The sequence below is a fragment of the Hymenobacter jeollabukensis genome, assembly GCF_005771675.1.
Taxonomy (GTDB): Bacteria; Bacteroidota; Bacteroidia; order Cytophagales; family Hymenobacteraceae; genus Solirubrum; species Solirubrum jeollabukense.
This window is the reverse complement of sequence record NZ_VAJM01000010.1, coordinates 1-114,128: the sequence shown is the minus strand read 5'-3', so window position 1 is coordinate 114,128 and position 114,128 is coordinate 1. Positions and strand designations below refer to the sequence as shown.

Below are 114,128 nucleotides of genomic sequence, written 5' to 3'. Positions count from 1 at the left end.
GCGCAGCCGCTCGTAGCCCGCCTGCAGGCCCAGCAGCACCTTGCCGCGCGTGACGCGCTGCTGCTGCAGGGCCGCGCCGAAGCCCACGCCGGGCAGGGCGCCGTAGGGGTTGTTGGTGTAGCCGGTGGTACCGGGGCGGTACAGGTTAATGGAAGATTGGCGTTCGGCCGAGGGGCCACGGAAGTTGAAGCCCGTGCCGGTCAGTTGCGCCGTGGTTTCCCAGCTCTGGGCTTGGGCGCCGCCGACGAGGCCCAGCAGGGCGATGGTGACTACAAGGTGTCGCATACGAGGTGGGTATGGTAGGCTGGTTCAGTATGAGCCTGCCACCTACCGAATGGTTGCAATCGGGCGCCCCGCCGCCGTCCTGACGGATATTTTTCAACCCGAAACGATTGCGGCACGAATTATCGGTGCGCGGCAGGGCTGCCCCCGCCGTTCTGCCCGATATTGCGGCCATGACTGCACCTGCGCCTTTACCCTTTCTGGTAATCGACTTCGATAGTACGTTCACCCAGGTCGAAGCCCTGGACGAGCTGGCCGACATTGCCCTGCGCGGCCGCCCCGAGCGGGAACAAGTAGTGGCCGCCATCAAAGCCCTCACCGACGCGGGCATGGACGGCTCCCTCTCCTTCAGCGAGTCCTTGAAACGGCGCGTGGCCCTGCTGTCCGCCCGCCGGGAGCACCTCGACGAGCTGGTGCGCCACCTACGTACCAAGGTGTCGGAGAGCATCCGCCGCAACCAGCGCTTTTTCCACGAGCACGCCCCCGGCCGCATCTACATCGTGAGCAGCGGCTTCCGCGAGTTTATCGTGCCGGTGGTGGCCGAGTTTGGCATTCCGGCCGAGCAGGTGCTGGCCAACACCTTCACCTTCGACGAGGCCGGCAACATCACCGGCTTCGACGCCACGAACCCGCTCAGCCAGGACGGCGGCAAGATCCGCCAGCTGCAGCAGATGGGCCTGGAGGGCGCCGAGGTGTACGTGCTCGGCGACGGGTACACCGATTACCAGATCCGCGAGGCCGGCATGGCCCAGCGCTTCTACGCCTTCACCGAAAACGTGAGCCGCCCCGCCGTGGTGGCCCACGCCGACAAGATTGCCCCCACTTTCGACGAATTCCTTTACCAGAACAAGCTCCCGATGACCCTCTCCTACCCCAAGAACCGCATCAAGGCCCTGCTGCTCGAAAACATCGAACCCACCGCCGAAAAGCTGTTTCGGGAGGAAGGCTACCAGGTGGAAATCGTGCCGGGCGGGCTGGACGAGGAGGAGCTGATGGAGCGCATCGAGGGCGTGAGCATCCTAGGCATCCGCTCGAAAACGCAGCTGACGGCGCGGGTGCTGGAGCGGGCCAACCGCCTCATTGCCGTGGGCGCCTTCTGCATCGGCACCAACCAGATTGACCTGCTGGGCTGCATGCAGCGCGGCATCGTGGCCTTCAACGCGCCGTTTTCGAACACCCGCTCGGTGGTGGAGCTGACCATCAGCGAAATCATCTCGCTGGCCCGGCGTCTGCCCGTCAAGAGCGAGAAGATGCACCGGGGCGAGTGGGATAAGTCGGCGGCCGGGGCCTTTGAGGTGCGGGGCAAGAAGCTGGGCATCGTGGGCTACGGCAACATCGGGGCCCAGCTCTCGGTGCTGGCCGAAAACCTGGGCATGCAGGTGCTCTACTTCGACATTGCCGAGAAGCTGCAACTGGGCAACGCCGTGAAGTGCCGCACCCTGGCGGAGCTGCTCCAGCAGGCCGACGTGGTGACCCTGCACGTGGACGGCCGCCCGGAAAACACCAACCTCATCGGCGCCGAGGAACTGGCCCAGATGAAGCCCGGCGCCCTGCTCATCAACAACGCCCGCGGCCACGTGGTGGACGTGCCGGCCCTGGCCGCGGCCCTGCGCAGCGGCCACCTGGGCGGCGCGGCGGTCGACGTGTTTCCCTACGAGCCGAAAACCAACGCCGAAACCTTCGAGAACGAGCTGCGCGGGCTGCCCAACGTGCTGCTTTCGCCCCACATCGGCGGCAGCACGGCCGAGGCCCAGCGCAACATCGCCGAGTTCGTGCCGGAGCGCATCATGCAGTACATCAACACCGGCAACACCCAGCAGAGCGTGAACCTGCCCAACCTGCAGCTGCCGGCCCAGCAGGCGGCCCACCGCCTGATTCACATTCACCACAACGTGCCGGGCGTGCTGGCCCGCATCAACAACGTGCTGGCTGAGCACCAGGTGAACATCCTGGGCCAGTACCTGAAAACCAACGAGCACATCGGCTACGTGATTACCGACGTGAACCGCGAGTATGACCAGGACGTGATTCAGGCCCTGCGCGCGGTGGAGCACACGATTAAGTTCCGGGTGCTGTACTAAGGTGTAGAAGTGAGATTTTGAGACATGAGAAGTGAGATGGGTGGTTTGCAGCCGTTTTGCTACCGTCAAACGGCCACCATCCGCTGGAACAAGAAGCCACATCTAGTATCAACGCAGCAGTATTAACCCTTGACGTACAACGGCCCGACTTCCGGCAAGAAGTCGGGCCGCTGGTTTTACGGGCGTTATTCCCCGCCCTGATACGCCTCAAACCGCACGCGCCCAAAGTCGCGGGTGGTTCGGGGCTCATTTTCTATGGTGCTGTCGGGGTTGGCGGCATGGAAGCCGTACCTGCCACTGCGGTGCAGGTACCAGTGCCGGTCGGCCGGGTTGTAGCGGAAGGTAACGATGCTGACCCAGCGCCAGGCGCTGCCGCCGTAGTGCTCCACCGAGAAGTAGCCGCGCCTGATGACGACCTGCTGAAACGGGTCGCCGCCCATCGCGCCGCTGCAATCGGCGCAGAACACTACGTGGTCGTTGCGGGCGGCCAGGGTGTAGCCACGGCCGCCGGGCTGGCCCAGCAACAACAGCAGCGGCCGGTTTATCCGCTGAATCCGGTCCTGCTCCTCGTAGTCCGTCGAATCGGTGATGACGGCCGCGGTATCCAGCACTACCACCCGGTCGGGCCAGGCGTCGCGGTTCAGGTCGCCGGCGCGGGTGTAGAGCACCCGGTAGCCCCTGGGCACGAAGGGCGCCATGGCCCGCATGGAATCGGCGGCGGGCGGGGACGCGACGGGTTTCGGCAACGGCGCAACGGGCAGCTTTGAGGTGACGGCCGGGGCAGTCGGACGGACCGGAGAAGCGGATTTTTCCTGCTTGGGCGAGGATTGGCAGGCCACCCAGACGGAGCCCAGCAGGCAGCAAGCAAAGCAGCGGAATAGCATGGCACTAAAGCTACGGCAAACCTACATCGGGCGCGGCGGGCGTCCTGGCAAACCGTCGGGCCCGGTTCATCGGTATCCGCTGCCCTTCTGTCGATTAGGCACGTCGCCTGCCGCTCCCCACCGTAGCTTCGCCGGGCCGGCGACACCTCCGCTGCAGGCGCCGTTTCCCCTGACGCATGACCCGATACTTCTACTTCGCGCTGCTGCTCTTCGCGCCCGCGCTGGCCCAGGCCCAAATCACGCCCCACGTCAGCGCCTGGATTGTGAATACCACCGGGGCCACCGGCTACAACGGCATTCCGAGCAATGTGCAGCGGGTGCAGTACTCGACCGGCAGCGTGTACGTGACCTGCACCGGAGTGCCCAGCTACACCATCGGGCCCTGGCCCGGCAACCCTAACACGGCCACCAACCAGAACTTCGTGTTTAAAATCACCCGCACGCCCCAGCCCAATACGGGCACGCCGACGCCCACGCCGCTGGGCCACTCGGGCTTGTGGAGCAACGGGGTGAGCATGTTCAACGCCCTCGACGCCATGAGCTACAACGGCCAGGGCGTGTGGAATCAGAACGCGGTGGTGGTGGAAGGCCCCAGCTTCGACAGCTGCCTGGGCCACCCGGCCGGCAACGGCGAGTACCACCACCACCTGAACCCGCGCTGCCTCTACAACGACCGGGACTCCTCGCGCCACTCCCCGCTCATCGGCTTCGCCCTCGACGGCTACCCCATCTACGGCACCTACGGCTACGCCACGGCCACCGCGCCGGGCGCCGTCAAGAGCCTGAAATCCTCGTACCGGCTGCGGGCCATCAACGCCCGTACCAGCCTGCCCAACGGCACCGTACTGACGGCCAGCCAGTACGGCCCGCCGGTGTCGGGCACCCGGCCGCTGGGCTACTATGTGGAAGACTACGAGTACGTGGCCGGCCGCGGCGACCTGGACAGCCACAACGGCCGCTTCGGCGTGACGCCGGAGTATCCGCAGGGCACCTACGCCTACTTCGTCACCCTGAACTCGCGCTACGAGGGCGCCTACCCCTACACCGCCGGCCCGACCTACTACGGCGTGGTGCCGGCCGGCGCCACCGGCCCGCAGTCGGGCCACGCCACCGTCAACGAGCCGGTGACCACCTACGTGGTAACGGCCAGCTTCGCGGCCGCCGGGGTGCGCATCCAGGCCTACCCCAGCCCCGCCACTACCACGCTCACGGTGACGCCCGACGGCGGCACGGCCAACGACCTGCAAGCCAGTTTGCTCACCAGCCTGGGCCAGGCCACCGGCCTGAGCGCCGCCGTGCACCCCTCCGTGCCGCACACCTTCGACGTATCGGGGCTGGCGGCCGGGGTATATTTTTTGCGCATCGAGGGCAGTGGCACCGCGGCAGTCGGCCGGGTGCTGGTCACGCATTGACGCACGTGCGCCTTGCGCTGAAAACGCCAACGGCGGCTCCGGGTGGGGCCGCCGTTGGCGTTTCTACAAATCTTGAAGGGCTTACTCGCCCAGCGGCGCGGCCTCGGCCGGGCGCACCTTGCGCAGCTGCAGCTGCTCGCGGGTGGTCACGGTGCCCACGGTCATGCGCAGGTTATAGTCGCCCGGGGGCAGGCCGGTGAAGTCCAGGGTCTGGTGGTGCAGGCCGGCGGTCTGGCGGCGGTAGTCCGACACGCGCACCGGGGCGCCGTTCTGGTTGTAGAGCACCCAGCCCATCGGAATGGCCTCGGGCAACTCGTAGCGCAGCTGCACCACGCCGTTCGAGGGGTTGGGGTAGATGCTCATCTTATTGGCCCCCACGCCCGGCCGGGCGCCGGCCATGATGAGCGGGGCGGGCTCCTCGTCCTGCACCGGCGTGAGCTTCCACATCTGGCTTTCCTTGCCGCTGTAGCGCCACTGCACGGCCCCGTCCACCGAGTCGCGCACCGAGAGGGCCTTGTTGCTGTGCTTGGCCAGCAGCTTGTAGTAGCCGTTTTCGGTGGGCTCGATGCGCCAGAGCTGGTTGTTGCCGCTGTAGTAGGGCCACACGTTCATCGGCGTACCGTTGGAGGTGGCGCTGCCGAGCACTTCCAGCACTTTGTTGTTGCCGGGCACCAGCAGGCGGTAGTAGCCGTTGCCCAGGCTTTCGACGCGCCACTGCGGGGCGCCCTTGTTGGTATCGGTGGTGGTGAGGCCGGCGGCCTGGTAGGCGCGGCTGTTGGGGCGGGCCGGGTCTACCACTTCCAGGGGCTTGCCGGTGGTGCGCGAGGTCAGCACGTACACGCCGGGCTCCACGGCGGCCGGGGCGGCGGGAGCGGCCGCATCGGCTTTGGCCTGCGCGTCGGCCTTGGCTTTGGCGGCCGCATCGGCTTTAGCCTTGGCCTTGGCTTCGGCCTCGGCTACTTTGGCGCTGGCTTTGTCGGCCTTGCTTTCGGCCTTGGCCACTTTGGCCTCGGCCTGGGCCACTTTGTCTTCAACTTTGGCCTCGGCCTTGGCGGCTTTATTTTCGGCTTTGTCGACCTCGGCGCTGGCTTTGGCTACGGCCTTGGGCGCGGGGGCCGGCGCGGGGGCAGCTACCGGTTCCGGGGCCGTGGGCATGCCCGGGCCTTCCAGCGGGTAGAGGTAGCTCGTCGGGATAAGCTGCGGCGACTGGCCGGGGCCGGCCCAGAGCAGCTGCAGGTGGGCGTCGCCGTCGGCTTCGGCAAACTCCAGCTTGATGGTGGCTTTTTCGCCGGCCGCCAGCCCCACGGAGCCTTCGCCGTTCTTCTTCTTACCGTTGAAGGTGTCGAGCACAATCTTGCCGTTGATCCAGAGGCGCACCTCGTCGTCGGTGCGGGCCACGAAGCGGTAGCTGCCGGTGCCGGGGGCGGCAATCAGCCCTTCCCAGCGCACCGAGAAGTTGTCCTCGGGAATGCCCGGGGCGGGCACGCCCATGTTCCAGCGGAAATCCAGAGTGGGGTCGACGCGGCGCAGTACCGGGGCGCCGGCCAGGGTGCCGTTGGTGAAGTACGAAGCCGTCAGGCCCGTGCCGACGCCGATGCCCTGGTTGGAAGCCGCCGGCGCGGTGGTTGGCGCGGCAGTATGGTCGGCGCGGCTGGGGAGCGTTGCAGCAAGAGTGGCATTTCCGGAGCTGAGGCCGGCTACCAGCGAGCAGAGTAACAGTCTACGCACGGCGTCTTAATTAGAGGTGGTACCGCTGGCCGAAGCGCTGAATCTGCCGGAGCACGAAACCCGCGGCAGCGAGGCGTGGCAAGCGGTGGGTTGAATCTACGGTTTATCAGCCAGCCGTGCCAAGTCCGGCGGCCTCTGACTGCCACCTTTTTTCACATTTTCCCGGCTGGAGCTAACTGCATCGGGGTCATGTGCCAAGGGGCGCGTTCAGGCCAGCCCCAGGCGGCCGGCTCGGACATCTGCTTCCCGGCGCTGTCTGCCCACTTTTTTGGTCGAGCTTACCCCACGGTGCCGGAGCCGCCGCGGCTCCGGCACCACCCGACGCGCGGCAGCCCCGCCGCCGCCCAAAGTTGGACGACGACGGGGCTGTCAACGGTAGCCGGTGCGGCTTAGCGGCGGGTGATGCGCTGCGTGGTGCTGCCGGTGGCCGTGGTGAGGCGCAGCACGTAGAGGCCGGGGGCCAGCGTGGCGGGCAGGCCGCTCAGCTGCTGGGGCGTGACCTGCAGCTGCAGCTTGGCGCTGAAGACCGGCTGGCCGGCCAGGTTCAGCAGCTCGGCGCGGGCGGCCTGGGGCTCGGTGCCGGCGGGCAGGGCCACGTACAGCGCGTCGGTGAAGGGGTTCGGGTACGCCTCGGCGCCGGGGCCGGCCACGGTAGCGCGGGTGGTTACCGTCACGATGGCCGAGTAGTCGGCGGTGCCGTCCTGGTCGACCTGACGCAGGCGGTAGTAGCGGGTGGCCACGGCGGCGGCGCTGGCGTCGAGGAACTGGTAGCTGCGGGCGGTGGTGCTGTTGCCGGCGGCGGCTACTTCGCCCACCGTGACGAAGGTTTTGCCGTCGGTGGCGCGCTCCACGTAGAAGGCGGCGCTGTTTTTCTCCAGGGCGGTGGTCCAGCTCAATTTCACGCCGGCCGGGGTGGCCTGGCCGCTGAAGCTGCTGAGCACCACGGGCAGCGGCGTGGGCGTCACGATGGCCTGCTCGAAGCGCAGGATAGCGCCGTCGTTGCTGCCGATGGCCAGGTCCTCGATACCGTCGCCGTCGAAGTCGCCGATGGCGGGCGCGGCGTAGTTGTTATCGGTGCCGGCCGTGCCCACTTTGATGGGCGTGTTGGTGCTGGTGTAAGCCACTGTGCCCAGGTCGGTGAAGGCCAGGCCATTGGTGGCGCTTTGCTCGAAGCGCTGCACGTTGCCGGCGCGGTTGCCCACCAGCAGGTCGATTTTCCCGTCGCCGTCGAGGTCCGTCACCTGGGGCTTGGAAGTGAAGCCCACGTCGATGGTGCTGCCGGTGCTCAGCTTCAGGTAGGAGTAGCCGGCGGCGCTGCTGCCGGTCAGGGTCGAGAACTTGCCGGCGTTGGTCGTGTTGTCAATCTGCTCGAAGCGGGCCAGCATGCCGTTGTCGTCGCCCACGATGAGGTCCAGCTTGCCGTTGCCGTCGAGGTCCGTCACCACCGGGCGCGGGAAGTTGTAGCCCATGTCGATGTTCGCGAAAGTGGCCGGCGTGCCGGTGTAGCTGGCCGTCAGCAGCTGCTGGGCGCCGAAGGTGGCGGCCCCGGCCGCGGTCTGCTCGTAGCGGGCCAGCGTCTGGTTGGTACCGGTACCCACGAGGAGGTCCAGCAGCCCGTCGCCGTCGAGGTCGGTGGCCGTGGGCTTGGCGTAGTTGCCGGCCGAGCCCGCCACGGTGGTGAATACTGTGCTGTTGGTGGTGTTAGTCAGCGTCACGGCCGCCCCGAAGGTGTTGGTGCCGGTGTTGTAGGTGTAGCTTTTGATGGTGCCGTCGGCGTAGCCCACCAGCAGGTCCTGCGCGCCGTCGTTGTTGAGGTCGGCAAAGGTGGGGGTGGAATACTGCCCGGCCGTGGTGCCCGAGGCGGCAATGACGGCGGAGCTGCCCACCTGCGGCAGGTAAGTGCCGATGGAGCTGCGGGTGGCGAAGAGCACGTTGCTGCTCACCGCGCTGGTCGAAACCCCGCCGACGGTGGACACCAGCAGAATCTTGCCCGAGCTGGCGGCGGCCGGAATCTTCACCACCACCTGCGTCGCGCCCTTCGACACGATGGGCATCGGCTGGCCGTTCAGCAGCACGGCCGAGGTGCTGCCCAGCGCCAGACCCGAAATGGTAATCTGGGTGCCGGTCACCCCGCCCTGGGGCGAGAAGCTCGAAATGGTTTGGGCGTGGGCGGCCGTACCCAGCAGGCCCAGGAAGCCGGCCAGCGCGGCGCGACGAATATGGTTTTGAGCGGAGGCGAAGACGTTAGCCATGGTAAGCAGAGGAAGCAGAAGCAGTGGTGGATAATCAAGCCCAGGTGGCGTATGGTGCCTTTTTCCCGCTTGACTGAGTCAAAATTATCCCACCATTTGCCCTGCCTGCCAACGGTTTCGGCTAGCATTATTCGCCTCTATGCGAACGGCCGATTTTGCTGGGTGAACGTTTTTCGGCCCTGCATCAACCACCGCCTGCCCCGTCAATCAGCCGCTGGGGCGGCCGCGCTGCATTTGTCTTTTTCCTACCTGGACCCATTCTTTAGCTGATGCCCGACCTAGCTTTTATTGCCGCTGAGGCCCAATAAAAAAAGCCCCAGCGCGGCCCTTATCCCCACAGCCTACGAAAAAGCCGCCCTAGTCAAATGACCAGGGCGGCTTTTTCGTAGGCTGTGGGGATAAGGGCATCGACTGATTTTGGGCATGCCGTCGTCTGGGCGCAACGGCATTTCGGCACCTTGCAGTTGGGGTACGTACGTCGTACACGCCGCGCCTGCCGCTTAGCTGCTGGGCGCAGGCGCCCTACGCAATCGGGACCGGTTGCAGAATGGATAAGCACTCCAGCATCGTTACCGATGCTTATGCTAATCCCGCATATCGAGCTTGCAGGAACGCTTTATGGCCCTCCAGAAAGGCCTCTAACGACTCGGGCTGAATGCCGTAGCCGGCGGCCTGCTGGGGGTCAATTTTATAGCCTTCCACGTTCTGCCAGGCATACGTCTCGACTCCGTATTCAAACAAGCCGGTGGCGGCGGCTTCCTGCTCATTTAGGCTGATGGCTTCAAAACGTTTGCCGGTCACGGCGGACAGCGCCGCGGCCACCTCGGCCATCGTGACTTTGGCCCCCACTATCGAAAGTTCTTTCTGGTTGAATTTCTCCGGCTGGGCAAAGGCCGCCGCAGCAAAGCGGCCGATGTCTTGCCCCGATAACCAGTCAATTTTGGTGTCGGGGGCGAGCGGCGTGATGAACTTGCCTTGGGCCATGGTGGGGAACATGCCGGCATCCCGGGGTGGGAGCAGATTCTCCATCAGGAACGGAGGTTTCAGTATGGTCCAGTACGGGAAGCCCGCGGCTTTCACGGCGTCGATAGCGGCGGCTTTCTCCTGCCAATACAACGGCTCCCAGCGGCCTTTGTCCCAGTCCACGAAGCTTTCGTGCTCCCCGGCCCGCGCCACCGAGGTATGCACGAACTGCTGCACGCCCGCCGCCTTGGCCGCCGCCACCAGATTGGTGGCATGCCGCGTCTCCTCCCCCTTGTTGCCGGGGTGGGTACCCATTTGCACGGAGAAACCCCCCGTCGCCCCTTGCGCCGCCTTGGTCAAGCCTGCCAGATCATCGAACGTGGTTTCGAACAGCTCGATATTTTTGGCCGCCAAGGCCTGGGCCGCTTCGCTGTTTTTATCGCGTACAATCGCCCGTATCGCGACATTACCTTTCGCTAGTAAGGCCTTAATAACAGCCCCTCCCTGGAGGCCGGCAGCACCCGCTACCAGGATGACTGGTTTCTGAATCTGGCTCATCTTCGTCAGTTGATTTTTTTGTAAAATTACGCGGTGCCTGGTATACAAAAGATGCCAGTTACCTAAAGTATGCCAGGTATAGAACCAGATAAAGCGGCCGTTGCGCAGCAGATACGCCACCTGCAGGATACCCTGTACGTGGTCAACGGGAAATGGAAGCTGCCCATCCTGGTGGCCATCCATCAGGGCAACAGCCGCTTCCGCGACATTCAGCGGAGCGTGCAGGGCATTACCACCAAAGTCTTGTCCACGGAACTCAAGGCCTTGGAACAGAACAAGCTGGTGGTGCGCCGGGTGTACGACACGTCGCCCCCCACCGTGGAGTACACGACGTCGCCGTATTGCGAGACCTTGCAGACCATGATTTTGGAAATGATTGCCTGGGGGAAAAACCACCGGGACCGGGTTCGCGAGGAGTAAGAGGTAGGCTCCCGACGCAGCTGGCCCACGGACGACTCATGGGCAAGGCGCTGTTGCCTTATGTATCGCCTTTGGGCTGACAGCACATCAGCCTGACCGGGGACTATACACGCGCACTCGGCGAATTTCAGCTCCTACGGCCTTTCCCAGACCTTAATGCGCTATTTCATCCCGCTTTTCGAGAGGCCGCTATAACCGCAAAATGCTCCAGCTGAGGAGCTGGAGCATTTTGCCAAGATTTGGGTAAGAACAAGGCGCGGGTCGGGGCTTCTTATCAAGTAACGCTGCTTTGCGGCTTACGCCGCGTCGTCCTCGGCGTAGGCGTTTTCGCTGCCGGGCACCACGTTCTTTTCCACGATTTCGCGGGCCAGGTTCAGGTAGCTGATCGAGCCCTTGCTTTCCGCGTCGTGCAAAATGACCGGAATGCCGAAGCTCGGCGACTCCGACAGCTTCACGTTGCGCGGAATGATGGTGTCGAACACCAGTTGCTGGAAGTGTAGCTTCACTTCCTCCACCACCTGGTTGGAGAGGCGCAAGCGCACGTCGTACATCGTGAGCAGGATGCCCTCGATTTCCAGCTGCGGGTTCAGGCGGCTCTGAATGATCTTGATGGTGTTCAGCAGCTTGCCCAGGCCTTCGAGGGCGAAGTACTCGCACTGCACCGGGATGATGACCGAGTTGGCGGCCGTCAGCGCATTCACCGTGATGAGGCCCAGCGAGGGCGAGCAGTCGATGATGATGAAGTCGTACTGGTCCACAATGGGCTCCAGCGCCACTTTCATCTTCTCCTCGCGGTTCGGCAGGTTGATCATCTCCACTTCGGCCCCGACGAGGTCGATGTGAGAGGGCATCAAATCGAGGTGGGGCAGGATGTTGGTCGGCAGGATGATGTCTTGGGCGTTGATGCCGTCGACCATGCACTCGTAGATGCTGTGCTGAATGTCCTTGGGGTCGAAGCCCACGCCGGAGGTAGCGTTGGCCTGCGGGTCGGCATCCACCAGCAGGGTGCGGTACTCCAGCGCCGCCAGGGAGGCCGCGAGGTTGATGGACGAGGTGGTCTTACCCACGCCGCCTTTCTGGTTAGCTACCGCAATGATTTTACCCATGGAAAGGTCTTTCTTATTGAATGGTCAAATTGTTAAATGGCTAAATGGTTGTTCGTTTCAGCGGGATGTTGAACGGGCAGCCATTTGACCATCGGGCCATTTAACCATTCCAAACTTACAAATTAATCTTCTGCCCGATGGTCGGCAGAATCAGTTCGATGCCGGCCGCCTCGGCCTTGCGCAGCGCCTCCGCGTGGTCGATTTTGATGACCGGGAAGGTATCGAAGTGCATGCCGATGACTTTCGTGACGCCCACCCACTTGGCCGCCGTCAGCGCGTCGTCGATGCCCATCGTGTAGTTGTCGCCGATGGGCAGCAGGGCCACGTCGAGCTTATGCTGCTCGCCGAGGAGCTTGAGGTCGTAGGTCAGAGCAGTGTCGCCGGCGAAGTACAGGTTGCCCTCCGCCGTTTCGAGCACGAAACCAGCCGCCAGCCCGCCGTAGGAGCCGTCGGGCATGGAGGAGCTGTGCAGGGCCGCCACCATCTTCACCGAGCCGAAGGGCAGCTGTACCCGCCCGCCGATGTTCATCTGGTACGTGGCTTTCAGGCCTTTCTGCCCAAACCAGCCCGCCACTTCGGCAATGGCCACCAGCTCGGCGCCGGTGCGCTGCCCAATGGCTTCGACGTCGGCCACGTGGTCACCGTGCCCGTGGGAGAGCAGGATGTAGTCGGCCTCGATTTCGTCGACTTTGATGTCCTTGGCCAGCGGGTTGGGGCTGATGAAAGGGTCGAACAGCAGGCGCGAGCCGGCAACTTGCAGGCCGAAACTAGCGTGGCCGTAGTAGGTGAGTTCCATGCGGGGAGTTTAGCTGCGTAGTACGGCCGCGGCAGCCCGCGGTTTTCGGCGTACTTTGCTACAAATATACACCTCTTTCCCGTTCGCATGCCCCGCTTTTTGGCCTTCGCGGGCCGTTTTCAGGGTCCCTCAGAATCAGGCATTTCGGCGGCTACGGCCCCGGCAGGGCCGATTTTTCACCGGCTTTTCCGGCCCGCTGCCCGCGCCGCCCGGCTCGGCGCCGCCGGCCTGGGCCTGCTGAGCCTAAGTTTTTTAGCCAGCTGTAACTCAGCCGATAAGCCGGCCGACGCGCGCCGGGTGTTCCGCTACAACCAACCCGAGGCCCTGACCTCGCTCGACCCGGCTTTTTCGCGCAACCAGGCCAATATCTGGGCCGTCACCCAGCTCTACAACGGCCTGGTCGACCTCGACGACTCGCTGCGCCCCGCTCCCGCCCTGGCCCGGCGCTACCAGATCAGCCCCGACGGCAAGACCTACACCTTCGTGCTGCGGCCCGGTGTGCATTTCCACGACTCGGAGGTATTTCCCGGCGGCAAGGGCCGGGAGGTGAAGGCCCGGGACGTGGTCTACTCCTTCCGCCGCATCCTCGACAAGCCCACGGCCAGTCCCGGCGGCTGGATTTTCCGGGGCAAGATTCTGGAAACCCCCGACGGGGAGCCGTCCGATACCGCCTTCGTGGCCCCGAACGACTCCACGGTGCGCATCCACCTCAAGGAGCCGTTTATTCCCTTCCTGGGCATCCTCACGATGCCCTACGCCTACGTGGTGCCGCAGGAGGCCGTGCAGCGCTACGGCAAGGACTTCCGGGAGCACCCGGTGGGCACCGGGCCGTTCGTCTTCAAGCGCTGGGACGAGGGCTCGGCCATCGTGTACCACCGCAACCCCAACTACTGGCGCCGCGACGCGAAGGGCAAGCCCCTGCCCTACCTCGATGCGGTGCAGATCAGCTTTATTGCCGACCGCAAATCCGAGTTTCTGACCTTTCAGCAGGGCAAGCTGGACTTTCTGAGCGGTATCCGGGCCGGCTCCCGCGACCTTATCCTGTACCCCAACGGGCAGGTGCGGGAGGATTTTGCCGGCAAGTTTCGCTTCGAGAAGGTGCCCTACCTGAACACGGAGTACCTCGGCATCCAGCTCGACCCGACCAACCTGCGCGGCGCCGCCGACCAGCCCGCCCTGCGCGACCGGCGCGTACGCCAGGCCCTCAACTACGCCCTCAACAAGCCGGAACTGCTGGCTTATTTCCTCAACAACGTGGGCGTACCCGGCGCCTCGGGCTTCGTGCCGTCGTCCCTGCCCTCCTACAACGAAAAAGAGGTGCCCGGCTACAGCTACCAGCCCGCCAAGGCCCGGCAGCTGCTGCGCGAAGCCGGTTACGGCCCCAGTAAGCCGCTGAGCATCACCCTGACCACCGTGGCCGAGCGCAAGGAAGTGTGCGAGTACCTGCAGAAGAAATGGGCCGAAGTGGGTATCCAGGTCAGCATCGACGTGAACCAAGCCGCCGCCCAGCAGGAGGTGGTCGACAACGGCCGGGTGGCCTTCTTCACCAAAAGCTGGCTGGGCGACTACCCCGACGCGGAAAACTACCTGGCTTTGTTCTACAGCCCCAACTTCAGTCCCGCCGGCCCGAACAAGACCCACTACAAAAACGCCGAGTACGACAAACTGTACGAGCAGGCCAAGCTGGAGCGCGACGACCACCGCCGCTGGGCCCTCTACCAGGCCATGGACCGCCTCGTGGTGCGCGACGTGCCCGTCATTCCGCTCTACTACGACCAGGTGGTGCGCCTCACGCAGAACAACGTGCACGGCCTCACGCCCAACCCCATGAACCAGCTGGTGCTGGAGCGGGTCTGGAAAGATTGACCTCTAACCCAGTCAGAAACGACGACGGCCCGGCTGCATAGCCGGGCCGTCGTCGTTTTTGGGGCTGAGTGCAAGCTACCTACCTACCGGTCGGTCTTGGCACCGCCGCTCACGCTGTCGACCAGGGTGCTGACGTAGTTCAGCAGGCCGGTCAGCTCGGCGGGGGCGCCTTCTTCCACCTGCACCGTCTTGCCGGGCTGGCCGGGGCGGTTGTAGGTCAGGTAGGTGGAGGGCATGTCGGTGGCGCCGCTCAGGTACTGATCCTGCAAGCTGCTGAAGCCGATTTCGTCGGCCCGGCGCATGATTTCGCGCACGGCCTCGGGGGAAAGCTGCAGCTCGTAGGTGCCCTCCTTGGCCACGTTGCGGTAGCCCACGTAATGCACCCGCCCGTCGGCGTAGATGCTGGCCTCGAAGTGCGGGCAGAAGCCGAAGCAGGGCGTTTTGCGCAGCACGATAACAGCAGCGCCGGCCACTTGGGCCGGCGCTGCTTGGTTGAATCCTAAGGGCGTCTTCTCGTCTCCGCCTTCCACGCTTCCGCGGCGGGGCCGGGTGGGCGCAGGTTCCGGCGAGTTGCTCTGCGGCTGCTCGGGCGCCGGCTTGGGCGGGGCGGTGGGCAGCAGGTCGGGCTCCTTCACCGGTTCCGCGCTTTGATTCGACTGCCCAACCGTGCTAGCCGGGGCCGGCTTAGGCGGAGCGGTCGGCAGCAGGTCGGGTTCCTTCGTGGGCTCCGCCGTTTGGGGTGCCTGGCTCGTGCTGCTGCCCGGCGCGGGTTTGGGCGGGGCGGTGGGCAACAGGTCGGGCTCTCTCACCGGCTGGCGCGTGGGGCCCGAGACGGGGGGCTGCTGCGGCATGGGTTTGGGCGGCGCGGTGGGCAGCAAATCCGGCTCCCTCACGGGCTGCTGCGCTGGCGTGGCGGTGGTAGCCGGGCCGGGCGCGGGCTTGGGCGGCGCCGTGGGCAGCAGCTCCGGCTGGCGTACCGGCTGCCGCGTGGGCCCGCTGGTGGCGGGCGGCGTCGAGCCCGGCATGGGCTTGGGTGGCGCGGTGGGCAGCAGTACGCCCCCGCCGGAGTTGGGCTGACCCGGGCCCGCGGTGCTGCCCGAGCCGGGCGTGTGCCCCGAGCCGGCAGTGCTGCCCGGACCACTCGTGTGACCCGAGCCGCCGCTATGGCCCGGCGTGGTGCGCACCGGGGGCGTGCGCACGGGCGGCGACGTACGGATGGGCGGCGCGGTCCGGATGGGCGGCTGCGCAGCCGGTCCGGGCACCACCACTACCGGGCCGGGAGTCGGGGTCGGGTAATCGTAGTCGTAGCCGGGCTGGGGGGCCGGGGTCTGCTGGTAGCGGCTGCCGCCCACGTAATAGTTCACGGAGCAGGCCGACAGCGAGCTGGCCAGCAAAGCACCGATGGCCAGGGAAAGTAAGTTTGTGCGCATAGCGGTAAAGAGAGAAGGGAGTTGCCGGGCTTTTCCAAAAAGCGGACCAACACCGCAAGTTGCTAATATTCGAAGACAAAAAAGCCCCTCTGCGCGGTGCAGAAGGGCTTTTAAATCACTGATTATGAGTGATTATTTTTTATTGGCCTGGGCCCCGCCCTTACGGCCTTCGGTTTCGCGCTCCTGGGCGGCCTTCATGGCCTCGGCCAGGCGGGCCTGGAAGCCGGCGGGCTTCTTGTCCTTGTTCTTCTCCTTATTGGCCTGCAGCTGGGCGTGCAGCTTCTTCTCGTCCACGAAGTTGCGAGTAATGGCTTGCTGGGCGAAGGTCACCACGTTCGAAACGAAGTAGTACCAGGTCAGGCCGGCCGGGAAGTCGTTGAGCACGAAGAAGAAAATCAGCGGCATCAGGTAGCTGTACATCTTCATCGGGCCCTGCATGGCGGCCGGGTTCATCTGGTTGCTCTGCCAGGTCATCAGCAGGGTGCTGATGGTCATCATCACCGTGAACAGGCTGATGTGGTTGCCGAGGAAGGGCAGGGTGAAGGGCAGGATGATGGGCGCGTCGTAGGTGCTCAGGTCCTTGGCCCAGAGGAAAGACTCCCCGCGCAGCTCGATGGCGTTGGGGAAGAACTGGAACAGGGCGAAGAGGATGGGCAGCGTGGCCAGCATGGGCAGGCAGCCAGCCAGCGGGCTGGAGCCGGTGCTCTGGTAGAGCTTCATCGTCTCCTGCTGCACCTTCATCTGGTCGTCGCCATACTTCTCCTTAATCTCGTCGATTTCGGGCTTGAGCACCCGCATCTTGGCCTGCGAGAGGTAGGACTTGTACACCAGCGGCCACAGCAGCGTCTTCAGGAACACCACCAGCAGCACGATGATCAGGCCGTAGGAGCTGATGTACTGCTCCAGGAAGGTGAATACCGGAATGACCAGGAAGCGGTTCACGTAGCGGAACACGCCCCAGCCCAGGTACACGTTGCGCTCGAAGTGCGGCGCCACGTCCTTCAGCACCCGGAAGGAGTTCGGGCCGAAGTAGTACTGAAAGCCCGCCCCCGCGTCCGACTGCACATCGGCGGCCGGAATCTGCAGGGTGCTCTGCATGGTCTTCAGGTAGGTCGAGTCGCCTTCCTTGACGTTGGTGTTGAACTTGCCGCTGGGGAAGGGCTTGTCGGCAATCAGGCCGGCGGTGAAGAAGTCGTGCTTGTGGCCGATCCACTTCACCGCGCCGGGGGCCGTCTGCTCCTCGGGCTTCTCGCTGGCCTCGGCAATGCTACCCAGGTCGTCCTCCGCGAGGTAGTAGTTGATGGTCGAGTGGTTGCGGTTCTGCTTGGCGCTCTGCTCGGTCTGGCGCACGTGGTCCAGCCAGGTGTAGGTCAGCGGCTCGGCCGTCACCAGCCCGCTCAGGTTCTGGAACTTCAGGTTGTAGCCCAGCTGGTAGGAGTCGTCGAACAGGGTGTAGGTCTGCTGGATCTGCTGGCCGGGGGCCAGCTCGGCCGTCAGCTGCACGCGCTGGCCCTTCTTGCCGTTTTCCGTCACCGGCGTCACGGCCGAGGGGCGGAAGTACAGGCTGCTGAGCTTCACGCGGCGCCCTTCCGAGGTCGGCACCTGCACGTCGATGTCGGCGCTCTGCTTGTCGAGCAGGTACAGCGGCTGGCCGGTGAAGGTCTTTTCGCCTTCGAGCAGCACCACCTGCGGGCGGCCGCCGCGGGTGCTCAGGGCCACGCTCACCTTGCTGTTGCGCAGCTCCACGCTTTGCTCCTGGCCCTGGCCGGCGGCGGCGAAGGCACCGAGCAGGCGCACCGTGGCGGCCGAGTCGAGCGGGGCGGGAGCCGCGGCGGGTTTGGCGGCAGCCGCGGCGGCCGGTTTCTCGGCTTGCTTGGCTTGTTCTTCGGCCTTGGGCTTGAAGAAGAACAGGTACGCCAGCAGCAGGGCCGAAATAAGCATGAGGCCCGTGGCCTGGTTCTTATCCATGAATGGATTAGGTATTGGGTAAAAAGCAGTTAGCGCCGCCTAAGCAGTCCGGCGCCAACGAATGGAGCCGCAAAAGTACGTGGTAATCAGCGAAGTGACCAGCCCCGCCTAGAACTGCGCAGCGCGGCGCCGTCTGCAACAACCGGGCGCGGGCCGGACGGTGTGCCAAATTGGCCGGGGCGGGACTTGCCGAAGGATATGCTTCGGACAAAACAGAACGTCATTCCGAGCTTGTCGAGGAATCTCGCGTGCTGACATCAGGTAGTAAAACTCTCGTTGAACGAGAAGATTACTCGTGGAAGTCAGCACGCGAGATTCCTCGACAAGCTCGGAATGACGTTCTGGGTTTATCGTTCTGCCAGCCCTTACGCCACGGCCACCTGCTGCTTGCGGTGCTGGATGGCGGCGCGGATAAAGCGCACGAACAGCGGGTGCGGGGCCTGCACGGTGCTCTTCAGCTCGGGGTGAAACTGCCCGGCCACGAACCACGGATGGTCGCGCAGCTCCACCATTTCCACCAGGCCGGTGTCGGGGTTGATGCCCGAGGCCAACATGCCGGCGGCTTCAAACTGCTGCTGAAACTCGCTGTTGAACTCGTAGCGGTGGCGGTGGCGCTCCTCGATGCGGTTGGTGGCGTAGGCCTTGGCGGCCTTGGAGCCCTTGCGCAGCTCGCACACGTAGGAGCCCAGGCGCATGGTGCCGCCCTTCTGGGTGATGTTCTTCTGGTCCTCCATCAGCCCGATGACGGGGTAGGGCGTTTGCGCGTCCATCTCGGTGGAGTTGGCGCCCTGCCAGCCCAGCACATTGCGGGCGAATTCGACCACCGCGCACTGCATGCCCAGGCAGATGCCGAAGAACGGAATGCCCGACTCGCGCACGTAGCGGATGGCGGCCAGCTTGCCCTCGAAGCCCCGCTCGCCGAAGCCAGGGGCTACCAGTACCCCGTCGGCGCCGTGGAGCTGCTGGGCGACGGTTTCGGGGGTGATGTGCTCCGACTGGATCATGCGGACCGTCACCTTGCACTCGTTCTGGGCGCCGGCGTGCACGAAGGCTTCCAGGATGGACTTGTAGGCGTCGGGCAGCTCCACGTACTTGCCGACCAGGGCCACGGTGATTTCCTCGGTGGGATTCTTGAGGCGGCCCAGGAAGTCTTTCCAGGCGTCGAGGTCGGGGTCGTGGGCGCCGCCGACCAGCTTCATCTTCTTGATGACGCGCTCATCCAGCTTCTCCTTGCGCATGAGCAGGGGCACGGAGTAGATGCTGTCGGCGTCGAGCGACTCGATGACGCTATTGACCTGCACGTTGCAGAACAGGGCAATCTTCTTGCGCATCTCGGCCGGGATGGGGTGCTCGGAGCGGCAGACCAGGATATCGGGCTGCAGGCCGGCTTCGCGCAGGTCGCGGACGGAGTGCTGGGTGGGCTTGGTTTTCAGCTCCTTGGCGGCGGCCAGGTAGGGCAGCAGGGTGAGGTGAATCACCAGCGAGTCGTTCGGGGGCAGCTCCCAGCGCAGCTGGCGCACGGCTTCCACGAAGGGCAGCGACTCGATGTCGCCGATGCAGCCGCCGATTTCGGTGATGACTACGTCGAACTCGCCTTTCTGGCCCAGCAGCAGCATCCGCCGCTTAATCTCGTCGGTGATGTGGGGCACGACCTGCACGGTCTTGCCGAGGTAGGCACCCTCGCGCTCCTTGCGGATGACCGCGTCGTAGATGCGGCCGGTGGTGACGTTGTTGGCCTGCGAGGTGGGCACGTTCAGGAACCGCTCGTAGTGGCCCAGGTCCAGGTCGGTTTCGGCCCCGTCGTCGGTCACGTAGCACTCCCCGTGTTCGTAGGGGTTCAGGGTGCCCGGGTCGATGTTGATGTAGGGGTCGAACTTCTGGATGGTGACCCGGAAGCCGCGGGCTTGCAGCAGCTTGGCAAGGGACGCCGAAACGATGCCTTTGCCCAGGGAGGAGGTAACTCCGCCCGTTACGAAAATGAACTTGGCCGTTGCAGCCGGGGGGGTGATGGTTCGGTCTGGCATAACGGGAAACAAAGGTAGGGAAAGAGTTGGGCGGGGCGGCAGGTGGGGGCGGGTTTTGGTGGGGGCGGCTGGATTGACTTGCTTAGTTGTAGTGGTATGCAGACTTTTGTAGATACTGCCTATTCGGCGTTGCTCATTTTTTCAGCTTAGTACATGGCTACCTTTTTAACTACCGCTGGCGTTTCTCATGAACTTGAAAATATTATCAAGGGCGCCAAAACCCATATATGGTTAGTTTCCCCGTATCTACAAGTCTCAAAAACGCTATTCGAGCGTTTGAAAGCCGCTATCAATCGAGGAATAAAAGTCACTATTATATATGGAAAAAATGAGCTTAAAGAAGAACAATACGAATTACTGCGTATGTTAAACCCTATTGACCTTCATTTTTTCGTTAATCTACATGCAAAATGCTATTTCAATGAACACAGCATGATTATTACATCTATGAATATGTATGAATACTCGGAGCGTACTAATCGTGAGATGGGCATTCTTATCAATCGATCAACTGACAAAGACATTTACAATGCAGCAGCAAAAGAAACTCTCGAAATTTGGGATGCTGCTGATAAAGTAGAACTATCGACCCTTGCTAAACTCAAACAACCTGTATCAGCCAAAAAAGCAACCACATTTACAGCAAACTCTGTCAAGGGACTTTGCATTCGTTGCGAAAAAAATATCCCATACTCACCTGATTGCCCCTATTGTCCATCTTGTTATGGAATTTGGGCACAATATGGCAATGAAGACTACCTCGAAGCTGTATGTCACCAATGCGGCAAAGAAGCTGATACCAGTATGAATCGACCTCTTTGCTATAATTGTTTTTCTAGACAATCCTATAGTTATAGGTAGACAAAGCTTTTAACGGGCATGATTTACGCGGCGTTGAACTCGTTAGTGCCAAGCAAATCATAAATGAAAAATCATCAAATAACCATACATCCGACTTTCCTATGCCCATCACCCGCAACTCCGACCAGCGCAGCAAAACGCTGGAGGAATTTTACGAGGATTTCGCGGCCAATAAAGGTTCTACCTACGCAGCCGACTACGTAGCCGGTGGCCGGGACATGCTGGCCTTTGTAGCGATGATTAACCGCACGTTCGGCAAAACGCAGCTTTGGGGGCTAACGTCGCTGGCGCGGCTGGTAATTCAGGCGGAAGATGATTGGAAGTCGCCCTGGTACATCATCGTGGCAGCGTCGGCTATGCCGGGGCAGTACCTCTTCGAATACCGGCTACCGCCGGAGCGGGCCCCTTGGCCGGGGGCGACAGTTAACGGAGAAGCGAAGTCACTGAACGAAGCGGAGCGGTATCTGCTGATTGCCATGCGCGAGTGTGAAGGCTGGGCCGATAATCAGGAGTTACAGCAGTTGTTGACCAAATCCAGCTTGCTGTAAGCTTTCCTGAGTTGGTGTAGGGCTTGTTATAAACTTTCGGTGGCGAGGCAAAATATATAACAGCAGGTGTTATATATTTTGCCTCGCCACCGAAAGTTTATAACACCATGCCCCCTTCCGCATCTGACTCCGCCGTTACCGCCGTGCGCGACCATTTTGGCATCAGCCAGCAGCATATGGCGGTATGGCTAGGCGTGACCCAAGCCAATGCCAGCCAACTTGAATCCGGCCGGCGGGGCCTCAGCCCCGCCGCCGCCGAAGCCCTGGCCCCGCTGATTCGGCAGCTGCCACCGCCGGATGCGCCCCTGCCCGCTGCCGCCCCCCCTCCCCCGCTGGCTTTGGCCCCGCCCGAGGCCGGGCCGCTGGCCGCCCGGCTCGACTACTGCCAGCACCACGCCCGGCGGCTGCGCCGGCAGCTGCGGCCGCTGGAAGCCCAGGCGGCCGTGGCGGCCCGCTGGGCCGAAGCGCTGCCGGCCATTCGGGCCGCGCTGCCGCCCGACCCCGGCCCCGCTGCCAAACCCGACCCGCTGATGGACCGGGCGGCTTGGCACAACTGGTACCGTCACCGCTGGCTGGACCTGCGCCCCACGGCTCTGCCGCCCGACCTAAGTGCCCAGTACCACCTGTGGCGGCTGCAAGCGGAAGCCCTGGAAACCGAAGCCGCGGCGCTGCGAGCCTTGCTGCCGGGTGGGGCCGCGCTGCCCTTTTAAAACAATTCACGCCGTATAAGGCAATTCAACATAAATCACCCGGTTCAAACGACGGTTATTTGAAATAATGCCAACAATCAATACGTTTAGGCAGTCGTTTTTTCCACCATTTATCCCCGTTTTGTCGTCATGGCATACGATGTGAACAAACTAAAAACCCGGGCGCAGTGCCTGGACGCCAAAGAGAAGCTGGAGGCCGAGCTGGACGGCTACCAGAACCGCGACAACAACCTGGCCTTCCAGGACCGTCGCGAGGGCCGGGCCGATGCTTCCGCCGCTAGCCGGCTGAGCAAAGCCACGGCGCGGATAGCCCAGCTGACCGATCAGCTGGCCCAAACTGACCTGTCGGAAAAGGACCGGTTGCGCTACCAGCGGGAGCTGGTAACGGCCAACTACCAGAAAGACTTGCTGGATCTGCGCCCGACCAGCACCGGCGGCGTCGACGAGTTTCTGGCCGACGTCGACTCCGACCAGGTCGACGCGCAGGTAGCGCTGCTCACCCAGGCCATTGCCGACGTGCAGGCCCGCCACGACGCGCTGCCCGCCTAGCTTCTCTCCCCCACTCGCTACAATTACACCTATTGCTTCAAGCCCCCGGCCTCCAGCGGCCGGGGGCTTTTTTGCGCCCGCATCAGCCCTGCGAGACGTCTGGCGGGGCGAGACCTGCCAGCTCCCTACTCAGGTTCCAGTTGTACAATCCAGCCTATACCTTTGGCGCGGAAGAATGTTCGGCTGGCCGGCCCGGGGCGGCCCGACCAGCGCGCCGCCCCGGGCCGCGGGGCGCCCCGGGCTGGCCAGCATTTTCCGAAACCGCCCCGGGAGGCGAAGCCGGAATGGACCTTACCTGCACCTCTACCCTTAGCCGTTTTATGCGCCGCAACACCCGTTACCTACTCACGGCCCTGGCCGGCTGCGCCCTGGCGGCCTTCACCCTGTACTACTGCAACCGCGCGGTGGACCAGGAGGCCCGGGGCCGACTCTACACCCGGCCCGAAGCCACGCCCTACCACCGGGTGGGCCTGCTGCTGGGCACCGGCAAGTACCTGCCCAGCGGCGGGCTCAACCCGTATTACCAGTTCCGCATCGAGGCGGCGCTGGCCCTGCTGCGCGCCGGCAAGGTGAAGTACCTGGTGGTGAGCGGCGACAACGGCCGCCGGGGCTACAACGAGCCGGTGATGATGAAGCGCGACCTGGTGGCGGCCGGTATCGACTCGCCGCGCATCTACCTCGATTACGCCGGCTTCCGCACCTTCGATTCGGTGGTGCGGCTCAAGAAGGTGTTTGGGCAGGACTCGGTGACCATTATTTCCCAGCCCTTCCACAACGAGCGGGCCCTGTACCTGGCGGCGCGGGAGGGCATCACGGCCGTCGGCTTCAATGCCCGCGACGTGGGCCAACGCTTCGGCCTGCGGGTGCAGGCGCGGGAGCGGCTGGCCCGCGTGAAGCTGTTCGTGGATTACCTGGTGGCGCGGCAGCCCCGCTACCTGGGGCCCCCGGTGCTCATTCCGCGCTAAGGTCCGGTCGCCGGCTTGCCCCGACTTCGCCCGCGTGGGCGCCCAGGCGGCGGCACGCGCTACCTTCGTGGCAGCCGCTACCCAGGCCGCCCCTTCCCTGACCACTGAACCCGACTACATGCCCCCCATGCCCGCTGCCGCCTTCTGGCAGCTTATCGACCAAGCCGCTGCGGCGGCCGACCACGACGCCCAGGAGCAACTCCTGGTGAATGCCCTTGCGGGCCGCACGCCGGAAGAAATCATCGGCTTCGAGCTGACGCTACGCCAGTTCATCATCGAGGCGGACGACTACGGCATCATGGGGGCGCAGAAGATTATCGACGGCTACGTCTCGGACGACCCTTACCTCTACTTCCGCTGCTGGCTGATTGGCCAGGGCCAGGCGGTATTCACGGCCGCCTTGCAACACCCCGACTCGTTGGCAACAGTAGTACCTGGCGCCTACGAATGTGATTTTGAGAGCCTGCTGTACGTGGCCACCAAGGCCTACGAGCTGCAGACCGGCAAGGCAGAAGACGATACGTTTCCGCGGGGCGTCGCCCTGAGCCAGGGCCTGGACTATGACTTCATGGCTCCGCCGACCACAGGAGCCGACTGGGAAGAGGAAGACCTGCCGAAGATGCTGCCCAAGCTCTGGAAGAAGTTCCGGTAGCCTGACCTGCGCCCCGCCCCCCTGACCAGCGAGCGTTCAGCGCAGCATAACTCATTACTTACCACACAGCACTGGAAGATGGCAAGCGACATCATTCCCCCCACGGACCAACACGTGTTGGACGAAGGCCCCTTTTACCACGGCACCCGCGCCGATCTGCGGATTGGCGACTTGCTGATGGCCGGGTTCAACTCGAACTACAAGCCCGAAATCGTCATGAACCACATCTATTTCACGGCCCTGCCCAACGGGGCGGGCCTGGCGGCGGCCCTGGCCCAGGGCAACGGGCCGGAGCGGGTGTACCTCGTGGAGCCGACGGGCAGCTTTGAAAACGACCCGAACGTGACGGACAAGAAATTCCCGGGCAACCCCACCCGCTCCTACCGCAGCGCGGCGCCGCTGCGCATCGTGGGCGAAGTCACGGAATGGGAGCGGCAGACGCCGGAGCAGATTCAGCACTGGCGCGTACTGCTGGCCAACAACAAGGGGGAAATTATCAACTAGCCTTGCGCCGAGGCCCAGCCGTTGCTGGCCACCTTTCTACTTCCTTTCTGCCATGCCCGACACCAACAAAACGATTCTGACCCGAGCCAACGCCGCCATCAGCGCCGGCGACTACGAAGGCTTTCTGGCCCACTGCACCGAGGATACCGAATGGGTCTTCGTGGGCGAGCAGACGCTGCGCGGCAAGCCGGCGGTGCGCGCGTGGATGGCCACGGCGTATCAGCAGCCGCCGCAGTTTCGGGTGGAGCAACTGATTGCCGAGGCCGATTTTGTGACGGCGGTGGGCACTATCACGCTCCCCGACGACAGCGGAGCCGCCGTCGAGCACGCGTACTGCGACGTCTGGCGGTTTCGCGACGGGAAAATGGCGGAGCTGCGGGCTTTCGTCCTCAAGCCCTAGGCGCGCCGGATAGCCTAGCCGGTCCGTTTTCTGGCCCCGGTGCCGTGCCCGGTTGCCCTTGCGAATTGCCGTTGCGGCGCCGTCGTTTACTTGCATCGGCGGGCAGTGCCGCTGGGCCCTGGCCGTTGCCCCGTTCACCGACAACACTCCCCCAAGATGTATGGAGAAGCAAGCCCTAAATCCGTGGCGCTGGCAGGATAATTTCAACTTTTCCCAGGCCGTGGAAGTAAGCGGCGGCACGCAGACGCTGTACTGCGCCGGACAGGCCGCCATCAGTGCCGAAGGCCAGCCGCTGCACCCAGACGATATGGCGGCCCAGCTACGCCTGGCGCTTGCCAACCTGGAAACCGTCCTGCACCAAGGCCGCTACGACTGGCCGCACGTGGTTCGTCTGACGGTTTACACCGTTGATTTCGACCGGCTGTTTCAGCACTACGGCCTGCTCGAAGCCAAACTGGTCAACGTCCATCCCAAGCCTGTTATCAACCTGCTCGGCGTAAACCGGCTCGTCTTTCCCGAGCTGCTGGTCGAAATCGAGGCCACGGCCGTCAGGTAGCCCGGGCAACCGGCTGCTTCGGGCCCCACCCTTCGCCCCGCCGGCGCCCCGTGCCCGGGTCATGCCAGTTCTTCATTGCCGCGGTGCCCGTCGTTGATTTTCAACCCTGCCCTTACCCGCCATGCACCTTTCTGCCCACATCAGCAGTAGCGCCGAGCAGCTGCACGCCGCTGTGCAAACCAACGACGCGGCCAAGACCCTGCTGCTGCCCGCTAAGCCGAACGGACAAGGAGCAGCTATCAACGGCGGCGAGCTGCTGCTGCTGGCCCTGGCGACTTGCTTCTGCAACGACCTGTACCGCGAAGCAGCCAAGCGGGGCCTCGCGCTGACTGCCGTGCGGGTGGAATGCACCGGCGAGTTCGGGGCCGCAGGAGAAGCCGGCCGCCATTTTCAATACCGCGCCCACGTGGAAGCGGGTGCGCCGGCCGCCGACATCGAGGCGCTGCTCCGGCATACCGACCAGGTAGCGGAGGTGCACAACACCCTGCGTCAGGGCCTGGCCGTCACCTTAACCTGGTGAGTAGAGCAAGGGGCCATACCAGGAGCCCGGCCTGCATTGTTCTTCGTTCCGCTGGATAAGGTATGAGCTACAGCTGCTTGCGGCAGTTTTAGCTGGGAAGCGCCTTGCGTCGCGCATATCGTATACTTATTAAAAGAATTTATTTACTTTATAAATACATCAACCCAATCAAAAGCCCGTATACCACAGCCCGCTGGCACTGGCTACACCAGCTTATGCTTCGCCAGAGCCGCTGCAATAGTCCTTTTTGCCCTTACCGGACTGACTCTTGGTAAGTTTTTCGATGGGCTGAGCAACCGGTGTCTTCGCTGTCACCAAACCTGTTTTCTCACCACTCCAACCCTACCCTATGAAACTCGCTACGCTGTTACTGCTACTGCTGGCCACGGCTTCCGTGCAAACCTTTGCCGCTCCCCTGCCCGACGACCCGGACAAAACCACGACGGAAACCAGCAAGCCCAAAGTCAAGAAGGCCGCCAAGGCCCGGGCCCCGCTGTTTTCCCGCCGCAAAGCCAAGGAGTCGAGCTACACCCGCGCCATGCGCCGCAACGAGCTGCTGCGCTAATCCCGCTCCCCCACCTGCACTGACCAAAACGGGAATGGGCCGGCTCGCGCGGGGCGGCCCATTCCTACGTCATTCGCCGTAGCTTAGGCGCCCCATGCGCCGCCTGCTTCTGTTCCTTGCCGCCTGGACCGGTTTTGCCGCCGTGGCCCCGGCCCAGATTACGCCTCCCACCGCTCCGCCCGCCCTGCCCGCCGCCCCGGCCGACTGGCTGCTGCGCGAGCTGGACAACTCGCCCATTCTGCGCCAGCACCACGCCGGCCTGCAGCTCACCGACGTGGCCAGCGGCGAAGTCCTCGCCGCCTGGCACGCCGACAAGTACTTCACCCCGGCCAGCACCCAGAAAATGCTCACGCTCTACGCGGCGCTGCGCATTCTGCCCGATTCGGTGCCGGCCCTGCGCTACGTCGTGCGCGGCGACACCCTGCTGTTCCGCGGCACCGCCGACCCCACCTTCCTGCACGGCGACGTGCCCAGCACCCGCGCCTACCAGCTGCTGCGCCGCTGGCCCGGCCCCGTGGCCTACACCGAAACCCCGATGGCCGACGCCAAGCTGGGCCCCGGCTGGAGCTGGGACGACTACCCCTACTACTTTCAGCCCGAGCGCGGCCCCTTCCCGATCTACGGCCACACCGTGCGCTTCTACTACCGCCGGCCCGGCCAGAGCGCGGTGGCGGTGCGCCCGGCCTGGTTTAAGGCCAGCACGCAGAAAGCCCCGACCGGCGCCACCAGCCCCGACCACGTACGCCGCGAGCTGGAAGCCAACCGCTACACCTGGTTTCCCACGCCCCGCGCCTGGGTCGACGAGGTACCCTTCCGCACCGACCACACCCTGCTACTGACTTTGCTGCGCGACACTCTGAAGCGCGAGGTGCAGCCCGCTCCCTGGCGCCTGCGCCCCGGCGAAACGGCCAGGACGTACTACGGCCTGAACGTGGATTCGCTGCTGCGCCGCTGCATCCGCGTCAGCGACAATTTCCTGGCCGAGCAGACCCTGCTGCTCTGCTCGGCCCAGCTCGGCCACGACACGCTCAGCATTGCCCGTACGATGAAGCACGTGCGCCAGCAGGGCTGGCTGCGCCCCCTGCCCGATTCGGTGGCCTGGGTCGACGGCTCGGGCCTCTCGCGCCAGAACCTGACCACCCCGCGCAACCAAGTAGCTCTGCTGCTGGAGCTGCACAAGCTGGTGCCCGAGGCCCGGCTGTTCGACCTACTGGCCGCTGGCGGCCGGCAGGGCACCCTCAAGCGCGCCTACCGCGACCCGAAAGGGCTGTGGTTCTGGGGCAAGACCGGCACGCTCACCAACAACCATAACCTTTGCGGCTACCTGCGCACCCGTTCGGGCCGTTTGCTGGCCGTGAGCTTCATGAACAACAACCACCTGGCCGAAACCAGCGTCATCCGCCGCGAAATGGAGCGGGTGCTCACGCTGGTACGCGAGCAGCTGTAACGGGTAACAAGTGACAGGCGACAAGTAACACGTCGTCAGGCTATCCGGGCTTCAGCTGCGCGGCCGGTTAGCAGGGCTGATCAAGCCGAAACGAGAAAATGTTCCACGAACAAAATTCTAACAATCAGCAATTTAACAATCACACACCCCAACGTTCCACAAAATTAATCAAAGGTTTCACGGCGGTTTCTGCTATTTTTGGTTTTACATCGGCTGGTAATTGGCCGATGGCCCTCAGAGTGAGTATGTCAGAGAAGCACGAAGAGAAACCCACCCCGACGACGCCGCTGCCCAAGCGCCGCGTGGGGGGCCTGGGCCGCGGGTTGAATGCCCTCATCGAGGGTAGCTACGAGAAAAAGAGCGAGCGGCTGGGCCTGGTGCCCCACCCCGCCAATTCCGTCGGGCTGATTCCGACCGAGCAGATCGAGGCTAACCCCTACCAGCCCCGCACGCACTTCGACCAGGAGGCGCTGCAGGAGCTGGCCGAGAGCATCAAGGTGCAGGGCATCATCCAGCCCGTGACGGTGCGCCAGATCGGCCCGGCGGCCTACCAGCTGATTTCGGGGGAGCGGCGCCTGCAGGCCTCGCGCCTGGCGGGCCTGGAGGCCATTCCGGCCTACATCCGCAAGGCCGACGACCAGCAGATGCTGGAAATGGCGCTGATTGAGAACATTCAGCGCGAAAACCTCAACGCCATCGAAATTGCCCTCAGCTACCAGCGCCTGGTGAGCGAGTGCAACCTGAAGCAGGAAGAACTGGGCGACCGGGTGGGCAAGAACCGCTCGACCGTAACCAACTACCTGCGCCTGCTTAAGCTGCCGCCCGAAATTCAGATCGGCCTGCGCGACAGCGTCATTTCGATGGGCCACGCCCGCGCCCTGCTCAGCGTCGACGACGCGGCGGCGCAGCTGAATCTGTTCCGGCGCATCGTGACGGAGGAAATGTCGGTGCGGCGGGTGGAGCAGCTGGTGCGCCAGGGCGTATCGGCCCCGGCGGCCAAGAACGACGCCAACGCCCCGGCCGCGGAGCAGCCGCTGGTGCCGGTGGCCGAAATCAAGCGCGCCGAGCGGCATTTGTCCGACCGGTTCGGTTCGCGCGTACAAGTGAAACCCACGCCGCAGGGCCGGGGCGAGATTCGCATCAGCTTCGACTCGGCCGAAGACATGCACCGCATCATCAGCATACTGCAACCGGCGTAAGCGCCGTTGTGGGGAGCAATTATGAGCAACCCAAGTTTTAGTTGGCTTCGAAAGGCCCCATTGCTACCGGCAGTGGGGCTGTTTTGTCTGGCTGCCCCGGCGGCCCGGGCCCAAACCGTCACGGCCGGGCCCGACTCGGTGCAGGTGCAGGCCGGCCCCACCGTAGCCGACTCGTTGCGCCGCAACCAGCGCCTGCTGGGCTGGCGCGTGACGCGCCCGCAGAAGGCCACCATCCTGGCCGCCGTGCTGCCCGGAGCCGGGCAGGTCTACAACCACAAGTACTGGAAGCTGCCGCTGGTGTACGGGGCGCTGGGCGGCACCGTCTACGGCGAGATATTCTACTTTTCGCGCTACATCGAGTTTCGCGACGGCTACCGGGCCCGGCTGAAACGCTCATCCGGCGAGGACCCCAACGCCGTGGACCCCGGTCCGACTACCGGCAGCCACTCCGGTAATACGGCCATCTACCCCTACACGCCCCAGGGCAACGCCAACCAGTTCAACGCCCTGCGCTTCTACCGCACCCAGCGCGACGTGTTCTTCGCCTACATCGGCCTGGCCTACGGCGCGCAGATTCTCGACGCGTTGGTGGACGCGCACCTGCACGACTTCGACGTGAGCGACAACCTCTCGCTGAACGTGCAGCCCTACGCCCTGCCGGTGCCCGGCAGCCCGTCGTTCGGGCTGGCCTTTACCTTTACCCCGCGCACGGCCGCGAAATCCGTCGTGCCGCGCCGCTTCTGACACCATGAACATTCTCCTGATTGGCTACGGCAAAATGGGCCGGGCCATTGAAGCCTTAGCCCTGAGCCGCGGGCACCAGATTGCCGGCGTCATCGACCCCTCACGCCCCGACGTGAAGCTGGACCAGTTTGGCCCGCACAACGCCGACGTGGCCATCGAATTCACCCACCCCGACGCGGCCTTTGCCAACGTGCAGGCCTGCCTGCGCCAGGGGCTGCCGGTGGTGTGCGGCTCCACGGGCTGGCTGCACCACTTCGGCGAGGCCAAAGCCCTGGCCCAGGAGAAGGGCGGCGCGCTGTTCTACGCCTCCAACTACAGCGTGGGCGTGAACCTCTTCTTCCACTTCAACGAGTACATCGCGGCCAAAATGCACCAGTTCGGCGGCTACGACGTGCAGGTGCGCGAAATTCACCACGTGCACAAGGTGGACCAGCCCAGCGGCACGGCCCTGACCACGGCCGAAGGCATCCTGCGCCACTACCCCGAGAAGAAGCGCTGGCGCAACGACCCGGCCCAGGCCCCGGACGAGCTGGCCATCATTTCGGAGCGCCTGGCCGAAACGGTGGGCACGCACATCGTCACCTACTCCTCGCCCGTCGACGTGCTGGAGCTGAAGCACGAGGCCCTCTCGCGCGAAGGCTTCGCCCACGGCGCGGTGCTGGCCGCCGAGTGGCTGCCCGGCAAGCAGGGCGTGTTCGGCATGAAGGATTTGCTGGGGTTGTAAAAAGTAACACGTGACACGTAACCGGTGACACGTGTTGAGTGGCGGGGAAGGGCCGTATTTTCGGGCGCTTGCGCTGAAATGTGGTCAAGCCCCGTTATTCTTGCTGCCCCGTACCCGGCTGATACCTTTGTTTCAGCCTGCTTTTATTACCTCCAAACTTGTCACGTGTCACCTGTCACGTGTTACTCCAAGCTCCTCACCCCTGATGGCAGTTACTTTCTGGAAGAAAAAGCCGGCCGAGCAGCCGACCAAACCCAAAGGCTTCTGGCGCGAGTGGGGCGACGCCATCCTCTTCGCGGTGGTGGCCGCCACGCTCATTCGCTGGGCTACGTTTGAGGCCTACACCATCCCGACGCCCTCCATGGAGCACTCCCTGCTGGTGGGCGACTACCTGTTTGTGAGCAAGCTGCACTACGGCCCGCGCACTCCGCAAACGCCGCTGCAGGTGCCCCTGACGCACCAGACGCTGTGGGGCACGGGCATCAAAAGCTACTCCGACCTGATTCAGCTGCCCTCCTTCCGCCTGCCGGGCTTCTCCGAAATCAAGCGCGGCGACGTGGTGGTGTTCAACGTGCCCTTCGAGGACCAGCACCCGGCCGATTTGCGCACCAACTACATCAAGCGCTGCGTGGCCGTGGCCGGCGACGTGCTGGAAATCAAAAACCAGCTGGTGTTCATCAACGGCAAGGTGCAGCCCACGCCCGCTGAGTCGCAGACCAGCTACCGCCTCGACATTCCGCAGCCCGACGACGAGCTGAAAATGGCTTTCCGGGAGCACGGCGTGGTGAGCTATAACGACGCCGACGGCATTCCGACGCCCAACCCGATGTTTCCGACGCCCACTTATCTGGTGGACATGACGGCCACCACGGCCGCTTTCTTCAAGCAGCAGCCTTACGTGCGCGGCCTGGAGCGCGAAACCGCCGAAGCCGGCAAGGCCGAAGTCGACGTGTTCCCGAACAACCCCGACTACCCGCACTCGGCTCCGACGCAGCTGGTAAACTGGAACCGCGACAACTACGGCCCGCTGCCGGTGCCCAAGAAGGGCCAGACGGTGCAGCTGACCGCGCAGAACATTCCGATGTACGAGAAGATCATTCTGCGCTACGAGCACAACGACAACATCACGCTCGGCATCGGGCAGATTCTGCAGGACGGCAAGCCGCTGACCAGCTACACCTTCAAGCAGAACTACTACTTCATGATGGGCGACAACCGCCACAATTCGCTCGACTCGCGCTACTGGGGCTTCGTGCCCGAGGACCACGTGGTGGGCAAGGCCGTGCTCATCTGGATGTCGGTGGACCCGAACGGGGGCGCCAGCGGCAAAATCCGCTGGAACCGCATCTTCAATACCATCAACTAGCATACAAGCCGGTTTACCCGGCCGTCATTGCGAGCGAAGCGCGGCAATCCTTCCTCCAGTAGCACCGCCGCTACAATTGGCACCGCCCGAAACTGATTCTGCAGTTTCGGGCGGTTTCTTTTTCGGGCTGATGCGTGTTAGGCCGCTTGAGCCGCGAGAGGAAAGATTGCTTCGCGTTGCTCGCAATGACTGCAAGGTGAGCCGGCGCAGCTTCAAAGCCGCCCGGCTACCAATTAATCGGCGCCTTGCCGTGCTCCTGCAGGTACTGATTGGTCTTGCTGAAGGGGCGGGAGCCGAAGAAGCCTTTATCGGCGGCGTAGGGCGAGGGGTGAGCGGCTTTCAGCACCAGGTGCTTGCGCTGGTCGATGAGCTCGGCTTTCTTCTGGGCGTAGGCGCCCCAGAGGATGAACACCACGTGCTCCTTCTGCTCGGAAATGGTGCGGATGACGGCGTCGGTAAACTCTTCCCAGCCCCGCTTCTGGTGCGAGCCGGCAGTGGCGGCGCGCACGGTGAGCGTGGCGTTGAGCAGCAGCACGCCCTGCTCGGCCCAGCGGTCCAGGTTGCCGTCGGGCGGGCGCGGGGTGCCCAGGTCGTCCTCCAGTTCCTTGAAGATGTTGATGAGTGAGGGGGGCGTGCGCACGCCGTGCTGCACCGAAAACGCGAGGCCGTGCGCCTGCCCGCGGCCGTGGTAGGGGTCCTGGCCCAGGATGACGACGCGTACCCGGTCGAAGGGCGCCGCGTCGAAGGCGTGGAAAATCTGGTTGCCGGCCGGGTACACCGTCTGGGTGGCGTATTCCTGCCGGACAAACGCAATAAGCTCCTGAAAATAGGGCTTTTCAAACTCGGGCTGTAGCACCTTGCGCCAGCTTTCTTCTATCTTTACACTCATGCCTCTTGGGGTGACGGAATGCGGTTCGGCGGGCCAAACGTAGCCGAGGAGCGTACGTAAACCAAATCTGAAAGGCTGCTGTTAGCTCCATTCACACCTGTTGTCATTCCCGCGCCATGAACTCAACGACCACCCAGGGCGTCACCGTCAGCGTCTCGACCAACTACCTGTCGGAGTATTCCAGCCCCCAGCAGGAGCACTTCGTGTTTGCCTATAAAATTGACATTCGCAACCACAGCGAGTACACCGTGAAGCTGCTACGCCGCCACTGGCACATCTACGACGCCAACGGCGTGGTGCGCGAGGTGGAGGGCGAGGGCGTAGTGGGCCAGCAGCCCACCCTGGAGCCCGGCGACGGGCACCAGTACGTGTCGGGCTGCAACCTGAAGACCGGCATCGGCAAGATGCGCGGCACCTACCTGATGGAGCGCGTGGCCGACGGCCGTACCTTTGAGGTCGAAATTCCCGAGTTTACCCTCGTGGTACCGTTCCGACTGAATTAACTGGCTACATGGCCAAATGGCTGAATGGTTAAATGGCTGGTCGTTCTGGCATCGTCAGAACAATCAGCCATTTAACCATTCAGCCGTTTAACACCTCCTCTTCCCTTGCTTCAGCAGGCACTGCGCTACTTCCGCTACTGGCTCCGGTCGGGGAATGCCCACGGGCTGCATTCCCCGTTTGTTTTCTCGCTGTACCTCGACGTTATCTGCCATACCGGCGCGTTTTACCCCTTCGATAACATCGAGGCCCGCCGCGACGCCCTGCTGGCCGATCAGCGCCGCCTGCGCATCACCGACTACGGCGCGGGCTCCCAGACCGGCGCCGGCCGCGAGCGGGCCGTGCGCGAGGTAGCCCGGCACGCGGCCAAGCCCGCCCGGCTGGCCCAACTGCTTTTTCGGCTGGTGAACCACCAGCAGCCGCGCACCGTGTTGGAGCTGGGCACCTCGCTGGGCCTGACCACGGCTTACCTGGCCGCGGCGTCGTCGCAGGCGCGGGTTCTCACCTTCGAAGGCTGCCCCGAAACGGCCGCCGTGGCCCGCGAAACCTTCGGAAAGCTGGGCCTGCAGAACGTGGAGCTGATCGAAGGCAACTTCGACCACACGCTGCCGCACGCCCTGGCCCAGCTAACGCAGCCGCTGGACTTCGCCTTTTTCGACGGCAACCACCGCTACGAGCCCACGCTGCGCTACCTGGAGCAGTGCCTGCCCTACGCCACCGAAGAGTCGGTGTTCGTGTTCGATGACATTCACTGGTCGGCCGAGATGGAGCAGGCCTGGGAGGCCATCAAAGCCCACCCGGCCGTCACGACGACCGTGGACCTGTTCTTCGTCGGGCTGGTGTTCTTCCGGAAGAATGCGCCCAAGCAGCATTTCACGCTGCGTATTGAGGGCCGCGGGCTGGGCGTGTAGCGAAGCCGACGGTAAATTGGCCGTCATTGCGAGCGAAGCGCGGCAATCTTTCCTCTCGCGGCACGACGGTCCAACTGGCAGAAGCCGAAAACGGTACCGCCCGAAACCATAGTTACTTGGTTTCGGGCGGTACCATTTTCAGTTGGTGCGTATTGCGTCGGCGGAGCTACTAGAGGAAAGATTGCCGCGCTCCGCTCGCAATGACTGCGGGGTGAACCGCTGCTTGCAGCAACGCGGCCTTACCGTACGGCTTCGCGGATGCGGGTGAGGCGTTCGAGCAGCTTTTCCAGGCGGTCGAGCTGCAGCATATTGGCGCCGTCCGATTTGGCGGTGGCGGGCGTCGGGTGGGTTTCGATGAAGAGGCCGTCGGCGCCGGCGGCAATGGCGGCGCTGGCAATGGTCTGGATCATTTCGGGCTTGCCGCCGGTGACGCCGCTGCTCTGGTTGGGCTGCTGCAGGGAGTGCGTCACGTCCATCACCACCGGCACGCCGAAGCTCTGCATGGCCGGAATGTTCAGGAAATCGACCACCAGATCGGTGTAGCCGAACGAGTTGCCGCGGTCGGTGAGGATGACGTGCGGGTTGCCCGACTGCTTGACCTTGTCGACGGCGAAGCCCATGGCCGCGCCCGAGAGAAACTGGCCTTTCTTGATGTTGACCACCTTGCCGGTTTCGGCGGCGGCCACCAGCAGTTCGGTCTGGCGGCACAAAAAGGCTGGAATCTGCAGCACGTCGACGTACTCGGCCGCCAGCGCGGCTTCGCTGGATTCGTGGATGTCCGTCACGGTGGGCACGCCGATTTCGCGGCCGACTTTCTGCAGAATCTTCAGCGCCGTCTCGTCGCCGATGCCGGTGAAGGAGTCGATGCGGGAGCGGTTGGCCTTGCGGTAGGAGCCCTTGAAGACGTAAGGAATCTGCAGGCGGTCGGTGAGGCGGCGCACCTGCTCGGCAATGCGCAGGGCCATGTCTTCGCCCTCGATGACGCAGGGCCCGGCCATCAGGAAGAACTGACCGGAATTGGTGTTGCGGAAGTGCGGCAGAGCGGCGGCGAGGCTATCAATCATGGGAATTGGGCGCAATTGGAAGAAGCGCCGGGTAAAGGTCGGGATGTAGCGCGAAGTTTCTCTTCGCGTATTGTTGAACGACGTACCTCGGCTATTGACGTGCGGACGCCGGCAACGATACGCGAACTAAAAATTCGCGCTACACCTCGGCCTTGCGTTGCAGGCTGATGAACAGCTCCCGCCCCTGCCGCGGCTTGATGGAATTATAAGCCGGCTCGAAGTGCAGGAACTCGAAGTACGGCTCGAACAGCTGGCGGTACTCCGCGCGGGTGCCGCCGAAGGGCGGCCCGTCGCCGGGGCCCACCGGGCCGTCGAACAGCAGGCCGACGAGCTTGCCGCCGGGGCGCAGCAGCTCGGCGCACTTTCGGGCGTAGACCGGGCGCAACGATGGGTCTAGGGCGCAAAAAAACGTCTGCTCCACGAGGAGGTCGAAGGAACCGGTCAGCTGGAAGAAGTCGGCCTGCAGCAGGTGGGCGGCGGGGAAGCCGGGGACGCGCTGCTGCAGAGCTTGCAGGGGCTCGGCGGCGAAGTCAGCTACGAACACGTTGGGCCAGCCGGCTTGGTGCAGGTACTCAGCCTCGTAGGCGCGGCCGGCGCCGGGAATGAGGATGCGGCGCTGGTCGGGCGGGCCGAGCTGAGCGAAGTAGGCGCGCAGCGGCTCGGTGATGCGGCCGGCGTCCCAGGGGTCCTGGCCGGTGGCGTAGCGGGCGGCCCAGTAGGCGGCGTCGAAATTGGACTCAGACATAGGGAAAACCGGGCGGCGCGGGGCCCGTAAAGTTGCCCGCCTAACTAATCCGTGTATTTTTGGCGTAAAGGTAACGTTGTGGCCGCGCCCCCGGTCGGCCCGGCTTCATTCACTTTTCCCCCGCTTTATGGAACAACAACAAGCTCCCGAACGCCGCAATAACAACCGCTGGCTGCTGCTGGCGGCTCTGGTGCTCGTGCTTGTCGGCATCAACGGCATCCTCTTCTACATGAACCAGCAGAAGACGAAGCAGAACGAGCAGCTGGCCGCCGACATCAAGGTGAAAGACACCAAGCTGGAGGAACAGATCAAGCAGTACGAAACGCTGAAGGCCGATTTTGAGCGCCAGAGCCAGGAGCTGCAGAGCATGGGCCTGGCCAATGACTCGCTGGAAGCCAAAATTGCCTCCGTCAACGCCGACCTGCTCAAGCTGCGCTCCTTCCGCGCCAGCTCGTTCTCGGTAGCCGACCAGAAACGCTTCCAGCAGCGCGCCCAGAACTTCGAGCGGCAGCTGCGCCAGAAGGACGACGAAATCGTGCAGCTGAAGAAGGACAACGAGATGCTCTTCACCGAGACGCAAACCCTGAAGGAGCGTCAGAATAAGCTGACCGATACCATCGGCACCATTGCGCGCACCAACCAGGAGCTGAGCGAGAAAGTGGCCATTGCCTCGCGCCTGCGGGCCGACAACATCCGCATCGGCGTCATCAACCGCCGCAACAAAGAAGATGACGACGACAACAACGAGTTCAAGGCCCGCAAGGTGGAGAAGATCAAAGTGACCTTCAACCTGGCTCAGAACGACGTGGCCCCCAAGGAAACCAAGCAGATCATGATGCGCCTGCTGGAGCCCGACGGCGCGGCGCTGTATAACCTGAGCACCGGCGGCGGCACCTTCCTCATCGACGGCAACGAGGCCTTCTACACCGCCAAGCAGGAGCTGGTGTACGACAACACGCGCCAGGGCGTGCAGTTCGTCTACGCCAAGGGCACCGAGTACAAAACCGGCCAGCACACCGTGGAGCTGTACGCCGACGGCTACCTGATCGGCAAAGCCACCTTCACGCTGAAATAGACCACGGATTACTGCGGATTTATTCGGATTACACGGATTTCGTGGACGATTAAACCGCCAGCCGAATATCAACGGAGAAGCCCCGCCGGACGAGTCCGGCGGGGCTTCTTTTTACAACCACCGGAGTAGTTTTTTCTACATCATTTCCTCGCCTATACAAAATAATCACTGCCCTTAACGGATAGCGGGGCTACTCCACCTGTAGGCGCTGGACCGGGCCGGCGCCGTACAGCAGGTATAGGCCAGTAGGCAGCCCGCGCAGGTCGAGGGCGGCGGTAGCGCCGGTCGGGGCGGGGTAGCGGCGTACGGGACGGCCTAGCGCGTCGCACAGGGTCAGCGCCTCAGGGGCCAGGCCGACAGGCCGACGCAGCGTGGCGGTGCCTTGCGCCGGGTTGGGAAAGAGGTGCGCCGGGGCTACGGCCGGACCGGACGTTTTGGCCGCGAGCGTTAGGTCTGTGAGGGAGGACAGCAAGCCAAGTCCTTCGAAGGCGATAAAATAAGGATTGGTTAGGGTAGTGACGCCGAAGCTAGTTGTAGGGCCGACGAAACTTCCGGCCACGTACACGCTGGTACCACTCACAGCCAGCGCGAAGGCATTGTCGTCGCCCGTGCCGCCGGCGCGTTGCGCCCATACGAAGCTGCCCGTGCTGCCCGCGTCCGTTAGTTTGGCCACATACACGTCGTAACCGCCCGCGTTGGTCAAGGTAGTAGCGCCGAAGTTGGTTGTGGCTCCATTGAACCCTCCCGCTACGTGCACGCCGGTGTTGCCCACGACCAGCGCACCTGCTCGCTCGTTGCCCGCGCCGCCGGCGCGTTGCGCCCATACGAAGCTGCCCGTGCTGCCCGCGTCCGTTAGCTTGGCCACAAACATGTCGCAGGTATTAGAGGGCCCCGCATTGGTCAGGGTGATTGCGCCAAAGTTGGTCGTAGTGCCGTAAAATTCCCCTGCTATATACACGCTCGTGCCACTCACAGCCAACATACCGCATAAGTCATCTACCCGACCGCCGGCGCGTTGCGCCCAGACAAAGCTACCGGAGTTGCCTGCATCTGTAAGCTTGGCCACGAACACGTCGAACGTGTTAGTAGGGCCCACATTGGTCAGGGTAGTGGCGCCAAAATTGGCTGTGGAGCCATAAAAATCCCCTGCTATGTACACGCTCGTACCGCTTACAGCCAGTGCAAAGGCTAAGTCGGCGCTTCTGCCGCCAGCTCTCTGAGCCCAGACGAAGCTGCCCGCGTCCGTTAGCTTGGCCACATACACGTCGGAATCACCCGCACTCGTCAAGGTGGTAGCACCGAAGCTGGCTGTAGGGCTAGCAAAATGTCCAGCCACGTACACGTTGGAACCGCTCGCTGCCAGCGAGAAAGCATGATCATCGCCTCTGCCGCCGATCCGCTGGGACCAGACGAAGCTGCTCGTGCTGCCCGCGTCCGTTAGCTTGGCTACGTACCCGTCGTAAGCGTTAACAGGGCCCGCATTAGTCAGAGTGGTAGCACCGAAGCTGGCCATGAGGCTGTTAAAATGTCCAGCCACGTACACGCTGGTACCACTCACGGCCAGTGCATGGGCCCGGTCTGTGCCCGAGCCGCCAGCCCGCTGCACCCACACGAACTGGTTGCTGGCCGGGTTAAATTTAGCCACGAAGATGTCTGCCTCTCCGAAGCTGGTGAGCGTGGTGCTGCCCAATGTCACCGTATTAGTAAAATGTCCTGTCAGGTACACGTTGCCCGCGCCATCAGTGGCCGTGGCTGTCACCTCCGAGAGGTTAAGGTTGTTGCCCGTAACCGCCGCCGTCGCTACGGCTACGGCATGTGCCGATTGCCAGGTGGGCGCCTGGGCCACTGCCGGCAAGCGAAAGGAGAGGATAAGCAGGACCAGCAGGCCTGCGGCACAGAGGCCGGAAAAAGATTTCATGCGACAAAAAATAAGGTACCAGCTCAAATATAGCCGGTACCTTATTCCCTTGGCAAAGCCCGATTTCGGGTGAGGTCTACGCGGGCTGGGGCTGCTCCTCGCGCACGCGGGCTTCGAAGGCTTCCAGCTTGGCAATGGTGGCTTTGATGTCCTCGCTGAAAATGGTGATGACGGAGCCTTCGCGGGCGTTCTGCAGCACGTAATCGATGGCTTCCGGCTCGTTGTCGATGTAGGTGATGGGCAAATCGGGCTTGTCCATCGTTAGCCCCTGGCGCATCAGGGCTTCTATCTCGGCGGCGGTTTTGCCGCGCAGGTCCTGGTCCTGGCGCAGCACCACTTCGTCGAAGATGCGGCCGGCCACGCGGGCGTAGTCGATGGTGTCCTGGTCGCGCCGGTCGCCGAGGCCCGACACGATGCCAACTTTGTGCGTGGCGGGCGTGGCCTCCATAAACTCGGCGTACTTCTCGATGCCGTGGGTGTTGTGGGCGTAATCGACCACCACTTCGAAGGTGGGGAAGCGGAAGATGTTCATGCGGCCCGGCGTCTTGGTGGCCGAGGGCACGAAGGTGCGCAGCGCGGTCTTGATGTCGTCCTTGTCGAAGCCGTAGCAGTAGGCGGCCAGGGAAGCGGCTAGGGCGTTTTCGATATTGAAGCGGGCCCGCCCGCCGAAGGTAATCGGCAGTTCCACGGCCCGGTCGATGCGCAGCTTGTAGCTGTTGCGGTAGATGCTCAGGTAGCCTTCCTCGTACACCGCCGCCAGCCCGCCGGCCTCCACGTGCTCCCGGATGCGGGGCGAGTGTTCGTCCATGCTGAAGAGGGCCACGTTGCAGTCGAGCCGCTCGCGCATGGCGTAGGTCAGGTCGTTGTCGGCGTTGAGCACGGCCCAGCCGCCCTTGCGCACGGTGCGGGGCAGCACGCCCTTCACCTCGGCCATTTCCTCCACCGTGTGAATGTCCTTCAGCCCGAGGTGGTCGGCGGCCACGTTGGTCACCACGGCCACGTCGCAGGAGTGGAAGCCCAGGCCCGAGCGCAGCATGCCGCCGCGGGCGGTTTCGAGCACGGCGAAGTTCACCGTCGGGTCTTTCAGCACGAATTCCGCGCTCTGCGCCCCGGTACAGTCGCCGCTCTGCAGCTGCCGGCCCTGGATGTAGATGCCCGAGGTGGTGGTGTTGCCCACTTTGTAGCCCTTGGAGGCCACGATGTGGGCCAGCAGCAGCGTGGTGGTGGTTTTGCCGTTGGTGCCCGTCACGGCGAAGATGGGAATGCGCGCCGTGGCGCCCTGCGGAAACAGCATGTCGACCACCGGGGCGGCCACGTTGCGCGGCAGCCCTTCGGCCGGCGAAATGTGCATGCGGAAGCCCGGGGCGGCATTCACCTCGATGACGGCCCCGCGGGTTTCGTTCAAGGGAATGGCAATGTCAGTGGTCAGCACGTCGATGCCGCAGATGTCGAGGCCGATGATGCCGGCCACGCGCTCGGCCATGAGCAGGTTGTAGGGGTGAATCAGGTCGGTCACGTCGGTGGCCGTGCCGCCGGTGCTGATGTTGGCCGTGCTCTTCAGGTACAGCTCCTCCCCGGCCGGCAGCACCGACTTGGGCGTCAGCTCCCGGGCCTTCAGAATCTGCTGGCTGTGCTTGTCGAGCTTGATCTGGGTGAGCACCTTTTCGTGGCCCACGCCCCGGCGCGGGTCCTTGTTCACCTCGTCGATGAGCTGCTGAATGGTGCTGCTGCCGTCGCCCACGACGCAGGCCGGGGTACGCTTGGCCGCGGCCACCAGCTTGCCGTTGATGACGAGCAGGCGGAAGTCGAAGCCCTCGATGAACTGCTCCACGATAACCGCGCGCGAGTACACCTGGGCCGCTTTCAGCCCGGCCTGGGCTTCTTTCCAGTTCTTGATGTTGATGGTGGCGCCCTTACCGTGGTTGCCGTCGAGCGGCTTGGTCACGATGGGGTAGCCCAGCTCCTCCACCGCGTCCTTGAGGCCCTCCACCGAGTACACGGTGGTGCCGCGGGGCACGGGCACGCCGGCCGCTTTCAGCATGCGCTTCGTGCGGTTCTTGTTGCCGGCAATTTCCACCGCCGCGTGCGAGGTATTAGACGAGGTGGTGGCCCAGATGCGCTTCTGGTTCACGCCGTAGCCCAGCTGAATGATGTTGGAGCCTTCCAGCTGAATGTACGGAATGCCGCGCGAGGCTGCCTCCGCTACGATGCTCCAGGTGCTCGGCCCGAAGAACTCCTCCTCCCGGATTTCGTGCAGCTCGTCGACAATGGCCTTCAGGTCGTACTTCTCCCGGCGCAGCAGCTTGCTCACCAGTTCCACGGCGGCCTCGGCGGCCACGCGGCCGGCGCGTTCTTCCTGGTACTCAAACAGGACGATTTCCTGGCCTTCGTCGTAGGCCGGGCGGGTTTTGCCCCAGGTCAGCGGCATGCCGGCCAGGCGCTGCAGCTCCAGAGCCACCTGCTGCACCACGTGGCCCCACGGCTCCCCGTCCGAGAGCTGCTCCAAGGTCAGGGGCGGGTGCTTGGCGTTGTCGCGCGGGTTGGTGCTGCGGGTTTGTTCCAGGCCGGGCAGCAGCTTGAGCAGGCGCGCCGGGAAGCCCTTGGCGGCGTTGCTCCAGGTGCCGGCCAGGTCTTCCAGGTCCAGCTTCAGCACAATGAGTTTGCGGTGCTTGACGGACCAGTAGCTCGGGCCGCGCATGGTGCGCAGGTCAACGATTTTCATACTAAGGAGGTGGTGTTGAGGAGGGGGAGGAAACGAGTGCCCGCTTCTACGGGCCGGGTGTGGCGAAGGATATGGCCGAAAACGGCATAAAAGGCGGTTGCGGCGGGTTTTGGGCCGGATTGCTCGACCCCGCTTCAAATTAGGCGGTGCGCGCCAATAAGCCTAATTCCTCCGGCCCCTTATGGTTGAGCTTACCCTCAGCCCGGCCTGGATTAACCGCGTCCGGCCGCCTCAACTCCCTCAAAATATGCAAAACCTCCCTCAATTACTGCCAGATGTTCAGGCACTTATCCGGCTTTTGCTTGGTTCTATACGCAGGGTGCTGAAAAGCACCTTGTTTGGAATAAGGAGAAAAGCCGCCGCCCCTTGGGCTGCGGCTTTTTTCCGTTCGAGCCCCTGGCTTCGGCGCCGAAAAAAATTTTACCAGCCGAAATCCAAGGTCAATCCGGGCTTCGTAGATCTGGCTGTCCGGCTCAGGCCGGCACGCTAGGTTTGCCCAAAGCCCCCGCTCCTTGAGTCGGGGCTTTATGCGTTTTAGGGGGTTCGGGTTGATACTATACTCATCTCAGGCCGTCATATCGAGCGAAGTCGAGACATCTCGCGTGCTGACCCCTGATAGAACTACCTTGTTCAACGAGAAGAATAGCCCCCGAGCGAGATGTCTCGACAAGCTCGACATGACGTTCCAAGGACCTCCTAAACAGCTTCTATTTATTCACACTGGCCGGTTGCCTTCGGGGCGCCGGCTTTTTTGTTGGCCGAAATCAAGCCGACGCCCCGGCCTGAAAAATTATTTTCGGGCGGGCTGTAACCTTCGCCGCGAAGGGCGGTGTCCACATCCAGAAAGCCACCCTCCTACCCCGCTGCATCAGTTGGACACGCTTACGGATAACGCGCTCATGCTCCGGGTCAAGGCCGGGGAAGTGGACCGGATGGGCCTGCTGTTCGAGCGGTACCACCGCAAGCTGTTCCAGTTCCTCTACCACATGCTGGGCCGGGCCGAGGCCAGCGAGGATTTGGTGCAGACGGTGTTCTACCGCATGCTCAAGTACCGGCACACCTACACCGGGGAGGGCGAATTCCGCAGCTGGATGTACCATTTGGCCCGCAACGTGCTAGCCGACCACCTGAAGCAGAACCGCCACGCCAGCCGCCACCACGACGTGGCCCCGCTGGCCGAAACCATCCCCGGCGGCCCCCGGGCCGATGAGCGGCTGCAGCAGGAACAGGAAGTGGCCACCCTGCACCGGGCCTTGGCCCGCCTCAGCGCCGACCACCGCGAGGTGCTGCTGCTGAGCCGGTTTCAGGAGCTGAAGTACGCCGAAATAGCCCGCGTGCTCGACGTATCCGAAGGCGCCGTGAAGGTGCGCGTGCACCGCGCCATGCACGAGCTGAAGGCCATGTATCTGAAAATCGAAAACTGACGGGAAGCCATGCGTTGCGAACAAGCCCAGGAGCAATTGCTCGATTACCTGCACCACCAGCTCAGCCCGCCCGAGCAGCTGGTGCTCGATGCCCACCTCGCCCACTGCCCCGACTGCCAGGCCGAGCTGGCAAGCACCCGGCAGCTCTGGCTCACGTTGGGCCAGCTGCCCACGCCCGAGCCCAGTGAGCAGCTGCGGCCTAATTTCTACGCCATGCTGGCCGAGTACAAGAAAGCCTCGAAGCCCTCGGCGGCGGCTACCTGGTTGGCGCAGGCCCGGGGCTGGCTGCGGGAGTGGCTCACGCCGCAGTTCGCGGCCCGGGTAGCCTACAACCTCTGTCTGCTCATAGTAGGCATTGCCGGGGGCTACTGGATGGCGCGGCCGCAGCCGGTGGCCCCGGCCACGGCCAGCCAGCAGGAGCTGGCCCAACTCACCCGGCAGGTGCAGGACATGCGCCAGGTGCTGCTGCTCTCGCTCATCGAAGCGCCTTCGGCCACCGAGCGGCTGCGGGCGGTGGGCTACACCAAGGAGCTCAGTCAGGCCAACCCCCGGGTGGTGGAGGCCCTGCTGAGCACGCTCAACCACGACGACAACGTGAACGTGCGCCTGGCCACCCTCGAAGCCCTGGCCCAGCTGGCCCCCAACGAACCGGCCGTGCGCCAGGGCCTAGTGCGCGCCCTCACCCGGCAGGACTCGCCGCTGGTGCAGTCGGCCCTGGCCGACGTGATGGTGCAGCTGCAGGAAAAACGCTCGGTGCCGCCGCTGCGCCGCCTGCTGCGCCAGCCCGACCTCAACGAGGCCGTGAAAGCCAAAATCCAGGAAAGCATCAAGTCTCTCTCTTCCGACGCCCAAACCCATGAAACGTTCTTTCTTGCCCGCCCTGCTCACCCTGCTGAGCTTAGCATTTAGCACCCAGTGCCAGGCCCAGAGCCGCGACGCCGGCGCCCACCGCTCCGAAGAGAAAATCAGCCGGCAGTTCCGCCTCAGCGCCGACGCGGCCCGCAGCACCCTGGCCGTGTACAACATCATCGGCTCGGTGACGGTGCAGGGCTACAGCGGCAACGAGGTGCTGCTGGAAGCCACCAAAACCATCAAAGCCGAATCGGCGCAGACCCTGGAAACCGGCAAAAAGGAAGCTGTGCTTGGCTTTCTGCAGCGCAACGACAGCGTGGTAGTGTACCTGGCCGGGCCCCACGACTCGCGCCCCAACCGCGGCCGCTACAACCGCAGCGAGCAGCACGAAAAGCCGGGCTACACCTTCCAGTTCGACTTCGTCATCAAAGTGCCCGCGGCCATGAACCTGCACGTGGCCACCGTGACGGACGGCAAGGTGCTGGTGCAGGACGTGAGCGGCAGCAAGCTCGACGCCTACAACGTGAACGGCGCCATCAGCCTGCAGAACGTGCGCGGCACCACCACGGCCCGCACCGTGAATGGCAACGTGGACGCCGTGTACAGCGGCAGCCCGACGGGCCCCTGCTCCTACCACACCATCAACGGGCAGCTCAACGTGACCTACCCGCGCGACGTGGCCGCCGACGTGCACTTCAAAACCATGCACGGCGAGCTGTACACCGACTTCCCCGAGGCCGAACTACGGCCGGTGCAGGTCAGCCAAACCCAGCAGCCCGGCGCGAGCGGCACCAAATACAAACTCTCCAAAGACCGGGTCATGCGCCTGGGCCAGGGCGGCAAGGACTTCCGCTTCGAAACCCTCAACGGCGACGTGACCATCAAACAGCAACCCCGATGAAGCGTACTGCTCCACCCCTCCTCCTGATTCGCCGCGCCGGCCTGAGCACTGCGCTGGTCTTGCTCCTGGCCCTGCTCGGCCCGGCCGGCGGCGCCCAAGCCCAATCGAAGAATACTAGCAACGAGCAGCTCACCGTGGCGCTCAGCGCCCCCGGCAAGCCCGGCGTGCTGCACGTGAAGCTCATCGGCGGCTCCATCAGCGTGACCGGCTACAACGGCAAGGACGTGCTGGTGGAAGCCGAGGGCGCCGCCCGCCGCCCACCCCGCGGCCCGGCTCCCGAGGGCCTGCGCCGCGTCGATACCGGTTCGAACCTGGATATTACCGTCGAGGAAAAAGAAAACCACGTGTACGTGAAGACGCCGCCCGGTAACCGCACCGTGAACCTGACCATCAAGGTGCCGCAGCGCTTTTCCCTGCGCGTGGCCACGGTGCAGGACGGTGACATCACCGTCAGCAACGTCGACGGCGAGCTGGAAATCAACAACGTCAACGGCGGCATTGCCCTCACGCAGGTGGCCGGCTCGGCGGTGGCCAACACCGTCAACGGCCCCATCACGGCCAGCTTCCGCGACGTGACGGCCGGCGCCCCGATGGCCTTTTCCACCGTCAACGGCAAAGTCGACCTCACGCTGCCGGCCAAAACCAAGGCTTCGCTCAAGCTCAAGTCGGATTTCGGCGAGGTGTACAGCGACTTTGAGCTGGTGACCGAGCAGAAGCAGGTCAAAACCAGCCGCAACGCCAACGGCCTCTACCGCCTCAACGTGGACGAGTGGACGTACGGCAAGCTCAACGGCGGCGGCGCCGAAATCCTGCTCAAGTCCCTGCAGGGCAACATCTACATCCGCCGCGCCAAGTAGCCCCGCCTATGCAGCACCCGAGTGAGTGAACAGTGTCGCGCACCCCGGCCCCACGGTCGGGGTGCGTTGCGTTACGGGCCACGCGTGAGGCTTCGGATGCCCGGGCTGCTTCCGCCCAGGTCATCTGCCCTTTGAGCTGACCTACCGCTAGTCGTCAATTGCGCCGCACCACTGCAGTCGTACGGCCAACGCAATGCCGCCTTCGTGCGTACTTGCGGTGCTTACCTGCTTCTCCAATGCCCACCACTCCCGCGTCCGTATACTTTCACAACAGCCTGGCCACCGTTTCCTACCACGCCAACGGCTACGTGTGCCTGCAGTGGACCGATGTGCCCATCGAAGAAGAAGCCCTGCGCGCCCTCTACGCCCACACGCTCCACGCCCTGCAGCACTACCACACCGGCAAGCTGCTCACCGACCAGCGGCGCCGCCAGCCCCTGCCCGCCGAAGCCCAGCGCTGGATTGCGGAACAGTGGATTCCTACCGCCATCAGCACCGCCGGCTACAGCCGCTGCGCCATCGTGGAAAGTGAGCTGCCCGGCGCGGCCCTAGCCGCTCGTGCGGTGGGCCGCGCCCTGCAAAGTCCCTTGGCCTTTCATTACTTCACCGATGCCGCCCCGGCGGCCGAGTGGCTCACGGCGCAGTAGCGGCGCAGCCAACACATTTCAAGTTTCGAAAAACGCAAAAACGCCCCGCAGTAGCTACTGCGGGGCGTTTTTATTGGAGGTGACGAGCGGATTCGAACCGCTGTAGGAGGTTTTGCAGACCTCTACCTAGCCACTCGGTCACGTCACCAGAAGGGGCCTTAGGGCCGCAAACATACGGCATCTTGCGCGTTTCCCAAACTTCGGGCGCTCAGTTTGCGCCCCGGCGCGGGTAAGCCGTTGGTTTCGTGCGGGAAAAAATCAGCCTTGCGGCCACAAAAAAGCCCCCGACCTGGCGGCCGGGGGCTTCTTCTTACCTCCGAGAGGTTCGACGCGGCCGATTAAGCCTTGTCTTTCGTCTCGTCAGCGTTTTCGTCCGACGAAGTCAGGTCTTTCACTTTCTCGGTGATGGTGTCCACCACGTCGCCAGCTACTTCCTTGGCTTTGTCAACCGCAGCCGAAGCAGCGTCGGCGATGGAGCTCAGCAGACCGCCTTCAGCAGCTTCCTCGGCGGGAGCGGCTTCAGCTTTGGCCGGCTTGGCAGCGGGGGCTTTCTGCTCGGCAGCAGCCTCACGCTCGTTGCCCATCATCCGGTCACGCAGGGCGCTCAGGGCGTCCAGGTCACCCAGGGTCGACTTCTCGGCTTTCTTCAGGTCGGCCGCTTTGCCTTCACCCTGCGAAGCACCAGCGTTGCCGCCGGCCGGCTTCTTCTTGGTGAATTTAGCCATGCGGTTGTCCTCGTCCTGAGCGCCCTGGCCGTAGGTGGCCGAGTGCGACAGCACGATGCGACGGTCATCCTTCGAGAATTCCACTACGCGGAAGTCCAGCGACTCACCAACTTCCGGCGACGAGCCGTCGGCTTTGGCCAGCGACTTGGGGTAAGCGAAGCCTTCGATGCCGTAGGGCAGCTCGAGCACCGCACCGCGGTCGGTCTTCTCGGTGATGGTCGCTTTGTGGGTCGAGCCGGGGGTGAATACCGTCTGGAACGTATCCCAGGGGTTTTCTTCCAGCTGCTTGTGGCCCAGGGCCAGACGACGGTTGGCTACGTCCAGCTCCAGCACTACCACGTCCAGACGGTCGCCCACCTTCACCATTTCGGAGGGGTGTTTCACCTTCTTGGTCCACGACAGGTCCGATACGTGCACGAGGCCGTCCACACCTTCTTCCAGCTCTACGAACAGGCCGAAGTTGGTCAGGTTGCGCACCAGGCCGTTGTGCTTGGTCCCCACGGCGTACTTCGAACCGAAGTCCGAACGCGTCCACGGGTCTTCGCTCAGCTGCTTGATGCCCAGGCTCATCTTCCGGTCTTCGCGGTCGAGGGTCAGGATCTGAGCCTCCACTACGTCGCCCTGCTTGATGAAGTCCTGCGGGTTGCGCAGGTGCTGGCTCCACGACATTTCCGACACGTGGATCAGGCCCTCAACACCGGGCACGATTTCCATAAACGCGCCGTAGTCGGCCACGTTCACGATGCGACCCTGCACTTTGGAACCGGGCTGCAGGTCCTGCGGCAGCGAATCCCACGGGTGCGGGGTCAGTTGCTTCAGGCCCAGCGAGATACGCTTCTTGGCTTCGTCGAAGTCGAGTACCACCACGTTCAGCTTCTGGTCGAGCTGCAGTACTTCCGACGGGTGCGCGATGCGGCCCCACGAGATGTCGGTGATGTGCAGCAGGCCGTCGACGCCGCCCAGGTCGATGAACACGCCGAAGTTGGTCATGTTCTTGATAACGCCCTCGAGGATCTGGCCTTTCTCCAGGTTGTTGAGGATGGCTTCGCGCTGCTTCTCGAGGTCTTTCTCGATCAGGACTTTGTGCGAAACAACCACGTTGTCGAAAGCGGCGTTGATTTTCACCACTTTCACTTCCATGCGACGACCCACGTAGATGTCGAAGTCGCGGATGGGCTTCACGTCGATTTGCGAGCCGGGCAGGAAGGCTTCCACGCCGTCCAGCTCCATGATCAGGCCGCCCTTGGTGCGACGCTTAACGACGCCTTCCAGGATGGTGTCATTCTCCAGCGCGTCGTAGATGGCTTTCCAGGCTTGCTTGATCTTCGCCTTCTTGCGCGAGAGGATCAGCTGGCCGTTGGCATCTTCCTGGTCTTCGATGAAGACTTCTACTTCGTCGCCGGGCTTCAGGTCGGTCAGGTCGCGGAATTCCGAGCGCGGAACCAGGCCGTCCGATTTGAAGCCGATGTTCACGATGACGTCGCGGTCATTGACCGAAACCACCGTGCCTTTCACGACTTGCTCCTCCTCTACGGTGGTGAGCGTACCGGCGTACATTTCTTCGAGACGGGCGCGCTCCTCTTTCGAGTAGATGCCACCGAAGCTGTTGGCTCCGACGTTGTCCCAATCGAAGTTGTCTACTACTTCTGCCATGATATTGCAGTTGGCCCTCGTGTACACGTCCGGCGCAGGGCCCGCCTCCGGAACGCGTTTTTTATTGATTACCAGCACCGAAGCACCGTTCCGCCACCTTGGCGGGCCGCAAAGATACGGGTTTTGGAGGATAAAACTAGCTAGTTGGCAGAGCTTTAAGGCCAAAGCGGACGCGCTGTTGGCTTGAGGTTTCCGGCTCCGCTTCGAAGCTTTATAGTCGAGGAGCCAACAGCGTTGCTAAGTCGGTGTCGCCGTAACCGCGAATTGCTGCATCGAGTTGTTGGAAGTACGTCTCTACAGCCGCTTTCATATCCTGATGCCGAATCATCTGCCGGCATTCAAACTCCTGCCAAATCGATTCGACGGTGTATTCAGCGGCGTTTACCGGCGTCAGTCTTAACAGGGCACCTTCCCGCTCGTCGTGGTCAATGGTGTAGTAAGCAAGTGGCGTGGCTTGTTCAAGACGTTTAGCCTTTGTTAGCCACTGGTTTAAGCAGAAGGCAAACTCCACCAGAGCTATTGATGCTTGGAAATAGAGCTGATCATCCAGCCAGATTTGTAAATCACCATCAATCATGAGCGCAAAAAAGGGCTGATTGAGATATTGACGCTGGTATTCTTCGATCAGAAAATTGATTCTTATTGGCATAGCTGTCATGAAAAAACGGCCAACGCTAAGGTTGGCCGTCGTCAAATTACGGGTGCTTACTATTATTCCCGCACCGGCGCTGGCGCCCCAGCAAACTTCCGGTACTTGCCCAGCAGCCGCCCCACCCGGTACGTGGCCGGAATGACGACGCGCTTGACGAAGCTGGGAATGTCGGTCATGTCGTACTCACGGGCGTAGCGGGTCATCAGGTAGGCCGCGTCGAACTGCTCGGGGCGGTGCTGGCCGGACTTCACCTGGGCGTCGAAGACGGCGGAGAGGAAGAACACGATGGTGTGGGCGGGCTTGATCCACCCCTGGCAGCGGAGCAGGTCGTCGCCGGCGTTCCAGAAGCGGTGGGGCGTGCCGCGCCGGAACAGCACCGTTTCGCCGGGGCCGGCGTACTGCGCGGGTTGGCCCAGCAGCTGGTAGGCCATGAGGCCCTGCACCACGGTCAGGCACTCGTCCTGCAGCCAGTGGGTGTGCATGGGCGGGCCCTGGTTGGGCGTCACCGTGTTTTCGACCAGCAGCCGGTCCCCGTCGGGCTCGGGCTGCAGGCGCAGGAAAGTGAGCTTTTCGCCCAGGCCATTCTCGATGGTGTGGGGATAAGTCGGGCTGGGGAGCGTGGGCAGGTTGGTTTTCATAGCCTTTGTGGGAGTTGGTTGATGTACCACAAAGGTCCGGCGCGGGCCACCCGGCTACTTGTACGTAACGGACATTCGCCCTACGCCACGTCCGCGAACAGGTGGCCGGGCAGGTGGCTTTTGCGCCGACGGTACTCGCGGGGCGCGAGCTGGGTGAAGCCGCGGAAGGTCTTGCTGAAGTGGGCCTGGTCGGTGAACTGGCAGGCGTGGGCAATTTCCGTCAACGACAGCTCGGTGGCATGCATCAGCCCGACGGCGTGCTGGTATTTCTGGTAGAGCAGGGTCTGCTCGGTGTTCATGCCCGTCAGGGCCTGCAGCTTGCGCGTGAGGTGGCGCGGCGAGTAGCACAGCTGGTCGGCCAGGGCGGGCACGGTCAGGGCCGGGGCGGTGGGGCTGCTCAGGTAGTGGTTCAGAAACCGTTCTTGGGCCGTCAACTCGGGCCGGTGCGGCAGCAGCCAGCGCTGCACCAGCGCCACCCGCTCGGCAAAGCTGGCGGCTTCCAGCAGTTGGTGCCAGAGGTCGAGCAGCGGGGCGTGCACCAGAGTCAGGTCCAGGCACTGGTTGACGAAGTCGGCGGCTTCCAGGCGGAAGATGCTGGCCACGGCGGTAGGATTCAGCACCATACCAAAAAGACTGTGCTGCCGGGGCATCCACGTCTGAACGGGCACGGAGTGGAAGCCACTCAGAAAGCAGCGCGGCAATTGAAAGTCCTGTGTTCCAATGCGGGCCGTCACCGACTCCCGCTCGTTGAGGTTGAAGATGACTTCGACCAGGCCCTTGGGAATGATGGTTTCGTGCGCCCGCGCTTCGGCCTGCCGGTCCAGTTGCCAGCACTGGCGTAGCGTGTCATGCAGCGGAGAAGTGGGCGGCAAGTGGCAGGATTGCTCCATGGCAGCAGGGCGGCCGGTTTTGGGCCCGGCGCCCATGCAAAATAACCCAACTCCTTTTCTCTTCGCTACCAAATGGCACCACATAACCATGTGACTGGCAGGCACAAAAAACGGCCGACGCAAGCGCCGGCCGTCTGTAATCGGGAATGCGAAGCAGGCTAGGCCCGGCCCATCTGGCGCAGGAACAGCACGTGCGACAGCACGGCCGAGCGCATGCGCGGAAATTCGTTGTAGGCCACGTCGAATTCCTGACACACCTGCTTGATAATCTTGTTGATGGCCGGGTAGTGCACGTGCGAGATTTTGGGAAACAGGTGGTGCTCCACCTGGAAATTCAGCCCGCCCACCAGCCAGCTGATGACGCGGTTCTGGGTGGCGAAGTTGGCCGTGGTCTTGATCTGGTGAATGGCCCACTCGTCGTCCATTTTGAGGGTGGCCTCGTTGGGCATGGGGAAGGCCGTGTGCTCCACAGTGTGGGCCAATTGGAATACCAGGCTCAGCACGAAGCCGGCTACGCAGGTAACGGTGGCGAAACCGACCAGCCAGGGCAGAAACCCGAGCATGTAGATGGGCAGGGCCACGTAGGTCACCAGGTTCAGCACCTTGAAGCCCCAGAACACCAGATGGTCGCTCAGGGCCATTTTCTTCAGCTCCACGCTCCCGACTTTCTGCTTGAAGTACTTCTGGTAGTCCATCACGAAAATCCAGGAGATGTAGAGCATGCAGTACAGAAACCAGAAGTACAGGTGCTGAAAGCGGTGCAGGCGGTAGCGCTTCTGGGTGCTGCTCAGGCGCATCCAGGGCTGCACGTCGATGTCGTCGTCGATGCCGTCGATGTTGGTGTAGGCGTGGTGCACCACGTTGTGCTTCATGTTCCACATGAAGGACGAGCCGCCGAGCACGTTCAGGGTGAAGGCGGCGAAGTGGTTCAGCCACTTGTGGCGCGAGAAGGAGCCGTGGGCCCCGTCGTGCATCACATTGAAACCGATGGCGGCAATGAAGCCCCCGAGCAGCACGGCTTCGAGCAGGGCCAGGGCCACGGGCGGGGTGAAAAAAACCAGGTGCACATACAGGGCTACGCCGGCCAGCACCAGCAGCACGGCCTTGGAGAGCAGGCCCGAGCTACCGGCGGTGGATTTGCCCGTTTCTTCGAAGTGGAGACTGATGCGGCGTTTAAGCTCGGCGTGGAAGGACCGCGAGGCGGCGAATTTGGGGAGTGACATTCGGCAAGGATGATGCGCCCCGGCCGCCATACGGCGCCGAAGCCGGGCCGAAGAACCCCTCCGACGATAGGTCGCAGCTCCAGCGGCAGCGTTTCTGCCGCGAGTTACGCTTATTCCAACGGCGCGACTGGTCGTCTGGTTCAGCGGCGCCGGCCCGCTCCGACGGCCCCGCTTGAAAAGCTGCCTGCCCAGCCTTACAGTCCGGTTTATAGCGAAAAACTATTTTTTAATACTACCGGCGGAAATACAAGTCAACATCGGAAAGTATCATGGAGTTATCGGCCAGGCCGCGCCGGTTATCCTTCGTCCACGGTGGTCGTGTGGGTGATGGGGAAGCCGGCTGCCTGCAGCGCGTCTTTAATGGTGGGCCACTCCGGCTCGGCGCCGGTAGCCGAAGCCACCACGGCCTCGCCGGGCGCCACGCGGTCGACGAGCAGCTGGTGCTGTTGCAGCAGCGTCCGCACGGTTACCAGGCCAGCGTCGTCGGTCATGGCGGGCAGGGCGAGGTGGTAGCGGATGAGCTGGGTGTTGTTGGCGGTAGAATCAGGAGTCAGCATGGCGAACAGTGGGTAGCACAACCGAACCGGGCGTCCGGCTTCCCACTTTTAATACTGCCCCGTCGTCAGACGGTTATTGTCCAGCTGTCAAGCAGAGGCTTCCAGGATTTGAGCGTAGGCGCCTAGAGCGCCTGCCGCCACCGCAATGCCTGATCAAGTCCCAGGCTGCCGAGCACGACTACGGCCATCGGCACGACCACATACAGCAAAGGCCCGCCCAGGCCTTGCTGCTGCCGGTTGCGGATAACCAAGTCCAGATTTTTGCCCAGCACCAGGAGAAAGTTGAACAGAAAGGCCAGGACCAGGATGCCCGCGCCGTGTTGGTCGGCGGAACTACCGACGACAAAATCCAGGGCAACTACCGAGAAGTTGGCGAAAAACCCCAGGCCGGCATTATAAATCAGGGTCTTCCTGAGCGACCAGCGCAGCCACTCGGTCTGCACGTACCACAGATAAGTCGCCAACACAAAAGGGGCCGCTATCCAGATGGGCCCCGCCAGCATCAGCACCAAAAAGGGCGACCATAGAACGATGGCGTTGCGTTTCCGTTGGGAGGACGGAAGAGTATACATGGACCGCTGAGGTTGAGTATAAAACAACCACAAAATGCTGTACAACGCAACGCTACCGCCGGGCCGTCACCCTCACGACGACCAGGCCGTAGCCGCAGCAATAAGCTGCAAGCTCCGGCACTCGGAAACCGTTTGCCAGCATTGGCAGCGGACAAAGCAGCTACCCGGTTGCAGTAATTTTCGGCTGACGACGGCAACTAAAAAGCGCTGCCCCTGCTCCGGAAACGGGCAAGGGCAACGCTTTTTAATAGCGAACCAGATTCTACGCGACTACGCGGCGCGGCCCAGCTGGCGCAGGAACAGCACGTGCGACAGCACGGCCGAGCGCATGCGCGGGAATTCGTTGTAGACCACGTCGAATTCGGCGCAGGCCTGCTTGATAATCTTGTTGATGGCCGGGTAGTGCACGTGCGAAATTTTCGGGAACAGGTGGTGCTCCACCTGGAAGTTCAGCCCGCCCAGCAGCCAGGTTACCAGCTTGTTGTTGGTGGCGAAGTTAGCGGTGGTCTTCAGCTGATGCACGGCCCACTCGTCTTCCATGCTGTAGGTTTCCTTGTTGAGCACGGGGAAGGTGGCGGGCTCCACGGTGTGAGCCAGCTGGAACACCAAGCTCAGCGAGAAGCCGGCCACGGCGGCAAAAATCAGGAAGCCGACCACCCAGGAAACGAAGCCGACGGTGTAGATGGGCAGGGCCACGAACAGCGCCAGATAGAGCACCTTGAAGCCCCAGAACGTGAGCTGGTCGCGCCAGGTCATCTTCTTGAGCGGCACCGAGCCGATGGCGCCCTTGAAGTATTTCTGGTAGTCCATCATCACCACCCAGGCCAAGTAGAACAGCGCGTAGAGAAACCAGAAGTACAGGTGCTGGTAGCGGTGCAGGGCACGGCGCGGCTGCGTCTCGCTCAGGCGCAGCCAGGGCTGCGCGTCGATGTCGTCGTCCACCCCGTCGATGTTGGTGTACATGTGGTGGATCAGGTTGTGCTTCATGTTCCACATAAAGCTGTTGCCGCCGAACACGTTCAGGGTGAAGGCGGCGGTCTGATTCAGCCACTCGTGCTTGGAGAAGGAGCCGTGCGACCCGTCGTGCATCACGTTGAAGCCGATGGCCGCCCCTACCCCACCCATCAGCACGCACTCCAGGATGGCCCAGGCGGTGGGCGGCGTGAAGAACACGAGGTGGACGTAAAGAAACAGCAGCGCGCCGGTGAGCAGGGCCGCTTTGGTGAAGAGCGTGGCGTTGCCGGTCGGGGCCTTGCCGGCCTGCTCGAAGTACTCGTTGACGCGGCGCTTCAGCTCGTAGTGAAAGGACTCTTTCTGCCGGACGGCGGCAAACTTGGGTACGGACATGCGGGTGGGTAAACGGTATGGTCGGCAAAGGTACGGCGCAAAGCCGGCTAAAGCCGTGAGCGGCTGCCGGATTGCCCGGCTGATCTTGCTCAGCTGCCGCATGGCGACGCCCAGCCGGTAGCTATGCCATACGCCGCCCGGCGCCGACACGTTCCCAACAGCAGCAACAATCAGTGTACCGCATGTAAAGAATACTTGACTTTATGTAAAACAAAGTTTACACTTGCCCTGTACCTTAATCGTGACCATCATGGATACGCGCTTCCTCTTCCCGCACCGCTACAAGGCCGTCGGCTGGGTACTTTTTGCGGCCGGCGTGGTGCTGGGCGTGCTCTACCTGCACTTCGACTGGAAACCCGCGGCGCTGACCCTGCAGCTCCCGGCAGTGCTCAACCCAAGTCCGCTGCTGGCGGAAGCGGGCAAGCCCACGCTGCACAACTTTCTGCCCGAGCTGAGCGGCGTGCTCTGCATAGCCGGCGCCCTGCTGGCCGCCTGCTCCCGCGAGCGGCAGGAGGATGAATTCATCATGCGCCTGCGCCTGGACGCCCTGCTCTGGGCGCTCTACGTCAACTACGCCCTGCTGGCCCTGGCCCTGGTGCTGACCTACGACGAGCTGTTTTTCACCCTGATGGTTTACAGCATGTTCACGCCGTTGGTGCTGTTTCTGCTGCGCTTTCACTACGCCCTCTACCGCGCCAGCCGCGCCGCCCGCTATGCTGAATAAGCTGAAGCTGGCCCGCGTGGCCCTGGGCCTCACACAGGAAGACGTAGCCCGCCGCATCGGCGTGAGCCGGCAGACCGTCAACGCAATGGAACAGGCCAAGTACGTACCTTCCACGGTGCTGGCACTGAAAGTAGCGCGGCTGTTCGGTAAGCCGGTGGAGGAGCTGTTTATCCTGGAAGCGGAAGACTAAACGGCTGCCTCCCCCGCTGCCGCAGCTTTGCGCAGCCAAAACGGCCCCGCTACCCGGTGCATTCCAGGGCGGCGGGGCCGTTCGAGCGTCAGGCCCAGGCTACTGCGGGCCGGCCATGTCGGCGGCGGTGCCTACGGGCAGGTCGGGCTGTAGCAGGGGGCGTAGCTCGGAGAAGGGCAGAAACAGGCGGATTTCGCCCTGGGCGAACGAGGCAATTTCGTAGGGCGAGTACACGAACACGGCCCCGCCGCTGGTCAGGTACACGTTGTGGGTAGCGGGCAGGTGCGGCACAAACAGCGGGCCTTCGAGCGGGGCATTCGGGGCGAGACGCAGCTGCCGGCGGGCGGCCCGGTCGAGCAGGGCCACCAGCTGAGGTTTGGCTTCGGGCCGGAAGATGGCCTCGTAGGGCAACGGGCGGCCGGTACGGGTGTCGTAGCTGACCACCCGGGTACCGTAGCTGCCGTGGGCGCCGCCGGTGTAGCCGTAGCTGAAGTAGCCGATGCTCAGCAGCGGGGCCTGATTCCAGTACACGTGCATCAGCTGTTGCTCGTCGTAGCGCAGGGCGTAGCCGGGCAAGGAGTCGCCGGCCATGTCCTGCTGCCGCTCCCCGGCGTCGAGGCGGTAATCCTTAGCGTAGGCGGCCAAGCGCTGCTGCCACAGCTCGTCCAGGGCCGGGGCGGGCTGGTTTTCGAGGGTGTCGCCGCGCAGGTGGCGCAGCAGGTTGTCGCGCAGCAGGCCGGTGGCCAGGCCCGCGGGCTGCAGGGCCAGCAGCCGCAGCTGGGCGTGGGGCGAGCCGGCCCGGCTGGGAAAGGCGGCCACCGAGTCGGCGTAGAACTTCGAAATCAGCTGCAGGCTGCCCAGGGGCCGGGCTTCGCGCAGGCGCACGGGCTGGCCGTTCACGGTGCCCGTCAGCTCCCGGCCCTGCCGGTGCAGGCGCCACACCGGGCCGCTCTGCGCCCCTTCGGCCAGGTGCTCGGGGTTGTAGTCGATGAGCACCAGCGAATCGGGGGCGTGGCGGATGCCGTAGTCGCCGTTGAGGTCGAAGGGCTGCCCGTCGGGCCCGGCGTAGCTGCCCGTCACCCCGGCCGACTCCGAGTCGTTGGTGAAGCGCGGCCAGGCCTGCAGCTGCAGCGTGATGCTGTCGGCGGCGCCGGGCAGCAGGCCGCGGTACTGCCGGTACCAGGCCCCGGGCGAATCGGCGGGGGCGGCGGCTGGGCGGGTGGTGGCGGGCGGCGCGGTCGGGTCGGTGGTGGCGGAGTCGTTCTGCCGGGAGTTGCAGGCGGTCAGCAAAGCCAGCAGCAGGGCGGTGCGGAAAAGGCGGGGAAGGCTCATAGGCAAGGATGGCGGCAACTAAACGGCCAACGCCCCGTCGACCATTCCTGTCGGGCTATACGGAGCATGGCGCAAAAAATTTATCGGCCGCGCGGCTTCGTTCACCGCTGCTTAGCTGGAATTGGTGGCCTGATTGGCCAATATGGCCTTTTTGCTACGTTCGGCGGCGCGAAACCACGGCCGGGATTTGCAAGTATGCCTGGTATAAATCCAACCACAACCAACCACACCATGAGCTTTATCAAAGCGGGCCAGGACGCCCAAGGCAAGGACATCAATATCTTCTACCAGGACTGGGGCCAGGGCGACCCGGTGGTGCTCATCCACGGCTGGCCCGCCGACCACCAGATGTGGGAGCATCAGTCGCACAGCCTGGCCCACTACGGCAAGCGCGTCATTGCCTACGACCGGCGCGGCTTCGGCAAATCCGACAAGCCCTGGGGCAGCTACGACTACGACGTGCTGGCCGACGACCTGAAAGCCATCCTCGACGGGCTGAACCTACAGAACGTGACGCTGGTGGGCTTTTCGATGGGCGGCGGCGAAGTGGCCCGCTACATGAGCCGCCACGGCGGCGCCCGCGTGAGCCGGGTGGCCCTGGTATCGGCCGTGACGCCCTACCTGCTCAAAACCGACGACAACCCCGACGGCGTGCCGCAGAAGGAGTTCGACAAAATCATCGAGGGCCTGCGCAAGGACCGCCCCGACTTCCTGCAAACCTTCGGCAAGCAGTTCTACGGCGTGGGCGTCATCAGCCACCCCGTCAGCCAGGCCACCCTCGACTGGATGCAGATGCTGTGCCTGCCGGCCGCCCCGCACGCCACCGAGGAGTGCGCCAAGGCATTCAGCTCCACCGATTTCCGCCAGGACGTACGCAGCATCAAGGTGCCCACGCTCATCATCCACGGCACCGACGACCAGACCGTGCCCATCAAATCCAGCGGCGACAAGACGGCCGAGCTGCTGCCCCAGGCCACCTACATCCGCTACGACGGCGAGCCGCACGGTCTCTTCATCACCGCCAAGGACCGCCTGACCCAGGACCTGCTGGACTTCAGTAACGGCGCGGCCCTCGGCGGCGACAACCGCTCCACCACCGAGCGGGAGCCGCTGGTGTAAACTGCCCCATACTGAACCAAACCGGCCCGTCAGATATGTCTGTCGGGCCGGTTTGGTGTTGGAAATGTCCGTAATCCTGAGCGCACAAAAAAACCGGAGCAGCTGACGCTACGCCGGTTTTCAGTTTAGATACGCGTGCCAGGTCTGGTCGATGCTGCCGGCACTGAGCTTGAGGAAACTCGAGAGGGTAGGCTTCCTGGGCTTCTGCCTGACGACGAGGCCGGCTTCTTCGGGGGTGCGGTGGCCCTTGGAGTGGTTGCAGCGGGCGCAGGCCGTGAGCAGGTTGCCCCAGCTGGAGTCGCCGCCCCGGCTGCGGGGCAGCACGTGGTCGAGGGTGAGGTTTTTGGTCGAGCCGCAGTACTGGCACTGGAATCCGTCGCGCTTCATGATGTTGTGGCGGCTGAGGGCAATGCCCTTGTAAGGCACGCGCACGTAGCGCTGCAGCTTGATGATGCTGGGTTTGGGGTACGCCATGCTGACGGTACGCAGGAAAGCCCCTTCCTTGTTGGCAATCAGCTCGGCTTTGTCGAGGTAAAGCAACACGAAGGCCTTCTGTACGCTGCACAGGGTAATGGCAGTATAGTCGCCATTGAGCACAAGCACTTTTTGATCCATACGGGCGGTGGTGTAAACGGCCGGAACTAGCGGTAAGCTAGGGGATTCCAGCTGATTTAGCAACCACGGCAGCAGGGGCTTGGTTCAAATCGAGAAGCGGGCCGAGGGGCTCTGGCACAAGCCAGCGGTAGCACCGGCCGTCATTGCGAGCGAAGCGCGGCAACCGTAGGAAGGCGTAGCCAATCCTTCCTCTCGCGGCACGACGGCCTAACTGGCAGAAGCCGAAAACGGCACCGCCCGAAACTGGCCTCTGCAGGTTCGGGCGGTGTAGTTTTCGGTCAGCAGGTATTGTACCGTTTGTGCTACTGGAGGAAAGATTGGCTACGCCTTCCTACGGTTGCCGCGCTTCGCTCGCAATGACGGCAGGGTGAACCGCCGCTACTCGGGCAGCAGGCGCTTGATCAGGCGCAGCTTGTGAGTGTATTTCTGCCGCTGGCGGTTGTAGATGCCGTTGTGGTCGAGCGGGTCGATGCGGACTTCGCCGCTGGCGTGCAGAATCTGCTGGTCCTCCAGCAGCATGCCCACGTGGGTGATGTTGCCCTCGGCGTTGTCGAAGAAGGCCAGGTCGCCGGGCTGGGTCTGGGCCACGAAGTGCACGATGCGGCCGTGGTCGATTTGCTGGCGGGCGTCGCGCGGGAGCTGCACCCCGATGAGGCCGTAGAGCTGCTGCATCAGGCCCGAGCAGTCGACGCCGAAGAGCGTGCGGCCGCCCCAGAGGTAGGGAGCTTTCAGAAACAGCTGCCCGGCTTTGAGCAGCAGGGCGGTGCGCTTGTCGGTGGGGCCCTGCAGGCCGTGGCCGTTGGCGGGGTTGGTGGCCGCGCCGTTGTAGAAGTAAGTGTCGTCGCCGAGGCGCAGGGTCATGCCGTCGAAAAACGGCAGGCGGGCGCCCAGGGTGATGGGCACGCGCACCTTGGCGTGGCTCACGACCTGCACCACGTCGAGGCTGCGCGGGTGGTCCTGGGCCTGCCAGGCCGCCAGGTACTCGGCCGATACGGGCTGGTGCTGCTTGGGGTCCATCCAGCCCACGTAGTTGTCGGCCGCGGTGCGGATCTGCTGCCAGTTGCCCTGCACGAGCAGCACGGTGTAACAGTCGCCGAACACCAGCTGGGTAACGATTTCGGCTTTATCCGAAGGTTCGGCGCGCACCGGCACGACGCTCAGGGCGCAAATTCCGTGGTCCAAGACGGTGGAATAGTGAGATGGTGAAATGGTGAGTTGTCGTTCACCACGTGCAAATCGGGCGTTTCGGCCCGTTCACGACTTGAATAATTACGCGAAGCTCCCGCTTAAAACGCAGCCCGCCAAACATCCGGTTCAAAACGCCCCATTTCACCAGGTCACCAGCTCGCCTAGTACTGGTTCCGGTCCAGCTCGCGCTTGGCGTCGCGGGCTTTCATGTCCTCGCGCTTGTCGAAGAGCTTCTTGCCCTTGGCCAGGGCAATTTCCACCTTTGCAAAGCCCCGCTCGCCGATGAAAATGCGCAAGGGAATGATGGTTAGGCCCTGCTCCTGGCTTTTGTCCTGCAGCTGGCGCATTTCCTTTTTGGTGAGCAGCAGCTGGCGCGCCCGAGTGGGCTCGTGGTTGTTGTAGGTGCCCTGGGTGTACTGGGCGATGGTCACGCCGTGCAGCCACAAGGTGCCGTCGGCCCCGAAGGTGCAGTAGCCGTCGGTGATGTTGCCGTTGCCGGTGCGCAGGCTCTTGATTTCGGTGCCCACCAGCACCATGCCGGCGGTGTACTTGACGAGGAAGGAGTATTCGTAGCCCGCGCGGCGGTTCTGGATGTTGATGCTGCGCGGGGTGGTTTCTTTGGCTTTAGCCATGATTCAGGTCGGGAGTCGCGGGGAAAGAAAGCAGCGGGCGGCGGGACGGCCGGCGTTGCCCGGGGTAAGATAACGGGGCGGGGCTCAGTCGGCGGCGCGCAGGGCGGCAAAGCGGGCTTCGAGCCTGGCTTTATCCACGATGCGCTGGCCGGTGCGGCCGGTGGCCACCAGCCGCGCGCCCACCCGGGCTTCTACGGTGCAGGTCAGCTCGCGGCCACTGAGGGCGGCAAAGGTAGCAGTCAGCACCACGGTTTCGCCCTCGAAGGCCGGGGCGTGGTGCTGCACCTCCACCATCGTACCGATGCCCTCCTCCCCTGCCTCGCGCATTTGCAGCACGAACAGGCGCCCGGCCCACTCCATTTCGCGCGTCAGGGCGAAGGTGCTCAGCACCGGGTGCACCAGCTCGCCGCCGGCCTCGAACGTGGCGAAGTCGGCGGGCACGACGGTGTAGCGGTGGGTTTGCTGGGCGCCGGGGCGGAAGGGGTTGGTCATATCAGAACGTCATGCGGAGCGCAGTCGAAGCCCCGGCTTCCTTGTGAAGGAGCAGAATGCCTCAGTTACAAAACAACCAAACTTAACACCAAGACTTCATCTGCAACAATGGTGGCCTTCATACCCGACGAGGACACAAAGAAGGCCGCGAGGGCACCGCCACGCTCTTCAAACCACAATTCTTCCAGCGCATTCTGCACTCCAAAATTTGCAAATGACCATTCCTGAACGCCCGTGAACTGCAACTCAATTCGACACGGTTTAGGATGGTCGGGCGGGGTACCACCGACGTAGTGTATATTCCTGTCGGGTTCCAACACGGCCGTAACCGAATAGCGGCCGGTGGTGTGGGTTTCAAAAATCACTTTGGTTACCTCGGCTGCGTGGAAAGTCGGCCAATGCCCGAAGTGATGGTAGACTATTTCATGATTAACGATTTGCCTGATTGCGGCCTCCCAAGTGTTATCCATAAACTGATTCTAAATCGTCATGCGAAAGCACACGAAGCGGTAGAGATGCTTCGACTGCGCTCCGCATGACGTTCTGATAAATCCTACACCAGCTTCAGCCGCGGGTCGGGGCTGGCCAGCTGATCGGCAAAGTCCCCGGCCTGGTACTGAAAGTGCGCCGTCATGGCAATCATGCCGGCGTTGTCGGTGCAGTACTGGAAGGCGGGGATGAACACCTGCCAGCCCAGCTCCTGCGAGAGGCGCTGCAGCTCGGCGCGCAGGCCGGAGTTGGCCGCCACGCCGCCGGCAATGGCAATGTTGGTGAGGCCGTAGTCCTTGGCGGCGCGGCGCAGCTGGCGGATCAGCGTCTGCAGAATGGTGTGCTGGATGCTGGCGCAGAGGTCTGCCAGGTTTTCCTCGATGAACTTCGGGTTCTGCTGGGTCTGCTGGCGCAGGAAGTACATCACGGCCGTTTTCACCCCGCTGAAGCTGAAGTCGTAGCCAGGCATCTGGTTCACCGGGAACGGGAAGCGCAGCGGGTCGCCCTGCTGGGCCAGCTTGTCGAGGCGGGGGCCGCCGGGGTACGGCAGGCCCAGCAGTTTGGCCGTCTTGTCGAAGGCTTCGCCGGCGGCGTCGTCCTGAGTCTGGCCGATGATTTCCATATCCATCGGGCTGCGCACGATGACCAGCTGGGTGTGTCCGCCGCTGACGGTGAGACACAGGATGGGAAAGGCCGGCCGCGGCTCCTCGATGAAGTGCGCCAGAATGTGGGCCCGCATGTGGTTGACGGCCAGCAGCGGCTTGTTCAGGGCCAGCGCGAAGCTCTTGGCGAACATGCTGCCGACCAGCAGGGAGCCCAACAGCCCGGGGCCCTGGGTGAAGGCCACCGCGTCGAGGTCTTCCTTACTGATGCCGGCTTTGGTGAGGGCGGCCTGCACCACCGGCAGGATATGCTGCTGGTGGGCGCGGGAGGCCAGCTCGGGCACCACGCCGCCGAATTGCTCGTGAACCTGCTGGGAGGCCACCACGTTGGCCAGAATATTGCCCCCGGCAATGACGGCCGCCCCGGTGTCGTCGCACGACGACTCGATGGCCAGAATGATGGGACTTTGTTTAGACATGAGAAGTGAGAAGTGAGAAGTGAGACGGACGTCACGCACTTCTTTGGACATGAGCGTTTGCAACATGAGATGTAAAACGGATGTATCGTTCAACGGCTTCGTTGCTGACATCCATCTCGCTTCTCATGTCTCAAAGTCCCATGTCTAACACAGATTAGCTTTTTTTGCAGAATATCCGTTGGGTCGGGGCGTATAAGCATCCATCCCGGCGGCGTTTACGTCTTCGTGCCGGGGCGTATTGCGTCCGACTCGTTTTTCCTCCGCCCCAACCAGCGTGCAAGTTATAAAGGTCATCCTGAAGGTCCTGCTCGGGCTCGTGCTGCTGCTGGCGCTGCTGCTCGGGGCGGCCGTGCTGGCCCTGCGCGTGCCGGCGGTGCAGACGGCGGTGGCCCAGCGCGCGGCCGAAATACTCTCCGACAAGCTGGAGCAGCCCGTCAGCATCGGCCGCGTCGACATCCGGCCCTTCACCAAGGTGGTGCTGGAGCGGGTGCAGGTGCTCGACAAGCGCGGCGGCAACCTGTTCTACATCGGCGAGCTGGAAGCGGATGTCAGCACCTTCTCGGTCTTTTCGCCCAACAAGCTCTACCTCAGCAAAGTTACCCTCACGGAGCCGCGCTTCGAGCTGGTGACCTACCCGAACTCGCCCAACCAGGAAACCAACCTCGACGAGTTTCTGACGGCCTTCAAGCGCCTGCTCGGCGAGCCGGACACCACCAAGGTCAGCAAGCCCTTCGACTTCAAGGTGGAGCGCGTGGCCCTGCACAACGCCCGCTTCGTTCTCGACCGCAAAGACGAGCCGCGGGTGCCCGAATACGGCAAGTCGATGGACTACGCCCACATGTACATCGACAGCGTGTACGCCGACCTCTCGCAGATCTGGTTTCGCGGCGACACGATTCACGCCCAGGTCGACGGGCTGCGCGCCATCGACCTGCCATCGAAAACCCGGCTGCGCGAGCTGACGGCCGACATGACCTACGCCAGCAAGTTCTGGCAGTTCGAGAAGCTGAACCTGCGCGTGGGCCGCAGCCAGCTCTCCGATTACGTGCGCTTCGACTACCAGCACTTCATGAACTTCACCGATTTCAACGACTCGGTGAAGGTGACGGCGCGGCTCAAGCCCAGCCGGGTGTACTCCGACGACATTGCCCTCTTCGCCCCGCAGCTCTGGGGCTGGGGTGAGCAAATTGCCCTTTCGGGCGAGGCCAAGGGCTACGTGCGCGACTTCCAGGCCAAAAACCTGGATTTGCGCTACAGCAACGGCGGCACCCACATCATCGGCAACATCACGGCCCAGGGGCTGCCCGAGTGGAAAGAGACCTTTGCCGAGCTGCGCCTGCGGCCGGGCACGGTGGTCAACCCCAAGGACCTGAAGCCGATACTGCCCGCCGCGGTGTGGCCCTACTTTCAGCGGCTGGGCACTGTGACCCTGAACGGCGCCCAATTCCTGGGCTTCTACAACGACTTCGTGGCCAACGGCGACTTCCGCACCCGCCTGGGCAACGTGATGGCCGACGTGAACCTGAAGTTCAAGAACGACCCGCGCAACTCCAGCTACGAGGGCACCGTGCGCACCGCCGGCTTCCAGCTCGGCAAGCTGCTCGGCGACGAATCGGTTATCCGCGACGTGGCCGTGAACGGCAAAGTCGCCGGCGTGGGCTTCGACCTCGACGCGGCCCGCATCAACGCCACGGCCAACATTGCCTCGGTGTGGGTGAAGGGCTACCGCTACCGCAACATCCAGGTGACCAACGGCCGGGTGACGCGCCAGGAATTCGACGGGCGCATCAGCATCAACGACCCGAACCTGCAGATGACCGGCGAGGGCAACGTGAACTGGGGCCGCGGCCGGCAGGCCTTCGACCTGGTGGGCGACGTGCGCCGCGCCGACCTGCGGGCCCTGGGCATCACCAGCCAGCCGCTGGTGCTGAGCACCCAGGCCGACGTGCGCTTCCAGGGCCTGACGCTGGACGAGCTGCTGGGCCGCATCCATTTGCGCGATACCCGCCTGACCATGCAGGGCCGCTCGGTACACCTCGATACGCTCGACCTCCTGGCCACCCGCCGCGAGGGCGAGCGGCTGCTGGCCATGCGCTCGGAAGCCTTCCGCCTGCGGGCCCGCGGCAACTACCAGTTCTCCCAAGTGCTGCGCGACGTGGAGCAGCTCATCGAGGAATACCGCCTGAACTTCGCCGGCGACGCCCGCGCCACCGAGGCCTACTACCGCCGCAAGCGCCGCCAGGCCACGCCCGACTACAACATCAACCTGACGCTGGACCTGAAGCGGCCCAACCCGCTGCTGCACGTGTTCGTGCCCCAGCTCAGCATCAGCGACTCGACGCACGTGGAGGGCTCGTTCCGCAACGGGGCCACCTCCATTCTGCAGCTTACCGGCACGGCCCAGGCCGTGCGCTACGACAGCATCCGGGCCGAGCAGGTCAGCTTTGACCTGTTGACCTCCAAGCTGCCCTATGCCCCCGACGTGCTGGCCCAGGCCAGCGTGACCAGCACCCGGCAGCGCCTGCCGGGCCTGGGCCGCACCGAGCAGTTCTACGTGGAAGGCGTGTGGGACCAGGACAAAATCAACTTCTCCTCCTCGCTGGCCCAAACCGGCACCACCAACCGCGCCCAGATCAACGGGGCGCTGGATTTTCTGCCCAACGCGGTGCAAATCGTGTTCCGGCAGTCGGGCGTGAACCTGCTCGGGCGCGAGTGGACCATTGCCCAGGACAACGCCATCGTCATTGCCGGCGGCGGGCACGAAATCACGGTGCCCAACTTCTCGCTTTCGAACGGCCGGCAGCAGATCCTGGCCACCGGAGAGGTATCGGAGGACCCTACGCGCACCCTGCACCTGGAGGTGAAGGACCTGGAGCTGGCCACCCTCTCGCCGCTGACCAACCAGAACATGCGCGGCCGGGTAAATGCCACCGGCGACGTGCGCGGGGTGTTCGGCCAGCTGGTGTCGGCGGCGCGGCTGACGGTGGATTCGCTGTTTTTCGACAACACGCTCATCGGCAACGTGGCGGGCGTGGCCAACTGGGACAACACGGCCAACCGCCTGGGCACCAACCTCTCCGTGGTGCGCGACGGGCAGAACGTGCTGAGCGTGGCCGGCACCATCGCGCCCACCGGCGCCCCTGAGGACCAGCTGAACCTGACCGGCGTGCTCAACGACGCGCCCATCAAGCTGGCCGAGCCCTTCCTGGCCGGCGTGCTCACCAACCTCGGCGGCACCGGCCGCGGCACGCTGCGCCTCACCGGGCCCTTCTCGGCCCCGTCGCTGCGCGGCACCGTCGACGTGACGAAGGGCCAGCTCACGTTTGCCTACCTGAACACCACCTACACCTTCGAGGACCAGATTCGCTTCTTCGAGGACCGCATGGTGTTCCGCAACATCAAGCTGCGCGATGTGCTCGGCAACCAGGGCACGCTCGACGGCTCGATTTACCACCACGGCTTCAACGACATGCGCCTGGCCCTGAAGGCCAATTTCCGGCGCATGCAGGTGCTCAACACCACCCGCCGCCAGAACGACATGTACTTCGGCACGGCCTACGCCACCGGCGACGCCTCGGTGACCGGGCCCGTCGACAACCTGGTCATTAACGTGCGGGCCCGCAGCGAATCGGGCACCCGCCTCTCGCTGCCGCTCGACAATGCCACCACGGTGCAGCAGGCCAGCTACATCAAGTTCGTGAACCGCAACCTGTCCGACTCGCTGCAGGCCGCCCAGGCCGCCGCCAAGCCGCCGGTGGACCTCTCGGGCATCATCCTGAACGCGACTTTCGACGTGACGCCCGACGCCTACATGGAGGTGATTCTGGACGAAACCACCGGCGACGTGATTCGCGGCTCGGCTACCGGGCAGCTGCGCATGAACATCGATACCCGGGGCGAGTTCAACATGTACGGGCAGCTGGAAGTGGTGCGCGGAGCCTACAACTTCACCCTGGAAGGACTGGTAAACAAGGAGTTTCAGGTACGACCCGGCGGCACGCTCACCTGGAACGGTGACCCGATGCAGGGCCAGATGGACGTGACGGCGGCCTACACCCAGCGCACCTCGCTGGCCCCCATCCTAGGCACGACCAGCGCCGATACCGAGGTCGGCAACGTGTATGCCAGCGTGACGGCCGTGATGCACCTGACCGGCGACATGCTGCTGCCGCGCATTCAGCTCGGGCTGGAGTTCAACGACGCGCCTTCGTCGGTAGAGGGCCCGCTGACCTCCTTCCTCTCCAACATTCGCAACGACGAACAGGAGCTGAACCGGCAGGTATTTTCGCTGCTGCTGTTCCGGCAGCTTACCCAGCCCGGCGGCTTCAACAACGCGGCCCTGACCAGCGGCACCAATGCCGTGCAGAACAGCCTGGGCCAGATCCTCTCGACCCAGCTGGGCCTGCTCACCTCGCAGATCGACCAGAACCTGGAAATTGCCTTCAACCTCGACGGGGTGACCCAGGAGGAGCTGCGCAACCTGCAGGTGCGCCTGAGCTACAGCCTCTTGCAGGGCCGGCTGCGCGTGACGCGCTTCGGCGGCATCAGCAGCAACAACACCACGGGCGTTGGGCCCAACGCCACGCCCACCCAGACCTCGCTGATCGGCGACATCGGGCTGGAGTACTTCCTGCGCCAGGACGGCAAGTTCCGCGTGCGGCTGCGCTACGAAACCACCCCGCGCGACATCGGCGTGCAGAACCAGGCCCGCGCCGGCCTCTCCGTGGTGCACACCGAGCAGTTCGACAACCTCACCGAGCTCTTCGCCCGTAAGCGCCTGCGCCGCCGCGAACAGGCCCGTCGCAAAGCCCGCGAGCAGCTCGTCATCGACGACGACCCGCGCACGGCCCTTTGACGGTGAACTAGTGAGATGGTGAAATAGTGAGTTTCGTTCTGGCAGCCGGAACCGCGCAGGCCGCGCAGCCAGAACCTCAAACTCACTATTTCACCATCTCACTAGTTCACCATTTACCTTTACCCTCCGATGCCCCAGTTCCGCCCCGCCCGCAAGAAGAAGCTTGGCTCCTACCCCTACACCATGGTGATGTTCAGCATTACCATGGCCCTGCTGGTGGTGGGCCTGTTCGGGCTGCTGCTGGTGCACGCGCACAAGATTTCGGGGGTAGTGAAGGAAAACCTGGAAGTGCAGGTGTTCCTGGAGCGCAACCTGCCCGAAACGCAGCTGCTGCGCCTGCAGCGGACACTGGCCCAGAAGCCCTACATTGCCTACCGCCAGGATCAGCCGCAGGTGCGCTTTCTCTCGAAGGAAGAGGGCGTGAAGCAGTTCATCGACCGCACCGGCGAGGACCCGGTGGCCCTGCTCGGCGACAACCCGCTGCGCGACGCGTTCATCCTCAAGCTCAACCCCGAGTTTGCCGATTCCAGCCAACTGCGGCGCATCAGCCAGGATTTGCAGCAGCAGCAGGGCGTGTTTGAGGTGACCTACCCGCAGACGCTCATTACCTCCGTCAACCAGAACATCCGCAAGATCAGCCTGGTGCTGCTCGGCTTCGCGGTGATTTTGCTACTGGTGGTGGCCGTGCTCATCAACAACACCATCAAGCTGGCCCTGTTCTCGCAGCGCTTCCTGATCCGCTCCATGCAGCTGGTGGGCGCCACGGCCTGGTTTATCCAGAAGCCCTTCCTGCGCCGCGCCACCTGGCAGGGCATCCTGAGCGGGGCCCTGGCCGGGCTGCTGTTGCTGGCCCTGCTCCAATACGCCTACTACGAATTCGACGAGCTGGCCCTGCTGCGCGACGACCGGCTCATCGGCGCGGTGCTGCTGGTGCTGCTGGTGCTGGGCGGCGTCATCGGCTTTTTCAGCTCCTACCGGGCCGTGCGCAAGTACCTGCGCATGTCCTTGGATGAGTTGTATTAGGGAACTGCTCGAAAGGCGCCTTTACGCTATCAGGCCGTCATGTCGAGCTTGTCGAGACATCTCGCGTGCTGATGTGAGGTAGCAACCAGTCAATTGGAATACTATCCGGCGAGATGTCTCGGCTGCGCTCGACAGGACGTTCGGACGTTTTAGCGGGGACTTCAGCCCCGCTACCGTGTTCTTTCCAGGCTGAAGCAACTAATTTTGCTTTGCGCTCATCTGGCGCGTCAACGGCGGCGTCCGCCCCCGGCCGCTTACCTTTGCTTTTTCCGACTGCTGTTTCTATGTCCACGCCTTCTCCCCGCTTCGCCTTCGGGCCGCGCAACTACCGCCTGATGTTTATCGGGCTGGCCCTGCTGGCCGCCGGTTTCATCACCATGAGCCTCGACGGGGCTGATTACGGCGAAGGATTTCTGGGCCTGACGCTGGGCCCGCTGCTGCTGGCCGCTGGCTTCGTGGTAGAGTTTTTCGCCATCATGGCCAAATCGGGCCCGGCCCCGGTGGCTGGCCAGGTAGCAACACCCGGCACGCCCGTAGCTCCGGCCGGCCCGACGGCTCCCGCCGCGCCGGTGGCCCCGGCCACTCCGCCCACCTACCAGCGCCGCTAAGCCCTGCTGAATGAATTACTGGCATGCCGTGCTCCTGGCCATCGTCGAGGGGCTGACTGAGTTTTTGCCCGTGTCGAGCACCGGGCACATGATTATTGCCTCGGCCCTGCTGGGCATTCCGCCCACGGCCTTCACCAAGCTCTACCTGGTGGTCATCCAGCTCGGGGCCATCCTGTCGGTGCTGGTGGTGTACTGGCGGCGCTTTTTCCAGAGCTTCGACTTCTACCTGAAGCTGCTGGTGGCCTTTCTGCCCATCGTGGTGGTGGGCGCGTTTCTGAAAAAGTACATCGACGCGCTGCTGGAATCGGTGACGACGGTGGGCGTGACGCTGCTGCTGGGCGGCATCGTGCTGCTGTTCATCGACCGGCTGTTTCCGCAGGAAGACCCGCAGGAAGGCGGCCACCCCGTCACCAACCCCGGCTGGCGCGAGGCCTTCATCATCGGCTGCTTTCAGTGCATTGCCGTGGTGCCGGGCGTAAGCCGCTCGGCCGCTACCATCATCGGCGGCCTTTCGCAGAAGCTGACGCGCCGGGCCTCGGCCGAGTTTGCCTTCTTCCTGGCCATGCCCACCATGGCCGCCGCCGCCGCCAAGGATCTGCTCGACTATTTTCAGGAAGGCCACACCCTCAACGCGGACCAGCTGAAAGTGCTGGCCTTCGGCAACGTGGTGGCTTTCGTGGTGGCGCTGCTGGCCATTCGGCTATTCGTGGGCTTTGTGGCCCGCTACGGCTTCCGCGCCTTCGGTATTTACCGCATCATCGTGGGCGGCATTCTGCTGCTGCTGCTGGCCCTGAACATTCCGCTGGAACTGCTATGAGTGCGCCCAACCGCAAGCCGCCCCAGCCCGAGCAGGAGCCGGGCGAAGTGCTGCTCATCGACAAGCCCCTGCGCTGGACGTCCTTCGACGTGGTGAAGAAGGTGAAGTATGCCCTGAAACCGCGCAAAATCGGCCACGCCGGCACGCTGGACCCGCTGGCTACCGGCCTGCTCATTCTCTGCACGGGCAAGAAAACCAAGACCATCGACCAGATTCAGGCCCAGGAAAAGGAGTACACCGGCGTGTTCCGCCTGGGCCAGACCACTCCGTCGTTTGACCTGGAAACGGCCGTCGACGCGGAGCGGCCCTGGCAGCACCTCACCCGCGAAGACCTGCTGGCCGCCGCCGCCCAGCTTACCGGTCTGATCGAGCAGACGCCCCCGCTGTTTTCGGCCGTGAAGGTGAACGGCGAGCGGGCCTACGAAGTGGCCCGCCGCGGCGACACGGCCGAAATCAAAAGCAAAACCGTCGACATCAAGGCCTTCGAGCTGCCCGAAATCGACGGGCCGAACGTGCATTTCCGCATCGTGTGCTCCAAGGGCACCTACATCCGCAGCCTCGCCCGCGACTTCGGCGAGCTGCTGGGCTGCGGCGCGCACCTCACCCGGCTGGTGCGCACCCGCATCGGCGAGTACCGCCTGGAAGACGCGCTGAGCATGGCCGACATCGAAGCCCGCCGCCCGCCGCGCCCCGAGGGCGAAACCGAGCGGCCCCGCCGGGAACGGATGCCGCGCCCGGAGCGCCGCCTGGGCCTGGAATACTACGACGCCCAGCAGCAACAGGCAACGCCCGACGCGCCGGCCGCAGAGGCGGCTACAACTGATCCGGCTGAATAACTTGCTTTTCAGCCGCGTAGCGGCGCTACATCAATAGCAACCGAGCTATCCGAACGGTTTGAGCGCCGGAGGAGCGGCACCCTGACTGCGTGGTCAGGGTGCCGCTCCTCCGGCGCTTGGTCGTTACAAGAAGTTAAGTTAGCCGCAGACGCCACCCGCCCGTCGTCGAGACACGAAGGGTGCGGGTCAGCATTCAAGCCCCAGCCTTGCCTAACTGTGGGTCAGCAGCATTAACGTGGAAACCTGGAGGGTCGCGTCTCTGCGACGGGCAGGCAACGAATTTTACAAATATGAGCCAAGCTACAGATGGCGCTAATGCAAAAACAACACTCCTCCGAGTACGCCGATGGCCACTCCCACCAGCGCCAGCAGCCCACCGACCAGCCCAGAAGCAGCCAGGGCGACAATTAAACCGGCCAGCACTAACCCCAGGCCAACGAGGACGAACAATAGAAATTTGCCAAGCTTATCCCAATTATCCGCTGGGCGGGCAGTTGCCTGCGAAAATGTTGCTATAGGTCTGCGCTTTACTAGCTGCGGCAAGCCCGGCAAACGCGTCCTGGAACGGGCAAGGGCAGCTAGTTTCACTCGCTGCCTCAGTGAGCGAAGGGGCACGCTTGTCAGCCGGGCGGGCGGCTGGCTGTGAACCTGCCCAGGTAGCCAAGAAGTAGGTGGGGCTACGGCTGGTGGCGGGCAGTTCGCCACACTGGCTTTCGGAGGCAGCAACGCTACCCGCTCACTGCGGCAACCCACTAGCAGTGCCAACAGGAACGCTAGGCAATGAAAGTATTTCGCCATTAGCGGCAAAGCTATTTCTTTTCTTCGCCAAGCCAGTGTGGTCTATTAACCAGCGCTTCTTAGGAATACATAAGTTCTAATAACGGCTCCAACCGCTGCCAAGCGTGTGCTGATACGTCTAAGCTATAAGCTTTTCGTTTGGGCAGTATGACCACATCTTGCATGACTCGAATTCAACTCAAACAGCTTATAATCCGTTGCCGGGACTATTGCCGTGGCGCCGCTACGCGGCTAAACGACCGGCAGGCTGTTGACTGACTCCGTTACTCCCGTTTAAAACCGATAGCTGGTAGCGTTTCAGCCTGCCGGCCGTGACTTTTGCCGGGGGTGTGGCTACTTTCGCGGCGCTGAAGTCGTATTCAGCTTTTCCGTCAGCTGCCTACCGGTTCGTCTGAATCAGCGTAACCGGAGGAAGGCGTCAAGCCCATCAGCGCAATCAGCTCCTATCAGTGATGCAAGTAGTCCGCGACCCCGCCGAATTTCCGCGCCTCCACAACGCCGTGGTCACCAGCGGCACCTTCGACGGGGTGCACCTGGGCCACCACAAGATTCTGCAGCGCCTGCAGGAAGTGGCCCGTCTCTCGGGCGGGCCGAGCGTGGTCATCACCTACTGGCCGCACCCGCGCCTGGTGCTGGCGCCGCCCCCCGCCCACCCCGACCCCAAGCCCCTGCACCTGCTCAACACCCTGGAGGAGCGCATCGAGAAGCTCGAAGGCTACGGGGTGGATTACCTGCTCATCGTGCCGTTCACCCGCGAATTCGCGGGGTGGACCTCCGAGCAGTACATCCGCGAGCTGCTGCTGGAGAAAGTGGGCACCGCCAAGCTCGTCATCGGCTACGACCACCGCTTCGGCAAAAACCGGGAGGGCAGCTTCGAGTACCTGCAGCAGCACGCGGCCGAGTACGGACTGGAAGTCGAGGAAATCCCGCGCGAGGACGTGGACGCGGTGGGCGTGAGCAGCACCCGCATCCGTCGGGCCCTGGAGGCCGGCGACGTGGGCACCGCCGCCCGCTACCTCGGCTACGACTACCCCTTCACCGGCACGGTGGTGCGCGGGCAGCAGCTCGGGCGCACGATTGGCTACCCCACGGCCAATATTCGCTGCGAAGAAACGTTGAAGCTGGTGCCGGGCCGCGGCGTGTACGCCGTCATGGCCACCACGGCGGCGGGCACCCGGTACCCGGCCATGCTCAACATCGGCGTGCGGCCCACGGTGGGCGGCAGCCTGCAGGAAACCGTGGAGGCGCACTTACTCGACTTCGACGGCGACCTGTACGACCAGCCGCTGACGGTGCAGTTTGTGGCCCGCCTGCGCGACGAGCAGAAGTTCAACGGCCTCGACGCGCTGAAGGCCCAGCTGGCCAAGGACGCCGACGCGGCCCGGGCCCACCTCGTTGGTGGGTAGCCTGGCCCTGATTTTGTATTCCACCCTTGCATGAAGAATTCTTTGCGGATGTTTTTGCTGGGCTGCCTGCTGCTTGTCGGCGCGGCGGCCCAGGCCCAGAACCGGCTTACGGGCGTCGTGCTCGACTCGCTGACCAAGGAGCCGCTGGCCTTTGCCAGCGTGTTTCTGGCCAATACCACCTTCGGCTCGTCGACCTCGGACCAGGGCAAGTTTGAAATCAGCCGGGTGCCCAACGGCACCTACGACATGGTGTGCTCCTACGTGGGCTACCGCCTCTCCAAGCAGAGCGTGACCATGAGCGGCCCCTCGCAGCAGTTCACCCTGCTGCTCTCGCCAGTGGGCAACAGCCTGGGCGAGGTCGTCATCAAGCCCGAACCCAACAAGCCGGAGGAGTACAAGCAGTTTTCGGAGCTGTTTTTGGGCGGCACGCAATTTTCGGAGCAGTGCCGCGTGAGCAACCCCGAGGCCGTGCGCGTCTTCTTCGACGAGGAAGACAAGCAGCTGCGGGCCCGCGCCAAGGAGTATCTGCAGGTGGATAACGACGCGCTGGGCTACCGCCTGAAGTACTTCGGCCTAGAATTCAGCTACGACCCCGAGGACGGCGCCGTGTCGTACTACGGCGAGCCGGTGTTCGAGGAAATGAAGCCCAAGGACGAGGCCCAGCAGAAGCTGTGGGCCGCCAACCGCCTGAAGGCCTACAACGGCTCGTTTATGCACTTTCTGCGCAGCGTGTACCGCAACCGCCTGCGCACCGAAAACTTCATGGCCCAGCAGATCAAGGTGACGGTGAACAAGCGCTTCGGCCAGACCGACAGCCTGCGCCAGATGCTGCTGGAGCGCCACCCCGACGGCAGCGACCTGACCCGCGCCGAAAAGGACTCGCTCACGCTCTGGAGCCGCTCGGGCCCGGTGTACGCCACCCTGAACCCCACCGCCCTGCCCATCGACAGCATCCGCCAAGTATCGGCCGACGGCAAGCGCGTGTTCCTGCGCTTCTCGGGCGAGCTGCAGGTGGCCTACTTCGGCGAGGCGCCCGACCCGCGCTACAAGCGGGCCATGTCGCCGCTGGGCGGCTCGCGCACGACTTACCCCGCGCTGCGCGAGGTGTCGCGCCTGCGGCTGAACCGCCACCGGGCCGAAATTCAGGCCGACGGCTCGTTGCGGAACCCGCTCGACGTATCAGTGGGCGAGTACTGGGGCTTCGAGAAAATCGGGGAGTTTCTGCCCTTCGACTACGTGCCCACCACGCCCGCGCCGGCCACGACGCCGGGACGCAGCAAATAGCTCCAGCGGCGCTTACGCGCCCGAAAAAGGCCGCCCGCTGAAGCTTAGCGGGCGGCCTTTTTCGTTGCTTGCCAGCTGTTCATTTCTACTTAGAGCAGTTCCCAAAGCCGGCCGACCGGTCTTTGGAAGAACAAGGATGATACACGGACGGGAGAACAGCTATAACGGCTACTTTTTTTAAGCGCAGGCACTGCCGATAAATATGCCACGGCCGTAGGTTTGAGCCCTTATGCGCGGGTTATTTCTCCGATTTCTTTTTTGGGCGCGGCTGCTGGTGCTCGGCACGCTAGGGCTGCCGCACGCGGCGCGGGCCCAGGCTACCATCAGCGGCGAGGTGCGCGACTCCGTGACGCAGGCGCCGCTGGCCTTTGCCAGCGTGTTTCTGGCCAACACCACCCGCGGCGCCACCACCGATGAGGCGGGCCATTTCAGCCTGTCGGGGGTGCCCGCCGGCAATTACGACTTGGTGGTGTCGTATTTGGGCTACCGCCTCGCGCGGCAGAATGTGACGGTGGGGCAAACGCCCGTGGTGGTCCAGCTCCGGCCCGCGCCGCTGAGCCAGCAGCTGGCCGGCGTGGTCATCCGGCCGCACCGCAACAAGCCCGAGGATTACCAGCGCTTCGTTGAGCTGTTTCTGGGCAACACCGCGTTTTCCCGGCAGTGCCGCATCCGCAACCCCGACGGCGTGCGCGTGGAGTTCGACGCCCAGGCAGGCGAGCTGACGGCCGAGGCCTACGACTACCTGCAGGTCGACAACGCGGCGCTGGGCTACCGCATCCGGTTTTACGGGCTGCATTTTCAGATCAATTTCCGCGAGCAAGTGCTGTCGTACTACGCCTGGCCGGTGTTTGAGGAGCTGCCGACCAAGAGCGCGGCCAAGCAGGCGCGGTACGCCGCCAACCGCCTGGCGGCGTACCGCGGCTCGCTCACCCACTTTCTGCGCGGCGTGCGCTCCGGTCAGCTCGCCGACGCAGGCTTCGTGGTCAACCGCCTGCGCCGCGTGCCTAACCGGCGCTGGGCGCGCGCCGATTCCTTGCTGCGCCTGGAGCGTCAGCGCCACGCCCATGAGGTGTGGCACCCGGCCGACTCGCTGCTGCGGCAGCTGCGCGAGCCGCCGCAATACGCCTACCTCTACACCCGCCCCCTGCCCGCCGACAGCCTGCGCCGCCTCGGTCCCGGCGGGCGGGCGGTGCAGCTGCACTTCCGCGACCTAGCCCAGGTGACTTACCAGCGCGAAAAGCCCGACCCGGCCTACACCCTGCCCCACCGCCTCGGCGAGCCGCCGCCCCGGCCCGAGCAGCAGATTTCGGTGCTGCACCTGCTGCGGCCGGCCGTGGAAATCACGCCCACCGGGCAGCTGCTCGACCCGCTGGCGGTGTATACGGAAGGCTACTGGAGCTTCGAGAAAATCGGGGAGCTGCTGCCCGTCGACTACGAGCCGCCCGCTGCCCGGCCCTGACGCCGGGCGGTTCGGTCGTGGTTGCTGATACGGCTATCCTGTGAGCAGCGTTAGGTCGCGCCCCTACCCCCTTCGTGTATTCAGGCCGGGGAACCTGGGCCCTGCTTTCGGGCAGATTGATAACTTGCCGGCCCAATTCCCCCCTTTCTTCTATGATCAATAAAGTAGTGGCCGACGCGCAGGCTGCGCTGCAGGGCCTCACCGACGGCATGACGCTGATGCTCGGCGGCTTCGGCCTGTGCGGCATTCCCGAAAACAGCATTCAGGAAATTCTGCGCCTGGGTGTGACCAACCTGACCTGCATTTCCAACAACGCCGGCGTCGACGACTTTGGCATTGGGCTGCTGCTGCAGCAGCGGCAGGTGAAGAAGATGATTTCCAGCTACGTGGGCGAAAACGCCGAATTCGAGCGGCAGCTGCTCTCGGGCGAGCTGGAAGTGGAGCTGATTCCGCAGGGCACCCTGGCCGAGCGCTGCCGCGCGGGCGGGGCGGGCATTCCGGCCTTCTTCACCCCGGCCGGCTACGGCACCGAGGTGGGCGAGGGCAAGGAAAGCCGCGAGTTCAACGGCAAGATGTACTTGCTGGAAACCGCCCTGCACGCCGATTACGCCCTGGTGAAAGCCTGGAAGGGCGACACGGCCGGCAACCTGATCTACAAAGGCACGGCCCGCAACTTCAACCCGATGATGGCCACGGCCGGCAAAATCACGGTGGCCGAGGTGGAGGAGCTGGTGCCCGCCGGCGAGCTGGACCCCAACCAGATTCATACGCCCGGCATCTACGTGCAGCGCATTTTCCAGGGCAAAGACTACGAAAAGCGCATTGAGCAGCGCACGGTGCGCGCCGCCAACTAAGCGCCGCCGCTTCCGCCCCACCTGCCCCCGATGAAACCGGCTGCTTACCTCCTGCTGCTCGCCTTGAGCCTGGGCCCCGCGGCGGGCTGCCACACGGCAGCCCCGGCCACGGCGGCGCGCCCGGCTGCCCGCACCCTGGCGGCGCGGCCCCGCCCGCTGCCCGGCCTCGACCAGCTGCTGCAGGAGTACGTGAGCACCGAGCGGGTGCCCGGCGCCATTGCCCTGGTGGCGCAGGATGGCCGCATCATCTACCGCAAAGCCTTCGGCTACGACGACGTGGCGGCCAAGACGCCCCTGCGGCCCGACGCCATTTTCCGCATTGCCTCGCAGACCAAGGCCGTGGCCAGCGCGGGCCTGATGCTGCTCTACGACGAGGGCAAGTTTCAGCTCGACGACCCGGTGAGCCAGTACCTGCCGGCCTTTGCCCACCCGCAGGTGCTGGCTTCGTTCAACCCCCAGGACAGCAGCTACACCACCGTGCCGGCCAAGTCGGAAATAACCATCCGGCAGTTGCTCACCCACACCTCGGGCCTGGGCTACCCGGTTATCGGCAGCAAGGAGGCCCGCGCCATTTACGCCAAAGCCGGCATTCCGAGCGGTATCGGCACGCCCGGGGGGCTGCTGGCTACTTCGATGGACCAGCTGGGCCGGCTGCCGCTGCTGCACCAGCCCGGGGAACAGTTTACCTACGGGCTGAGCGTGGACGTGGTGGGCCGGCTGATCGAAGTGCTCAGCGGACAGCCGCTCGACCAGTTTCTGCGCCGGCGGCTGTTCGAGCCGCTGAACATGCGCGACACCTACTTCTACCTGCCCGCCGACCGGCACAACCGGCTGGCCCGGCTCTACACCGAAGATCCGCAGAGCAAGAAGCTGGTGCCGGTGCCGCCCGCGGGCGGCGTGATGGGCCCGATGATGCCGGACTACCCCAGGCAGGCCGGTACCTACTTTTCGGGCGGGGCGGGCCTCTCCTCCACCATCGACGACTACGCCATCTTCCTGCAGATGCTGCTCAACGGGGGCGAGTACGGCGGCCGCCGCCTGCTGCAGCCCGCCACCGTGCGCCTGATGACCTCGAACCAGATGGGTGCGCTGGAGCAGGGCGGCAACAAGTTCGGCCTGGGCTTCAGCATCATGACGGCCGCCAACGCCGAAAAATCCGGGCTATCGGAAGGCAGCTACGAGTGGGGCGGCATCTTCGGCACCACCTACTGGGTCGACCCCACGCGCAAGGTGGTGGCCCTGCTCTACACCCAGAAATACCCCAACACCACCGCCCGCGACCTGCCCGCCAAGTTCAAGCAGCAGGTGCGCGCGGCCGTAACTTCCCCGGCCCCCGCGGCCAACTAACCCGCTACGCTCCCACCCTCATGCTTGACAAACACGGCATTGCCCGGCGCATCGCGCAAGAAGTAAAAGACGGCTACTACGTCAACCTCGGCATCGGCATTCCCACGCTGGTGGCCAACTACATCCCGCAGGGCATCAACGTGGTGCTGCAGTCCGAAAACGGGCTGCTGGGCATGGGCCCTTTCCCCACCGAAGCCGAAGTGGACCCGGACCTGATCAACGCCGGCAAGCAGACGGTGACCACGCTGCCCGGCTCCAGCATCTTCTCCTCGGCCGAGTCGTTCGGCATGATTCGCGGGGAGCACGTGGATTTGACCATCCTTGGGGCCATGGAAGTGTCGGAGCGCGGCGACATTGCCAACTGGAAGATTCCGGGCAAGATGGTGAAGGGCATGGGCGGCGCCATGGATTTGGTGGCCTCGGCCAAGAACATCATCGTGGCCATGCAGCACGTGGCCAAGGACGGCTCCTCGAAGCTGCTCCCCGACTGTACGCTGCCCATCACCGGGCTGCGCTGTGTGAAGAAAATCGTGACCGAGCTGGCCGTGCTCGATGTGACGCCCGACGGCTTCGTGCTGCGCGAGCGGGCCCCGGGCGTCACGGTGGAGCAGATTCAGGCCGCCACCGCGGGCCGCTTGGTGGTGCCGGCCGCCGGCGTGCCCGAAATGAGCATATAGCACTCCGGCCCGATTTGGGCGCAGGGCTCCGCGTGGCTTCGGCCGCGCGGAGCTTTTTTGTGCCGCCGCGCCGCTGCGTATCTTGCTGAGCCCTTACCGCCCCTCGCCGCCTATGCGCCCAAACCTCTACCCGCTTGCCTTCCTGCTGCTCGGCGCCGCGCCGCTGGCTCAGGCCCAGACCTCGCCCAGCATCGACCGCACCGACCTGCCCGTTATCGGCGACACGCTGCGCCTCAGCCAGGCGGCCCCGGCGCTGCCCGCTTCGGCGCCGCCCCTCACGCGCCGCGGCGCCAACCAGACCTGGAACTACGCCGCCCTCACGCCCACGGCCCAGCGGGTGGAGCGCTACGCCAACATCAACACCACCGCCACGACGCTGCAGTTTGCATTTGGGCCCTTTGGCGGCGTAAACCGCGCCACGCTGGTGTCGCCGCAGACCCTGCCGGCCCTCGGCGCCGGCCTGCCGATTACCGACCCGGTGGAGTTCTACAACCTCTCGAACGCCGACTTCCGCTCGGTGGGCTTCGGGGCCACCGTCACCGGCTTTGGGCTGCCCGTCACCTACCAAAGCCAGGCGCTGCAGGACGTGATTTACCGCTTCCCGCTGAGCTACAACTCGCCCGCCGATTCCAGCAACTCGTTTTTTGAAACGCCGGCGGTTATTGCCAGCACCGGCTACCTCTCGCAGCGCCGCAAGCGCGTGAACCGCCCCGACGCCTGGGGCACGCTCACCACGCCCTTCGGCACCTTCCAGACGGTGCGGGTGGTGACGCGCATCGAAGACCACGACAGCCTGGCCGTGGGCGGCACGTCCGGCCAGGGCCTGACCTTGCCGGTGCGCCGGGAATACAAGTGGCTGGCCAAGACCATTCACGTGCCGGTCCTGACCATCACCACCAACGTGGTGAACGGCCAGGAAGTCATTACCAACGTGGAGTACCGCGACATTTACCGCCGCATCCAGCTGCCAACGGCCGCCGCTGCGGGCAAAATCGCCGCTCCGCTGACGGCCTGGCCCACCGCCGCCGAGGCTGGCACCGCCGTGCAGCTGCAGCTGCCGGCCACCGCCGAAGTCGAGGTAACTGACCTGACGGGCCGCTTGCTGGGTCGCTTCGAGCAGCCCAAAGGCGCTTCGGCGCTGCCGCTGAATGCCGCCTGGCAGGGCACGCTACTATTGCGCGTGCGGCAGGCCGATGGCGCTACGGCCGTGGGCAAGGTGGTGCGCTACTGATCCGCCGGTTCCGCGCGCTTACTTCGTTTCCACGATGCGCGTGTTCTGATCGAACACCAGGCGCCACTCACCTTTTTCCTGGGCGAAGGTGAGGGTGAGGTAGTTGGAGCGGGCGTTGCTGCGCTGGCCCTTGGCGTCCAGGTCCTCCATCTTCACCCGCACCAGCGCGTTGGCCATGCCAGGCGTTTCGGTGTAGGTGATGATTTCGGGCGTAAACACCCAGTTGGTTTCCGCGAACCACTCCTTGTGCAGGTCGACGTACTGCTGGCGGGTGCGCAGCAGCTGGCCGTTGGGCAGCACCAGCGGCAACGCCTCGCCGGCCGTCACGGTGCGGAGCAGGGCCGCCAAGTCGTGCTGCTGGATAGCGGCCAGGTGCTGCTGCACGGTGGCCCGAAAATCGGGTTTGGGAGTCATGTTGGGGCTTACGACGGCCGCCGCGCCATCCAGCGCCACCACCAAAATAGCTCCGACGAAACGCAGACGCATAGAAAACCTGTTTAAGGACCTGGAACCCGGCCCGAGCCGGCCCGGCCGGACTGGTTCCGGCTAATTTTGCTTAAATCTTTGACTTCTATGGCCGCTACCAACGCCAAACCCGCCGCTTCGAAAAAGGAGAAGGCCGATAAAGAAAAGAAAACCGGCACCGCGCCCGGCGAGGACGGCACGCTGCCCTCGGTGGCTTCGGCGGCCCACAAGCTGGTGCTGCGCAGCCTGCGCCGCTCCGACTACAAGGCCGTGCGCGTCATCATGGACCAGGTGTACTCCAACATGGAGGGCGCCTGGGAGCAGGACGAGTACAACAACCTGCTCAAGAAATTCCCCGAGGGCCAGATCTGCATCGAGGACAACGGCCGGGTGGTGGCCGCGGCCCTGGCTATCATCGTGCAGTACTCCGACTTCGGCGACCGGCACACCTACGCCAAGATTACCGGCAACGGCAAGTTCAACACCCACAACCCCGACGGCGACACCCTCTACGGCGTCGACGTGTTCGTGGACCCGCAGTACCGCAACCTGCGCCTGGGCCGCCGCCTCTACGACGCGCGCAAGGAGCTGTGCGAGAGCCTGAACCTGCGCGCCATGGTGGCCGGCGGGCGCATTCCCGGCTACGCCCAGTACGCCCAGGAAATGACGCCGCAGAAGTACGTGGAGATGGTGCGCAACAAGGAACTGACCGACCCCATCCTCACCTTCCAGCTGGCCAACGACTTCTACGTCCGCAAGCTCATCCGCGGCTACCTGCCTTACGACGGCGACTCCAAGGCCTACGCCACCCTGCTGGAGTGGATCAACGTGTACTACGACGAGGATTCGGAGCGCCTGATCGGCAACCAGAAGTCCAACGTGCGCATCGGCATCGTGCAGTGGCAGATGCGGGGCACCAAGAGCCTGGAGGATTTATTCCAGCAGATTGAGTTCTTCGTCGATACCGTGTCGGGCTACAAGGCCGACTGCGTGATGTTCCCGGAGTTCTTCAACGCCCCGCTGATGGCCCTGACCAACGAGGATTCGCCCTCGGTGGCTATCCGCGCCATGGCCGCCTTCACCGAGCCCTTGAAGGCCAAGTTCATGGAGCTGGCCGTGAGCTACAACATCAACATCGTGGCCGGCTCCATGCCACTCTACACCGACGGCAAGCTGCACAACGTGGCCTACCTCTGCCGCCGCGACGGCACCGTGGACGAGCAGTACAAGCTGCACGTGACGCCCGACGAAGCCAGTTACTGGGGCATGCGCGGCGGCAACAAGCTGGCCTGCTTCGACACCGACTTCGGCAAAATCGGCATCCTGATCTGCTACGACGTGGAATTCCCGGAACTCTCGCGCATGCTCTCCGACGAGGGCATGAAGATTCTGTTCGTGCCGTTCTGGACCGACACCAAGAACGCCTACCAGCGCGTGCGCCTCTGCGCCCAGGCCCGCGCCATCGAAAACGAGTGCTACGTGGCCATTACCGGCTCGGTGGGCAACCTGCCGCGCGTGGAGAACATGGACATTCAGTACTCGCAGAGCGCGGTGTTCAGCCCCTCCGACTTCGCCTTCCCCCACGACGCCATCGTGGCCGAGGCCACCCCGAACACCGAGATGACCCTGATTGCCGACCTCGACCTGGATTTGCTCAAGGACCTGAACACCTCGGGGGCCGTGCGCAACCTGCGCGACCGGCGCAAGGACCTCTACTCGGTGAGCTGGGTGAAGAAAACCGACCGCGACGACGAGCTGCTGGCCCAGGGCGAAGACCGCACCGGCGGCCGCGTCGGCCGCAAAAACAAGCTGCAGCACACGGCCGGTTAAGCGCGGCTATTGACTGACAAGCGGCGCGGAGGCGGGCCAACGGGCCGTGCTTCCGCGCCGCTTGCTATTTTCGCCGAGCTATGATTGTGCGTATTGAGTGGCTGGCAGCGGTTGCGGCTGGCCCGCGCCCCGCGCCTGCGCGGCAGCCAGGGTCACGACCTGGAGCAAATGGCCCGCACCATGCGCTGCCCGGTACAGGCCCGGCATGAGCGGTGCCAGGGCAGCGTGCTGATTACGGTTGTCGTCACCCCCGACGGCCAGCCCCGGGATTTTCTCATCGAGCGGAGTCTGTCGCCTGGGCCGGCCTGTAGCGGCTATGTTTTACACCATGTGCACCTTTCACATTGGCCTTGCTGCGCAAGCTGGTTCTCCTCCGCAGCCGGCGCCTGGTTACGGCCATTTCCGCGGCGAGTTGATCATAGAAGGCACTTATCGGAGCAGATATTAAATGCCGGGCAACTCCTTCCTCAGTAATTTTCACCAACGCGGCAGTGATTATAGCATTGCTACGTTGTATTTTTAAGGACCGAGCGGGCCGTATGCCCCGCGCGGCTTCCATTTTGCCCTTTCTTTCCCGAATCAAGTTCTGCCCGTGAGGAAAACTTCTACTCTGCTGCCGCTGGCAGCCCTGGGCTTGCTGCTGCCGTTCGCCAGCCTGCAGGCCCAAACCAACCAAAGCGCCCTTAAACGCGCCCTCGAAACGCGCTACCAGTGGGCCGGCAACGGCATCGGTGTCGACGACTTCCGCCTTACCGACGCCTACAGCGAAGCCAACGGCCTGGAGCACATGTACGTGCAGCAGGTGAACCGGGGCATTCCGGTGTACAACCGCATTCTGCCGCTGACCTTCGTGCGCGGGCGCCTCGCCCACCACGCGGGCAGCTTCGTGGGTACGAAGCAGCTGGCCACGCTGTCGACTACGCCGACCGTATCGGCGGCCGGGGCGGTAAGCCGGGCCGTGCGCCACGTGCTGCCCGGCGGCGCCGAGCCGGCCCTGCTCCGCAACGAAGGCGGCGCCGAGGCCCGGCAGGTCTTCGCCGCGGCCGGAGTAGCCAAGCGCGACATCGTGGCCAGCCTGGCTTGGGTACTCGATCGGGCCGGCCAACCCCACCTGGCCTGGAACGTGAACATCGACATGCTCAACAGCCCCGACTGGTGGAACGTGCAGGTGGACGCGGTCAGCGGGGCCGTCATCAGCCAGGACAACTGGACGGTGGAAGAGCACGCCCCAACCAACGCCGACGCCTGTGCTACGACGGCAGTGGCTCCCGCAGCAGCGGCGCGCAGCCCGTACGCGGCGGCTTACTTGCCCGCCGCCACCGCCACGGCCTCCTATTTCGTGGTGCCTTACCCGAAGCTGAACCCCAACAGCACCGGCGGCCTGCAGACGGTAACCGACCCGTGGCTGAACGCCGGCGCCGGTAACGCGGCCACCACCCACGGCTGGCACTACGATGGCGTTACCGACTACGCCTACACCCGCGGCAACAACGTGGCCGCCTACGACGACGCGGCGCGCCTGAATGGCCCCGGCAACTACGCCAACTCGACCACCACCGGCACCACGCTCACCTTCGGCTACACGCCCGATTTCACGCAGGCGCCCTCGGTGGTGGTGAACCGCAACGCCGCCGTTACCAACCTGTTCTACTGGAACAACATCATCCACGATGTACTGTACCAGTACGGATTTACCGAGGTGGCCGGCAATTTCCAGAAAAACAACATCGGCCGCGGCGGCAATGGCAACGACCACGTGCTGGCCGAAGCCCAGGACGGTACCGGCACCAACAACGCCAACTTCGGCACCCCGCCCGATGGCGGCAGCGGCCGCATGCAGATGTACCTGTGGAACGCCGCCCCGCCCACCATTTCGGTGACGACGCCGGCCGCCATTGCCGGCTCGTACTCCTCGCGGGAAAGCAACTTCAGCACGGCCAACAAGCTGGTCAACGTGGGCCCCGTATCGGGGCAGGTGGCTCAGTACGTAGACGCGGGCAGCAGCCCGGCTACCAACACCGGCTGCGTGGACCACAGCGGCCCCTCGCTGGCCGGCAAAATTGCCCTGATTGTCCGCAACGGCACTTGCGGTTATACCATCCGGGTGAAGAATGCTCAGCTCGCCGGGGCCATTGGCGTTATCGTGGTGAATAACTCGGCCGGCGCGCCCACCGTCATGACCGGCCTCGACAACACCATCACCATCCCGGCCGTGATGATTTCGCAGGCCGATGGGGCCCTCATCAGCGCCCGCGTCAGCGACGGGGTGCAGGTGACGCTGCCCAAGCCCGGCCCGCAGCTCGACGGCGACTTCGACAGCGGCATCATGGTGCACGAGTACGGCCACGGCGTATCGAACCGCCTGACGGGCGGGCCTGCGGCCGCCAGCTGCCTCGGCAATGCCGAACAGGGCGGGGAAGGCTGGAGCGACTACCTCTCGCTGATGCTCAACACCGACTGGAGTACGGCCACCGTCAACGACGGGCCGATAGCCCGCTCCGTGGGTACCTACGCCGTCGGCCAGACCAACGCGGGCGGCGGCATCCGCCGCTATCCTTACTCCACCTCCATGAGCGTGAACCCGCTCACCTACACCCAGGTGGCAGTCAGACCGGAGGTGCACGACATCGGCGAAGTCTGGTGCGCCGTGCTCTGGGACATGACTTGGAACGTGATTCAGCAACAGGGCAGCATTACCGGTAACCTCTACAACGGCGCCGGCAACGGGGGCAACGTGGCCGCGCTGCAGCTGGTGATGCAGGGCATGAAGATGCAGCCCTGCATGCCCGGCTTCCTCGACGCGCGCGACGCCATTCTGGCCGCCGACTCTCTCCTCTACAACGGGCAGTACCACTGCTCGATCTGGCGCGCCTTTGCCGCCCGCGGCATGGGCTACAGCGCCGTGCAGGGCTCCTCGAACAGCGCCACCGACCAGGTAGCCGCCTTCGACATGCCGCCGCCCGTCACGCTGCAGAAAACCACCGCCCTGATGACCGGCAACACCTTCGATGTGGCCCTGCAACTCAATTGCAACTGCACGGTGCCCACTGCGGCCTACACCCTCTCCGACCAGCTGCCCACCGGCATGCAGTACGTGAGCAGTACGCCCGCCGCCACGCTCAGCGGCAACACGGTGACCTTCCCGAACATTCAGTTCACTGCCCCGGGCCAGGTGAAGACCTTCCGCTTCCGGGCGCAGGCCGTGGCTTCGGCGGCTTGCACCCCGGTGCTGCCCGTCAACGATGACCGGGATGCCAACACCGTGGGCGGCTTTGTGAGCACCGCGCTGAGCGGCAGCACCAACTGGGTCAGCAGCACCACCATGGCCAGCAGCCCCACCCGCTCGTGGGCCGCATCGGCCCCCACCACGCCCACGGACTACGTGCTGACGTCGGCCCAATTCACGCCCACGGGCCTGTCTTCGCTCTCGTTCATGCACTTCTACAACTTCGAGGCCAGCTACGACGGCGGCTCGGTGGAGTTGTCGACCAACAACGGCGCGACGTGGACCAACGCTGCCCCTTACTTCATCGAAAACGGCCCCAACAGCACGTTTGACGCCTCGACTACGGGCACCACGGGCGTAGCCTGCTTCTCGGGCCGCAGCGTGACGGGCAGCAACTTCATCCGCTCGGTACTGAACCTGACCTCGTTCAGCGGTCAGCCGCTGCGGGTGCGCTTCCGCGTGCGCACCGACACCGGCAGCCCCGGCTCCTTCGAGGGCTGGTTTGTCGATGACATTAAGGTATCCAACGGCTGCGGCGGCACCCAGCGCGTGGAGCTGCGCGACGGCAACAACGCCCTGGCTGGCAGCGGCAACATTGTGACCTACCTGCTGCCCGCCACCACCACGGCCCAGCAAAGCGCCCTGGCGCAGTCCCTGCAGTTCTCGGCCCAGCCGAACCCCTTCGGCGAGGCCGGCCTGCACCTGAGCCTGACGGTGCCCGCGACGATGAACCAGGTGACGTTCAGCATCTACGACGTGGCGGGCCGCCTGCTGCTCAACCGCCCGGCCGACCGCCTCAGCGCCGGCGCCAACACCATCAGCTGGAGCGAATCGGCCAAGCTGCCGGCCGGCCTCTACCTGGTGCGCGCCCAGCTGCCCGACGGCAGCAGCACCGTGCTGCGCGTGGTCAAGGAATAGCCACCTACTCTGTTTTGATCAACAAAAAGGCCCGCTGCAACTGCAGCGGGCCTTTTTGTTGATCAATGATTTCGACAACCAACATTGAAGTTGGCTGAAGAGAGCTTAGGCTTCGGTATCCGACCATTCGCCGGGCTTGGCCTGGTGGGGGTTGGCGGGTTCGTCGGTGGCCCAGTTGCGGGTGCCGCTGTGACGGAACCGGTCGTCGCCGTGGTGGGTGTCATCGACCTGGGGCGGGGTTTCCTGGCCGTAGCGCGGCTGGAAGCCTTCGGGGGTAGCCGTGGCGGCACCTTCGGGCTGGCCAAACTCGCCGTACTGCGGGGAGTGGGTATAACCGGCGGAGGGCTGGTCCGTCTGGCCGGCTTCGGGATGCTGCTGGGCAGCCTGCTGGCCACGGCGCAGGTTTTCGTCGGTTTTCTCGGCGCCGAGGCCGTGGAATTCGTCGGGGTTTTGGCGGAAGCTGGATTCGTCGTTCATCGGAAGGGAAGCCGGGCGGAATGCTACCGGCCCGGCCCTTGGCAATACGCAGGCGGCGAGGGGAAGTTGGTACGCCCGGCGACCCGGTGAGCGGTACGGTTCAGCTTGTTGCCGCGGTTACCGCTCAGCCGTCTGACCGGCCAGGTGGGCGTAGTCGCGCAGCACCACCAGCAGGAACTCGTGGTCGGGCAGGTGGGTCTGAATGCCCGTGAGTTGCCGCACGCGCTGGGCCACGTCGGCCAGGATGTGGTAGGCGCCGCGCTGCTCGCTCTGCGTGACCAGCTCCTGAATCAGGCGCACGTCGTGGTCGGCCAGCTGGGCTACTTCGGGGTAAGTCACGCGGTACAGCGGGTCGTAGTCGGCGCCGAACAGGGCGTTGTCGGCCACCACGGAGCGGCGGTTCAGGCGCACCACGGCGGTGCCGGCGGCCATGTCGCCGAGGCGCTGCCCCCGACCGCTGCCCAGGATGCAGGCCATGGCCACCACCCCGTAAATCAGGTCGATATCGACCAGGCGCAGCACCCAGCGCAGCAGGTACTGGGTGAAGCGCGGCGGGGCCCCGTTCAGGCTGATGACGCGAATCTTCAGGGCCTTCTTACCGATGCTCTGGCCCTGGAAGAATACCTCGCTCAGCAGGTGGTACAGAAACAGCGGCAACAGCACCAGCGCGAAGATGAAAATGACAAAAGCCGTGCTGCCATTGCCCGGGCCGTTGGTATCCAGTTGCAGCAGGTACACGTTGATGAGCACCCAGGCAATGACCCAGCCGAGCATAATCACGAGGTCGAGCAGGGTGGCGGCAATCCGCTCCCCGACGGAGGCGGTTTCGTATTCGAGGGTGACGTTCTGGGTAGTGGGGATGCGTAACAGGGCCATACCGCGCCGGCAAATAGTTGGATACTACCGCCAAAAGTATCATCTTCCGGGCACGTTCTACGCCCGATTCCGTTGATCGGGCGGTTCTTTATGCGCGAAGTTGTATTCATCCGCCGCAACCAGGAGCGGTGGCATTCTTACGAACACCAGCCGGCGGCCACGCCCGAGGAACTGGCCGCCCGTTTCGTGGCCCTCACCGACGACCTGGCCTACGCCCGCACCTTCTACCCAACGGCGCCAGTCACCCAGCACCTGAACCAGCTGGCCAGCCGCTTCCACGAGCAGCTGTACCGTCGCCCGACGGCCCGGCGCCGCGGCTTCGGCTACTTCTGGCTGACGGAGCTGCCCCTGCTGGTGGCCCGGCACTGGAAGCCGCTGCTCACCTCGCTGGTGCTGTTTCTGCTGTTTGCGGGCCTGGGCGCGCTGTCGGCCGCCGAAGACGACGCCTTCGTGCGCCTGGTGCTCGGCGACGGGTACGTGAACATGACCCTGGAAAACATCCGCCGCGGCCGCCCCACCGACGTGTACGGCACCGCGCCCGAGGTCGAGATGTTCCTCTTCATTGCCTACAACAACGTGCGCGTGGCGCTGGCCACCTTCGCGCTGGGCGCCACGGCCGGGCTGGGCACGCTCTACCTGCTGTTTCGCAACGCGGTGATGGTGGGCAGCTTCCAGTACTTTTTCATCGCCCAGGGCGTGGGGCTGCGGGCTTCGCTGGCCATCTGGCTGCACGGCACCATCGAAATCAGCTGCATCGTGCTGGCGGCCGGGGCCGGGCTGGTGCTCGGCAGCAGCCTGCTGTTTCCGGGCAGCTACCCCCGCGGCGAGGCCCTGCGCCGCGGCGCCCAGGACGCCATGAAACTGATGGCCGGGCTGGTGCCGCTCATCGTGCTGGCCGCCTTCCTCGAAGGCTTCGTCACGCGCCTGGCCCCGCGCCACCCGGTGGGCATCAGCGCGCCGGTTATCGTCCTGTCGCTGGTGCTGATTGTGGGCTACTTCGTGGTGTATCCGTGGCTGCTGCACCACCGCGCCCGGCGCACTGGCTTCGTGCTGCCCGACGCCGACGCCGAAGCTCCTTGATACTGCTTCTCCTTATTCCATTGCCTATTCATGAACACCTCTACTACCGTTTTGGCGGACGCCACCGCCTTCAGCCAGCCGGCTGACTTTTACCGGACCCGCGACTTCGGCCAGAAGTGGGAGGCCACCGCCGCGCTGCTGCGCTACACCGGCCCCTGGCTGCTGCTGGGCCTCATCGTTGAGGCGGCTGGCTACGCTACCGGCAACGAAACCGCCATCGGCTTTGTCGGCGGCATCTGCCAGCGCGTGGCCCTCGTCGTGGGCACGGGCATCACCTTCGGCTTTCTGCGCCTGCGTATTCAGCACTATCAGACGCCCGGGCGCGAGCTGACGGTGGCCGATGTGTGGGAAGCCACCAGCAATACCGGCACGTATTTCGGCAAAACCATCGTCGGAGGTTTCATTGCTTTGTTCGCATCCATTTTATTGTTGCTGCCCGGCATTTACGTGGCCGTGGCCCTCATGCTGCTGCCCTCGGTGGTGTTTCTGGAAGAAGAAGGCGGCATTTCGCGCTGCTTCGATTTGATTAAGGGCTACTGGTGGTCCTCGTTTGCCCTGGCCCTGGTCTATGGTGTCCTGTTCCTGGGCCTGCTGTTCGTACCGGCCATGGCGCTGGGCTACTTTATGGTGTCGAACCCCGACAACCACCTCATCGGCATTCCCTTCTCGCTGTTTACGGCCGCGGCCATGTTCTTCCTGAACCCGGTGATGAACGTGCTGCTGGCCTTCAATTACTTCAGCATCGTGGAAGCCAAGGAAAGCCCGGGCCTGGAGTGGCGCGCCGCCCAGCTGGGCGAGGCAGCCCCGGCCCCGGCCGCCAGCAACGACTACCGCTACGCGCCCGACGACGAGCGGCCGCTGTAACTGCTTTTTCACCTGGATTTTCATTCGCGCATGGCCACTCCTACGCCCCCTTTCGCTTACCAGTCCGACGCGCAGCGCACCTTCGCCACGCCCCAGGACTACTACCGCCTGCGCGACTTCGGCCAGAAGTTCGAGGCTACCTCGGTCTTTCTGCGCCGGCACGGCGGCAACCTCTACCGCGTCATGCTGCTGCCGCTGCTGGTGGCCATCGTACCGCTGGCGACGCTGATGATTTTGTTCGGCCGCAACTTCCGGTCCGGCCAGGCTTACGGGCAGCTGGGCCAGGGCAACTCCATCAGCCTGGCCCTGATGTCGCCGGCCATCTTTGGCCTGGTGGTGCTGGTGCTGGCGGCCATGCTGGTGCAGTACGCCATGCTCTACGGCTTCGTGAAGCGGCGCATGTACCAGTCCGACCCCACGGCTACCATCAGCGCCGGCGAGGCCTGGGACGAGGGCAAGCGCTACCTGCTGCCCCTGATTGGCTACTCCATCGTGGCGGGCGTGTTCGTCATGATCGGGTACGTGCTGCTCATACTGCCGGGCATTTACCTGAGCATTGCGGTGCTGCTGCTGCCCTGCGTGGTGGTGTTCGAGGAAGCCGACCTGGGCAGCACCCTCAGCCGCTGCCTGCAGCTGATCCGGGGCAAGTGGTGGTCGACTTTCGGGCTCTACATCGTGGCCAGCATTGCCATGTGGATGCTCGCGGCCGGCCTGGGCGCCGTGCTCACGATTGTTACGGCCCTGTTCGGCGCAAAATCGGCGGACGGCGAGGCGGTCATGTCCACGGTAATAGTGGCCCAGGCCGTGCAGATCAGCATCAACCTGCTGCTCACGCCCATCATTTACGTGCTGCTGATGTTTCAGTACTTCAACCTGGTGGAGCGCCGCGACCATGTGAGCCTGCAGTGGCGCGCCGAGCAGCTGGGCCAGGCGCCCGAGGGCCCCGGCAGCCCCAGCGGCCCCGCTGGCCCCGACGACGCCCTGTTCCGCCCCAGCTACGGCGACCAAGCCCTCTGATGCCCTTGCTCCGTTTCCGCTTTTCGGGCCGCCGCACGGCGGGCGGGCTGCTGGCGCTGCTGCTGCTGGCCGCAGCCCCGCTGCCCGCTTCGGCGCAGAAAGCCCGGCCCAAAACCACGCAACGGGCCCCGGCGGTGCTGCCGCCCGGCCCCGCGCCTGCCGCCGTGCGCCGCTTCAGCGCCGCCGAGCTGCAGCGCCTGCGCGCCGACGACGACCTGCAATACCGCCAGGACCCGCCGCCCGACAACCCGGTGCTGCGCTGGTTTCAGCAGCTGCTGCGGCGCATTTTCAGGGTGGTTTTCTCGCCCGAAAGCGGCATCTACTGGAAGATTCTGTTCTACGCCCTGGCCGTGGGCGCCCTGGTGCTGGTGGTGCTGCAGCTGCTGGGCCTGAAGCCCGGCGAGTGGCTGCGCGGCCGGGGCCGCCGCGTGCCGGTGCCCTACGCCCTGGAGGCCGACGACGTGCACGAGGAAACCCTGCCCGACCGCCTGCGCGCGGCCGAAGAGGCTGGCCAGTGGCGCCTGGCTACCCGCCTGGGCTACCTGCTGGTGCTCAAGCAGCTCACCGACCGCGCCCTCATCGACTGGCAGCCGCAGAAAACCAACCACCACTACGACGCCGAGCTGCGCCAGCGCGGCCCCGCCCTGGCCCCGGCTTTCGGGGCGCTGACCTGGCAGTTTGAGTACGTGTGGTACGGCGAGTTTGCGCTGAGCCGGGAGCAATACGCGCAGGTACAGGCCGAACGCCGGGCCTTCCTGACCACCCTCACCACCCGCAACCACGCCGCCTGATGCTCCGCTCCCTCCGCTGGCCCCTGACGGTGCTCGGGGCCCTCACCGTGGTGTGGGTGCTGGTGCTGCTGGCCGCGCCCAAGCAGCTCGACTGGACGCCCACGTACCGCAACGACCACAAAAACCCGCTCGACACTTACGCCCTCTACCGGCTGCTGCCCACGCTGACCGCGGCCCCGCTGCGCGCCACCCGCCTCTCGCCCTACGAGGTGCTGCAAGACTCGGCCGCCGTGCCCGCCACGTACTTTTTCCTGCAGAGCAGCTTCCGGCCGGGCCCCGCCGACGCCCGCGCCTTGCACCGCTACATGCAGCGCGGCGGCACCGTCTGGCTGGCCGCCGACCAGATCAGCCTGGGCGCCAGCGCCGACAGCCTCTGGCGCCTGCCCCTGCTCGACGACGACTTCGCCCTGAACGGCCTGCGCGACACGGTACGCTGCTACCTTACGGCCCCGGTGCTGCGCGGGCGGGTGGCCGGCGTGCCGCAGCGCGTGGCCGGCAGCAGCTTTCAGCGCGACTCGCTGGGCCGCCTGGTGTTCGAGGGCAAGGATTCCCTGCAGCGCCGGGCCGCGGCCGTGGTGCTGGCCGCCGACCAGCGCCGCCGCCCGGTGCTGGTGCGCCTGCCGGTGGGCCGGGGCCAGTTGCTGCTGTGCACCGCGCCGGCCCTGCTGAGCAACTACGGCCTGCTCTACGGCCGCAACGTGCGCTTTGCCGAAGGGGCGCTGTCGTACCTGCCCAAGGGCCGGGTGCTCTGGGACGAGTTCTACAAGCAGGGCCGCGGCGGCGGCGAGTCGCTGCTGCGGGTGGTACTGAGCAGCCCGGCGCTGGCCTGGGCCTGGTACGGTTTGCTGATTGGCGGCGTGCTGTTTGCCCTGCTCGGGGCACGGCGGCGGCAGCGGCCGGTGCCCACGCTGCGGCCCCTGCCCAATACCAGCCTGCAGTTTGCGCGCACCGTGGCCGGCCTCTACCGCCAGGGCCGCAACCACCAGCCGCTGGCCGCCCTGCGCATCCGCCTGTTCTTCGACTACCTGCGCACCCGTTTCCAGGAGCCCGTGCCCGCCGGCATCGACGGGAGCTACCCGCACCGGCTAAGCCTGCGCACCGGCGTGCCCGAGGCCGAAGTGACCACGCTGCTGGCCCGCCTGCACGGCTACCTCGACGCCGAGCAAGTGACCGAAGCCGAGCTGCATCGCCTGCACGAAATGCTCACTGACTTTCGCCAGCGGGCCGAAGGCTAACCACGGATTCCTGCGGATTTGACGAATTACGCGGATTTTGTAGCCGATTCGACTGCGCTGCCGGCTAGCTTACCGTTGCCACGGCTGACCGACAATGCCCCGCTTGTTTTGCCAAGCTTACACTGACTACTCTTTCTTTCGCCTGAATAGCCTGACGCTTTCTACTGCTGCTGCAGGCCCCGCTTTTTTCGCATGGAACCGACTCCCGACCACACCCCCGATACCGCGCCGCAACCCCAACCCGCCGCCCCGGCGGCTCCGGATACCCTCGGCCTCGGCCAGCGCACCGACCTGAGCCAGCTCGCCGGCACCACCGATGCGGTGCGCCGCGAAGTGGGCCGCGTGCTCGTGGGCCAGCACGATTTGATGGAGCTGCTGCTGGTGGCCCTGCTGGCTGATGGCCACGTGCTGCTCGAAGGCGTGCCCGGCGTAGCCAAGACGCTCACCGCTAAACTTCTGGCCCGTACGTTGGCCGTGCCGTTCAGCCGCATCCAGTTCACCCCCGACCTGATGCCCTCCGACGTGCTCGGCACCTCGGTGTACGTGCCCGCCCGCGGCAGCTTCGAGTTTCGCCAGGGGCCCATCTTCTCCAACATCGTGCTCATCGACGAAATCAACCGCGCCCCGGCCAAGACGCAGTCGGCGCTGTTTGAGGTGATGGAGGAACGCCACGTGACCTACGACGGCGTGACGCACCAGCTGGAAGCCCCCTTCCTGGTGCTGGCGACGCAGAACCCCATCGAGCAGGAAGGCACCTACCGCCTGCCCGAAGCCCAACTCGACCGGTTCCTCTTCAAAGTGCTGGTGCCCTACCCCACCCAGGAAGAGGAAGTGCTCATCCTGCAGGGCCACCACAGCGGCCCCGGCGGCCTGCCGCTGGAAGACGTGAAACCAGTGCTGGCCGCCCAGCAGCTGGCCCAGCTGCGCGCCCAGGTGCAAAAGCAGCACGTCGAGCCGCGCCTGTTCGAGTACGTGGCCAAGCTCGTCGGCCTGACGCGCACGCACAAGTCGCTGTACCTGGGGGCCTCGCCGCGGGCGTCGATAGCGCTGCTGAACGGCGCCAAGGCCCTGGCCGCCCTGCGCGGCCGCGACTTCGTGACGCCCGAAGACGTGCAGCACCTGGCGCCCCCGGTGCTGCGCCACCGCATTCAGCTCACCCCGGAGCGCGAGCTGGAAGGCCTCGGCCCCGACGACATCGTGCGCCAGCTGATTCAGCAGGTGGAAGTGCCACGGTAACTGCCTGACGTGGCAGTACGGCTCCAAAGTCGTACTGCCACTATCGTTGCGGACTGCTAATGCCGGCGGCCAGCAGTTCCTCATCAGGTCGCACTCCAATTGGCCTGAAAACGGGCTTCTTCCACTGTTCTGCTTTTCGCGAACTGACTGCTCGCGTTACTTATGTTTGCCTCTTCTCTCCGAGAATTTTTCCGCGCCCTGCTGCTGCCGCCGCGCCTGTTCGTGACGCTGGCGGCCGTGGTCGTGCTGCTGGCAGTGGCGCACTTCTGGCCGGTGCTGCTGGTGCCGGCGCAGGTGCTCACGCTGCTGCTGGCCCTGCTCACCCTGCTCGATGCCGGGCTGCTGTTTGGGCTGGGCCGGGGCGGCGGGGTGTTTGCGCGCCGCCTGCTGGGCCAGCGCCTCTCCAACGGCGACGACAACGACATCCAGGTGGTGCTCGAAAACCGCTACCCGTTTCCGGCCCGGCTCGACGTGGTCGACGACGTGCCGGTGCAGTTTCAGCGCCGCGACCTGCTGTTTCCGGTGCGGCTGGGCGCCGGGCACACCACCACGCTGCACTACCAGCTGCGCCCCACGCGCCGCGGTGAGTACGTGTTCGGGCAGACCAACGTGCTCGTCCGCTCGCCGCTGGGACTGGTGCAGCGCCGCTACCGCTTCGGCGAGCAGGACCAGACGGTGGCCGTGTACCCCTCGTTTCTGCAGATGCGGCGCTACGAGCTGCTGGCCGTATCGAACCGGCTGACGGAGGTGGGCGTGAAGCGCATCCGCCGCATCGGGCAGAGCCTGGAGTTCGACCACATCCGTCCCTACGCCCTCGGCGACGACCCGCGGGCCATCAACTGGAAGGCCACGGCCCGCCGCCCCGGCCAGGGCGAGGCGCTGCTGGTCAACCACTTCGAGGACGAGCGGGCCCAGCAGGTGTACTGCGTCATCGACAAGGGCCGGGTGATGCGCATGCCCTTCGCCGGCCTGGCCCTGCTCGACTACGCCATCAACGCCGCGCTGGTGCTCAGCAACATCGCCCTGATCAAGCACGACCGGGCTGGCCTTATCACCTTCGCCCACGAGCCCGGCGACGTGGTGGCCGCCGACCGCCGCCGCGGGCAGCTACCGCGCCTGCTCGAAGTGCTCTACCGCCAGCAGACGCGCTTTCTGGAGTCGGACTACGAGCGGCTGGCGGCGCTGGTGCAGCGGCAGATCAAGCAGCGCAGCCTGCTGGTGCTCTTCACCAACTTCGAGAGCCTGCACGGCCTGCAGCGCCAGCTGCCCTACCTGCGCCGCTTGGCCGCCCGCCACCTGCTGCTGGTGGTGTTCTTCGAAAACACCGAGCTGCAGCAGGTGCTCGACAAGCCCGCCGAAACCACCGAGGAGCTGTACGAGCAGACCGTGGCCGACAAGTTCAGCCAGGACAAGCGCCGCATGGTGCTGGAGCTGCAGCGCTACGGCATTCAGGCCTTGCTCACCGCGCCGCAGCACCTGACGGCCAACACCATCAACCGCTACCTGGAATTCAAGGCCCGCGGGCTGATTTGACGACTCAGCGGCAGTCATTGCGAGGAAGAATGACGAAGCAATCCTTCCTCTAGTAGCAGAAACGCCACAACTGGCACCAACCGAAAACGGCACCGCCCGAACCGGCAGATGCTCGTTTCGGGCGGTGCTTGTGCTACCGTAGTGCCGCGAGGGGAAAGATTGCTTCGGCTCCGCCTCGCAATGACTGCTACCCGCGCCGTTGGCTGCTGCCAGTGCCGTCGGCTCACTTCTCAAACGCTTCTACGCGCACGTCGTCGAGCAGCAGGCGCTGGCCGCTGCCGAAGTGCTCAAAGTGGAAGGTGACGTTGTCGTAGTCCTCGCCGCGGGGGCCTTTCAGATCGAGGTAGATTTCGCGGGGCCAGCCTTCTTCCAGCGCCCGTTGCAGGCGGATGTCCTTTTGCTTGAGCACCTCCTCGCCGCGGCAGTAGCGCACGATCAGGCGGTCCATCTTGTCGATGTAGCCGCGCGGGCCGCTGACCTGCGCCTGGGCCTTTACGCGCACCCACCGCACCTGCCTGGGGTCGATGGGCACGCGGTACACGATGCTGCGCGGGTGCTCGGCATCGAGCGGCAGGGAGCAGCGGCCCTGCAGGGCGGGGCGGCCGCAGCCCGCCGTGGTGTCCTGCTCGAAGTCGTGGCGCCACAGCTCGCGCACGTTCCGGCGTTCGGTGTCGTCAAGCACTTGGTCGCCGTTGTCGAGCAGCCAGCGCGCATCGGGGGCCACCTCGCGGCGGCCCGCGGCCCGGCGCAGGTATTGCCAGGTCATGCCGCCGCCCTCGCTCACCATGAGGTGGTTGCCGGCATAGCTCTCGTAGGTTATCCAGAAGTTGAAGTAGATGCCCAGCAGCAGGAAGACCGAGTAGGCCGCCGTACGCCAGCGCCGCGCCAGCACCCAGCCCAGGCCCGCCGCCATCGGCCAGGCCAGCACGGCATAGCTCTGAATCAGGGCGCGGGCGCCGAGGCCGCCGTAGGGCACGTTCCAGGCGAAGGTTACGTAGACGAAGAGCACGCTGAATACCAGCATGGGCCAGAACGCAGCTGGTGCGCGACGACGCAGCGCGGCGAAGCCGAGTACCGCCGTCAGCATCAGCGGGGAGTAAATCAGCCAGCCGCTGCGGTAACCCAGCAGCCCCAGGTAGAGGCCGTACGGGTTCAGCCAGTCGAAGCCCTGGTCCTGGTAGCTGTACACCAGCCAGCGGCCCGTCACGTAGTGCCAGTAGAACAGCTGCAGGCTGCCGACGGCGGCCACTATTAGCACGGCCGCCAGGAGCTTGGGCCAGTGCTGCCGCCAGAACGCCATGCGCTCCGCCAGAGCCGCCCGCCCCGGGCGCAGGCCCCAGAGCAGCGGCAGCAGCACCGCCAGAATTTCGGTGGGGCGCGTCAGCGCCATCAGCCCGCACACCAGACCAATACCCAGGGCCTTGCCCAAGGTGGGGCGGCGGTAAAACGCGGGCGTGAGCAGCAGCAACGCGGCGTAAAGCGTGAACAGCCAGCTATGCGTCATGCCCGGGGCGAAGGCGGCGTAGTTTAGGTAGTTCGAGCCCAGCACGATGATGACGAGCGTGAGGGCCGTGGGCCACTCGCCGAAGCGGCGGCGCAGCGCCAGCCAGGTCAGCAGCAGCCCCAGCACGGCCACCAGCTCGCCGCCGAGCAGGATGGCTACCTGGTAAGGGGGCGAAAAGCCGTCGGTGGGGTAGTTCAGGGCCTTGGCCGCCAGGTGGCCGGCGGCGAAGAAGGGCAGACTTTGCACGGCCAGGCCCATCGAGTACTTCATCACCTGGTGGCCGCTGAGCGAGTCGCGGAATACCTGGTTCTGGTAGGGGTCGGGGCTGTACTGGCGGGTAATTTCCGGCAGGAAGGTTACTTCCTTCAAATCCTGGTAGATGAAGGTGGCCGGCAGGTACAGGTAGTAGCCCGAGGCGTCCCAGGTCAGCACATTGGGCACCGCGGGCTGCGGCCAGGGCGGCGAGAAGGCCGTGCCCAGCAAGAACGTGATGCTGAACAGCAGCGCCCAGAACGACGGAGACTTACGCAGGGGCATCAACGAGGGAATAAGCCGTGAGAATGGCCCGGCAAATTATTCCAAAATTCAGCGGCCTCGGCGCCCCGGACCGAAGTTTGCAGCCCGCCGGGCCGCGGCTCGGGTGCCCGGGCCGCCGTTTTCCCCGTAAACTCGCCCCATGCTTCGTTTGCTTTTCCTGCTGCTGGCTTTGCCGCTGGCCGTTTTTGCCCAGCCTGCCGCCCGCCCCGATACCCGCCAGCTGATGCCCGTGCCGACTCAGCTGAGTTGGGGCCGGGCCCGGCTGTACTGGAAAGCCCCGCTGCGCCTGCGCCTGGAGCCGGGCGACGACCCGGCCGTGCGCCCGGCGGCCGAGCGGCTGCTGGCCCGGCTGGGTCAGCGGGCCGCCCACTCCCGCCCCGACGCCAAAGCGCCGCTGCTGCAAATCCGCTACGGCAAGCCGGGCCGCATGGAAAGCTTCGACGAGGAACGCTACAGCCTGCGCGTGACGCCTACCGGCGTGGCCATTGATGCGCCCACCAGCCTGGGTGCGCTGCGGGCCCTGGCTACGCTGGAGCAGCTGTTCACCTCCGAAGGCGGCAGCTATTACTTCCCCGAAGTGGAAATCCAGGACCAGCCCCGCTTCGTGTGGCGCGGCCTGCTCATCGACGCAGCCCGGCACTTCATGCCGGTGGCGGCGATAAAGCGCAACCTCGACGGCATGGCGGCGGTGAAGCTGAACGTGCTGCACTGGCACCTCTCCGACGACCAGGCGTTTCGGGTGGAAAGCAAGGTATTTCCGCGCCTGCACCGGGCCGGCAACACCACGCCCGGCTTCTACACGGCGGCCCAGATCAAGGACGTGCTGGCCTACGCCGCCGCCCGCGGCATTCGGGTGGTGCCCGAATTCGACATGCCCGGCCACACCACGGCCTGGCAGGTGGCCTACCCGCGCCTGGCCTCGCTCGACACCATTTACCCGCCCTACCAGAGCTGGCGCCTCTCCAACATTGCCCTCGACCCGACCCGGGAAACCACCTACACCTTCCTCGACTCGCTGCTGGCCGAGCTGACGCCGCTGTTTCCGGACCCCTACTTCCACGCCGGCGGCGACGAAAATGACGGGCGGCAGTGGCGGCGCAACCCGCGCATTGCCCAGTACATGCGCGCAGGCGGCATGGTGAAGCGCGACGGCACGGTGGACAAGCACGCCCTACAGACGCAGTTCAACCGCCGGGTGCTGGCCATGCTCACCAAATATCAGAAGAAGATGGTGGGCTGGGACGAAATCCTGGGCCCCGGCCTGCCGCCCGACGCCGTTATCCAGAGCTGGCAGGGTAAAAAGTCGCTCTACGCCGCCGTGAAGGACGGCCACCCGGCCCTGCTCTCCAGCGGCTTCTACCTCGACCTGAACCTGACCGCTGCCTCGCACTACGCCCCCGACCCCGTGCCCGCCGACGCCCCGCTGACGGCCGAGGAAAAGAAGCGCGTGCTCGGCGGCGAAGCAGCCATGTGGGCCGAATACGCCGATTCCGTGGTCCTCGATTCGCGCATCTGGCCCCGCGCCGCCGCCGTGGCCGAGCGGCTTTGGTCGCCGGGCACGGTGACGGACGTGCCCGACATGTACCGCCGCCTGCAGGTGGTGGCCGCCCAGCTGGAAACCCTGGGCCTGCAGCACCGCCGCGCCCCGCAGCAGCTCCTGACTATGATGGCCGCCGGCCAGAAAGTGGAGCCGCTGCAGACGCTGGGCGCCGTGCTGGAGCCGGTGAAGGAGTATAAGCGCCACTTCCAGGGCCGCACCTACACCCCGCAGACGCCCCTGAACCGCCTCGTCGACGCAGCACCGGCAGAATCGGAGGCGGCGCGGGTGTTCCACGCCACGCTGGATTCCTTGCTGAAAGCGCCGCGGGCCAAGCTCACCGAGCTGCCTCGCACGCCCGCCACGCAGCGGCAGCTGGCTTATTTGCGCCAGCAGCTGAAAACCTGGCAGCAGAACGACGCCCGCGTGCAGCCGCTGCTGCAGCTCAACCCCGACCTGCGCGAGTACGCCCCGCTCTCTGCCCAGCTCACGGTGGTTTCGACCCTGCTGCTGCAGCGGCTGGAGCAGCTGGAGAAGGGCCAGCCGGCCTCGGCGGAGTGGCTGACGGCCGCGCAGCAGCAGATAGAAGCGGCGAAAAAGCCCGCCGGACAGGCCGAGCTGGCCCTGGCCACCAAGCTGGACAAACTGGTATGGACGCAGCCGTAATGACAGTCGTTGCCAGGGCCAACCGGGCTGGCCATCGAACGGAAACCCCGCGCCGGCCGTAGCTTGCGGCGGCCGACGTGCCCACTCCTTCCCTGTTATGCGCCTTCCCTTAGTTGCCCTGGCGGCCCTCGCGGGCCTGGCCGCCTGCCAAACCGGCCAGCCCGATTCCGAACGCAACCCCACCACCGAAGCTTCCGCCGATACCACGGCGGCCACTGCCCCGACGCCCGCCATGGCGCCGACCAGGCTGGCCCGGCAGGTCAGCCCGCTCATCAACGGGGTGTGGGTGAAAGCCGCTTACCTCGACGCCCTGACGCGCACCCGCTCGCCCCAGGCCGTGGCCCGGACGCCCGCCGCAGCCGACATTACGGCCTTTGCCATCGACGTGAGCCGCCCCCGCGCCGACAGCGTGGCCTTCGACGCCATCCTGAACAACCACGAGGGCGGCGCGCTGCAGGTGTACCTGCGCCCCGGCCGCCGCGCCCAGTCCCTGCCCGTCAGCTACGTCGACTACAACGACGAAGGCAGCCGCTACGAGCTGAGCTACGGCCTGCAGGCCGGCGACACCGTGCTCCGCCTCGATAAGTACGACCTGCAAAACCGCCTGCGCCAGTCGGTGCCCTACCGCCGCATCCGCTTCCGCCCGACCAACACGCCCGACGAGCCCGCCCTGAACCAGGGCCTGGAACGCGCCGTGCGCCAGGCCGTGCTGGCGGGCCAGTACGCCGGCCGCGACTCGGTGGGTCGCCCCGTGCAGGTACTGCTGGCCGCCGACGGCCGCGTGACGGGCCTGCCGCCCTTTCATTCCTACGACGTCAACATCGACTTCATCGGGCCGGAAAGCAACCTAAACACGGTGCTGTTCAACCCCTACTCCGCCCAGCAGCGCACCCTGGCCTACCGCCTCAGCCGCGACACCCTGCGCCTTTACGCCGTGCGCCCCGACGCGGAGCACATCAATCTGCAGCCCGCCCGCCTGAACTACACCCTAGTGCGCCGCCGCTAGCCCGTTTACTCCGCCTTCGCGCCCTGCTCGATCCAGCAGCGGATCAGGTCGCGCTCCTCCTGGGTCATGCCGGTTTTGTTGTTCTGGGGCATGGTCTTGGTGACGACCACGCGCTGCATGATCTTGTCCTTGAGCCGGATGATGTCCGCGGGCGAGTCGTAGACCACTCCGTTCGGCGGCGACTTGAACACGTCGTCGGTGGGCGAGGCGGAGTGGCAGCGGAGGCAGCGCTGCTGCACGATGCCCTGCACCTGGGCTATCGACACGTTGGGCGTGCAGTTGGCCGCCGCCCCGGCGTCGGTTTTGGGTGCCGTCACGAAGGCCACGGCCAACAGCAGCCCGGCCGCCAGCGGGAAGACGATGCCGGTGGCCTGGTGCTTTTCGCGCAGGTTCAGCCAGTGCTTGATGCCGGCCGTGCCCAAGGCAATAGCGGCCAGCACCAGCCAGGGGTAGCTGTGGCCGAAGGTGCTCGGGAAGTGGTTGCTGACCATCACGAAGAGCACCGGCAGGGTGAAGTAGTTGTTGTGCAAGGAGCGCAGCCCGGCGTGCTTGCCCAGCTCGGGGTTCAGCGGCAGGCCCTCGGTGGCGGCCTTCACCATGGCTTTCTGGGCCGGAATGATGATGAAAAACACGTTGCCGACCATCAGTGTGCCGAGCATGGCCCCGAAGTGCAGGTAAGCGGCCCGGGCGCTGAACACCTGGCAGTAGAACCAGGCAAAGGCGGTGCAGATCAGAAAGCCCAGCACGGCCATCAGCGGGCCGTTTTTGACCAGCGGCGTGCGGCAGAGTAGGTGGTAGATAATCCAGGCCACCACGAAGGAGCCAATACCAATGCCCACCCCGGCCATCGGGCTGATATCGAGCACCTGCGGGTCGATGAGCATGGCCGAAGGGTTGAAATAGTACACCACGCACAGCAGGCTGAAGCCGGTCAGCCAGGTAAAGTAGGCCTCGTACTTAAACCAGTGCAGGGCCTTGGGTATTTCCTTGGGCGCGAGCTTGTACTTCTCCAGGTAGTAGAAGCCGCCGCCGTGCACCGCCCAGAGGTTGCCGGCCAGCTCCTCGCGCACGTTGTCGGTGCGGTTCAGGGCGTTTTCCAGGAACACGAAGTAGAACGAGGCCCCGATCCAGGCAATGCCGAAGGTCACGTGCATCAGCCGCACCACGATGTTGAGCCATTCCATCAGGTGCCCCTCGTAGGCCGAGCCGGCGGCGAAGTTGTAGCCCACGGCGAGCAGAAAAAGCACGGCCAGCACCGTGAGGGCGTAGGCGAAGCCCTGCATGGTCAGGCCGCCCTCACCAAGGGCGCCGCCGCGGCTGTGGCCCCGGGCCAGCCGGTGCAAAAACGCGCTGACGCCGATGACAACCAGGAACACCGCCAGCACAACCACCAAAACGAGAAGGGAAACCATAAACGCGTAAGCTTGGCCCTGACGTGGCAGAACCTGGTACTGAGAGAAATTCGGGCACCGAAGCGGTGCCTGCGAGAAACAAAGCGAACCGGTTCAGGAAGTTACGAGGACGTTTGTCATCCCGAAGCGTAGCCGAAGGACCTTTCTTGCATCCTGCACCAACCGAGAAGCGCAGCCACCAACGCCCTTTCGTCAGAACGTCATCACCAGGATTTAACCTTCAGTGCAGGGTGCGAGGAAGGTTCTTCGGCTGCGCTCAAGATGAGAGCGTTTGAACAGCACGGACTTACTGGTCGGGCACCGTCATCAAGACAGAAGCATATAAGCTAGCAGTCAGCACGTTGGCTAGCCGCGCGGCTCATTTTCAACTTTTCCGGGCGAAGAACCGCCGGGAGGCAGTGCTTCGTGTTTGAAATATTCTCATTTTGTAGCACAGTACGCCTGCCTTCATGCCAGATTTCGCAATAAAAAGTAAAAAAATTGTCACCCCGGCCGGTATTCGGCCCGGTGTGGTGCGCATCGAAGGCGGCCGGATTGCCGCCGTGCTGCCCGAACACGAGCCCGTCGGCGGCCCCGTCACGGATGTCGGGGAGCGGGCCGTGCTGCCGGGCGTCATCGACCCGCACGTGCACCTGAACGAGCCCGGCCGCACCGACTGGGAGGGCTTCGACACGGGCACCCGCGCCGCGCTGGCCGGCGGCCTGACCACGCTGGTCGACATGCCGCTGAACTCCAGCCCGGTCACGACCTCGGTGGCCAACTTCGAGCAGAAGCTGGCCGCCACCGCCGGTAAGCTGCACGTCAACTGCGGCTTCTGGGGCGGCATCGTGCCCGGCAACGCGGCCGAGGTGGAGCCGCTGCTGGCCCGCGGCGTGCTCGGCTTCAAGGCTTTCCTCACGCACTCCGGCATCGACGACTTTCCCAACGCCACCGAAGCCGACCTGCGCGCCGTCATGCCCCGGCTGGCCCGCCACGGGGTGCCGCTGCTGGTGCACTGCGAGCTGAGCGAGGACAACGATACCTGGAAGCAGGGCGACAAACGCTCCTACCCGAACTACCTCGCCTCGCGCCCCAAACACTGGGAAGACGAGGCCGTGGCGCTGATGATCCGGCTGTGCCGCGACACCGGCTGCCCCACGCACATCGTGCACCTTTCCTCCGCCGACTCGCTGGCCCAGATAGCGGCGGCCAAAGCCGAGGGCCTGCCGCTGACGGTGGAAACCGGGCAGCACTACTTGTTTTTCAACGCCGAGGACCTGCCCGACGGCCAGACGCGCTACAAGTGCGCCCCGCCCATCCGCGAGCGGGCCAACAACGAGCAGCTCTGGCAAGCCCTGCAGGCCGGCCTCATCGACTTCGTGGCCACCGACCACTCCCCCGCCCCGCCCGCGCTCAAGCAAATCGACACGGGCGACTTCACCACGGCCTGGGGCGGCATTGCCTCGCTGCAGCTGGCCCTGCCCGCGCTCTGGACGGCCGCCCAGCGGCGCGGCGCTACTTTATCGGACCTGGCCCGCTGGCTGAGCGAAAACCCGGCGAAGCTCATCGGCCAGGCTGGGCGCAAGGGCCGCCTCGAAGCGGGCTACGACGCCGACCTGCTGGTGCTCGACGCCGACGCGACGTTTACCGTGACCGAAGCCGGGCTGCACCACCGCCACAAGGTGTCGCCCTACGTGGGCGAGACGCTGCGCGGCGTGGTGGAGCAGACCTACCTGGCCGGCGCGCTGGCCTACCAGCGGCCCGACTTTGTGCGGCTCAACCTGGGCCAGATTCTTACCCGCTAGCCGCTCATGAGCAACTATCCGGAACGCGCGGCGCAGCTCATGCGCCGCATCGAGCAATTGGCCGCCATCAGCGAGGAAGCGGGCGTGGTTACGCGCACCTTCGGTACCCCGGCTTTCGTGCAGGGACGCGACTTGGTGCAGCAGTGGATGCAGCAGGCTGGCCTGGAGGTGCGCGTCGACAACATCGGCAACCTGCGCGGGCGGCTGGCCAGCGCCCGGCCTGGGGCCAAGACGTTCGTCATTGGCTCGCACATCGACACGGTGGTGAATGCCGGCCGCTTCGACGGGCCGCTGGGCGTGCTGCTGGGGCTGGATTTGCTGGAACAGCTGGCCGCCCGCCGCGCCGAACTGCCGTTTCACCTGGAGCTGCTGGCGTTCAGTGACGAGGAGGGCGTGCGGTTTCACACCACCTACCTGGGCTCCAAAGTGCTGACCGGCGCCTTCGAGCCCGACCTGCTCGGCCGCACCGATGCCGCCGGCATTTCGCTGGCCGAGGCCATTACCACCATGGGCGGCAACCCCACCCAGCTGGCCGCCGACGTGCTGCCCGCCGTCGAGTGGCAGGGCTACTTCGAGGCGCACATCGAGCAGGGACCAGTGCTCTGGGAGCAGCAGGTGCCGGTGGCCGTCGTCACGGCCATTGCCGGGCAGCGGCGGGTGGAGCTGACGTTTCGGGGCATGGCCGGCCACGCCGGCACCGTGCCGATGACCATGCGCCAGGACGCGCTGGCCGGCGCCGCCGAGTTTGTGCTCCTGGCCGAGCAGTTTGCCCGCGCCCACGGCCGCAGCCTGGTGGCCACCGTGGGCAAGCTGCAGGTGCCCCACGCGGCCAGCAACGTGATTCCCGGCGAGGTCGTCTGCAGCCTCGACCTGCGCAGCCCCGACGAAGCCGAGCTGGCCGCCGCCTACGAGCAGCTGCGCCAGCAGGCCGAAGCCCAGGCCACCCGCCGCGGCCTCACCCTCGACTGGCAGCTGGTGCAGCAAACCGCCCCCGTCAGCTGCGACGTGGCCCTGAACGCCGGGCTGCGCGAGGCCGTAGCCGCAGCGGGCTACCCGGTCATCGAGCTGGTCAGCGGGGCCGGGCACGACGCGGTGCCGGTGTCGCAGGTGGCACCGGCTACCATGCTCTTCGTGCGCTGCTACCGCGGCATCAGCCACAACCCGCTCGAAAACGTGGAGCCCGCTGACCTGGCCGCGGCCCTGCAGGTGGCCGAGCAATTTCTGGCCGGGCTGATTTCTGCCGGCTAAACCGCTTACTTGTCATTCGTCCCCGTTGCTCGGGCGCTGCCGCCACGGTAAGCGGGCTGTTTTTCCCTTATTCCGAACCCGCGGCCGGGCTTTGTACTGGCCGCCTGCTCCTTTCCCACCTCACGCCTTCCATGGAAATTTCCGCCCTTACCCGGTCCGTCGTCAAGCGCAACCACGCCATCATTGCCCCCGATGGCTACATCAACAGCAACGTGCCGGGCTGGACCAACTGCACCGTCAACGTCATCATCAACGAGCAGATGGGCGCCCGCCTCTGCCAGACGCTCATTACCCTGCGCGAGGGCGGGCAGCTGCTGGGCCGCACCGAAGCCAGCCAGATTTTCTTCTACGTGGTCGGCGGGCAGGTGCAGGTCACCGTCGACGGACAGACGCGCACTTTGGCTGAGGGCCAGTACGTGTACGTGCCCACCGGGCAGGAATACCGCTTCGAGCAGCCCACCGAAGGCACGCAGGTACTAACTTTTCACAAAGTGTACGAGCCGCTGGCAGGCCACGACGCGCCGGGCGTGTACTTCGGCGAGCGGGACTTGAGCAAGGCGCCCGTCTACATGAACGACGAGGCCCTGCGCATTCAGGAGCTGCTGCCCAACGAGCTGGGCTTCGACATGGCCGTAAACATCTTCACCTACGGCACCGGCGGCCACCTGCCCATGGTCGAAACCCACATCATGGAGCACGGGCTGATGTATTTGCAGGGCCAGGCCATTTACATGCTCGACCAGCAGTGGTACCCGGTGAAAAAGGGCGACTCCATCTGGATGGCGCCCTACTGCCAGCAGTGGGCCACGGCCATGGGCCAGGAGCCCTCGGTGTACATCTACTACAAAAACGTGAACCGCTTTCCAACAACGGTGTAGCGGATAAAACAGAACGTCATCCTGAGCATGTTGCGCATCAAGCAAGGGACCGAGACATCTCGCTCGATAGTAATTCCAATCGTTGGGCACTCCCTGCGTCAGCACGCGAGATGTCTCGACAAGCTCGACATGACGTTCAGATACGACGTTCAACTATCCTACCATGACTCTCGACGAACTCAACCACCTCGACCGGCCGGCCCTGGCCGAGGCGCTGCGCAAATGCTGCGGCGCCTCGCGCTGGGTGGAGCAGATGCTCGACGTTTTCCCGGCCTCGGACAAAGAAACCCTGCTCGACCACGCCGATAGCATCTGGAACAACCTCGGCCCCGACGACTACCGCGAAGCCTTTACCCACCACCCCAAAATCGGCGACCTGAACGCGCTGCGCGAGAAATTCGCCAGCACCAGCGCCTGGGCCGAGGGTGAGCAGGGCGCCGTGCGCCAGGCTTCCGAAGATACCCTGCAAGCCCTGGCCGAGGGCAACGCGGCGTACGAGCAGAAATTCGGCTACATCTTCATCGTATCGGCCTCGGGCAAATCGGCCGAGGACATGCTGCACATCCTGCAGGCCCGCCTGCTCAACGACGCCGACGACGAAATCATCCTTGCCGCCGACGAACAGCGCAAAATCACCCGGCTGCGGCTGGAAAAACTTCTTAGTGCCTAGTATCTGGTGCGTAGTGCTTAGGTCGTTCTGCTGCCAGCACTCTACTCACCAAACACTAAGCACCAGGCACTAAGCACCAAGCACCAAACATGAGTCAGCTTACCACCCACATTCTCGATACCACCAAGGGCCGCCCCGCCGCCGACGTGACGGTGGTGCTCTACACCCCGCTGCCCGGCGACGGGTGGCTGGAAATGACCCGCGGCGTGACCAACCAGGATGGCCGCGTTCCGGACCTGCTCTCCCCCACCATGCGCCTGCCGGTGGGCCCCTACAAGCTGAAATTCTTCACCCAGGAGTACTTCGAGCGCACCAACGCCACGACCTTCTACCCCTACGTCGAAATCGTCTTCACCGTCTCCGACGCCTCGCACTACCACGTGCCGCTGCTGCTGAATGCCTACGGCTACAGCACCTACCGCGGCAGCTGATTCAAGTTCTTTCGCCCGTCATACAGCGCAAAAAGAACGTCATTCAGAGCATTCTGCGCATCAAGCAGAGTCGAAGAATCTCGCCGAATAGCATTCATCTCGTTGAGTTGATTACTATCAGATGTTAGCGCGCGAGATGTCTCGACTTCGCTCGACATGACGGGCAGTTTTGCCTAATTCCCAGCTCCTTCCCACATGCACCTCAGCCTGCCCGAATCCGATAAAAACCAGCTGCTGGAGCAGCTTGGCACCGCCAACCTGAAATTTCAGCGCACCTACCCCGGCGACCGGCCCGACCGGCAGCCGGTGCACACCGTCTACGGCGGGGCCAACCTCTTCAAGGCCGACACCTGCCAGCGCATGGGCGACATTGCCCTCAACAGCCTGCAGACCTACGCGCCCAACTTCGTCGAGCTGGCCCGGGTGCTGCGCCTCGAAGGTCACGAGCACCTGCCCACCCTGGCCGCCGAGGTGGCCGACCTCACCGCCCGCCTCGACGCGATGAGCGAGGCGGAACGCAAAAAGGAGCACGCCTGGCTGGCGTATTCGGTCTACAACAAAGTGTTGCGCAAGCTGCGGACCGAGGCCGTCGAAGACTTCCGCATCGACTTCGAGGACGGCTTCGGCAACCGCCCCGACGACGAAGAGGACGCCACCGCCGTGCAGGCCGCCAAGGAGCTGGCCAAGGGCATGCAGCAGCTCACCGTGTCGCCCTTTATCGGCATCCGCATCAAGCCCTTCACCGAGGACCTGAAGCAGCGCGGCGTGCGCACCCTCGACATCTTCCTGACCACGCTGCTACAGGAAACCGGCGGGCAGCTGCCCCCGAACTTCGTGGTGATGCTGCCCAAGGTGACCATCCCCGAGCAGATGACCACCATGGTGCGCCTGTTTGAGCTGCTGGAGCAAGCCAACGGCCTGCCCGCCGGCACCCTGCGTATGGAAACGATGGTCGAGGCCACCCAGATCATCATGGACGAGGAGGGCCGCAACCCGCTGATGCGCATCATCCGCGCCAGCGAGGGCCGCTGCATTGCCGCCCACTTCGGCACCTACGACTACACGGCCTCGGCCGGCATCACGGCGCGCTACCAGACCATGGCTCACCCCGTCTGCGACTTTGCCCACCACATGACCAAGGTGGCGCTGGGCGGCACCGGCATCTTCCTCTCCGACGGGGCCACCAACGTGATGCCCATCGGCCCCCACCGCGGGGAGGCGCTGACCTACGAGCAGTTGCGCGAAAACCGCGAATCAGTGCACAACGCCTGGCGACAGGGCTTCGCGCACACCACTCACTCGCTCATCAACGGACTCTACCAGGGCTGGGACCTGAACCCGGCCCAGCTGCCGATGCGCTACGCGGCCACTTACACCTTCTTCCTGAGCAGCTACTCGGATGCGCTGCACCGCCTGAAAACCTTCGTGGAGCGCGCCGCCATCAGTACCCTCACCGGCGACATTTTCGACGACGCGGCCACCGGGCAGGGCTTGCTCAACTTCTTCCTGCGCGCCCTCAACTGCGGCGCCATCACCGAGGAGGAAGTGCTGGCTACCGGCCTGACCACCGAGGAAATTCAGTCCCGCTCGTTCTACCGCATCCTGCAGGGCCGCCGCCAGCAGCCGGCCTAGAGTACAGCAGGAATTCCTATTCGTCATGTCGAGCGCAGCCGAGACATCTTGCTCGATAGTAATCTGCTCGTTGAACAGAATTTACTATCGGGCGTCAGCACGCGAGATGCCTCGGCTGCGCTCGGCATGACGTTCTTAATGGTACTCAATAATTCCTCCCCATGATTCGTCGCCTCAAAGTGCTGGCCGGGCCGGAATCGGTGCTGGCCATCGGGCGCACCAAGAAGTCCCTGCGGCGCGACATGCTGTGGCTGGGCCTAGCCCTGCTGCTGGCCGCCGCTTGCCTGCTGGTCGAGTTCGTGACGCTGCTGCGCGAGCCCGCGCCCGACTACCTCAGCCTCGGGGCCGTGGGCCTGGGCGCGGTGGTGCTGGTGCTGCTGGCCGGCCTGCTGCGCCGCCTGCGCCGGCAGCTGCTCACCCGCGACCGGATCATCTTCGACCGCAGCCACGGCGTGGTGCGCCGCAACGACGAGGCCCCGTTCTGCTCCTTCGACGACATCAGCCGGGTGGTGCTGGAGGCCGTGCACGATACGGAGGACCATTTCTGCGGCTACCTGCTCTACGTGGCCGCGCCCGCCCGCGGGCGGCTGGTCATCGGCGAAGGGCTGGCCAAGGGCAAGGATCTGGCCGTGGCGGAGCAGATTGCGCAGTTTACCGGCAAGCCGCTGGAGCGCGTGGGCGAGCTGGCCGCCGACCGGCTGGCGCATCCATAAGTAGCCCGTAATCAACCCAATCGGCAGCCGTGCTCAACGACAGGAAGTACAAAAAACAGGACCAGTAAACCACATATTACTAATAACTTATCCTTGCCACCGGGCTTGAATAAGTCTGAATCGAAACTTCGCCCCCGCGAGCAAGCTTATGGACAGCAATCAGAGGCTACCCGCTGGCATTGATGCCGTTTGGCCCCTTGGGGGTGTGGGCCGGCGGGCCGCCGCTCGGCGGCCCGCTGCAAATTCGCCTGCGCCGAACTGCACCTGAACGCGTAGCTTTACGTACGAGAACAGTCATTACCCGCCGGCAGAATCCTATTTTGAACCTGATGAACCGTCTCCGTCGCCTTTTCCCCGGCAACTGCATCGGGCTGCTGCTCGGTTTGTGGCTGCTAGCCGGCGGCGCGCAGGCCCAAACGCCTGATACCACCCGCACTCCCAAACCCATCCGCGACGTGACCCTCGACAACGTCGACGTGGCGCCCGGTGCGGTGGATACCAAGGGCTGGCTGCTGCTCAACCAGGACATTGCCACTGAGCTGGACGGGGCCGTGCAGAACCTCTACAACTTCAAGTATGACAAGGCCGAGCGGCAATTTCGCTCGCTGCGGCGGCGCTACCCCAACCACCCCATGCCCTACTTCCTGATGGGCCTGAGCACCTGGTGGAAAATCGTGCCGACCAACGTGCAGACCAAGCTGTACGACAAGCCCTTCTACGCCTACATGGACACGACCATTGCCAAGGCCGAAGCCCTGTACGAGAAGGACAGCAAGAATTACGAAGCCTGCTTTTTCCTCTCCGCCGCCTACGGCTTTGCCGGCCGCCTGCAGGCCGAGCGCGGCAGCTGGCCCAAGGCCACCGTCAGCGCCCGGCGGGCCCTGAAGTACCTGGAGCTAAGCCAGGAAGCCAACGGCCTGAGCCCCGAGTTCCTGTTCGGGCAGGCGCTGTTCAACTACTACGCCGTCTGGATTCCCGACAACTACCCGCTGCTCAAGCCGGTGCTGCTGCTCTTCCCCAAGGGCGACAAGCAGAAGGGCCTGCAGCAGCTGCGCAACGTAGCCGACAACGGCGTGTACGTGGGCCCCGAGGCCAAGGTATTCCTGATGCGCATCCTCAACAACGAGGAAGGCAACCCGGTGCAGGCCATGCCCATTGCGCGCAACCTGGCGGGCAAATACCCCGACAACGGCTACTTCCAGCGCTTCTACGCCCTGCTGAGCTTCAACGAGGGCGAGTTCAAGGAGTGCGAGCGGGTGAGCCGCGAAATCCTCGACAAAATCAACCGCGGCATGCCCGGCTACGAGGGCATCAGCGGGCGCTACGCCACCTATTTCCTGGGCTGGCTGATGCAGAATAAGTATAAGGACCAGGCCAAGGCCAAGGACTACTACCAGCGCTGCATCGTGTTTTCGGAAAGCACCGAGGACACCCGCGGCGGTTTCTACCTCTACGCCAACCTCAACCTGGCCCGCATGGCCGATAAGGCTGGTGACATCAAGGAAGCCCGCCGCTATTACACCGAAGTGGCCGACATTGCCGACAACAAATCGGCCAACCAGAAGGAGGCCAAGGCCTACCTGAAGACGCACAAGCTGAAAAAGTAAGGTAGCGCAAACTATTAGTTCGCGCAGCCCGGAGCGGGCGTCGTTGCCGGCGCCGGCGGTGCTGGTCGTTCCGGAATACGCGAACCTGTCACGGCACCCGTTGCGGGTCGTTCCGGAATACGCGAACTGAACGTTCGCGCTACAGCCCTGCCTTGCGGCGTCGTACCTTGCGGGTCTTTAGCCCCTGCCCGCCATGCCGCAACGCATCCTCCAGGACCTGCACGAGGTCAACTTCACCGCCATCGACTTCGAAACGGCCACCGAGCGGCGCGACAGCGCCTGTTCCATCGGCTTGGTGCGGGTGCAGGGCGGCCAGATCGTGGATACCCACCAATACCTGATCCGGCCGGTGGAGCTGCGCATGGCGCCCATGAATCAGCGCGTGCACGGCATTTCGCTGCAGCAGGTGCTCACGGCCGCGCCCCTGCCCGAGCTGTGGCCGGTGCTGCACCCCTTCATCGAGGGGCAGCTGGTGGTGGCCCACAACGCGCCCTTCGACGTGAGCGTGCTCGAACACTCCCTGCGCGCCTACGCCGTGCCGGTGCCCGATTTCCACAGCCTGTGCTCGGTGAAGCTGATGCGCGCCAGCCACCCCGGCCTGGATTCCTACCGCCTCAACAATCTGGCTGCGCACTTCGGCCTCACCCTGAATCACCACGACAGCCTCTCCGACGCCGTGGCCTGCGCCGAGCTGGCCATCCGCGCCCTGCGCAGCGGCCACCCGTTCCGCTGGGCCCTGAAGCAGCGCGAGCTGACCAAGGGCATCGGCAGCCCGAACAAGCCCCGCGTGGCGCGCACCTGGCGGTGGTAACGGAGTCGCTACAACGGCTATAGTATAAACAGAACGTCATTCCGAGCTTGTCGAGGAATCTCTCGTGTTTAGCCAGATAGTAAACTTCTCGTTCAACGAGAAATATGCTATTGGACATCAGCACGCGAGATTCCTCGGCTTCGCTCGGAATGACGTTCTGTTATTGCTATTCCTACGAATATCAATTCACAGCGAGGGCGGGCACGCCGGGCAGGGCGGCGGCTTGCTTTTCGGCGGCGGTGGCGTGGGTGCGGGCGCCCAGCAGGCCCTGGTTGAAATAGTCGCCGGCGGCTTCGGGGTGGGCTTTGTGGCGCAGCAGCAGGGTGAGCAGGTTCACGAACAGCTGCTCGGCCAGGGCCACGCGCTCCTGCTGGCCCTGGGTGCTGCTGTCCTTGGTAGTGCCGCTTTCCAGCAGCTGGCTCTGGCGCGAGTCGGCCACGTCTTGGAGAAGGGCGCGCACGTCCTTGGCCAGCTTGGCGCCTACGGTGGCGGCATGCTCGTCGGCCACGTTGGCGAAGCGGGCGGCCAGGGTTTCGAGGCCGTCCTTGCCGGCGCGGCGGTACTCGGTCACGCCCTGGGGGTAGAAGGCGCGGTAGCCGGGGGTGTCCTCGCCACGCACGGCGCCGTCCTGGCTGAAGGTATCGGCGATGACGCCGGCTTTGCGGGAGATGAACTTGAGCAGGTTCTTCATGGCCGCGTCGTTGCTCAGGCGCTTGCCCTGGCCCTTGGCCTTGGAAGTGGCGTTGGCCTTGACGGCCTCCTGTAGGGCTTTCAGCGCGGTTTCGGTGGGTTCGAGCAGGGCGTCCTGGGCGTCTTTGGCCCGCAGGCGCTCCAGGTGCACCTGGGCGTACTGGGCGAAGCGGCGGTGGCTCAGCTGCGAGTTGGCGAAAGGATTGTTGAGGAAGTGACTGATCATGGTAAGCAGAATTGGGGTTATGGTTATTGGTTGCCGATATATAGGATTATCGGCAGATAATAGCAAGCTAACCCGCTGATTTATTAGCTTTTTCGGTGCAATAGGCTTCTTGTCCGGACAAGACAGCAGTTGTTCACGAGCAGAAGCCTTCTTGTCGGGACAAGAACCCAATTGCTAACGAGCAACGGCACTCTTGTCGCGACAAGACACCCGTTGCTACTGAGCAAAGACACGCTTGTCGGGACAAGAGCCCATTTGTCAACGAGCAAAGGCTGTCTTGTCCGGACAAGAAGTCATTTGTCACTGAGCAACGCCATGCTTGTCCGGACAAGAGTCACGTATGCGACGGACCGGCCCTTACAAACGAGCAGCAGGCTACTCGCCCTGACGAGCAGCCCGCTGCCGCCGTAGCCTGCGTTACTTGAGCCGCCGCAGGCGGGTGACTTTAAAGTCATGGCCTTCAACCTCGGTGTAGCTGCTATATGTTCCAGTTAGAATGCCCACACCCGGCCGGTAGACGAATGTTTCTGCCCCATTCATCCAATTAGGACCATCCATTAGACCGGGGGGGTAGGTCCAATAGTAATAGAGGCTCTTCTGCCGCCGCGCCAATAACAGCTTGGAGGCCATCACACTCGTGAACATTCCATCGTTTATGTTGAAAAGGAGCCTAGCTGCTTCTACTGCTTGATCAAGTTGTGCTGAGGCAAGAGCCGGGGCCAGGGTGTTGATGGTCACGTTGTCGGCTTGCCCAAAAAGCAGGTCTGGCACGGGCAATACCAAAAATGATTCAGTTAGAGGCGCCCCGGTGAAGGTTTGCCGCTGGCCTCCCAAAGTCAGTACCGGCTTGATGCTGGTATAGCGCGTGATGTCGTTGTACTGAGGGTGGCCTTGATGCTTGTAAAAATCAAGCCGGGCCACACAGTTAGCCAGAAACGCCTTGGGGTCGAGCAGAGGGGCCCCATCGTAATCTTGCCACAACATTCGGGGGGAATCACCTTCAACGGCGGCAAACACCAGCAACAGCGAGTCCCGGTCGTAGCGCACCGGCAGACGGCTGGTCACGCCGTATTGGTCGCGCAGCTCGGCCAGGCTCATGCTCACATTCACCAGCACCGTACGCCGTGGCACTTTGTAGCGGGAGCCTTCCGATTCCACCACAAACTTGCGGCCCGGTAGGGCGGCTATATCGAGGTAGCCGCGCAGGTCGGCGGGCTTGGTGGGCTGCTGGGCTATGGCGGCGGTGCTTAGTAAGAGCCTGTTGGGGAATTAAGGTAGTCGGTTGAGGCAGAGCGTCACGTTGGCCCAAAGAATCCACGCCGCGTGGC

101 protein-coding genes and 1 tRNA gene (1 of these 102 running past the window's edge) are annotated in these 114,128 nt (G+C 64.3%); 64 read left to right on the top strand and 38 right to left on the bottom strand.

Annotated features, from left to right (window positions below; translation table 11 throughout):
* On the bottom strand, window positions 1-285 hold the start of the coding sequence (locus tag FDY95_RS18700; protein ID WP_138080052.1) for a hypothetical protein. Its footprint begins 420 nt before the window's first position; the window shows 285 of its 705 coding nt (coding positions 1-285); the start codon lies at window positions 283-285; its stop codon lies off the left edge, out of view.
* Window positions 286-455: 170 nt separating this feature from the next.
* Here FDY95_RS18700 and serA point away from each other — a divergent pair, with 170 nt between their 5' ends.
* Complete coding sequence (gene serA / locus FDY95_RS18695; protein WP_138080051.1) at window positions 456-2,363, top strand: phosphoglycerate dehydrogenase; 1,908 nt, start codon at window positions 456-458, stop codon at window positions 2,361-2,363.
* Between the two features lie 185 nt (window positions 2,364-2,548).
* Here the strand turns inward: serA and FDY95_RS18690 are convergent, their stop codons facing one another.
* Window positions 2,549-3,109, bottom strand: coding sequence for a hypothetical protein (locus tag FDY95_RS18690; protein ID WP_138080050.1), 561 nt, complete (start codon window positions 3,107-3,109; stop codon window positions 2,549-2,551).
* A gap of 314 nt (window positions 3,110-3,423) precedes the next feature.
* On the opposite strand from FDY95_RS18690, the gene FDY95_RS18685 reads away from it, so the two are divergent.
* The gene (locus FDY95_RS18685) at window positions 3,424-4,659 is read left to right on the top strand and encodes a YHYH protein (RefSeq protein ID WP_138080049.1); all 1,236 of its coding nucleotides are present in this window, start codon (window positions 3,424-3,426) and stop codon (window positions 4,657-4,659) included.
* A gap of 81 nt (window positions 4,660-4,740) precedes the next feature.
* On the opposite strand, the gene FDY95_RS18680 is transcribed toward FDY95_RS18685, so the two are convergent.
* From FDY95_RS18680 to FDY95_RS18670, 3 genes are all read right to left on the bottom strand, one after another.
* Window positions 4,741-6,387 carry a PA14 domain-containing protein gene (locus FDY95_RS18680; RefSeq protein ID WP_138080048.1) on the bottom strand — a complete coding sequence of 549 codons (1,647 nt, stop codon included), beginning with the start codon at window positions 6,385-6,387 and terminating at the stop codon, window positions 4,741-4,743.
* Window positions 6,388-6,776: 389 nt separating this feature from the next.
* Complete coding sequence (locus FDY95_RS18675; protein ID WP_138080047.1) at window positions 6,777-8,639, bottom strand: FG-GAP-like repeat-containing protein; 1,863 nt, start codon at window positions 8,637-8,639, stop codon at window positions 6,777-6,779.
* 579 nt (window positions 8,640-9,218) lie between these two features.
* Window positions 9,219-10,343 (bottom strand): NmrA family NAD(P)-binding protein, encoded by a 1,125-nt coding sequence (locus tag FDY95_RS18670; protein ID WP_138080046.1) that lies wholly within the window; start codon window positions 10,341-10,343, stop codon window positions 9,219-9,221.
* On the opposite strand from FDY95_RS18670, the gene FDY95_RS18665 reads away from it, so the two are divergent.
* Window positions 10,332-10,580, top strand: coding sequence for a winged helix-turn-helix transcriptional regulator (locus tag FDY95_RS18665; protein WP_246074074.1), 249 nt, complete (start codon window positions 10,332-10,334; stop codon window positions 10,578-10,580). The two genes, FDY95_RS18670 and FDY95_RS18665, sit on opposite strands and share 12 nt — an antisense overlap.
* A 296-nt stretch (window positions 10,581-10,876) precedes the next feature.
* On the opposite strand, the gene FDY95_RS18660 is transcribed toward FDY95_RS18665, so the two are convergent.
* Both FDY95_RS18660 and FDY95_RS18655 read right to left on the bottom strand, forming a co-directional pair.
* Complete coding sequence (locus tag FDY95_RS18660; protein ID WP_138080044.1) at window positions 10,877-11,686, bottom strand: ParA family protein; 810 nt, start codon at window positions 11,684-11,686, stop codon at window positions 10,877-10,879.
* Between the two features lie 115 nt (window positions 11,687-11,801).
* Window positions 11,802-12,482, bottom strand: coding sequence for a metal-dependent hydrolase (locus tag FDY95_RS18655; RefSeq protein ID WP_138080043.1), 681 nt, complete (start codon window positions 12,480-12,482; stop codon window positions 11,802-11,804).
* Between the two features lie 87 nt (window positions 12,483-12,569).
* Between FDY95_RS18655 and FDY95_RS18650 the strand changes: the two genes are divergently transcribed.
* Entirely contained in the window at window positions 12,570-14,348 is a 1,779-nt protein-coding gene (locus FDY95_RS18650) for an ABC transporter substrate-binding protein (RefSeq protein ID WP_138080042.1), read from the top strand.
* Window positions 14,349-14,431: 83 nt separating this feature from the next.
* Here the strand turns inward: FDY95_RS18650 and FDY95_RS18645 are convergent, their stop codons facing one another.
* The 3 genes from FDY95_RS18645 to FDY95_RS18635 form a co-directional block, all read right to left on the bottom strand.
* Window positions 14,432-15,778 (bottom strand): DUF6438 domain-containing protein, encoded by a 1,347-nt coding sequence (locus FDY95_RS18645; protein WP_138080041.1) that lies wholly within the window; start codon window positions 15,776-15,778, stop codon window positions 14,432-14,434.
* A 132-nt stretch (window positions 15,779-15,910) separates the two neighbouring features.
* Window positions 15,911-17,746 carry a membrane protein insertase YidC gene (gene yidC / locus FDY95_RS18640; protein ID WP_138080040.1) on the bottom strand — a complete coding sequence of 612 codons (1,836 nt, stop codon included), beginning with the start codon at window positions 17,744-17,746 and terminating at the stop codon, window positions 15,911-15,913.
* Window positions 17,747-18,111: 365 nt separating this feature from the next.
* Window positions 18,112-19,770, bottom strand: coding sequence for a CTP synthase (locus tag FDY95_RS18635; protein WP_138080039.1), 1,659 nt, complete (start codon window positions 19,768-19,770; stop codon window positions 18,112-18,114).
* A gap of 153 nt (window positions 19,771-19,923) precedes the next feature.
* On the opposite strand from FDY95_RS18635, the gene FDY95_RS18630 reads away from it, so the two are divergent.
* The 16 genes from FDY95_RS18630 to lepB all read left to right on the top strand — a co-directional run bounded on the left by FDY95_RS18630 (window position 19,924) and on the right by lepB (window position 32,080).
* Window positions 19,924-20,631: a phospholipase D family protein gene (locus FDY95_RS18630; RefSeq protein WP_138080038.1), complete on the top strand. Its 708-nt coding sequence runs from the start codon at window positions 19,924-19,926 to the stop codon at window positions 20,629-20,631.
* A 101-nt stretch (window positions 20,632-20,732) separates the two neighbouring features.
* Window positions 20,733-21,179, top strand: a complete 447-nt coding sequence (locus FDY95_RS18625) for a hypothetical protein (RefSeq protein WP_138080037.1) — start codon at window positions 20,733-20,735, stop codon at window positions 21,177-21,179.
* Window positions 21,180-21,286: 107 nt separating this feature from the next.
* Entirely contained in the window at window positions 21,287-21,889 is a 603-nt protein-coding gene (locus FDY95_RS18620; RefSeq protein WP_138080036.1) for a helix-turn-helix domain-containing protein, read from the top strand.
* Between the two features lie 141 nt (window positions 21,890-22,030).
* A complete protein-coding gene (locus FDY95_RS18615; protein WP_138080035.1) occupies window positions 22,031-22,438 on the top strand; it encodes a hypothetical protein in 408 nt (135 codons plus the stop codon).
* A 320-nt stretch (window positions 22,439-22,758) separates the two neighbouring features.
* Complete coding sequence (locus tag FDY95_RS18610; protein ID WP_138080034.1) at window positions 22,759-23,403, top strand: SanA/YdcF family protein; 645 nt, start codon at window positions 22,759-22,761, stop codon at window positions 23,401-23,403.
* A 127-nt stretch (window positions 23,404-23,530) separates the two neighbouring features.
* A complete protein-coding gene (locus tag FDY95_RS18605; RefSeq protein ID WP_171025742.1) occupies window positions 23,531-24,055 on the top strand; it encodes a DUF4240 domain-containing protein in 525 nt (174 codons plus the stop codon).
* 78 nt (window positions 24,056-24,133) lie between these two features.
* Window positions 24,134-24,559 carry an NAD(+)--rifampin ADP-ribosyltransferase gene (gene arr, locus FDY95_RS18600; RefSeq protein ID WP_138080032.1) on the top strand — a complete coding sequence of 142 codons (426 nt, stop codon included), beginning with the start codon at window positions 24,134-24,136 and terminating at the stop codon, window positions 24,557-24,559.
* Window positions 24,560-24,611: 52 nt separating this feature from the next.
* Window positions 24,612-24,959, top strand: a complete 348-nt coding sequence (locus FDY95_RS18595; RefSeq protein WP_138080031.1) for a nuclear transport factor 2 family protein — start codon at window positions 24,612-24,614, stop codon at window positions 24,957-24,959.
* A gap of 160 nt (window positions 24,960-25,119) precedes the next feature.
* Window positions 25,120-25,515, top strand: a complete 396-nt coding sequence (locus tag FDY95_RS18590; RefSeq protein ID WP_138080030.1) for a RidA family protein — start codon at window positions 25,120-25,122, stop codon at window positions 25,513-25,515.
* Between the two features lie 121 nt (window positions 25,516-25,636).
* Window positions 25,637-26,035, top strand: coding sequence for an OsmC family protein (locus FDY95_RS18585; protein WP_138080029.1), 399 nt, complete (start codon window positions 25,637-25,639; stop codon window positions 26,033-26,035).
* A 349-nt stretch (window positions 26,036-26,384) separates the two neighbouring features.
* Window positions 26,385-26,600 carry a hypothetical protein gene (locus tag FDY95_RS18580; protein WP_138080028.1) on the top strand — a complete coding sequence of 72 codons (216 nt, stop codon included), beginning with the start codon at window positions 26,385-26,387 and terminating at the stop codon, window positions 26,598-26,600.
* A 94-nt stretch (window positions 26,601-26,694) separates the two neighbouring features.
* Window positions 26,695-28,047, top strand: a complete 1,353-nt coding sequence (locus FDY95_RS18575) for a D-alanyl-D-alanine carboxypeptidase/D-alanyl-D-alanine-endopeptidase (RefSeq protein WP_138080027.1) — start codon at window positions 26,695-26,697, stop codon at window positions 28,045-28,047.
* Between the two features lie 245 nt (window positions 28,048-28,292).
* On the top strand, window positions 28,293-29,246 hold the full coding sequence (locus FDY95_RS18570) for a ParB/RepB/Spo0J family partition protein (protein ID WP_138080026.1): 954 nt from the start codon (window positions 28,293-28,295) through the stop codon (window positions 29,244-29,246).
* A 72-nt stretch (window positions 29,247-29,318) separates the two neighbouring features.
* The gene (locus tag FDY95_RS18565; RefSeq protein WP_138080025.1) at window positions 29,319-29,990 is read left to right on the top strand and encodes a DUF5683 domain-containing protein; all 672 of its coding nucleotides are present in this window, start codon (window positions 29,319-29,321) and stop codon (window positions 29,988-29,990) included.
* 4 nt (window positions 29,991-29,994) lie between these two features.
* Window positions 29,995-30,714, top strand: coding sequence for a 4-hydroxy-tetrahydrodipicolinate reductase (dapB, locus tag FDY95_RS18560; protein ID WP_138080024.1), 720 nt, complete (start codon window positions 29,995-29,997; stop codon window positions 30,712-30,714).
* A 205-nt stretch (window positions 30,715-30,919) separates the two neighbouring features.
* Window positions 30,920-32,080, top strand: coding sequence for a signal peptidase I (gene lepB / locus FDY95_RS18555; RefSeq protein ID WP_138080023.1), 1,161 nt, complete (start codon window positions 30,920-30,922; stop codon window positions 32,078-32,080).
* 226 nt (window positions 32,081-32,306) lie between these two features.
* Here lepB and FDY95_RS18550 read toward each other — a convergent pair whose 3' ends face one another.
* The gene (locus FDY95_RS18550) at window positions 32,307-32,969 is read right to left on the bottom strand and encodes a uracil-DNA glycosylase (RefSeq protein ID WP_138080022.1); all 663 of its coding nucleotides are present in this window, start codon (window positions 32,967-32,969) and stop codon (window positions 32,307-32,309) included.
* Between the two features lie 116 nt (window positions 32,970-33,085).
* On the opposite strand from FDY95_RS18550, the gene apaG reads away from it, so the two are divergent.
* Window positions 33,086-33,472: a Co2+/Mg2+ efflux protein ApaG gene (apaG, locus tag FDY95_RS18545; RefSeq protein ID WP_138080021.1), complete on the top strand. Its 387-nt coding sequence runs from the start codon at window positions 33,086-33,088 to the stop codon at window positions 33,470-33,472.
* A gap of 105 nt (window positions 33,473-33,577) precedes the next feature.
* A complete protein-coding gene (locus FDY95_RS18540; RefSeq protein ID WP_138080020.1) occupies window positions 33,578-34,381 on the top strand; it encodes an O-methyltransferase in 804 nt (267 codons plus the stop codon).
* A 239-nt stretch (window positions 34,382-34,620) separates the two neighbouring features.
* Here FDY95_RS18540 and kdsA read toward each other — a convergent pair whose 3' ends face one another.
* The gene (gene kdsA, locus FDY95_RS18535) at window positions 34,621-35,445 is read right to left on the bottom strand and encodes a 3-deoxy-8-phosphooctulonate synthase (RefSeq protein WP_138080019.1); all 825 of its coding nucleotides are present in this window, start codon (window positions 35,443-35,445) and stop codon (window positions 34,621-34,623) included.
* A gap of 139 nt (window positions 35,446-35,584) precedes the next feature.
* Complete coding sequence (locus tag FDY95_RS18530; RefSeq protein WP_138080018.1) at window positions 35,585-36,190, bottom strand: methyltransferase domain-containing protein; 606 nt, start codon at window positions 36,188-36,190, stop codon at window positions 35,585-35,587.
* Between the two features lie 127 nt (window positions 36,191-36,317).
* Between FDY95_RS18530 and FDY95_RS18525 the strand changes: the two genes are divergently transcribed.
* Window positions 36,318-37,265 carry a hypothetical protein gene (locus FDY95_RS18525; RefSeq protein WP_138080017.1) on the top strand — a complete coding sequence of 316 codons (948 nt, stop codon included), beginning with the start codon at window positions 36,318-36,320 and terminating at the stop codon, window positions 37,263-37,265.
* 190 nt (window positions 37,266-37,455) lie between these two features.
* Here FDY95_RS18525 and FDY95_RS18520 read toward each other — a convergent pair whose 3' ends face one another.
* Complete coding sequence (locus FDY95_RS18520) at window positions 37,456-39,183, bottom strand: T9SS type A sorting domain-containing protein (RefSeq protein WP_138080016.1); 1,728 nt, start codon at window positions 39,181-39,183, stop codon at window positions 37,456-37,458.
* Between the two features lie 76 nt (window positions 39,184-39,259).
* A complete protein-coding gene (gene cphA / locus FDY95_RS18515) occupies window positions 39,260-41,905 on the bottom strand; it encodes a cyanophycin synthetase (RefSeq protein ID WP_138080015.1) in 2,646 nt (881 codons plus the stop codon).
* A 247-nt stretch (window positions 41,906-42,152) separates the two neighbouring features.
* Between cphA and FDY95_RS18510 the strand changes: the two genes are divergently transcribed.
* The 6 genes from FDY95_RS18510 to FDY95_RS18485 all read left to right on the top strand — a co-directional run bounded on the left by FDY95_RS18510 (window position 42,153) and on the right by FDY95_RS18485 (window position 46,586).
* On the top strand, window positions 42,153-42,395 hold the full coding sequence (locus FDY95_RS18510) for a hypothetical protein (protein ID WP_138080014.1): 243 nt from the start codon (window positions 42,153-42,155) through the stop codon (window positions 42,393-42,395).
* 409 nt (window positions 42,396-42,804) lie between these two features.
* Window positions 42,805-43,329: an RNA polymerase sigma factor gene (locus tag FDY95_RS18505; RefSeq protein WP_111479263.1), complete on the top strand. Its 525-nt coding sequence runs from the start codon at window positions 42,805-42,807 to the stop codon at window positions 43,327-43,329.
* 9 nt (window positions 43,330-43,338) lie between these two features.
* A complete protein-coding gene (locus FDY95_RS18500) occupies window positions 43,339-44,238 on the top strand; it encodes a HEAT repeat domain-containing protein (protein ID WP_138080013.1) in 900 nt (299 codons plus the stop codon).
* Window positions 44,186-45,082, top strand: a complete 897-nt coding sequence (locus FDY95_RS18495) for a DUF4097 family beta strand repeat-containing protein (RefSeq protein WP_138080012.1) — start codon at window positions 44,186-44,188, stop codon at window positions 45,080-45,082. Before FDY95_RS18500 ends, FDY95_RS18495 begins: the two co-directional genes overlap by 53 nt.
* Window positions 45,079-45,939 (top strand): DUF4097 family beta strand repeat-containing protein, encoded by an 861-nt coding sequence (locus FDY95_RS18490; protein ID WP_171025741.1) that lies wholly within the window; start codon window positions 45,079-45,081, stop codon window positions 45,937-45,939. The genes FDY95_RS18495 and FDY95_RS18490 overlap by 4 nt, the downstream gene beginning before the upstream one ends.
* A 236-nt stretch (window positions 45,940-46,175) precedes the next feature.
* The gene (locus FDY95_RS18485; protein ID WP_138080011.1) at window positions 46,176-46,586 is read left to right on the top strand and encodes a hypothetical protein; all 411 of its coding nucleotides are present in this window, start codon (window positions 46,176-46,178) and stop codon (window positions 46,584-46,586) included.
* Window positions 46,587-46,660: 74 nt separating this feature from the next.
* Here FDY95_RS18485 and FDY95_RS18480 read toward each other — a convergent pair.
* The 9 genes from FDY95_RS18480 to FDY95_RS18440 form a co-directional block, all read right to left on the bottom strand.
* A tRNA-Cys gene (locus tag FDY95_RS18480) sits at window positions 46,661-46,734 on the bottom strand.
* A gap of 190 nt (window positions 46,735-46,924) precedes the next feature.
* The gene (gene rpsA, locus FDY95_RS18475) at window positions 46,925-48,964 is read right to left on the bottom strand and encodes a 30S ribosomal protein S1 (RefSeq protein ID WP_138080010.1); all 2,040 of its coding nucleotides are present in this window, start codon (window positions 48,962-48,964) and stop codon (window positions 46,925-46,927) included.
* 211 nt (window positions 48,965-49,175) lie between these two features.
* On the bottom strand, window positions 49,176-49,613 hold the full coding sequence (locus tag FDY95_RS18470) for a DUF7878 domain-containing protein (protein WP_138080009.1): 438 nt from the start codon (window positions 49,611-49,613) through the stop codon (window positions 49,176-49,178).
* 62 nt (window positions 49,614-49,675) lie between these two features.
* Window positions 49,676-50,254, bottom strand: a complete 579-nt coding sequence (locus FDY95_RS18465) for a cupin domain-containing protein (protein ID WP_138080008.1) — start codon at window positions 50,252-50,254, stop codon at window positions 49,676-49,678.
* Window positions 50,255-50,334: 80 nt separating this feature from the next.
* On the bottom strand, window positions 50,335-51,144 hold the full coding sequence (locus FDY95_RS18460) for a helix-turn-helix domain-containing protein (RefSeq protein ID WP_171025740.1): 810 nt from the start codon (window positions 51,142-51,144) through the stop codon (window positions 50,335-50,337).
* A 158-nt stretch (window positions 51,145-51,302) separates the two neighbouring features.
* Window positions 51,303-52,367 carry a fatty acid desaturase family protein gene (locus tag FDY95_RS18455; RefSeq protein ID WP_138080006.1) on the bottom strand — a complete coding sequence of 355 codons (1,065 nt, stop codon included), beginning with the start codon at window positions 52,365-52,367 and terminating at the stop codon, window positions 51,303-51,305.
* Between the two features lie 296 nt (window positions 52,368-52,663).
* Window positions 52,664-52,924 carry a hypothetical protein gene (locus FDY95_RS18450; RefSeq protein ID WP_138080005.1) on the bottom strand — a complete coding sequence of 87 codons (261 nt, stop codon included), beginning with the start codon at window positions 52,922-52,924 and terminating at the stop codon, window positions 52,664-52,666.
* 122 nt (window positions 52,925-53,046) lie between these two features.
* On the bottom strand, window positions 53,047-53,496 hold the full coding sequence (locus FDY95_RS18445) for a hypothetical protein (RefSeq protein WP_138080004.1): 450 nt from the start codon (window positions 53,494-53,496) through the stop codon (window positions 53,047-53,049).
* Between the two features lie 270 nt (window positions 53,497-53,766).
* A complete protein-coding gene (locus FDY95_RS18440) occupies window positions 53,767-54,843 on the bottom strand; it encodes a fatty acid desaturase family protein (protein ID WP_138080003.1) in 1,077 nt (358 codons plus the stop codon).
* Between the two features lie 223 nt (window positions 54,844-55,066).
* On the opposite strand from FDY95_RS18440, the gene FDY95_RS18435 reads away from it, so the two are divergent.
* Both FDY95_RS18435 and FDY95_RS18430 read left to right on the top strand, forming a co-directional pair.
* Window positions 55,067-55,567 (top strand): hypothetical protein, encoded by a 501-nt coding sequence (locus FDY95_RS18435; RefSeq protein WP_138080002.1) that lies wholly within the window; start codon window positions 55,067-55,069, stop codon window positions 55,565-55,567.
* On the top strand, window positions 55,557-55,757 hold the full coding sequence (locus tag FDY95_RS18430; RefSeq protein WP_138080001.1) for a helix-turn-helix transcriptional regulator: 201 nt from the start codon (window positions 55,557-55,559) through the stop codon (window positions 55,755-55,757). The genes FDY95_RS18435 and FDY95_RS18430 overlap by 11 nt, the downstream gene beginning before the upstream one ends.
* 99 nt (window positions 55,758-55,856) lie before the next feature.
* Here FDY95_RS18430 and FDY95_RS18425 read toward each other — a convergent pair whose 3' ends face one another.
* Window positions 55,857-57,089, bottom strand: coding sequence for a DUF3298 and DUF4163 domain-containing protein (locus FDY95_RS18425; protein WP_138080000.1), 1,233 nt, complete (start codon window positions 57,087-57,089; stop codon window positions 55,857-55,859).
* Window positions 57,090-57,320: 231 nt separating this feature from the next.
* On the opposite strand from FDY95_RS18425, the gene FDY95_RS18420 reads away from it, so the two are divergent.
* Complete coding sequence (locus tag FDY95_RS18420; protein ID WP_138079999.1) at window positions 57,321-58,208, top strand: alpha/beta fold hydrolase; 888 nt, start codon at window positions 57,321-57,323, stop codon at window positions 58,206-58,208.
* A 120-nt stretch (window positions 58,209-58,328) separates the two neighbouring features.
* Here FDY95_RS18420 and FDY95_RS18415 read toward each other — a convergent pair whose 3' ends face one another.
* From FDY95_RS18415 to tsaD, 6 genes are all read right to left on the bottom strand, one after another.
* Entirely contained in the window at window positions 58,329-58,823 is a 495-nt protein-coding gene (locus tag FDY95_RS18415; RefSeq protein ID WP_138079998.1) for an HNH endonuclease, read from the bottom strand.
* Between the two features lie 378 nt (window positions 58,824-59,201).
* Entirely contained in the window at window positions 59,202-60,005 is an 804-nt protein-coding gene (locus FDY95_RS18410) for a C40 family peptidase (protein ID WP_246074073.1), read from the bottom strand.
* Window positions 60,006-60,172: 167 nt separating this feature from the next.
* Entirely contained in the window at window positions 60,173-60,643 is a 471-nt protein-coding gene (smpB, locus tag FDY95_RS18405) for an SsrA-binding protein SmpB (RefSeq protein ID WP_138079997.1), read from the bottom strand.
* Window positions 60,644-60,727: 84 nt separating this feature from the next.
* Window positions 60,728-61,135, bottom strand: a complete 408-nt coding sequence (locus tag FDY95_RS18400; protein ID WP_138079996.1) for a thioesterase family protein — start codon at window positions 61,133-61,135, stop codon at window positions 60,728-60,730.
* A 65-nt stretch (window positions 61,136-61,200) separates the two neighbouring features.
* The gene (locus FDY95_RS18395; protein WP_138079995.1) at window positions 61,201-61,605 is read right to left on the bottom strand and encodes an Imm50 family immunity protein; all 405 of its coding nucleotides are present in this window, start codon (window positions 61,603-61,605) and stop codon (window positions 61,201-61,203) included.
* Window positions 61,606-61,688: 83 nt separating this feature from the next.
* Window positions 61,689-62,705 carry a tRNA (adenosine(37)-N6)-threonylcarbamoyltransferase complex transferase subunit TsaD gene (gene tsaD, locus FDY95_RS18390; protein WP_138079994.1) on the bottom strand — a complete coding sequence of 339 codons (1,017 nt, stop codon included), beginning with the start codon at window positions 62,703-62,705 and terminating at the stop codon, window positions 61,689-61,691.
* 274 nt (window positions 62,706-62,979) lie between these two features.
* On the opposite strand from tsaD, the gene FDY95_RS18385 reads away from it, so the two are divergent.
* The 12 genes from FDY95_RS18385 to FDY95_RS18330 all read left to right on the top strand — a co-directional run bounded on the left by FDY95_RS18385 (window position 62,980) and on the right by FDY95_RS18330 (window position 79,900).
* The gene (locus FDY95_RS18385) at window positions 62,980-67,560 is read left to right on the top strand and encodes a translocation/assembly module TamB domain-containing protein (RefSeq protein ID WP_138079993.1); all 4,581 of its coding nucleotides are present in this window, start codon (window positions 62,980-62,982) and stop codon (window positions 67,558-67,560) included.
* A gap of 129 nt (window positions 67,561-67,689) precedes the next feature.
* Entirely contained in the window at window positions 67,690-68,583 is an 894-nt protein-coding gene (locus tag FDY95_RS18380) for a cell division protein FtsX (protein WP_138079992.1), read from the top strand.
* Between the two features lie 284 nt (window positions 68,584-68,867).
* Window positions 68,868-69,191, top strand: a complete 324-nt coding sequence (locus FDY95_RS27005; RefSeq protein ID WP_138079991.1) for a DUF3098 domain-containing protein — start codon at window positions 68,868-68,870, stop codon at window positions 69,189-69,191.
* A gap of 10 nt (window positions 69,192-69,201) precedes the next feature.
* The gene (locus FDY95_RS18370; RefSeq protein ID WP_138079990.1) at window positions 69,202-70,008 is read left to right on the top strand and encodes an undecaprenyl-diphosphate phosphatase; all 807 of its coding nucleotides are present in this window, start codon (window positions 69,202-69,204) and stop codon (window positions 70,006-70,008) included.
* On the top strand, window positions 70,005-70,844 hold the full coding sequence (gene truB, locus FDY95_RS18365) for a tRNA pseudouridine(55) synthase TruB (protein ID WP_138079989.1): 840 nt from the start codon (window positions 70,005-70,007) through the stop codon (window positions 70,842-70,844). Before FDY95_RS18370 ends, truB begins: the two co-directional genes overlap by 4 nt.
* A gap of 1,250 nt (window positions 70,845-72,094) precedes the next feature.
* A complete protein-coding gene (locus tag FDY95_RS18360) occupies window positions 72,095-73,048 on the top strand; it encodes a bifunctional riboflavin kinase/FAD synthetase (protein WP_138079988.1) in 954 nt (317 codons plus the stop codon).
* Window positions 73,049-73,078: 30 nt separating this feature from the next.
* Window positions 73,079-74,332, top strand: coding sequence for a carboxypeptidase-like regulatory domain-containing protein (locus FDY95_RS18355; protein WP_138079987.1), 1,254 nt, complete (start codon window positions 73,079-73,081; stop codon window positions 74,330-74,332).
* A gap of 229 nt (window positions 74,333-74,561) precedes the next feature.
* On the top strand, window positions 74,562-75,791 hold the full coding sequence (locus FDY95_RS18350; RefSeq protein WP_138079986.1) for a carboxypeptidase-like regulatory domain-containing protein: 1,230 nt from the start codon (window positions 74,562-74,564) through the stop codon (window positions 75,789-75,791).
* Between the two features lie 152 nt (window positions 75,792-75,943).
* The gene (locus FDY95_RS18345) at window positions 75,944-76,645 is read left to right on the top strand and encodes a CoA transferase subunit A (protein WP_138079985.1); all 702 of its coding nucleotides are present in this window, start codon (window positions 75,944-75,946) and stop codon (window positions 76,643-76,645) included.
* Window positions 76,646-76,675: 30 nt separating this feature from the next.
* The gene (locus tag FDY95_RS18340) at window positions 76,676-77,992 is read left to right on the top strand and encodes a serine hydrolase domain-containing protein (RefSeq protein WP_212744922.1); all 1,317 of its coding nucleotides are present in this window, start codon (window positions 76,676-76,678) and stop codon (window positions 77,990-77,992) included.
* A gap of 20 nt (window positions 77,993-78,012) precedes the next feature.
* Window positions 78,013-78,669, top strand: coding sequence for a CoA transferase subunit B (locus FDY95_RS18335; protein ID WP_138079984.1), 657 nt, complete (start codon window positions 78,013-78,015; stop codon window positions 78,667-78,669).
* A 112-nt stretch (window positions 78,670-78,781) separates the two neighbouring features.
* Window positions 78,782-79,900, top strand: a complete 1,119-nt coding sequence (locus FDY95_RS18330; RefSeq protein ID WP_138079983.1) for a hypothetical protein — start codon at window positions 78,782-78,784, stop codon at window positions 79,898-79,900.
* An 18-nt stretch (window positions 79,901-79,918) separates the two neighbouring features.
* Here FDY95_RS18330 and FDY95_RS18325 read toward each other — a convergent pair whose 3' ends face one another.
* A complete protein-coding gene (locus FDY95_RS18325) occupies window positions 79,919-80,386 on the bottom strand; it encodes a YybH family protein (RefSeq protein ID WP_138079982.1) in 468 nt (155 codons plus the stop codon).
* Between the two features lie 87 nt (window positions 80,387-80,473).
* Here FDY95_RS18325 and FDY95_RS18320 point away from each other — a divergent pair, with 87 nt between their 5' ends.
* Window positions 80,474-82,195 carry a bifunctional GNAT family N-acetyltransferase/carbon-nitrogen hydrolase family protein gene (locus FDY95_RS18320; protein WP_138079981.1) on the top strand — a complete coding sequence of 574 codons (1,722 nt, stop codon included), beginning with the start codon at window positions 80,474-80,476 and terminating at the stop codon, window positions 82,193-82,195.
* 592 nt (window positions 82,196-82,787) lie between these two features.
* Entirely contained in the window at window positions 82,788-86,339 is a 3,552-nt protein-coding gene (locus tag FDY95_RS18315; RefSeq protein ID WP_138079980.1) for a M36 family metallopeptidase, read from the top strand.
* A 105-nt stretch (window positions 86,340-86,444) separates the two neighbouring features.
* Here FDY95_RS18315 and FDY95_RS18310 read toward each other — a convergent pair whose 3' ends face one another.
* Window positions 86,445-86,816: a hypothetical protein gene (locus FDY95_RS18310; RefSeq protein WP_138079979.1), complete on the bottom strand. Its 372-nt coding sequence runs from the start codon at window positions 86,814-86,816 to the stop codon at window positions 86,445-86,447.
* Between the two features lie 117 nt (window positions 86,817-86,933).
* Window positions 86,934-87,692 carry an RDD family protein gene (locus FDY95_RS18305; RefSeq protein ID WP_138079978.1) on the bottom strand — a complete coding sequence of 253 codons (759 nt, stop codon included), beginning with the start codon at window positions 87,690-87,692 and terminating at the stop codon, window positions 86,934-86,936.
* A 90-nt stretch (window positions 87,693-87,782) separates the two neighbouring features.
* Between FDY95_RS18305 and FDY95_RS18300 the strand changes: the two genes are divergently transcribed.
* The 7 genes from FDY95_RS18300 (at window position 87,783) to FDY95_RS27185 (ending at window position 95,448) form a co-directional block, all read left to right on the top strand.
* Complete coding sequence (locus FDY95_RS18300; protein WP_138079977.1) at window positions 87,783-88,772, top strand: stage II sporulation protein M; 990 nt, start codon at window positions 87,783-87,785, stop codon at window positions 88,770-88,772.
* 30 nt (window positions 88,773-88,802) lie between these two features.
* Window positions 88,803-89,636 (top strand): hypothetical protein, encoded by an 834-nt coding sequence (locus FDY95_RS18295; protein WP_138079976.1) that lies wholly within the window; start codon window positions 88,803-88,805, stop codon window positions 89,634-89,636.
* A 30-nt stretch (window positions 89,637-89,666) separates the two neighbouring features.
* Window positions 89,667-90,653, top strand: coding sequence for a hypothetical protein (locus FDY95_RS18290; protein ID WP_138079975.1), 987 nt, complete (start codon window positions 89,667-89,669; stop codon window positions 90,651-90,653).
* Window positions 90,653-91,444, top strand: a complete 792-nt coding sequence (locus FDY95_RS18285; protein ID WP_138079974.1) for a DUF4129 domain-containing protein — start codon at window positions 90,653-90,655, stop codon at window positions 91,442-91,444. The genes FDY95_RS18290 and FDY95_RS18285 overlap by 1 nt, the downstream gene beginning before the upstream one ends.
* Window positions 91,444-92,679: a DUF4350 domain-containing protein gene (locus tag FDY95_RS18280; RefSeq protein ID WP_138079973.1), complete on the top strand. Its 1,236-nt coding sequence runs from the start codon at window positions 91,444-91,446 to the stop codon at window positions 92,677-92,679. The genes FDY95_RS18285 and FDY95_RS18280 overlap by 1 nt, the downstream gene beginning before the upstream one ends.
* 192 nt (window positions 92,680-92,871) lie before the next feature.
* Complete coding sequence (locus tag FDY95_RS18275) at window positions 92,872-93,915, top strand: AAA family ATPase (RefSeq protein ID WP_138079972.1); 1,044 nt, start codon at window positions 92,872-92,874, stop codon at window positions 93,913-93,915.
* 162 nt (window positions 93,916-94,077) lie between these two features.
* The gene (locus FDY95_RS27185; RefSeq protein WP_138079971.1) at window positions 94,078-95,448 is read left to right on the top strand and encodes a DUF58 domain-containing protein; all 1,371 of its coding nucleotides are present in this window, start codon (window positions 94,078-94,080) and stop codon (window positions 95,446-95,448) included.
* A gap of 223 nt (window positions 95,449-95,671) precedes the next feature.
* Here FDY95_RS27185 and FDY95_RS18265 read toward each other — a convergent pair whose 3' ends face one another.
* Window positions 95,672-97,489 (bottom strand): hypothetical protein, encoded by a 1,818-nt coding sequence (locus FDY95_RS18265; RefSeq protein WP_138079970.1) that lies wholly within the window; start codon window positions 97,487-97,489, stop codon window positions 95,672-95,674.
* A 139-nt stretch (window positions 97,490-97,628) separates the two neighbouring features.
* Between FDY95_RS18265 and FDY95_RS18260 the strand changes: the two genes are divergently transcribed.
* The gene (locus FDY95_RS18260; RefSeq protein WP_138079969.1) at window positions 97,629-99,692 is read left to right on the top strand and encodes a beta-N-acetylhexosaminidase; all 2,064 of its coding nucleotides are present in this window, start codon (window positions 97,629-97,631) and stop codon (window positions 99,690-99,692) included.
* 97 nt (window positions 99,693-99,789) lie between these two features.
* A complete protein-coding gene (locus FDY95_RS18255) occupies window positions 99,790-100,698 on the top strand; it encodes a hypothetical protein (RefSeq protein WP_138079968.1) in 909 nt (302 codons plus the stop codon).
* 5 nt (window positions 100,699-100,703) lie between these two features.
* On the opposite strand, the gene FDY95_RS18250 is transcribed toward FDY95_RS18255, so the two are convergent.
* Window positions 100,704-102,110, bottom strand: a complete 1,407-nt coding sequence (locus tag FDY95_RS18250; RefSeq protein WP_212744921.1) for a urate hydroxylase PuuD — start codon at window positions 102,108-102,110, stop codon at window positions 100,704-100,706.
* Window positions 102,111-102,559: 449 nt separating this feature from the next.
* Here FDY95_RS18250 and allB point away from each other — a divergent pair, with 449 nt between their 5' ends.
* The 9 genes from allB to FDY95_RS18205 all read left to right on the top strand — a co-directional run bounded on the left by allB (window position 102,560) and on the right by FDY95_RS18205 (window position 111,884).
* The gene (allB, locus tag FDY95_RS18245) at window positions 102,560-103,894 is read left to right on the top strand and encodes an allantoinase AllB (protein WP_138079967.1); all 1,335 of its coding nucleotides are present in this window, start codon (window positions 102,560-102,562) and stop codon (window positions 103,892-103,894) included.
* 6 nt (window positions 103,895-103,900) lie between these two features.
* The gene (locus tag FDY95_RS18240) at window positions 103,901-105,142 is read left to right on the top strand and encodes an allantoate amidohydrolase (protein WP_138079966.1); all 1,242 of its coding nucleotides are present in this window, start codon (window positions 103,901-103,903) and stop codon (window positions 105,140-105,142) included.
* 131 nt (window positions 105,143-105,273) lie between these two features.
* Complete coding sequence (gene allE / locus FDY95_RS18235) at window positions 105,274-106,020, top strand: (S)-ureidoglycine aminohydrolase (protein WP_138079965.1); 747 nt, start codon at window positions 105,274-105,276, stop codon at window positions 106,018-106,020.
* A gap of 163 nt (window positions 106,021-106,183) precedes the next feature.
* The gene (gene uraD, locus FDY95_RS18230) at window positions 106,184-106,690 is read left to right on the top strand and encodes a 2-oxo-4-hydroxy-4-carboxy-5-ureidoimidazoline decarboxylase (protein ID WP_138079964.1); all 507 of its coding nucleotides are present in this window, start codon (window positions 106,184-106,186) and stop codon (window positions 106,688-106,690) included.
* Between the two features lie 89 nt (window positions 106,691-106,779).
* Window positions 106,780-107,121 (top strand): hydroxyisourate hydrolase, encoded by a 342-nt coding sequence (uraH, locus tag FDY95_RS18225; protein WP_138079963.1) that lies wholly within the window; start codon window positions 106,780-106,782, stop codon window positions 107,119-107,121.
* Window positions 107,122-107,316: 195 nt separating this feature from the next.
* The gene (locus FDY95_RS18220) at window positions 107,317-108,753 is read left to right on the top strand and encodes a DUF6986 family protein (protein WP_138079962.1); all 1,437 of its coding nucleotides are present in this window, start codon (window positions 107,317-107,319) and stop codon (window positions 108,751-108,753) included.
* A gap of 161 nt (window positions 108,754-108,914) precedes the next feature.
* Entirely contained in the window at window positions 108,915-109,466 is a 552-nt protein-coding gene (locus tag FDY95_RS18215) for a hypothetical protein (protein ID WP_138079961.1), read from the top strand.
* A 329-nt stretch (window positions 109,467-109,795) separates the two neighbouring features.
* Window positions 109,796-111,073 (top strand): tetratricopeptide repeat protein, encoded by a 1,278-nt coding sequence (locus tag FDY95_RS18210; protein ID WP_138079960.1) that lies wholly within the window; start codon window positions 109,796-109,798, stop codon window positions 111,071-111,073.
* A gap of 193 nt (window positions 111,074-111,266) precedes the next feature.
* Entirely contained in the window at window positions 111,267-111,884 is a 618-nt protein-coding gene (locus tag FDY95_RS18205; RefSeq protein ID WP_138079959.1) for a 3'-5' exonuclease, read from the top strand.
* Window positions 111,885-112,065: 181 nt separating this feature from the next.
* Here the strand turns inward: FDY95_RS18205 and FDY95_RS18200 are convergent, their stop codons facing one another.
* Together FDY95_RS18200 and FDY95_RS18195 are read right to left on the bottom strand one after the other, a co-directional pair.
* On the bottom strand, window positions 112,066-112,800 hold the full coding sequence (locus tag FDY95_RS18200) for a hypothetical protein (RefSeq protein ID WP_138079958.1): 735 nt from the start codon (window positions 112,798-112,800) through the stop codon (window positions 112,066-112,068).
* 417 nt (window positions 112,801-113,217) lie between these two features.
* Window positions 113,218-113,961: a hypothetical protein gene (locus tag FDY95_RS18195; protein ID WP_171025739.1), complete on the bottom strand. Its 744-nt coding sequence runs from the start codon at window positions 113,959-113,961 to the stop codon at window positions 113,218-113,220.
* Window positions 113,962-114,128 lie beyond the last annotated feature (167 nt).

Excerpts from the sequence above, each read along its gene's own strand:
- serA (WP_138080051.1), top strand. The coding sequence starts at position 456 with ATGACTGCACCTGCGCCTTTACCCTTTCTGGTAATCGACTTCGATAGT.
- FDY95_RS18685 (WP_138080049.1), top strand. The coding sequence starts at position 3,424 with ATGACCCGATACTTCTACTTCGCGCTGCTGCTCTTCGCGCCCGCGCTG.
- FDY95_RS18675 (WP_138080047.1), bottom strand. The coding sequence starts at position 8,639 with ATGGCTAACGTCTTCGCCTCCGCTCAAAACCATATTCGTCGCGCCGCG.
- FDY95_RS18670 (WP_138080046.1), bottom strand. The coding sequence starts at position 10,343 with ATGGATGGCCACCAGGATGGGCAGCTTCCATTTCCCGTTGACCACGTA.
- FDY95_RS18660 (WP_138080044.1), bottom strand. The coding sequence starts at position 11,686 with ATGGGTAAAATCATTGCGGTAGCTAACCAGAAAGGCGGCGTGGGTAAG.
- FDY95_RS18655 (WP_138080043.1), bottom strand. The coding sequence starts at position 12,482 with ATGGAACTCACCTACTACGGCCACGCTAGTTTCGGCCTGCAAGTTGCC.
- FDY95_RS18650 (WP_138080042.1), top strand. The coding sequence starts at position 12,570 with ATGCCCCGCTTTTTGGCCTTCGCGGGCCGTTTTCAGGGTCCCTCAGAA.
- FDY95_RS18645 (WP_138080041.1), bottom strand. The coding sequence starts at position 15,778 with ATGCGCACAAACTTACTTTCCCTGGCCATCGGTGCTTTGCTGGCCAGC.
- yidC (WP_138080040.1), bottom strand. The coding sequence starts at position 17,746 with ATGGATAAGAACCAGGCCACGGGCCTCATGCTTATTTCGGCCCTGCTG.
- FDY95_RS18635 (WP_138080039.1), bottom strand. The coding sequence starts at position 19,770 with ATGCCAGACCGAACCATCACCCCCCCGGCTGCAACGGCCAAGTTCATT.
- FDY95_RS18630 (WP_138080038.1), top strand. The coding sequence starts at position 19,924 with ATGGCTACCTTTTTAACTACCGCTGGCGTTTCTCATGAACTTGAAAAT.
- FDY95_RS18625 (WP_138080037.1), top strand. The coding sequence starts at position 20,733 with ATGCCCATCACCCGCAACTCCGACCAGCGCAGCAAAACGCTGGAGGAA.
- FDY95_RS18620 (WP_138080036.1), top strand. The coding sequence starts at position 21,287 with ATGCCCCCTTCCGCATCTGACTCCGCCGTTACCGCCGTGCGCGACCAT.
- FDY95_RS18610 (WP_138080034.1), top strand. The coding sequence starts at position 22,759 with ATGCGCCGCAACACCCGTTACCTACTCACGGCCCTGGCCGGCTGCGCC.
- FDY95_RS18605 (WP_171025742.1), top strand. The coding sequence starts at position 23,531 with ATGCCCGCTGCCGCCTTCTGGCAGCTTATCGACCAAGCCGCTGCGGCG.
- arr (WP_138080032.1), top strand. The coding sequence starts at position 24,134 with ATGGCAAGCGACATCATTCCCCCCACGGACCAACACGTGTTGGACGAA.
- FDY95_RS18595 (WP_138080031.1), top strand. The coding sequence starts at position 24,612 with ATGCCCGACACCAACAAAACGATTCTGACCCGAGCCAACGCCGCCATC.
- FDY95_RS18590 (WP_138080030.1), top strand. The coding sequence starts at position 25,120 with ATGGAGAAGCAAGCCCTAAATCCGTGGCGCTGGCAGGATAATTTCAAC.
- FDY95_RS18585 (WP_138080029.1), top strand. The coding sequence starts at position 25,637 with ATGCACCTTTCTGCCCACATCAGCAGTAGCGCCGAGCAGCTGCACGCC.
- FDY95_RS18580 (WP_138080028.1), top strand. The coding sequence starts at position 26,385 with ATGAAACTCGCTACGCTGTTACTGCTACTGCTGGCCACGGCTTCCGTG.
- FDY95_RS18575 (WP_138080027.1), top strand. The coding sequence starts at position 26,695 with ATGCGCCGCCTGCTTCTGTTCCTTGCCGCCTGGACCGGTTTTGCCGCC.
- FDY95_RS18570 (WP_138080026.1), top strand. The coding sequence starts at position 28,293 with ATGTCAGAGAAGCACGAAGAGAAACCCACCCCGACGACGCCGCTGCCC.
- dapB (WP_138080024.1), top strand. The coding sequence starts at position 29,995 with ATGAACATTCTCCTGATTGGCTACGGCAAAATGGGCCGGGCCATTGAA.
- lepB (WP_138080023.1), top strand. The coding sequence starts at position 30,920 with ATGGCAGTTACTTTCTGGAAGAAAAAGCCGGCCGAGCAGCCGACCAAA.
- FDY95_RS18550 (WP_138080022.1), bottom strand. The coding sequence starts at position 32,969 with ATGAGTGTAAAGATAGAAGAAAGCTGGCGCAAGGTGCTACAGCCCGAG.
- apaG (WP_138080021.1), top strand. The coding sequence starts at position 33,086 with ATGAACTCAACGACCACCCAGGGCGTCACCGTCAGCGTCTCGACCAAC.
- kdsA (WP_138080019.1), bottom strand. The coding sequence starts at position 35,445 with ATGATTGATAGCCTCGCCGCCGCTCTGCCGCACTTCCGCAACACCAAT.
- FDY95_RS18530 (WP_138080018.1), bottom strand. The coding sequence starts at position 36,190 with ATGTCTGAGTCCAATTTCGACGCCGCCTACTGGGCCGCCCGCTACGCC.
- FDY95_RS18525 (WP_138080017.1), top strand. The coding sequence starts at position 36,318 with ATGGAACAACAACAAGCTCCCGAACGCCGCAATAACAACCGCTGGCTG.
- FDY95_RS18520 (WP_138080016.1), bottom strand. The coding sequence starts at position 39,183 with ATGAAATCTTTTTCCGGCCTCTGTGCCGCAGGCCTGCTGGTCCTGCTT.
- cphA (WP_138080015.1), bottom strand. The coding sequence starts at position 41,905 with ATGAAAATCGTTGACCTGCGCACCATGCGCGGCCCGAGCTACTGGTCC.
- FDY95_RS18510 (WP_138080014.1), top strand. The coding sequence starts at position 42,153 with ATGCAAAACCTCCCTCAATTACTGCCAGATGTTCAGGCACTTATCCGG.
- FDY95_RS18505 (WP_111479263.1), top strand. The coding sequence starts at position 42,805 with ATGCTCCGGGTCAAGGCCGGGGAAGTGGACCGGATGGGCCTGCTGTTC.
- FDY95_RS18500 (WP_138080013.1), top strand. The coding sequence starts at position 43,339 with ATGCGTTGCGAACAAGCCCAGGAGCAATTGCTCGATTACCTGCACCAC.
- FDY95_RS18495 (WP_138080012.1), top strand. The coding sequence starts at position 44,186 with ATGAAACGTTCTTTCTTGCCCGCCCTGCTCACCCTGCTGAGCTTAGCA.
- FDY95_RS18490 (WP_171025741.1), top strand. The coding sequence starts at position 45,079 with ATGAAGCGTACTGCTCCACCCCTCCTCCTGATTCGCCGCGCCGGCCTG.
- FDY95_RS18485 (WP_138080011.1), top strand. The coding sequence starts at position 46,176 with ATGCCCACCACTCCCGCGTCCGTATACTTTCACAACAGCCTGGCCACC.
- rpsA (WP_138080010.1), bottom strand. The coding sequence starts at position 48,964 with ATGGCAGAAGTAGTAGACAACTTCGATTGGGACAACGTCGGAGCCAAC.
- FDY95_RS18470 (WP_138080009.1), bottom strand. The coding sequence starts at position 49,613 with ATGCCAATAAGAATCAATTTTCTGATCGAAGAATACCAGCGTCAATAT.
- FDY95_RS18465 (WP_138080008.1), bottom strand. The coding sequence starts at position 50,254 with ATGAAAACCAACCTGCCCACGCTCCCCAGCCCGACTTATCCCCACACC.
- FDY95_RS18460 (WP_171025740.1), bottom strand. The coding sequence starts at position 51,144 with ATGGAGCAATCCTGCCACTTGCCGCCCACTTCTCCGCTGCATGACACG.
- FDY95_RS18455 (WP_138080006.1), bottom strand. The coding sequence starts at position 52,367 with ATGTCACTCCCCAAATTCGCCGCCTCGCGGTCCTTCCACGCCGAGCTT.
- FDY95_RS18450 (WP_138080005.1), bottom strand. The coding sequence starts at position 52,924 with ATGCTGACTCCTGATTCTACCGCCAACAACACCCAGCTCATCCGCTAC.
- FDY95_RS18445 (WP_138080004.1), bottom strand. The coding sequence starts at position 53,496 with ATGTATACTCTTCCGTCCTCCCAACGGAAACGCAACGCCATCGTTCTA.
- FDY95_RS18440 (WP_138080003.1), bottom strand. The coding sequence starts at position 54,843 with ATGTCCGTACCCAAGTTTGCCGCCGTCCGGCAGAAAGAGTCCTTTCAC.
- FDY95_RS18430 (WP_138080001.1), top strand. The coding sequence starts at position 55,557 with ATGCTGAATAAGCTGAAGCTGGCCCGCGTGGCCCTGGGCCTCACACAG.
- FDY95_RS18425 (WP_138080000.1), bottom strand. The coding sequence starts at position 57,089 with ATGAGCCTTCCCCGCCTTTTCCGCACCGCCCTGCTGCTGGCTTTGCTG.
- FDY95_RS18420 (WP_138079999.1), top strand. The coding sequence starts at position 57,321 with ATGAGCTTTATCAAAGCGGGCCAGGACGCCCAAGGCAAGGACATCAAT.
- FDY95_RS18415 (WP_138079998.1), bottom strand. The coding sequence starts at position 58,823 with ATGGATCAAAAAGTGCTTGTGCTCAATGGCGACTATACTGCCATTACC.
- smpB (WP_138079997.1), bottom strand. The coding sequence starts at position 60,643 with ATGGCTAAAGCCAAAGAAACCACCCCGCGCAGCATCAACATCCAGAAC.
- FDY95_RS18400 (WP_138079996.1), bottom strand. The coding sequence starts at position 61,135 with ATGACCAACCCCTTCCGCCCCGGCGCCCAGCAAACCCACCGCTACACC.
- FDY95_RS18395 (WP_138079995.1), bottom strand. The coding sequence starts at position 61,605 with ATGGATAACACTTGGGAGGCCGCAATCAGGCAAATCGTTAATCATGAA.
- tsaD (WP_138079994.1), bottom strand. The coding sequence starts at position 62,705 with ATGTCTAAACAAAGTCCCATCATTCTGGCCATCGAGTCGTCGTGCGAC.
- FDY95_RS18380 (WP_138079992.1), top strand. The coding sequence starts at position 67,690 with ATGCCCCAGTTCCGCCCCGCCCGCAAGAAGAAGCTTGGCTCCTACCCC.
- FDY95_RS27005 (WP_138079991.1), top strand. The coding sequence starts at position 68,868 with ATGTCCACGCCTTCTCCCCGCTTCGCCTTCGGGCCGCGCAACTACCGC.
- FDY95_RS18370 (WP_138079990.1), top strand. The coding sequence starts at position 69,202 with ATGAATTACTGGCATGCCGTGCTCCTGGCCATCGTCGAGGGGCTGACT.
- truB (WP_138079989.1), top strand. The coding sequence starts at position 70,005 with ATGAGTGCGCCCAACCGCAAGCCGCCCCAGCCCGAGCAGGAGCCGGGC.
- FDY95_RS18360 (WP_138079988.1), top strand. The coding sequence starts at position 72,095 with ATGCAAGTAGTCCGCGACCCCGCCGAATTTCCGCGCCTCCACAACGCC.
- FDY95_RS18355 (WP_138079987.1), top strand. The coding sequence starts at position 73,079 with ATGAAGAATTCTTTGCGGATGTTTTTGCTGGGCTGCCTGCTGCTTGTC.
- FDY95_RS18350 (WP_138079986.1), top strand. The coding sequence starts at position 74,562 with ATGCGCGGGTTATTTCTCCGATTTCTTTTTTGGGCGCGGCTGCTGGTG.
- FDY95_RS18345 (WP_138079985.1), top strand. The coding sequence starts at position 75,944 with ATGATCAATAAAGTAGTGGCCGACGCGCAGGCTGCGCTGCAGGGCCTC.
- FDY95_RS18340 (WP_212744922.1), top strand. The coding sequence starts at position 76,676 with ATGAAACCGGCTGCTTACCTCCTGCTGCTCGCCTTGAGCCTGGGCCCC.
- FDY95_RS18335 (WP_138079984.1), top strand. The coding sequence starts at position 78,013 with ATGCTTGACAAACACGGCATTGCCCGGCGCATCGCGCAAGAAGTAAAA.
- FDY95_RS18330 (WP_138079983.1), top strand. The coding sequence starts at position 78,782 with ATGCGCCCAAACCTCTACCCGCTTGCCTTCCTGCTGCTCGGCGCCGCG.
- FDY95_RS18325 (WP_138079982.1), bottom strand. The coding sequence starts at position 80,386 with ATGCGTCTGCGTTTCGTCGGAGCTATTTTGGTGGTGGCGCTGGATGGC.
- FDY95_RS18320 (WP_138079981.1), top strand. The coding sequence starts at position 80,474 with ATGGCCGCTACCAACGCCAAACCCGCCGCTTCGAAAAAGGAGAAGGCC.
- FDY95_RS18310 (WP_138079979.1), bottom strand. The coding sequence starts at position 86,816 with ATGAACGACGAATCCAGCTTCCGCCAAAACCCCGACGAATTCCACGGC.
- FDY95_RS18305 (WP_138079978.1), bottom strand. The coding sequence starts at position 87,692 with ATGGCCCTGTTACGCATCCCCACTACCCAGAACGTCACCCTCGAATAC.
- FDY95_RS18300 (WP_138079977.1), top strand. The coding sequence starts at position 87,783 with ATGCGCGAAGTTGTATTCATCCGCCGCAACCAGGAGCGGTGGCATTCT.
- FDY95_RS18295 (WP_138079976.1), top strand. The coding sequence starts at position 88,803 with ATGAACACCTCTACTACCGTTTTGGCGGACGCCACCGCCTTCAGCCAG.
- FDY95_RS18290 (WP_138079975.1), top strand. The coding sequence starts at position 89,667 with ATGGCCACTCCTACGCCCCCTTTCGCTTACCAGTCCGACGCGCAGCGC.
- FDY95_RS18285 (WP_138079974.1), top strand. The coding sequence starts at position 90,653 with ATGCCCTTGCTCCGTTTCCGCTTTTCGGGCCGCCGCACGGCGGGCGGG.
- FDY95_RS18280 (WP_138079973.1), top strand. The coding sequence starts at position 91,444 with ATGCTCCGCTCCCTCCGCTGGCCCCTGACGGTGCTCGGGGCCCTCACC.
- FDY95_RS18275 (WP_138079972.1), top strand. The coding sequence starts at position 92,872 with ATGGAACCGACTCCCGACCACACCCCCGATACCGCGCCGCAACCCCAA.
- FDY95_RS27185 (WP_138079971.1), top strand. The coding sequence starts at position 94,078 with ATGTTTGCCTCTTCTCTCCGAGAATTTTTCCGCGCCCTGCTGCTGCCG.
- FDY95_RS18265 (WP_138079970.1), bottom strand. The coding sequence starts at position 97,489 with ATGCCCCTGCGTAAGTCTCCGTCGTTCTGGGCGCTGCTGTTCAGCATC.
- FDY95_RS18260 (WP_138079969.1), top strand. The coding sequence starts at position 97,629 with ATGCTTCGTTTGCTTTTCCTGCTGCTGGCTTTGCCGCTGGCCGTTTTT.
- FDY95_RS18255 (WP_138079968.1), top strand. The coding sequence starts at position 99,790 with ATGCGCCTTCCCTTAGTTGCCCTGGCGGCCCTCGCGGGCCTGGCCGCC.
- FDY95_RS18250 (WP_212744921.1), bottom strand. The coding sequence starts at position 102,110 with ATGGTTTCCCTTCTCGTTTTGGTGGTTGTGCTGGCGGTGTTCCTGGTT.
- allB (WP_138079967.1), top strand. The coding sequence starts at position 102,560 with ATGCCAGATTTCGCAATAAAAAGTAAAAAAATTGTCACCCCGGCCGGT.
- FDY95_RS18240 (WP_138079966.1), top strand. The coding sequence starts at position 103,901 with ATGAGCAACTATCCGGAACGCGCGGCGCAGCTCATGCGCCGCATCGAG.
- allE (WP_138079965.1), top strand. The coding sequence starts at position 105,274 with ATGGAAATTTCCGCCCTTACCCGGTCCGTCGTCAAGCGCAACCACGCC.
- uraD (WP_138079964.1), top strand. The coding sequence starts at position 106,184 with ATGACTCTCGACGAACTCAACCACCTCGACCGGCCGGCCCTGGCCGAG.
- uraH (WP_138079963.1), top strand. The coding sequence starts at position 106,780 with ATGAGTCAGCTTACCACCCACATTCTCGATACCACCAAGGGCCGCCCC.
- FDY95_RS18220 (WP_138079962.1), top strand. The coding sequence starts at position 107,317 with ATGCACCTCAGCCTGCCCGAATCCGATAAAAACCAGCTGCTGGAGCAG.
- FDY95_RS18215 (WP_138079961.1), top strand. The coding sequence starts at position 108,915 with ATGATTCGTCGCCTCAAAGTGCTGGCCGGGCCGGAATCGGTGCTGGCC.
- FDY95_RS18210 (WP_138079960.1), top strand. The coding sequence starts at position 109,796 with ATGAACCGTCTCCGTCGCCTTTTCCCCGGCAACTGCATCGGGCTGCTG.
- FDY95_RS18205 (WP_138079959.1), top strand. The coding sequence starts at position 111,267 with ATGCCGCAACGCATCCTCCAGGACCTGCACGAGGTCAACTTCACCGCC.
- FDY95_RS18200 (WP_138079958.1), bottom strand. The coding sequence starts at position 112,800 with ATGATCAGTCACTTCCTCAACAATCCTTTCGCCAACTCGCAGCTGAGC.